We start from the raw sequence: 114,711 nt of genomic DNA on the forward strand, positions 1-114,711 counted from the left end.
TGGTGTAGGTGCCGTCGATCGGCACCATCACGATGTCGAGCCGCCCGATCTGGGCGAAATGGGTTTCGTCGAGCTTGTGGTGGAGATGGCCGAGATGGCCGATGCAGAGGCCGGCGACCTCGAAGATGAAGATCGAGTTGCCGTCGCGGATCATGTCGGTGCCGGAATCGTCACCGAAATAGCGGCGGATATCGGTCGTGACGTTGCGGATGAAGGTGTCGCCGATGCGCTCCGACACGACGGCCGGCTTGCCGTCCTCGCCCCAGCCATGCAGCACATGGGGAATGCGCTTGTCGGGAAATAAAGAGTAGTGGGTGCTGTGCGCCCGGTTCATGGTGACGACATCGGGCAGACGTCCGACCTGGTAGGCGCCGCTGTAGTCGGTCGCGATGCGCAGGCCGCCGGGCGTGTCGATGAAATAGGTGGAATGGCCGGCATAGGTGATCTGGACTTCAGCCGAGCCTGCGGCCTGCCGGAAGGCGGCCGGCATTGCGCGGGGCGCGCCGTTTGCCATCGCCAGGCATTCGCTCCGCTGAGGTTGCTGCTGGGCGAGAGCAGGAGAGAGGAATGCGCCGAACAGCGCCAGAGCCGCTGAGACCAGTCGCCGCATGAATCCGTCCCCGATGACTTCGGAAGAATTGTAGCGTGCAATGCAGCGCGTGGCCAATAGGCCGCGATCAACAGCGCGTCAGTGTCGCAGCCTTACTCCCGGCTTTCTAGTTGCGCCTTGGGCTGAACTTCCAGGTGATGGCGATGAGGCTGGCGGTGATCAGGCCGCTGATGAGGCCGGCGATGGGGAGGGCGAGCAGCAGCGCTGCGCTGGCGGCCCAGCCGATCGAGGAGAAGGCTTCAGCGAAGGTCGCGAGCCGCGACGAAGTCTGGCGGCGGCGGAATTGGCTGCGCCGGGCCTGCACCCGGAACCAGAGCTGGATCGCAGTCGCGGACGCCGCGCTGATGATGACAGCGCCGGCACTGACCGCGGCCTGGAACGGCGAGGCGAAAGCGAGTGCTGCGACCAGCGGGCAGAAGATGGCGGCGATGGCGATCAGCACCACCTCGATCTTGGCGCGGATGACGCTGGACGGCGTCAGCGGCGCGGTCGCGACCAGGTCGGGGGCGTCCTCGCCCGAGATCGTCAGCCAGGCGAGTCCGCCCGCGAGCTGTCCCGCCGCCATCACGATGACGGGTGTGATCAGCGTCAGCGCCGCGGAGCTGTCGGCAAAGTTGCGCCAGAGCAGCAGCGCCGGCGGCACCAGATAGAGCAGCTGCATCAGCGTCTGCGAGATCAGCCAGGGATCGCGCCAGAGCAGCGAAAATTCCTTGCGCCGCAGCGCCTGTTGCCGCGATCCGCCGCGGAACGGGCGCTGCTTCGCGGCCTTGCTGCCGGAGGCGCCGTAAGCGGCGGCATCGATTGCGGTATCGGCAAAGCGGTGCGAGAAGACCGCCATCACGCTGCCGAGCAGCACGAGCCCGAGCGCGAGGAGCAGCAGCAGCGCCTCGCTGTCGCCCATGGCCGCCCGCGCCGGCCACCACCAGATGCTGTCGACGTCGGGCGCGTAGGCGGCGAAGCTCCCCGAGGTCAGGATGGTGAAGCGCGACAGCGTGCCATAGGACATGATCGCGGCGACCTGGAGCGCGATCACGAAGCCGGCGCCGATCATCGCGGCGAGGACCTGGGCGACGAAGCGCGTGCGCGCCGGGCCGATCAGGCGGAACAGCAGGATGGTGATGGCGATCGCGATCGCCGCGGCCGAGAGGCCCATGGCGACGACGACGCCGAACGCCGCGAGCCAGCGCGCGCCGCCGCCGATCACCAGCACGTCGATGAACGGCGTCGAGAACAGCAGCGCCATCACGGTGACGGCCAGTGCGATCGCGGCGATGCGCACCGAGAACAGATTGGCCAGCATCGCGGGCGAGGACATGATCAGGTCGAGATCGGCGCGGGCGTAAAACACCCGCGTCACCGATTCGATCGCCTGCGACAGCATCAGCGTCCAGGCGAGAAAGATCGTCGCCGAGATCACGATCAGCGAGGATTTGTCGAGCGGCAGCTGCAGGTCGGCGAAGCGGCCGATCACAGCCCAGGCCGGTACGTGTAGGAGGGCCGCGAAGAACAGCAGGCCGATCATTGCGGCGCGCGCCCGCTTGCGCCGCCCGCCGGTCATCATGGCGAACCATTCGCGCCAGGCGAGCCGGAGCTCGTGGCGGGCAAACCAGGACAGCGCGGTTGCCGAGCTCATGCGGCTTCCGGAAGCGTCACCAGCGCGATGAAGAGATCTTCCAGGCTGGTGTCGGCATGGCCGTTCTGCTGGCGCAACTCGGTCAGCGTACCCTCGGCGACCAGACGGCCCGAGGCGATCACGCCGATGCGATCGGCCATGCGTTCGGCAACCTCGAGAATATGCGTGGTCATGATGACAGTGCAGCCGGCGCGGACGCGCTCGCTCAGCAGTCCCTTCACGTGGCGGGCGGAAACGGCATCGAGGCCGGTCAGCGGTTCGTCGAGGATGATGAGGCGGGGATCGTGCACCAGCGCGCCGGCGAGAGCGACCTTCTGGCGCATACCCTTGGAAAAGCCTTCGCAGCGTTCGTGCCGGTGCGGCTCGAGCCCGAGCGAGGTCAGGAGGTCCTGCGCGACCGGTTCCGAGACCGACGGCGCGATGCCCCAGAGCCCGGCGACGAATTCGAGGTACTCAAGCGGCGTCAGCTTGTCGTAGATCATGGGCTCGTCGGAGACCCACGCCATCACCTGCTTGGCGGCGACGGGATTTGCGAGCGCATCGATGCCGAAGATCGAGACCGCGCCGGCGTCGGGCCGCAACAGGCCCGCGACCATGCGCAAAGTGGTGGTCTTGCCGGCGCCGTTGGGGCCGACCAGCGCATAGAATTCGCCGGCGTGAATGGTGAGATCGAGGCTATCGACCGCCAGACGGTCAAAACGCTTCGTTAACCCCAGGACTTCCAGCGCCGATCTGTCCGGCTTCATGACGGCCACACCATCCGGTTTTGCATCGCTCGCGACCATGATCCCAAGATGTTTCGGCACCGTGAATCTACGGCCCACAAATTCCGCCATCCGGTTGCTACTAATGGCAAGTCACCGTTTGTTGACAGCGCTGGACGGTTCAGGCTGAATTGCCGCCGGGACAAATGGCGCTAACGCGGCGAAACGACCGCGTAGCGACTGGACACAAGATGCAGCAAGGCGGTCGCGAAGAGCCGCCGGTTGTATCGGGAGGAAGCGCGGCGATGCTGGATTTCGTTCAGCAGCTGGTCAGCGGTGTTGCGCTCGGCTGCGTCTACGGCCTGATCGCGCTCGGCTTCGTGCTCGTCTACAAGGCCACCGAGGTCGTCAATTTCGCCCAGGGCGATTTGATGATGCTGGGCGGCTTCTTCGCCTTCACCTTCATCGGCATGATGGGACTGAACTACTGGATCGGCTTTGCCGGTGCGGTGGCTGCCATGGCGTTGTTCGGCATGCTGGCAGAGCGCGTGGTGGTGCGGCCGATCCTCGGCTATCCGCAATTCTCCATCATCATGGCCACCATCGGCCTCGGCTATTTCCTGCGCTCGGTCGCCGGGATGATCTGGGGCACCGACGATCTGAAGATCGAGACGCCGTTCAGCCACGGCGTGCTACGCGTCGGCTCGCTGGTGTTGGCCTATGACAAGCTCTCGGTGATCGCCGCGACGATGATCCTCTGCGCGCTGCTCTGGCTGTTCTTCAACAAGACCACGCTCGGCACCGCGATGCGCGCCAGTTCCGAGAACATGCTGGCGGCCTATTACATGGGCATCCCGGTCAAGCGGGTGGTGTCGGTCGTCTGGGCGATCAGCGCGGCGGTCGCGACCTGCGCCGGCGTGCTGCTCGCGCCGATCACGTTCATCCACTCCAATGTCGGCCTCGTGCTCGGCCTCAAGGCGTTTCCCGCCGCAGTCCTCGGCGGCTTCGGCTCGATCCCGGGCGCAGTCGTCGGCGGCGTGCTGATCGGCGTGATCGAAAGCATGGCCGGCTTCTATCTGGCGGAGGGCTGGAAGGACGTCGCGCCCTATCTCGTGCTGCTTGCCGTACTACTCTTGAAGCCTGAAGGCCTGTTCGGCCTTCACGTCCGCAAGAAGGTCTGAACGCCATGCGCTTCCTGTTCAAGACCGACTATGAGGACGACATCAAGCTGTTCCCGCATTCGGGCTACGTCGTCTCCTACGGCATCCTGCTCGCGCTGCTGCTGATCGCGCCCTATGTGCTCTCCAGCTATTTGATGAGCCAGCTCGTCTTCGTCTGCATCTACGCGACGGTTGGCGTCGGCCTTCTGATCCTGACCGGTTTTACCGGGCAAGCCTCGCTCGGTCACGCCGCGTTCCTCGCGATCGGCGCTTACACGGCGGCATACTTGCAGAAATACAACGTGCCGTTCCCGGTCTATTTCCTCGCTGCCGGTGCCCTGACCGGGTTGATCGGCGCGATGGTCGGCTTTCCCGCCCTGCGCCTGACCGGCATCTACCTCGTCATCGCCACCATCTCCTTTGCCCTGATCGTCGAGGAGATCCTGGCGCGCTGGGAGAGCGTCACCAACGGCAACGAGGGCATGCGGGTCAAGACCCTGTCACTGCTCGGCGTCACGGTCCCGCGCGACAGCCCGACTTTCTATTTCCTCTGCCTCGCCGTGCTGGTCTTGACCATCGTCGGCACGCTCAATCTCTTGCGCTCGCCGACGGGGCGCGCCTTCGTCGCGATCCGCGACAGCGAGACCGCGGCGCGCAGCATGGGCGTCAATGTCGCGCTGTATAAGGTGAAGTCCTTTGCGATCTCGGCGGCGATCACCGGCTTTGCCGGCGTGCTGTTCGCGCACAAGCTCTCCTTCATCTCGCCGGAGATGTTCACGCTCCAGCTCTCGATCGAGTTCATCATCGTGATCCTGATCGGCGGCACCTTCAGCCTGCACGGCGCGGTGCTGGGCGCGATCTTCATCGTGATGATCGACCCGTTCCTGACCTATCTGAAGGACGACTTGCCCGGCATCATCGCCGGCATCGCCGCAACGTTCGGGGCGGGCTCGGCGACTGCGGGCAATATCCAGTCCAAGGTCGCGGCCTTCGCCTCGCTCAACGGATTGAAGGGTGCGATCTACGGCATCATCATCGTGCTGTTTGTGCTGTTCGAGCCGCTCGGGCTCTACGGCCGCTGGCTCAAGATCAAGCTCTTCTTCCAGCTGTTTCCGCTCTACAAGCGCGCCACCTTCAAGCGTCAGAAGATCTACGTGAAGTCGGAGCGCAACCGATGAGCTATTTTCGCGCGGAGAACCTGTCGCTGCATTTCGGAGGGCTGAAGGCGGTCGATGCGGTATCCTTCGCGGTCGAGAAGGGCGAGATCCTCTCGATCATCGGACCGAACGGTGCCGGCAAGAGCTCGATCTTCAACCTGATCTCGCGGATCTACCGGCCGACCACGGGCCGCATCTTCTTCGAAGACCATGACATCACGGAGCAGCCGCCCTACGACATCGCAAGGCTCGGCATCGCGCGAACCTTCCAGAACATCGAGCTGTTCGAGAACGCGACCGTGCTCTCCAACCTTCTGGTCGGCCGCCACCGGCACTCGACCACCCGGCTCTGGCAGGAACTGCTGTTCCTGCCGAGCGTGCGGGCGAACGAGAAGGTGCATCGCCGCAGGGTCGAGCAGGTGATCGAGTTCCTCGATCTCGAACCCTATCGCGACAAGCTGATCTCCGGCCTGCCCTACGGCGTGCGCAAGGTGATCGAGCTGGCGCGCGCACTGTGCTCGGAGCCGAAACTGATCCTGCTCGACGAGCCGTCCTCCGGCCTCAACGTCGAGGAGACCGGCGACATGTCTTTCTGGATCCGCGACATGAAGAACGAGCTCGGCGTCACCGTGCTGATGGTCGAACACGACATGTCGCTGGTCAACCGCGTCTCCGATCGCGTCATCGCGCTGAACTATGGCCGGGTGCTGGCGATGGGCTCGCCCGCCGAGGTGCAGCAGCATCCCGATGTCGTCGCCGCGTATCTGGGAGCCTGACGCATGGATGCCGCCGTCACGCCCGACATCATCTTAAAACTCTCCAACATCGAAAGCTATTACGGGCCGATCATGGCGATCCGCGGCATCTCGCTGGAGGTGCCGCGCGGCCGCATCGTCACCCTGCTTGGCGCCAACGGCGCCGGCAAGACCACGGTGCTGAAGACGATCTCGGGCATTCTGGATCCGCAGAAGGGCACGATCGAATTCATGGGCAAGTCGATCCAGCGCATGGAGGCGGACCGGATCGTGCGGCTCGGCCTCAGCCATGTGCCGGAGGGGCGCGAGGTGTTCCCGTTCCTCTCGGTGCGCGAGAACCTGATGATGGGGGCGTATCCGCGCCGGGATCGTGATGGCGTCGCGGAGGATCTGGAGCGCGTCTACGGCTATTTCCCGCGTCTGAAGGAGCGCATCAACCAGCCGGCCGGCCAGCTTTCCGGCGGCGAGCAGCAGATGCTCGCGATCGGGCGTGCGCTGATGAATCGGCCGACCTTGCTGCTGCTCGACGAGCCCTCGCTCGGCCTGTCGCCGCTGCTGGTGAAGGAGATTTTCACCATCATCCGCCGCGTCAACGAGGAGCAGGGCATGTCGATCCTGCTGGTCGAGCAGAATGCCAAGGTGGCGCTGGAGACGGCGCATTACGGCTACGTGCTGGAGATCGGCCGCGTCGTGATGAACGACACCTGCGACCGCTTGATGCATTCCCAGGACATCCAGGAATTCTACCTCGGCGCCAAGGAAGCGGGCGCGCGAGGCGAGCGGCGCTGGAAAAAGAAGAAGACTTGGCGCTAGGGGAAGGCGTTAAATGGATTGGCCCATCCGCAACGACAGACCGCCGGCAAGGCAGGCAGCGGAGGGGAGAGCGACAAGGAGGAGACGCGCATGGCCCGACCGGCGGTGCTGACGGTCGCTGATACGATCGCGAAGAGCTTCTTGCGCGCCGCCGAGACGCGGGGCGACAGGCCGGCTATCCGCGAGAAGAAATTCGGCATCTGGCAGCCGACCAGCTGGCGCGAGTGGCTTGAGATCTCGAAGGAGATCGCCTACGCGCTTCGCGCCTCCGGCTTTCTGCCCGGCGACGTCGCCTCCGTCATCGCCAATGCCGTGCCGGAATGGGTTCATGCCGACATGGGGATTTTGTGCGCCGGCGGTGTTTCCTCTGGAATCTATCCGACCGATGCATCGTCCCAGGTCGAATATCTGGTCAACGATTCCGGGACCAGGGTGATCTTTGCAGAGGACGAGGAGCAGCTCGACAAGGTGCTCGCCTGCCGCGCGCGCTGTCCGTCCCTGCAAAAGATCATCGTGTTCGACATGGAGGGCCTCAGCTGCTTCTCCGACGACATGGTGATGTCGCTCGACGAGTTCCGTGCGCTCGGCCGCAACCACATGGTCGGCCGTGAGGCGCTGTGGCAGGAGATGATCGACAGCCGCAGCGCGGACGACCTTGTCATCCTCGTCTACACCTCGGGCACCACCGGTCCGCCCAAGGGCGCGATGCACGCCAACCGCAGCGTCACGCACCAGATGCGGCATGCCAACGATTTCATCTCGGCGCGGGAGGACGAAGACCGGCTGATCTTCCTTCCGCTCTGCCACGTCGCCGAGCGGGTCGCCGGCTACTACATCTCGGTTGCACTCGGCTCGGTGATGAATTTCGCCGAGAGCCCGGAGACGGTGCCGGACAATCTGCGCGAGGTGCAGCCGACCGTCTTCTTTGCGGTGCCTCGCATCTGGGAGAAGTTCTATTCCGCGATCACCATCGCGCTGAAGGACGCGACGCCGCTGCAGCAATGGGTCTATCGCCGCGCCATCAAGGTCGGCTATCGCATGGTCGATTGCCGGATCGAGGACAGGGCGCCGCCGCTCTCGCTGCGCATCGCCAACGGCATCGCCTACCGGCTCGCGTTCCGCAACATCCGCCGCATGATGGGGCTCGACCGCTGCCGCATCGCGTTCACCGGCGCTGCGCCGATCGCGCCGGAGCTGATCCGCTGGTATCTCGCGCTCGGCATCGACATGCACGAGGTCTATGGCCAGACCGAGAATTGCGGCGTCGCGACCATGATGCCGGCGGTTCGCATCAAGCTCGGCTCGGTCGGCACCGCCGTGTCCTGGGGAGAGGTCGCGCTGTCGCCCGATGGCGAGATCCTGATCAAGGGCGACTTCCTGTTCATGGGCTATCTGAATCAGCCCGAGAAGACCGCCGAGACCATCGACCATCGCGGCTGGCTGCACACCGGCGACGTCGGCACCATCGACAACGAAGGTTTTGTCCGCATCACCGACCGGATGAAGGACCTCATCATCACCTCCGGCGGAAAGAACGTCACGCCGTCCGAGATCGAGAACCAGCTCAAATTCTCGCCCTACATCTCGGATGCCGTGGTGATCGGCGACAAGCGGCCTTATCTCACCTGCCTCGTGATGATCGACCAGGAGAATGTCGAGAAGTTCGCCCAGGACCACGACATCCCCTTTACCAATTATGCGAGCCTGTGCCGCGCGGCGGAGATCCAGGACCTGATCTGGCGCGAGATCGAAGGCGTCAACGGAAATTTCGCCCGCGTCGAGACCATCAAGAGATTTTACCTGATCGAGCGCCAGTTGACCCCGGAGGACGAGGAGCTGACGCCGACCATGAAGCTGAAGCGCGGCTTCGTGAACAAGCGCTACGCTGCCGAGATCGAGGCGATGTATCGCCAGCGCGCGGTGGCGTGACGAGCCTGCCAGTTCGAGAAAGCGAAGGAGCTGTGGCCCCCGCCCTTCGCACCATACGGGCCCAAAGGAGAGGAGACGTCAATGTCGAAATCGTTCAGCACGTTCGGCCTTGCTGTGAGTGCCGTGGTGCTCACCTGTCTGCCGGCCGCGGCACAAACCAAGGTCACCAACGAAGGCATCTCGGCATCCGAGATCGTCATCGGCACCCATCAGGACCTGTCGGGGCCGATCAAGGGCTGGGGCGTGCCGGTCTCGAACGGCATGAAGATGGCGGTCGAGGAGATCAACGCGGCGGGCGGTGTCCAGGGCCGCAAGATCAAGCTGGTCGTCGAGGACTCGGGCTACGATCCGAAGAAAGCGGTGCTGGCTTCGCAAAAGCTGATCGAGCGCGACAAGATTTTCGCGATGGTGGGACCAATGGGATCGCCGACCGTGCTCGCTGCGCAGGATATCTTGCTCGACGCCGGCGTGCTTCAGCTCTTCCCGCTGACGGCGGCCGAGTTCACCTTCAAGTTCGATCCGGCCAAGCCGCAGGAGCGGCTGAAGTTCAACAACCTCCTGCCCTATGTCGAGAGCACGCGCGCAGCGCTCAAATACATGATAGAGGCAAAGAATTTCAAGAAGCCGTGCATCCTGCATCAGGACGACGAGTACGGCAAAAACGTGCTCGACGGCTTCAACCAGCAGCTCACCGCCATGAAGCTGCAGCCGGCCTCGATCACGAGCTACAAGCGCGGCGCCTCCGATTTCAGCGCGCAGGTCGCCAAGATGAAGTCCGACGGTTGCGACCTCGTCGTGCTCGGCGCGGTCCTCCGTGAGCCGATCGGCACGATGGGTGAAGCGAAGAAGCTCGGATGGGACGTCACCTTCCTCGGCGCCACGCCCGTTAACGTGCTCGAAGTGCCGGCGCTCGGCAAGGAAGTGGTGGAAGGCTTGTATTCCGCCTCGAACTTCGAAATTCCCTACGAAGACACTGCGAAGGGAAAGGTGAAGGACTGGCTCGTCAATTACAAGAAGATGTTCAACGCCGACGCCAACACCCAGGCGATCATCGGCTACAATGCGGTGATGACGTTCGCGCATTATGCCAACAAGGCTGGCAAGGATCTCACTGGCCAGAAGATGCTCGACGCGCTGGAGTCCGGCGACAAGTTCCAGGATATCTTTAGTTCTCCGCCGACGGTGTTCTCGAAGACCAACCATCTCGCCACCACCGTCACCCAGGTGCAGCAGGTGAAGAACGGCCGCTGGGTGCTGGTGAAGGACAATCTGATGTTTTGATGGCTTCGCTCTTGCGGCGCTGACGGTGCACCCTCTCCCCTTGTGGGAGAGGGTGGCTTCGCGTGAGCGAAGCCGGGTGAGGGGTCTCTATCCTCATGAATGGTCGTGCGAGCGGAGAGAACCCCTCATCCGGCGCGCACGATGTGCGCGCCACCTTCTCCCACAAGGGGAGAAGGAAGAAAGCACGCCACGGGGAGAACCTACGATCCCCCGCCCGCAGTGCCCGAATTCACCGGCGCCAGCTCGTCTTCCCGGCAGCGCCAGCCGTCGGCGGCTTTCACGAAGGCGAAGGTCCGCTGGATTCTCAGGCGGCGCGTGACGTTGAAGGCCTCGCCGGATCGCTCCTTGCTGCCGACGCCGGGCTGTGGGCGGCCCGCCCTGGGGTCCCAGCAGGTGCCGGTGCAGGTGGAAGCGACCTTGCTGCACATGGTGAAGGGCGCCAGCACGACCATCTCGATCTCGCCCGTGACCTGCGCCTCCTGGTCGGTCACCTGGCTGTCGAGCGCGTAGACGCGGTTGATGCGGAGGAAATTGCCGCACGAATTGGCGGCGTGAATCCGCGCGGCGCAGAAATCGACGGCATCGGTGTCGGGCGAGCGGGCCGCGACCTGCCGGCCGAAGACTTTCTTCGGATCGCCCTTGGCGGCGGCGATCTCCTCGGTCTTGCGCTTCAGATGCTCGGCGAGACAATCTTCCGCGGACGAAAGCTCGGCAAGCGGCACGTTCTCCTTGCCGACGAGATTGCACTTGCGATCGCGCTCCCTCGTCCATCGGCCGTATTCGGCGAAGGCAAAGCGGGCCGCGGTCGGGTCCAGCCTGCCGATCAGGCCCAGCACCTGGCTGTTGAGCTCGGTTTCGGTGAGCGCCAGCGACGGGTCCGCGCAGATCAGTGCGCCCGCGGCCGTGTTGGCCGCGAGACAGTCGAAATCGGGATCACGCACGATTGCGGCGCGCTCTTCGGTGACCTTGAGAAGGCACGCCTTCACGCGGTCGAAATCGTCGGCGCGGATCGCGGTCTGGCCGACGATGCCGCAGCCGAGGTTGCGCTGTCGGATCCAGATCGCATTCTCCTCGATCGCGGGCAGGCGATCGGGCAGGCGGGCGAGCCGCGCCTCGATCGCCGTGCCGAGCTTCTCGGCGGCGGCGGCCAGCTCGGCGTCACCGCAGATCAATTGATTGCCGGGATCGCGGATCTGCTGGCAGTTGTTTCGGGCAAACAGCGGCAGCCTGTCGGCGATGGAGCGGTCGGACGGGCCCGATTGCGCGGAGCCTGGTGCCGCCGGCAATACCAGCAGCGCAAGCACAGACAGCACGATGAACCGCATTCCAGTCGCCCCCGCAAAGGCGCCATGCTAGCGCCCCGGATCGCGCGGCGAAACGGCTTTGTGGCGTGACGGTTTACGCGAGATCCGTAGCCCGGATGGAGCCAACGGGTCGGCGCAAAGCGCCGCCCGATGACAGGCTCCGCGTAATCCGGGGCCGGTGCTAGTGGTTAGGGTGCGTACTCATGAAGTCGGTTGCTGCGAGTCGGCCACCTGATGTCTGCTTCTCTCCCAACGGCGGCGCGGGAGCGGACATCGCGGCACTTCGCCTTCGGGCCAAAAGCGGAAGAACATAAACCAGCTGGTCATTGGCCGAGCTGCCGCGGAACCTGCGAAACCTTGCCCTGCGGCACCATGGTCCCGCACTATCCGAGAATGCAGGTCGATCTGAACGCGCGTTTCGTCTAAACTTGCAGCAGGGTCACTTTGGGAAGAGACCCCAGATCCGTATTCCTGAGAACGCCTCGAACGCTCAAACCAGACCCTCTCAACGGCGAGAACAGGTCCATGAGCAAACCTCGCTTGCGAGATATTTCGCAGAATCCAGACACTTCCCAGTTGCCGATCGGCGAGTGTCCCGATGCGGAAATGACGCGCGTACTCAAGACGAAGCCCGTTCAAATGGCATCATCGTCCTGCGGCGCGATCACATTTTGGAAGCATGATCCGCTGCACGACGTCGTCAAGCCCATGGACGATCACGTCATCATGACGTTCCCCGCCGGGTCGGTGCGGTTCGAGCGCCGTAACGGGAAAGCATTTGTGAATGGAATGACGCGTCCCGGGACCGTGACAGTCATTCCGGCCGGTTCGAGCTCACGATGGGACATTTACCAACCTCTGAATGTCGTTCAGCTCTACCTGCCGCACGCAACGCTCCAGCGCGTTGCCCACGAAGCCGACGTGGCCGCTCCTGGTGATCTCGTGGAGCGAACGGTCCATCCCGACCCCGTTACATCCCGATTGCTCCTGAGTGCTGCGGATGTGCTGGAAGGCAGCGCGGCCTTGGATGCCCTGTTCAGGCATCAGATGACTGATCTTCTGGCGACGCGCCTGCTGGTTGCCCACGCAGGTTCGCCTGTAACGGTCCAACCGGTCACCGGCGGGTTGTCGCCCAAGGTGCTGTGTCGCGCCATCGAACGCTTGCGTTCGGACAGCAATGCGGACGTCTCGCTCGCGGCGCTGGCATCCGATGCCGGCCTTTCGCGCTTCCATTTCTGCCGCGCCTTCAAGGGAAGCACCGGGCTGTCGCCGTATGCCTGGCTACGCCAGCACCAGCTCGAGCAGGCCATGAACATGCTGCGCGACACCGACGACTCGATCGTGTCGATCGCAGCCGCGCTTGGTTATTCCTCGCAGACCGCCTTCGCTGCGGCATTCAGGAAGCTGACCGGCGAGACCCCGAGCGGTTGGCGGCGACGCACGCGGTGAACATCTTCTTCGTCAGTGCGCCTCGGGTGCGGCCATCGACAACCGCACGGGTTCGTCGACATATTTCATCACGGCGGACTGGTAGAGCACGAACAGCGGCTGGTAGGTCTGCGCAGCGTCGTCCTCGACCATCGCCATGCGGCGGTTGTCGAGCATCAGCCAGTGGCCGTCGAGCCTTGCTGCGGCGACCGCATGCTCTTCGCCGGCCCTGACATCACGCACCACGACGATGCGGAGGTCCTCATTGGCAACGCCGGCGAGCCGCAGCGCGGCCAGCTTGGCGATGGCATAGTCTTCACAATCGCCAGCGCCCCGCGCGAAGGTCGCGAGCGGCGAGCTCCAGACGTCGTCGGCGCCGTCATTGGCGGCCCGGATGGCAAGATTGATGGCGCGATTGGTCTCGCCCAGCTTCGCGCGGCCGTCACGGCTGCGGGCCTGGTCGACGATGGTGATCAGTTTGAGCGCCGCCGGCGACGCGCAATTGTCCCGGTCGCCGTCGCACAGCGCGAGCTGCACCATGTCGTCGTCGAGCTTCTGCTTCAGCGCGAACCATTTCTGCTGGAGGCTGCCGGACGAGATGGCGAAGGCGAACACGCCGAACGGCTCGGCGGATTTGCGCACGAGGACGCCGGCTCCAGGCGACAGCAGCGTGCCGGCGCGGAGCTCGGCGGCCGATCCGAGCAGGATCAATCCGCACAGCACAAGGACAGCGCGCCAGGCGCGCGAGCGAGCAGCGGTCTCCATCTGACATCCCCTTCCGGCTTCGCCAGGTCCCCCTCGACCTGTACGTGCCGGGCTTTGTTGCTTTCGCGGAGATAGTGCGAGACGGGCCGTTCTGTTCTGCTTAACGCGCCCGGCAGGGGTCCCAAAACCGTGGGACAGGCTGAAACGGGCCTGTGCAAATTGCGTAAAATTTTACGATTCGCCGGCTAGGAGGGCTCCGTCGCCGCGAAATGGAACCAATTGCAGGGAGAAGTTGCGGGAGGGCTGATTCTACCGCTTATGGCTAACAGCCCGCTATTTCACGGGTTCTGTTAGTTGGGTCACAGATTCTGCCCCGTATTTGCCGCAGGATGCTGCGGGGAACTACGAACAAAAGATGACACAAGTATCCGTCGTTCGATATGGGTGGCTGATTACTTTGGATGACTGGGAATGCGTGAAAATAAGCCGAAAACCGACCTCGGAATATTTAAAGAATTACTTCGGCTTCTCTGTGAAGGCGCCGCTATTGGAGACTCCTCCAGCCAAGTGATGGGAATCACACAAGCAATAGATGGTTTCGCTAAGGACTTGGTAATGCTATTCAAGCTTAGGCGGTCGTTACTTACTTAGATTTTAACTCTTTTTGCGGTGCCCCCCGGTTGAATTACGCTGGCAAATTTGACGCCACGATTCCCCTTGATGGCGAGGGTTCCCGCTCGGCCGCGGACGTTCATGTCGATTCCTTTACGGCCAAGACTTTTATCGCCAAGCCTTTTGTCGCGACGGCGCACGGTCACGTGCCCGACGGCACGTTCGTTGTTCCCGATGCTAACCTGATCTTCAATGGCGAGTTCAAGCGCGCAGGTTTCGACCTCGTGCTGTCCCACGAGGGGCACGAGTTCGTCGTTCACGATTATTTCAAGGGCGACAAGCGCGCAGCGATCGCCTCGCCCGATGGCGCCCATCTCACCGGCGACGTCGTCAACGCGCTCACGGGCCATGTGCAATATGCGCAGGCCGCGCCCGGCATCGCCGCCGCGCAGGTCATCGGCCACGTCACAAAACTCTCCGGCAGCGCGACCGCGGTCCGCAACGGCGTCTCGGTCACGCTGAACAACGGCGACAACGTCGAGAAGGGCGATGTGGTCTCGACCGGCGCGGATTCGACGCTCGGCATCACCTTCATCGACGGCACCGTGTTCGGCCTGTCCTCCAATGCGCGGATGGTGCTGAACGAGATGGTCTACGACCCCAACGGATCGAGCAATTCCTCGCTGCTGAGCCTGGTTGCGGGCACCATCACCTTCGTCGCCGGCGAGACCGCCAAGCACGGCGACATGAAGATCGACACGCCGGTTGCCACCATGGGCATCCGCGGCACGGCGGTGCTGACCCAGATCAACTTCGTCGTTCCCGCCGGCGGCGGCGATCCGCAGCCGCAGGCGAGCTTCCAGGTGCTGGTCGAGCCTAACGGCACGACCGGCTCCTACATCCTGTTCGACAAGGTCACGCTGCTGCCGATCGCGACGGTCAACCAGGCCGGCCAGATGATCCAGATCAGCGGCGGCAACGTCTCGATCACCAACGGGCTGCTGTCGCCGGACGTCCAGAAGCTGATCACGGACGTGTTCACGCTGAAGTTCACCGACAACAACACCAACACCAAGCTGACCACGAACTTCACCGACACGATCACGCAGACCAGCGACGGCCTGGTGATCAAGACGCCGGCCGGCTACATCGCGACCGCGCTCTTCACCAACCTCGGTCAGCAGGGACCGCAGGGGCCCAGCGATCACACGACGCCTTTCAACCGTTACCCCGGCAAGCCTCTGTCTCAAAGCCTTGATCTCAACGGCAATGTGAAGACGGCGTTCGCGCTGACCGAGCGCGCGGACACGACCGGCGACACGATGCATTCCGACACGATCTCCGGCCGGATCACCTTCGTCGACCAGAACCTGGGCGATCGGCCGACGGTGAGCGTGAGTCTCGCCGATGCGCCGAACTACGTCTACAAGAGTGCCGGCCAGGACGTCACCGGCTCGCTCACCGCGCTCCAGAAGCAGGACATCGCGGCGACGCAGATCCAGATCAACGTCGTCGCCGACGGCGGCAACAACAACAACGGCTCGGCGGTCTGGACCTACACGATCCCCGACCACGTCTTCGACTTCCTCGCGGCCGGCGAAACGTTGACGCTGACCTACATGGTCCGCGTCGACAACAATTTCTCGGTCAGCCCCGAGACCGCTTTCATCCCCATCACGATCACGATCACCGGCACCAACGACAAGCCGGTGATCACCACCAGCGTTCCGGTCATCATCTTTGAAGGCGGCACCAGCGTGCCGGGTGGCCCGCTCACCAGCGATGTGCCGACGACGGGCACGCTGAACTTCGGCGACGTCGATCTCACCGACAAGCATACGGTGTCGGTGGCGCTGACCAGCGCGACCCTGCCTGATGGCACCGTTCCGCCGGGCCCGCTCGCGGCGTTCCAGAGCGCGATGTCGGTCGCGATCGCGGCGGGCGCCGACAGCACCGGAGACGGCACCGGCACCATCAACTGGTCGCTGGCCGATCTGCCGGTCTATCTCGCCGACTTCATCCCGAAAGGTGAGGTCCTGACGCTGGTCTACACCGTGACGCTGACGGATTCGCAAGGCGCGACCTCGAAGCAGACCATCACCGTCACGATCACCGGCACCGATGCGCCCGCGGTGGTGTGGATCGCGACCGACAAGGCCGGCGCTCCCTCCGGCGGCTTCTGGAAGGACGCGGCGAACTGGGCAACCGGCACGGTCCCGACCATCAATGACGATGTCATCGTCATCACCGATCAGCTGCACGGCCTGACGCCGTCCTATCCGGTGACGATCGACACTGCGGCCTACGCCAAGTCACTGACGATGAACGATTTCGGTGGCCCGCCGCCGAAGGTGATCGTCCAGAGCTCGCTGACGATATCAGGCGCGCTCAACATGGGCGCTGATTCGATCCTCACGACCGCCGCGACCGGAACGATGTCGGTCGGCGGCAAGGCCGAGATTCTGGGCACGAGCGTGCTCACCAACGCCGGCTATCTGACGCTCGCGGGCGGCGGCGATTTCGCCAGCGGCACGAAGATCACCAATTCCGGGACGATCGAGCTGTCCGGCGGCACGCTGAAGACGCTCGCCACGATCCACAATGCCGGCGGCTTGCTGAGGGCCGATGCCGGCTCGACGCTGATCGTCGACACCGCGACGGTCGATGGCGGCACCGTCAGCATTTTGGGCACGCTGGAGCTCGACGGCACCAGCCTGATCGAGAGCGGCACGCTGAACAATTCCGGCACAGTCAACGTCAAGGGCACGGTCGAGTTCGCCCACGAGACCGTGTCCAACACCGCGACCGGTGTGATCGAGGTGCTGGCCAACGGCTGGCTGACGATCCATCAGGGCTCCAGGGTTACCAATGCCGGCCAGATCACGGTCGACGCCAGCGGCAAGCTGATCGTCAGCAATGCGACCATCGGCGGAGCTGGTGCGGTGATCGACACTGGTGGCGGTGATGACGAGGGGGGCCCCGTCCTCAACGCCGGCATTCGCGGCGCCGGCACGATTACCAACAACGGTGAGATTGATCTGACCGGCGATGCCGTCCTGAGCAGCGGCATTCTGAAAAACAATACCGTCTTCAAGGTGAGCGGTGCGCGCAATGCGCTCAGCGATGAGACCGTCACCAATGCCGGCATCATCGAAGTGCTCGCCAACGGCGCGCTCGCGATCGATCAGGGCTCGACCGTCGACAATTCGAGCGGCAATGTCATCGTCGACGGCAATGCGGTGCTGACGCTGGACGACGCCACGATCAGCGGCGGCGCCATCAAGGGCGCCGGCACGATCGACGTCACCGGCGCCAGCAAGGTCGACAGCGCCGCCACGCTCAGCATCAGCGCGGTGACGGTCGAGAGCGGCGTCACGCTGACGCTGGACGACGCGACCGTTTCGGGCACCGCGATCGTCAATCACGGCACCGTTAATGTCGATGCGAGCAAGACGCTGACGTTGAACGGTGCGAGCCTGGCCGGGGGCACGCTCACCATCGCCGGCACGCTGGAATCGACCGGCGCGAGCGCCGTCGACAACGCCGACGTCGGCAACACCGGCACGATCTCGGTCACCAGCGGCACGCTGACGATCGATCCCGGCATCCTTCACGCCATCATCAATCACGGTCTGATCGAGGCAGTGATTGGCGGCACGCTGAAGCTCACGACCGCCACCATCGCCAACGCCGGCGGCATGATCTCGGTCGACGGCACCTCGAAGCTCTATCTGACCGACGTCTCGATCAACGGCGGCAGCGTGACCAATGCCGGCAATCTCTACGGCGTCGCCGGCACCAACACGATCACGGGCGGCGTCACCAACACCGGCACCATCGAGATCCAGAGCGGCACGCTCAACCTGTCCGGCGGCATCACCGGCGCGGGCACGCTGATCATCGACGATAACACGACGCTGGAGCTCGGTGGTGCGGACGCGCAGACCGTCACCTTCGCCGGCGGCACCAATACGCTCGAGATCGACAAGACGAGCCATGCCTTTACCGGCACCATCACCGGTCAGGCGACGACCGGCGGTACTTTCACGGTCACCGGCGGTGCCGACATCAATTCGGGCAAGGGCGACGCGCTCGACTTCACCGCTTCGGGGGGGACGATCGGCCATCGTGGCAACATCGTACTGACCCCGAGCGGTACGCTGACCGGCGCGACCAACGGCATCGTCGTCACTCAGAACGGCATCGGCGACATCTCGCTGACGACGGCCGGTGATGTCACGGGCCAGACCGGCAACGGCATCGTGCTGCATGACGGTGCGAACGGCGCGGGCGATATCACGGCGACGATCGGCGGCGGCGTTTCCGGCGCGGTCGGTCTCGACATCGTCTCCCATGGCAACGGCGCAGTCACCGTCACCAACAACGGGCACATCACCGGCACGACCTCGTTCGGCATCAATGTCGACCAGGACGATGCGGGCGCGACCGGCTCGACGCACATCACCAACACCGGCTCCGTGGTCGGCGCCGATGGCGTCGCTGCGATCTCCATCCAGGAGAACGGCACCGGCACTGCGACGATCATCAACTCCGGCACCATCGGGCCAGCCGATGCCGGCAGTGTGACCTCATCGACCTATGCGATCGTCGAGACTGGCGGCGAGATCACGATCAACAACGCCGGCCACATCAACGGCAACATCTCGGTCGCCACCGCCACGTTCAATAACAACGCAGGCGGCACCTGGACGGTCGCCGGCAGCGGCGTGTTCGGCGACGCGTCGTCGATCGTCAACCACGGCGACATCGATCTGCACGGGGCCTCGATTTCCGGGGCCGGGCTGACCATCGAAAATTATGGCGACATCGACAGCTGGGGCACTGCGTCGATCACGGGCGACATCACCAACACCGGCACCGGCTCGATCGAGGTTCACACCGGGACGCTGACACTGTTTGGCTCGCTGTCGGGCTCGGCCACGGGCGCGGTCGTCGTCGATGCCGGCGCGACGCTCGAGGTCAAGGGTGCGGTATCGCAAACGATCACGCTTGCCGGTGACGGCGCCGAGCTGGAGATTGATACGAAGGATTTCGGCGGCTCGATCGCGGAGCTGTCCGCGAACGACAAGATCGACCTGACGATGATCAAGTGGGGCCTCGGCACCAGCGCGGTCTATGTCCCCGATGCCGACCACCCCGCGAGCGGCGGCGTGCTGACGGTCACCGGCGACGATGGCAAGAGCATCAGCCTGACCCTGGTCGGAGACTATCGCGACGCGCACTTCGCGGGCAGTGATGAGGGTGGCCACACGCTGATCACGATCCATGCGGACGACGATGCGCCGACATTCACCACCACGGATGTGGCGCAGCTGACCGCAAGCTTCTCCGAGCAGCCTGATACCACCGGTTCGTCCTCGACGATCGACCCGTCGCCGGCCGCGACCGGCTCGATCGACTTCAAGGACATCGACCTGACCGACCGGCCGACGGTGACGAAGGTCGACCAGGACGTGACCTGGCTCGACGGCGCCACCGACCTCACCGCGTCGCTCACGCCCGACGAGACCGCCGCGTTGAAGAACGCGCTGACGTATCAGCTGACCGGCAAGAACAACGGTACCGTCACCTGGCACTATTCGATCGCCGACAACGCGCTCGATTTCCTCGGCCAGGACCAGACGGCGAAGGTCGTGTCCACCATCACGCTCGATGATGGCCGGGGCGAGACCACCACGACCGACGTCACCATCACGATCACCGGCAAGAACGACGCGCCGACGCTCGACAGCGCGACGCTGGCCGCCGTCGCCGGCAACGACAGCGATCCGGCTGGCAGCAAGATCCGCGATCTCTTCACGAACAAGTTCCATGACGCCGACGCTGGCGCGACCTTCAAGGCCATCGCGGTGACGTCGGACGCCGCGACCGCCGACCAGGGCGTCTGGCAGTACAAGGTTGGCGGCTGCTGGGTCGATGTCGACTCGGTCGGTGATGCGAATGCGCTCGTGCTGAGCTCCGCTACGTTGATCCGGTTTGTGCCTGCCGACGGATTCAGCGGCGAGCCTGGCGCGCTGGGCGTCCACGCTCTCGACGACACCTATACAGGCGCCATCACCACCGCTGGTTCGACGGCGACGATCGATCTCACGGCGACGGGCACCGGCGGCACTACGCCGATCTCGCACGACATCACCACCATCGGCACGAGCGTGACGCCTGCTATCGGCCCAGTCATCAATACCGAGAGCTTCCACGTCGAGCACATCCGCGAGAACAGCAACGATATCATCACCGATCTGGTGGTCACCGATACCGATTCTGGCGCGGCGACGGACATTTTCACCGTCACGGTGTCGACCTCGCATCCGGATACCAGCAGCGTCAGTGTTTATCCGACGACGGGCTCGCTCGAGCAGATCAACACCGGCCTCGCAGAAGGTGCCGGCATCACCTACGACCCGACAGGCGCCAGCACCGAGCAGTATCCGCAGCCGCCCGCAACGGACAAGATCACGGTGACCGTTGCCGACTCGACCGGCCATTCCGACACCGTGAACTTCATCTTCGTCGAGGGCGCCAACAGCCAGGGCGTCCGCCTGGAGGGCACCGACGGCAAGGACGTGATCTTCGCCACCGAGTCGAGCGACACGCTCATCGGCGGCGGCGCCAAGGACCAGTTCGTGTTCGCGCCGACGTCGTCGCAGTCCACGGTCCAGCACAGCGTCGACGATTTCGAGATTGGCCTCGACAAGATCGACCTGCGGCAGTTCGGCAGCATCAGCTCGCTGGACGACGTCAATATCGCTCCGCAATCGGGCGGCGCCCAGATCACGCTGGACAACCACGAGACGATCCTGCTGAAGAACGTGATCGCGGCAAATCTGAAGGCCAGCGATTTCATCTTCCACATCACCTGATCGCCGCCCGGGCCTCCTGGCGGCCGGCTCGCAGCTTGACCGCGGCAAAAAATCCATAATCCTCAACCGCCGGGGAATAGCCAATCGCTCGCGGACGCTCCATGATCGGTGCGCCGAGCGCGATACAGGTCAGGAAGTCCGACTGAAATGAAGCGTCTCAAGATCCTGCGGCGGTGGTTTGCGCGGAAGCTCGGCTTCGCGCGGCTGATGTGCCTTGCGCTGCTGGTCGTCTTTGCCGGCGCTCGTGTCTGGGATCCGCCGCCGATCCAGGAATTGCGGCTGCGTACCTTCGACATGTTTCAGTTGATCGATCCGCGCCACAAGGCGGCGCGGCCGGTCACCATCGTCGACATCGACGACAAGAGCCTCGCCAAGCTCGGCCAGTGGCCATGGCCGCGCACGCGGATCGCGGACCTGATCCAGAACCTCACCAGTAACGGCGCGGTGACGATCGGCTTCGACATGGTGTTCTCCGAAGCCGACCGGCTCAACCCGGATCTGGTCGCGAGCCAGATGCGCGATCTCGACGACGCCACCCGCGCCAGGCTGCGCGAGCTCCCGACCAACGACCAGATCCTCGCCGACGCGATCAAGCGCTCGCACGTGGTGCTGGGCGAAACCGGGCAGCCGGCGATCTCGTCCGAGATCGACAAGTCGTTGCCCTTCACCGGCGTCGCGACGGTCGGCGAAGCGGATGCCGAACGTTTCCTGTTCGAATTCCCCGGCCTGTTGCGTAACGTGTCCGTCATCGAGAAGGTCGCGGCCGGCCGCGGCCTGTTCTCGATCAAGACCGAGCGCGACGGCCTGATCCGCCGCGTGCCGTTGATCATGCGCGCCCAGGGCAACATCATGCCCTCACTCAGCCTCGAGATTTTGCGCGTCGTCACGGCAACGCCGACGCTGTTGGTCCGGACCGACAAGACCGGTGTGCGGGCCGTGCGCCTCAAGGGCGTGGAGATTCCGACCGACAAGAACGGCCAGCTCTGGGTGCATTATGCCCGCCAGGATCCCTCGATCTACGTCTCCGCCGCTGATGTGCTCGACAACACCGTGCCGCCGAACAAGATCGCCGGCAAGCTGGTGCTGGTCGGCACCTCGGCGGTCGGGCTGAACGACATCAAGACCACGCCGGTGTCATCGACCATGCCGGGTGTCGAGATCCATGCCCAGGTGCTGGAGAGTGTGCTCAGCGGCGCGGTGATCTCCCAGCCGAACTATGCGCTCGGCGTCGAGCTGATCGCCGCGCTCGTGATCGGCTTGCTCGTCATCATCTTCACGCCGAATCTCGGCCCGGTGCGCCTCGGGCTCGCGGGTGCCATGTTCGCCGCCATCCTGGTCGGCGTATCCTGGTTCTTCTACGCGCAGTACCGCTACCTCATCGACTTCACCTATCCGCTGCTCTCGACCACCGCGATCTATCTGACACTGATCTTCGCCAGCTTCGTGCGCGAGCAGCGTCAGCGCGTGCAGATTCGCGGCATGTTCGCGCAATACATGTCGCCCGTCCTGGTCGAGCAGCTCGCGCAGTCGCCCGAAAAGCTGGTGCTCGGCGGCGAGGAGCGCGAGATGACGATCATGTTCTCCGACGTGCGCGGCTTCACCACGATCTCGGAGAGCTACAAGCAGGATCCGCAAGGCCTGATCGCGCTGATGAACCGCTTCCTGACGCCGCTGACGGACGTCATCATCGATCAGAAGGGCTACATCGACAAGTACATGGGCGACGCCATCATGGCGTTCTGGAACGCGCCGCTCGACGATGCCGAGCACGAGGTCAACGCCTGCGAGGCCGCGATCCAGATGCTGGAGCAGATCGACGCGGTCAACAAGGAGCGCGAGCAGGAGGCCGCCGATGGCGGTCATGTCTACATCCCGCTCAATGTCGGCATCGGCCTCAACACCGGCATCGGCGTCGTCGGCAACATGGGCTCCGACCTGAAGAAGAACTATTCGGTGCTCGGCGACAGCGTGAACCTCGCCTCGCGCCTGGAAGGCCAGTCGAAGGAATACGGCTTTCCCATCATCGTCGGCTCCAGGACCGCGCTCGCCGCCAAGGACAAGTTCGCGATCCTCGAGCTCGACTTCATCATGGTCAAGGGCAAGACCGAGCCCGAGGTGATCTACGCCATCGCCGGCCGCGAGGACGTGATGCATTCGGGCGCCTTCCAGCGCCTGCGCAACGTCACCATAGAGATGCTCGGCTGCTACCGCGGCCGCGACTGGCAGGGCGCGCTGGATGCGATCGAGCGCGGCCGCCGCAGTGAGGACGCCGACACGCTGGATAAGCTGTTCAAGCTGTACGAGGCGCGGATCAAGGAATTCCAGATCAATCCGCCGGCGGAGGGATGGACCGGGGCGTATGCGCTGCTGACGAAGTAGCGGTGTGAGTGTGAGAGCATCGCTGGTGCTGCACGCGCGCAAGCCGGCAACTCCGAGTCTTCGCCAAACCACTCCCTGTGGTTATGGGTCCCGGGCTCGCGACTACGTCGCGCCCCGGGACGACAGCAGTGTTTGGCGCGCGAGCGTCCGTCTCCTCTTCGCCACCAGCATCAACTCCCGTAGGGTGGGCAAAGGCGCGCAAGCGCGGTGCCCACCATCTTACTCCGCGTGTAGAAGTGGTGGGCACGCTTCCGCTTTGCCCACCCTACGGCATCTGCGTTTGCCGCCTTCACTCCGTCCCGATCGTCGTCAGATCCTGGAACCAGTGCTGCGCCTGCACGAACTGCTTGATCTTCGGCGACAGCGCGTGCGGGTTGGTGTCGTGGACGACCCAGACCAGCACGGCATCGTCGACGATCAGCGCGTGCGCCTGCGCGATCAGATCGTCCTGCTTGGCGGTGTCGAACGTCTGCTTGGCCTTGTTGATCAGAGCATCGACCTCAGGGTTCTTGTAGCCGCCCCAGTTCACGCCGACCGGCGCGATCTGGTCGGAGGCAAAGAAGCGGACTATGGCGTAGAGCGGGTCCGAGGTGACATAGGCGATATTGTTGGCGGTGATGCCGGCGTTCATCTCGTCGGCCGCGCCCTTGCGCCAATGCGTATATAATGTCTCGAGCTCGACCACTTTGAAGTCGATGTCGATGCCGATCTCCTTGAAACTCTGCTGCAGGAATTCGTTCATCGGCAGCGACAGCATCTGGCCGGTGCCGCCCTGCGCGATGATGAAGGTGGCCTTCAGCGGCTTCGCCTTGGAGTAGCCGGCCTCTTCGACCAGCTTCTTGGCCGCGGCCAGATCATATTTCAGCTCGAAGGTCGGTTTGCCGAACCACGGGCTCGACGGGTCGACCTGGCCCTTGGCGGGTTTTGCAAGCCCATTCATCAGGCCGACGACTTCGTCACGATTGATCGCGAGGTTCAGCGCCTTGCGCAGGCGGATGTCGGTCCAGGGCGAGCCCGGCAGCACGCTGAGGTGATAGTTCCAGACATGCGGCGTGACATTGTCGACGATCTTCATGCCGGCGGCTTTCAGCTGCGGCACGGCGTCCGGCGCCGGCGTCTCGATCAGGTCCACTTGCCCTGCGAGCAGCGCATTGGTGCGCGTCAGCGCTTCCGGCATCGGCACCAGCACGATCTTGTCGGCCTTTGGAATGCGCTTCTTGTTCCAGTAGTCCGGATTCTTCGTGAGCTCCGCAAGCTCGCGCGGCACGAGCTTGGTCAATTTGAACGGACCGGTGCCGGAGGGCTGGCTCGCGAACTTGTCCCAATCCTTGCCGAGCTTCTCGTACTGCGCCGGGCTCGAGACCAGGAACCACAGCATCTGATAGGGAAAGAAGGAATCGACCGTCTTGGTCGTGATCTCCACCGTGAAATCGTCGATCTTGGCGTAGCTCGCGACCGAAGGCAGGCGCGTCTTCACCTGCGCGCTCTGCCGCTTGTCGAATTGCGGCGCCTTGTCGTTGAGCACCTTGTCCAGATTCCAGATCACCGCATCGGCGTTGAACTCGCTGCCGTCGTGAAACTTCACGCCCTTGCGCAAAGCAAACCGCCATTTGGTCTTGTCGGCATCATCCACCTTCCATTCGGTGGCGAGCCCGGGCACCAGCTTGCCGGGGCGGTCGGCGACGTCCATCTCCCAGGCGACCAGCGGATCGTAGATGGTGTACGCCGTGAACTGATAGGCGCCGGCGCCCCGATCGGGCTGGCCCGTCGTCAGCGGGATGTCCGCCATCGAGATGCCGTAGCGCACCACCGTTTCGGCGCGCGCCGTGATCGCGGATAACGCCAGCGCAAGCACGGCGAGGCAGGTCGATAGTCGGATACGCATGGCCCAAGGCTCCCAGGAGATTTCAGGGCCAAACGTGCAATCTTGATGCCAGAATAGGCAGGACGGTGCCTTTGCCGACACGTGATCACACAGACTTGTCGTCGCAGGGGCAATTTGCAGAAAAAGTTTCCCCATTGGCATAGCCATTGCATACGTTTGCATCAAAATTAGTCATTGAAAGCCGGAAGAGGACTGAGACGATGCTTATGAAGACAACCACCCGCGCGGCGCTGATTGCTGCGCTGGCTCTGACGACTGCGGCCGCGTGGCCGAGCGTGGCAAGCGCCGAAACCGTGCTGCGCATCGGCATGACCGCTGCCGATATTCCGCGCACATTGGGCCAGCCCGATCAGGGTTTTGAAGGCAACCGCTTCACCGGCCTCACCATGTACGACGCGCTCACCGGCTGGGACCTGTCCTCGGCCGACAAGGCGAGCGTGGTAATCCCGGGCCTTGCGACCGAGTGGAAGGTCGACGATGCCGACAAGACCAAGTGGATCTTCAAGCTCCGCCCCGGCGTCACCTTCCATGACGGCTCGCCGTTCAATGCCGATGCCGTGGTCTGGAACGTCGAGAAGGTACTGAAGCAGGATGCGCCGCAGTTCGACGCCAGCCAGGTCGGCGTCACCGCGTCGCGCATGCCGACGCTGGCCTCCGCGAAGAAGATCGACGACATGACGGTCGAGCTCACCACCAAGGAGCCCGACAGCTTCCTGCCGATCAACCTCACCAACCTGTTCATGGCGAGCCCGGCGAAATGGCAGCATTTCTACGACAAGGCGGAAGGCGCCGACGCCAAGGCGAAGTCGCAGGCTGCGTGGACTGCGTTCGCCAAGGACGCCGCGGGCACCGGCCCGTGGAAGATGGCGAGCTTCACGCCGCGCGAGCGGCTCGAGCTGGTGAAGAATGCGGCTTATTGGGACAAGGCGCGCGTGCCCAAGGTCGACAAGATGGTGCTCCTGCCGATGCCGGAAGCAAACGCGCGCACCGCGGCGCTGCTCTCGGGGCAGGTCGATTGGGTCGAGGCGCCGGCGCCCGACGCGTTGCCCGAGCTCAAGCAGCGCGGTTTCAAGCTCTACGCCAACGAGCAGCCGCATGTCTGGCCGTGGCAGTTCTCGCGCGTCGAGGGCTCGCCCTGGAACGACATCCGCGTCCGCAAGGCCGCCAATCTCTGCGTCGATCGCGAGGGTCTCAAGGACGGCCTGCTCGCGGGCCTGATGGTGCCGGCGACCGGCACCTTCGAGCCCGGCCATCCCTGGCGCGGCAAGCCGAGCTTCGAGATCAAGTATGACAAGGCCGCTGCGCAAAAGCTGATGCAGGAGGCCGGCTTCGGTCCGTCAAAGAAGCTGACGGTGAAGATCCAGACCTCGGCGTCGGGCTCCGGCCAGATGCAGCCGCTGCCGATGAACGAATATCTCCAGCAGGCGCTCGCCGAATGCTATTTCGACGTGAAGCTCGACGTCATCGAGTGGAACACGCTGTTCACCAACTGGCGCCGCGGCGCCAAGGATCCCAGCGCCAACGGCTCGAACGCGACCAACGTCACCTATGCGGCGATGGACCCGTTCTTCGCGCTGGTGCGCTTCCTCCAGTCGGGTATGGCGCCGCCGGTCTCGAACAATTGGGGCTTCATCCACGAGCCCAAGTTCGACGAGCTGGTGAAGAAGGCACGGCAGACGTTTGATCCAGCCGCGCGCGACGCTGCGCTCGCCGAGCTGCACGCGGCCTCCGTCGACGATGCAGCCTTCCTCTACGTCGCCCACGACGTTGGCCCCCGCGCCATCAGCCCGAAGGTGACGGGCGTCGTGCAGCCGAAGAGCTGGTTCATCGACTTCTCACTGGTGTCGATGCAGTAGTTCGCGCCGCACGCTCGGTGCACCCTCTCCCCTTGTGGGAGAGGGTGGCTTCGCGGCAGCGAAGCCGGGTGAGGGGTCTCTCTCCGCGAGCGACCCTCTCTCTCATTCGATAACGCTGTATCTGCGGATAGATACCCCTCATCCGGCGCGCTGATCGCGCGCCACCTTCTCCCGCAAAGGGGAGAAGGAAGAAAGAAGACCAGTGCTCGCCTATATCGCTCGCCGCATCGTCTATGTCATTCCGATCGTCATCAGCGTGGCGCTGGTGTGCTTTCTGCTCGTGCACATCACGCCGGGCGATCCGCTGGTTGCCGTGCTGCCGGCCGACGCCTCGCAGGAGCTCGCGGCGCAGCTCCGCGCCGCCTACGGCTTCGACCGCCCGCTGCCGGTGCAGTTCGGGCTGTGGCTGCTGCGTGCCCTTCACGGCGATCTCGGCAATTCCATCGCGACGGGGCGTCCGGTGCTCGCCGAGGTCATGCGCGCGGTCAGCAACACCGTCACGCTCGCGATCGCGGCCGCCATCATCGGCTTTACGATGGGCATCCTGCTCGGCCTGATCGCCGGCTATTTCCGCGAGACCTGGATCGACAAGGTCGCGACCTCCTTCGCTATCGCCGGCGTCTCCGTGCCGCATTACTGGCTCGGCATGGTGCTCGTCATCATCTTCTCGGTGCAGCTGAACTGGCTGCCCGCGGTCGGCGCCGGACCGAACGGCTCCAACTCCTGGGCCTGGGACTGGGCGCATCTGAAATATCTCGTGCTGCCGGCGATCACGACCTCGGTGATCCCGATGGGCATCGTCACCCGCACCGTGCGCGCACTGACCGGTGACATCCTCAGTCAGGACTTCGTCGAGGCGCTGCGTGCAAAAGGCCTGCACGAAACCGGCGTGTTTCGCCACGTCATCAAGAATGCCGCGCCCACCGCGCTCGCGGTGATGGGGCTTCAACTGGGATACATGCTCGGCGGCTCGATCCTGATCGAGACCGTGTTCTCCTGGCCGGGCTCGGGCTTCCTGCTCAACTCCGCGATCTTCCAGCGTGACCTGCCGCTGCTGCAGGGCACGATCCTGATCCTCGCGCTGTTCTTCGTCTTCCTCAATCTGCTGGTCGATATCGCGCAAGCCGCGATCGACCCGCGCATCAAGCGGGGCTAGCCGATGAGCGAGCTTCCGTTGTCCGCCACCGTCGACGCCGCGCTCCAGGCCGCGCCCGCGACCAAGGCGCGCGGCTATTGGGCGACCGTCGGCCGCCGCATCGCCCGCGACAAGGTCAGCATGGCCTGCGCGCTGGTGCTGTTGCTGATCTTCCTGTCCGCGGTGCTCGCGCCGTGGCTCGGGCTTGAAGATCCCTACAAGGGTTCGATGATCCGCCGCCTCCGCCACATCGGCACGGCAGGCTACCCGCTCGGAACCGACGAGCTCGGCCGCGACATGCTGGCGCGGCTGATCTATGGCGGGCGGCTGTCGCTGGTCATCGGCATTTTGCCTGTCATCCTTGCGTTCTGCATCGGCACGTCGCTCGGTCTCGTCGCCGGCTATGTCGGCGGCAAGCTCAACACCGCGATCATGCGCACGATCGACGTGTTCTACGCCTTCCCCTCCGTGTTGCTGGCGATTGCGATCTCCGGCGCGCTCGGGGCCGGCATCCTCAATTCCATCGTGTCCCTGACCGTTGTGTTCGTGCCGCAGATCACACGTGTTGCCGAAAGCGTGACCACCGGCGTGCGCAACATGGATTTCGTCGAAGCGGCGCGCGCCTCCGGCGCGGGGCCCTTCACCATCATGCGCGTGCACATCCTCGGCAACGTCTTGGGCGCGATCTTCGTCTATGCGACCAGTCTCATTTCGGTTTCGATGATTTTGGCCGCCGGTCTTTCCTTCCTCGGCCTCGGTACAAAACCGCCGGAGCCGGAATGGGGACTGATGCTGAACACCTTGCGCACCGCGATCTACGTCAATCCCTGGGTCGCGGCATTGCCGGGCGCGATGATCTTCGCGGTCTCGATCTGCTTCAACCTGCTCTCGGACGGCCTGCGCAGCGCCATGGACATCAGGAACTAGGCCATGAGCGAGAGCAACACATCCGTCGAAATGCTGGAGCCGGTCGAGGACGTTGGCGGCGTCGCGCAGCCGCTGCTCCAGGTCAACGGCCTGACCAAGCATTTCCCGGTTCGTGGCGGATTGTTCGCCGCGAAACGCACCGTGCGCGCGGTCGACAACGTCTCCTTCTCGGTCGCGAAGGGTGAGACTGTTGGCATCGTCGGCGAATCCGGCTGCGGCAAGTCGACCACTGCGCGGCTGCTGATGCATCTGATGCCGCGCGATACCGGGGACATCATCTATGACGGCATGACCGTCGGCCAGGCGCTGTCGTTACGCGAGCTGCGCCGCGGCATGCAGATGGTGTTCCAGGATTCCTATGCCTCGCTCAATCCGCGCCTGACGATCGAGGAATCGATCGCGTTCGGCCCGAAAGTGCACGGCATGGCCGATGGAACGGCCCGTGCGCTCGCGCGCGAGCTGCTCGGCAAGGTCGGCTTGCGGCCGGAAAACTTCGCCAACCGCTATCCGCACGAGATCTCCGGCGGCCAGCGCCAGCGCGTCAACATCGCGCGTGCGCTGGCGCTGTCGCCGCGACTGGTGATTTTGGACGAAGCCGTTTCGGCGCTCGACAAGTCCGTCGAGGCGCAGGTGCTCAATTTGCTCGCCGATCTCAAGCGCGAGTTCGGCCTGACCTATCTCTTCATCAGCCACGACCTCAACGTGGTCCGCTACATCAGCGATCGCGTGCTGGTGATGTATCTCGGCGAGGTCGTCGAACTCGGCCCGGTCGACCAGGTCTGGGATAACCCTGCGCATCCCTATACGCGCGCACTGCTTGCCGCGATGCCGTCCTCGGACCCGGATCGTCGCACCGAAAAACCGCCGATCACCGGCGATCCGCCCAATCCGATCGACCCGCCGCCGGGTTGCCGCTTCCACACCCGCTGCGCGTTTGCGGAGCCGCTCTGCGCAAATGCAGCACCAAAGCTCACCGCGCTCGATAGAATGGGCCACGAGGCCGCGTGCTACATGGCGATTCCGGGTTCAGGCCATAGCCGCGCGCCCGCAGAGGAAACAGCATGACAAGACCGACACCCAAAGAGATCAAGCCGATCGCGCAAGTCGCGGGCGTTCCTGTCGATGACGAGATCGCGACGCGTATCTCCAATTCCATCGGACCGGCCTTCGAAGGCTTTGCGGTCATCGCCGGCACGCTGCCGTTCGATCTCGAGCCCGCGCTCTATCCGATCGCGCAGACGCAGAAGGTGTCGAAATGAGCCGTGAGCCTGCATTGATGACGCTCACCGAGGTCGCGCGCGCGATCGCGATGAAGCAGGTGTCCTCGCATGAGGTGACGCGCGCGCTGCTGCACCGCATCGCACAGTGGCAGCCGCATCTCAACGCCTTCATGTCGGTTGAAGCCGAGTCCGCGTTGAAGGCTGCCGATGCCGCCGATGCCGCGCTCGCCAAGGGCAGTGTCCGCGGTCCGCTGCACGGCGTGCCGCTCGCGCACAAGGACATGTATTACGACGCAGGCCACGTCTCGACCTGCGGCTCGCTGATCCGCCGTGATTTCGTACCGACCGTCACGTCGACTGCCTTGCAGCGGTTGAAGGATGCCGGCCAGGTCCGCCTCGGCACACTGCATCTGGCCGAATTCGCCTATGGACCGACCGGCCACAACGCCCATTATGGCCCGGTCCGCAATCCCTGGAACGTCGCGCACATCACCGGTGGCTCGTCCTCCGGCTCCGGCTCGTCGGTCGCGGCGCGCCTGACTTTTGCGGCGCTCGGCTCGGACACCGGCGGTTCGATCCGCATGCCCGCGCATTTCTGCGGCGTCACCGGTCTGAAGACCACCGTCGGCCGCGTCAGCCGGGCCGGTGCGATGCCGCTGTCGCAATCGCTCGATACCGTCGGACCGCTCGCCCGCACCGCGGAAGATTGCGCGCTGCTGCTGGCGCTGATGGCCGGTCCCGATCCAGCGGATTCGACCTGTAGCCACGAGCCGCTGTCCGACTATGTCGGCGCCACCAAGGGTTCGCTCAAGGGCCTGAAAATCGGCGTGCCCGCGTCCTTCTATGTCGACGATCTCGACGGCGAGGTCGCGCGCGTGCTGGACGAGACCATCGCGGTGCTCAAGCGGGAGGGCGCCGACGTCGTCACGGTCGAGCTGCCGGACCAGCGGCAATTGTCTGCGGCAAGCCAGCTCGTGCTCGCGGCCGAAGCGGCCGCCTTCCACAAGCGCTGGATGATCGAGCGTCCGCAGGACTATGGCCCGCAGGTCCTGATGCGGCTTCAGAACGGTCTCGCCGTTCCCGCCATCACTTATCTCGAAGCCATGCGCTGGCGTGGTCCGGCGCTCGCTGCGCACAATGCGGCCACCGCTGGCGTGGATGCGATCATCGCGCCGGCATCGCCCGTGCCCGCGCCGACGATCGAGGAGAGCGATGTCGGCGGGGGCCCGAACGCGCCGGCCATGGTGCAGCGGCTGACGCTGTTCACCCGCCCGGTGAATTTTCTCGGCCTGCCGTCGCTCACCGTTCCCTCCGGCTTCACCAAAAGCGGCCTGCCGGTCGGCATGCAGCTGATCGGCCGCTCCTTCGATGAAGCGACCCTGCTCACCATCGGCGCCGCCTTCCAGCGCGTCACCGACTATCACGATGGGTTGCCGAAACTGCCGTCATGACAAAGCTCGTCGAGATCTCAGGCCTCAACATCCGCTTCACCGGGGAGCGCACGGTCTATGCCGTGAACGATCTCAGTCTCTCGCTCGGTGACGGCGAGGTGCTGGGCCTGCTCGGCGAGTCCGGTTCCGGCAAGAGCGTGACCCTGCGTGCGCTGATGCGGCTGCTGCCGAAGAAGCGCACGCAGATCACGGGCAAGGTCAACGTCATGGGCCGCGACGTGCTCGCCATGAACGACGAGGAGCTGTCGTCGTTCCGCGGCCAGACCGTGTCGATGATCTTTCAGGAGCCCGCGCTCGCGCTCGATCCGGTCTACACCATCGGCGCGCAGATCGCCGAAAGCGTCGTGCGTCACGAAGGCAAGAGTTTTGCGGAAGGGCGGGCGAGGGCGCTCGAAATGCTCGAGGTCGTGCGCATTCCCTCCGCAAAGCGCAGGCTCGATGCCTATCCGCACGAGATGTCCGGCGGCATGCGCCAGCGCGCGATGATTGCCCTTGCGCTCGCCTGCCGTCCCAAGATTTTGCTGGCGGACGAGCCGACCACCGCGCTCGATGCCACCGTGCAGATCCAGATCCTGCTGTTGCTGCGCGAGCTTCAGCGCGAGTTCGGCATGTCCGTCATCTTCGTCACCCACGACATTGGTGTTGCGATCGAGATCTGCGACCGGGTCGCGGTGATGTATGCCGGCCAGATCGTGGAGCAGGGGACGCTCCGCGACATCGTCCGCACGCCGGTGCACCCCTACGCCAAGGGCCTGCTCGCCTCCACCATCCACGGCGCCAAGCGCGGCGCCCGGCTGGAGACGATCCCCGGCACCCCGCCCTCGCTGGCCGAAAAGCCGAACAACTGCTCCTTTGCCTCCCGTTGTGCGGTCGCTCAGCCGCGGTGTCTGGAGCAATTGCCTGCGAATGTGGATGTGGGGCCGAGCCGGGCGGCGAGATGCGTGCTGGCGGAGCCGGTGGGAGCGACGTAGCACCAACGGTTCTCTTCGAAGCGAGCGTGGTGTCGATTTAACCCTGCCGATGCGAGCTGAGGTGTGGCCCCGCGCGCAACTTCGCTCCCTCCCCCCTTGCGGGGGAGGGCGGGCGAGAGGGGTAGCCACAAACTCAGACCTCGCCCGTGGCTACCCCTCTCCCTGCCCCTCCCCCGCAAGGGGGGAGGGAATGAGAGAGCGGCGCCTCCCTCACTTCGCTGGGTGGAAAGTGAGTGCCGCGCGCCCCCACCTCCAATCGCGCACTTCTTCAGAATCCCTCTACGACAACACCGACTTGTCACAGTTCACCTCGCACCACCGGCCAACTGCACTCCTACTGTGCATGGGGTTGTTTTCGACATTTTTATCCGAACCGACCATTCAGACCCCATTCATCCCGGTTCCGGTTCCATGCCCCCGTTCATGGAGAGGGACTTCAACTTATGTACATTTCTGGCCAAGGCCTCATCGTCATCCTGTTCGTCGGCCTCGTCGCCGGCTGGCTCGCCGGCAAGGTGGTGCGCGGCAGCGGGTTTGGCATCATTGGCGACATCGTGATCGGCATCGCCGGCGCGTTTGTCGCAAGCTTCCTGTTCCCGAAGCTCGGCATCCATCTCGGCACCGGCCTCGTGTCCGAGATCATCTATTCCGCCATCGGCGCCATCATCCTGCTCCTGGTGGTGCGGCTGGTGCGCGGCGGCGGCCGGCTCTAGCGTCACATTGGCTCGGTGAGCCAGAACTTTCGCCTCTCCCCCGCTGGGGAGAGGCCGCGATGTCTGCTATAAAAAGCCGCAAAGACTGTGAAATACCGGACTTGCGTGCGAGGCCGTCAGGGGTAGAGGTGGCCTATCAGGGACCTGGATTAATTCGACCGCGTTCGTCGCGGGGGAATACGATGTTAATCCGGGTCGCGTACCCCTGAACGACCTAGGAAATCAGGGGCGTTGCCCCTTACCCGAAAGAGATCAGACTGATGGCAGCCGTACCCGGCGTCCGCCGTTCAGAGCTCGGTGACGCCTTGCGTGCTTGTCGCACGGCGTTCGTCGGCGTCGGCTTGATGAGCTGCATGATCAACCTGCTCTATCTGACTGGGTCGATCTTCATGCTGGAGGTCTACGACCGGGTTCTGCCGAGCCGCAGCGTTCCGACTCTCGTCGGCCTGATCATCATCGCCAGCTTCCTCTATATGGCGCAGGGCATGCTCGACATGATCCGAAACCGGATCCTGGGGCGGGTCGGCACGGCGCTCGATGAAGCCCTCAACAAGCGCGTGTTCGACACCGTCGTGCGCCTGCCGCTCCTGGTCGGCAGCCGCAACGAGGGCCTGCAGCCGCTGCGCGACCTCGACAATGTCCGCTCCTTCCTCGGCGGCATGGGCCCGAGCGCGTTCTTCGACCTGCCCTGGCTGCCGCTCTATCTCGCCATCTGCTTCGCCTTCCACGTCATGATCGGCCTCACCGCTCTGGTCGGCGCCATCATCCTGGTCGGGCTGACGCTGGTCACCGAATTCATGTCCCGCCAGCCGGCGAAGGACGCGATGGGCCTCGCCGCCCAGCGCAACGATCTCGCCGCCTCCAGCCGGCGCAACGCCGAAGTCATGGTCTCGATGGGCATGACCGGCCGGATGAACCAGCGCTGGGGCGAGGCCAACGAAAAATACCTCGACGGCAATCAGCGTGCGAGCGACGTCGCCGGCGGTCTCGGCGCGGTCGCAAAGGTGCTGCGCATGATGCTGCAATCGGCCGTGCTCGCGGTCGGCGCCTATCTCGTCATCCACCAGGAAGCGACCGCCGGCATCATCATCGCCGGCTCGATCCTCTCCGCCCGCGCGCTCGCGCCGGTCGATCTCGCCATCGCGCACTGGAAATCCTTTGTCGCGGCACGTCAGAGCTGGCAGCGCCTCACGCGCCTGCTGGAGCAGATGCCGCCGCAGACGATGCCGACCCAGTTGCAGGCGCCCACCAGTCGTCTGTCGGTCGAGGGCATCGCCATGGTGCCGCCGGGCGATCAGCGCCTCATCGTGCAGGACGTCAGCTTCGCGCTCACCGCCGGCAATGGCCTCGGCGTGATCGGGCCGAGCGGCTCCGGCAAATCGTCGCTGATCCGCGCGCTGGTCGGCGTCTGGCATCCGGTCCGTGGCAAGGTGCGGCTCGACGGCGCGGCGCTCGACCAGTGGGCCTCCGACATGCTCGGCCGCCACATCGGCTATCTGCCGCAGGACGTCGAATTGTTCGGCGGCACCATCGCGCAGAACATCAGCCGTTTCGATCCCGAGGCCACCTCTGACGGCATCATTTCCGCGGCGAAGGAAGCCGGCGTGCACGAGATGATCATCAAGATGCGCGAGGGCTACAACACGCAGGTCGGCGAGCAGGGCACCGCGCTCTCCGCGGGCCAGGCGCAGCGCGTGGCGCTGGCGCGTGCGCTCTACGGCAGCCCGTTCCTGATCGTGCTCGACGAGCCCAATTCCAATCTCGACACCGAAGGCGACGAGGCGCTGACCCGCGCGATCCGCAGCGCGCGCGAGCGCGGCGCCATCGTCATCGTGGTGGCGCATCGCCCGATCGGCGTCGAGGCGGTCGACCAGATCCTGGTGCTGCGCGACGGCCGTATGCAGGCGTTCGGGCCGAAGGAGCAGGTGCTTGCCCAGGTGCTTCAGCCGCGCGTGACGCCGCCGGCACCGATCAAGATCGTCAGCGAAGGCGGAGTGCCCAAGTCATGAGCACGATGGCTATCGGCGGCGGAAAGCCCGCCGCGAAGAGGACCGTGCGGGATTCCATCAGGTTTCACCTGATGCTCGGGCTCGCCATCGTGGTGGCCCTCGTCGTCGGCCTCGGCGGCTGGGCCTCGACGGTGCAGATCTCGGGGGCCCTTATCGCGCCGGGCCAGGTCGTGGTCGAATCCAACGTCAAGAAGGTGCAGCATCCGACCGGCGGCGTGGTCGGCGAGCTGCGCGCCCGCGACGGCGACGTGGTCAAGGCCGGCGATATCGTGGTGCGGCTCGACGACACCGTCACCAAGGCGAACCTCGCCATCGTCACCAAGAATCTCGACGCCGCGCTGGCGCGCGCGTCGCGGCTCCAGGCCGAGCAGCGCGCGCTCGACAAGATCGAGTTTCCGCAACCGCTGCTCGATCGCACCAACGAGTCCGACGTCAAGACGCTGCTCTCCGCCGAAACCAAGCTGTTCGACGTCCGCGTCAATGGCCGCGCCGGCCAGAAGGCGCAGCTCCGCGAGCGTGTCCAGCAGCTCAATGAGGAGATCGAAGGACTGTCCGCCCAGGAAAAGGCCAAGGACAGGGAGATCGTCCTGGTGCAGCAGGAGCTGGTCGGTGTCCGCGATCTCTATGAGAAGCACCTGGTGCAGATCTCTCGCCTGACCACGCTGGAACGCGACAGCGCCCGCCTCAACGGCGAGCGCGCGCAATACATCGCCTCGCGCGCGCAGGCCAAGGGCAAGATCACCGAGACCGAGCTCCAGATCATCCAGGTCGACAAGGACATGGTGAGCGAGGTCTCCAAGGATCTGCGCGAGACCAACGACAAGATCGGTGAAATGATCGAGCGCAAGGTCGCCGCCGAAGACCAGCTTCGCCGTGTCGACATCCGCGCGCCGCAGGACGGCATGGTGCTGCAATCGACCGTGCATACCGTCGGCGGCGTCGTCACCGCCGGCGATGCCCTCATGCTGATCGTGCCGCAGGCGGACGATCTCCAGGTCGAGGCCAAGGTCAACCCTGTCGATATCGACAAGCTCCAGATCGGCCAGAAGACGCTGCTGCGCCTGTCCGCGTTCAACCAGCGCACCACGCCCGAGCTCAACGGCGTCGTCAGCCGCGTATCGCCCGACGTCACCACCGACCAGCGCACCGGCCAGAGCTACTACACCATCCGCGTGTCGATGTCCCCGGAAGAGGTCGCCAAGCTCGGCGACTCCAAGCTGATCCCCGGCATGCCGGCGGAAGCCTTCGTCCAGACCGGCGACCGCACCATGCTGTCCTATCTGATGAAGCCGCTGCACGACCAGCTGATGCGGGCCTTCCGCGAGAAGTGACGCACGAAAGCGCGTCATCCCGGAGCGCGCCGCACACTCGCTGTCATCGCCCGGCTTGACCGGGCGATCCAGTATTCCAGAGGCGGCTGTGATCGAACCGGGACGCCGCGGCGTACTGGATGCCCCGGTCAAGCCGGGGCATGACAGTGGAGCGTGTGGTCCGCAAACCGCCCTTCGCTGACGATTGCCATCGTTCTTTGCTATAGTTCGACTCAAGCCCAGCAACCCGGCGGTCGAACAATGCAGTCCCCACCCTCCATCGCCACCAAATCCTTCACCGACGCCGTCCTCGCCGTCGCCCGCCTCGAGGAAATCTACGAGCGCAACACGAAATTCCTGCGCGACCGGTTCGAGGCCTATGTCAACGGCGAGGCGATCACGACGCGGGTGCGGGCCTATTATCCCTTCGTCCGCGTCACCACCGCGACGTATGCGCGGCTGGACTCGCGTCTTGCCTACGGCTTCGTCGCCGGGCCCGGCGTGCACGAGACCAGCGTCACGCGGCCGGATCTGTTCCGCGCCTATCTCACCGAGCAGATCGGATTGTTGATCCAGAACCACGGCGTTCCCGTCGAGATCGGCGAATCCGCCGAGTCGATCCCGATCCACTTCGCCTATCGCCGCGACATCAATATCGAAGCCGCAATCACCACCAGCGAGAATTCCCTTGTGACGCGATCGCTGCGCGACGCGTTCGACGTGCCTGATCTCGCCACCATGGACGATTCGATCGCCGACGGCACCTTCGAGCTTCAGCCGGGCGCGCCCGAGCCGCTGTCCCTGTTCCGGGCTGCCCGTGTCGATTATTCGCTGCGGCGGCTCTATCACTACACCGGCACTGATCCGGAGCATTTCCAGAATTTCGTGATCTTCACCAACTACCAGTTCTATGTGGATGCCTTCGCGCAGCTATGCCAGCAGCGGCTGCAGTCCGGCGAAGCTGGCCTCGAAGCCTTCGTCGCGCCCGGCAATGTGATCACGGGCAGCGGCGGCGCAACGAGCGGGGTGGCGCCTGCCCGCGCGCCGCAGATGCCGGCTTTCCATCTGGTTGCGCCTGGCTATCGCGGCATCACCCTGATCAACATCGGCACCGGCCCGTCGAACGCGCGCAACGTCACCGACCACGTTGCAGTGCTGCGCCCGCATGCCTGGCTGATGCTCGGCCATTGCGCAGGCCTGCGCAACACGCAGCGGCTCGGCGACTACGTGCTCGCCCACGGCTATGTGCGCGAGGACCATGTGCTCGACCGCGAGCTGCCGCTCTGGGTGCCGATCCCGGCACTGGCCGAGATGCAGGTCGCGCTCGAACAAGCGGTCGAGGACGTCACCGGGCTCGAGGGTTTCGAGCTGAAGCGCCTGATGCGCACGGGCACCGTCGCGAGCGTCGACAACCGCAACTGGGAGATCTCGGGGCCCGAGGTGATCCGCCGCATGTCGCAGTCGCGCGCGGTCGCGCTCGACATGGAATCGGCCGCGATCGCCGCCAACGGCTACCGCTTCCGCGTTCCCTACGGCACGCTGCTGTGCGTCTCCGACAAGCCGCTGCATGGCGAGATCAAGCTCGCGGGCATGGCCAGCGAATTCTACCGCCGCCGCGTCGGCCAGCATCTCGAGATCGGCCTGAAGGCGCTGGAGCGGCTCAAGCAGCAGGAATCGGAACGGCTGCATTCGCGAAAGCTGCGAAGCTTCGCCGAGGTCGCGTTCCAGTAAAGGACAACGTGACTGTCGTACGAACGCTGACGTCTCTGTGAGCACAGTGTCCCGGAATATCGCGGCCGACGCAGGGTTATCACGTCGTCCGGGGCCGCTTGAACAGGACAGGAGGCAGACATGATCACAGCGATGATCAGGCTCGTCACGCTCGGTACATTTGCGGCGATACTGTTGAGCTCGCCGGCCTTTGCCGCCGGCGGCGGCGGTGGTGGTGGCGGGGGCGGCATCAGCTCCACTGATCCCTATGCAGGAGCCTACGCGGATCAGAGGCTGCAGCCGCAGCCCGTCTACCCGAAGCGCTGGGGCACCAAGGCAACACACAAAGGCCGGAAGCCGAACAACCAGTCCAGTATCGGCGATCCCGCCTTCGCGGCCGGCTACCGCGTGGCTTATGACACCATCTACGAGCGAAACGACTATGCGACCGCGATCGAGCAACTAAAATCGCTCGGCCATGACGACCATCCGAACGTCGCCAACCTCATCGGCTATTCCTACCGCAAGCTCGGCGACTACGAGCAGTCGCAGGTCTGGTACGAGCGCGCGTTGAAGGCAGATCCGAACCACGTATTGACGTGGCAGTATTACGGATTGTGGCAGCTCGAGCGGGGTAACCGCGAGCAGGCGCTCTATCATCTCAGCCGGATCGCTGCCATCTGCGGGACGGATTGTGAGGAGTATCGATCGCTGGCCGCGGCACTCGACAAGCCGACCGGCACGGCGCTCGCCTACTGACGTTGGAGCCGGGCCGACCGACGGAAGCTCGCTGTTGATGAACATCGCATGACAGCGATGCCTCCTGGCGCGGATGGTGACAAAGCGCCAGATTTTCAGCATTGTCCCGTTCGGGGGCGCGAACGGGACAATTGGATGCCGCTGTCGCGCGACAGGATCATCGGCCACGACCTCGAACGGTTGGCCTTTCGCTTCACGATGATGCGTGAGGATGAGGTCGTGCATTGCCAGATCAGCGATGCCGCGATGGACGAGCTCGCGGGCATGCAGGGCACCGAGAGCAGCGCGCGCCAGGCGCAGTTCCTATCCCTGCGTGAGACCATCGAGCGGCTCGCGTCGGATATCTATGACGAGGCGCCGCGGGTCCAGGGATATGTGGTGCGGATCTTCATGCGGCATCTGGCAAGATAGCAGGGCATGCCTGCAACTCGCCACGGCTGCGAAAGGATTCATTAAGGGCAGCCTGTAGTTGCAATGGATGGCGGTGACCCGGCGTGAGATGATCTCTCGCGGTAACCCACACCAAAACTCTCACATGACCAGAAGATCAATCCTGCTGCTCGTCGTCGTCGCCCTGCTGGCCGGAAACCTGGCATATGCGAGCCTCTCCGGGCCGAGCGCGTTTGCGCGCGATTTCGATCAGAACATCGCGCGCTTCCCTTTGGCCGCGTCGATTGCCCGCAGCGATCCCGCGCTCAGGGCGGTCTTCCTTCGGGAGACCGAAGAGGCCTTCAACGAGGGCGGATGGCCCGCCGCCAATGGTGCACTCAACATGATCCTGGCGAGCGAGATGGAAGTCTATGCCGACGACGAGCACATCAATGCCCTGGACCGGGCGGAGCTGGCGACCCTCCTGAAGCTCGCGAGCAACCCGTTGGCTTGCAAGTCCTATCTGTTGGCCGGTTCCCAGCGCGGTGAGTTTACGGACGCAGCGCAAGAGGTTGCGGATCTTGGTGCGGCACATGGGGCGGCGATCGCAAACGGCTTCGAGCGCAGGATGAAGGGTGTTGCCCGGACGCAGGCGAGCGACGCTGAAATCGCAACGGTCGAAACGCAATTGCGTCTGGGGCCATTCGCGGAGCTCACCCGGCAGGAGCTTGGCGCCCAGTCGAGATACCTCGGCGGCAACGCTGCTCTGATGTGCAGCGGGGCGACCAAGAAGCAGCTCAATCTGCTTTCAATGGACAGTGCCGACTCGGCCTCCGCCTCGCGCAAGCGGAGAGCCGGGAAGTACGATATCGATATCGTAGAGGTTCGCGCGAAGCTCTGCCGCGAGCCCGGCAACGGCTTGTCCTGCTCTTAGGCCGGCGCGGCGCCGGGCCGAGGGCCGCGTCACGGCTTGGCGCTTTCGGCGAAATGCTTGCGAAAGAACGCAACGACATCTGCGTGAAGCCGTCGGTGGAAATCGACGCGATCGAAATCCGGCGCATCGGTGCAGACGGCGGGGGCCTCCCGGGCGTCCTTTGGGGTGCAGGTCGCGAGGAAGGAAAAATGCCGGGCATTGTCCACGAAATGGTAGTCCGGCTTGATCGGAAGCCTTTGATTGATGGCTGCCGCACAGCATCCGGATAGACCATCGGCATTCTGTGCGGGGTCAGAACTCCACAATTGAACCGGCACTGTTATTGCTTTCAGATTCTCCTCCGGGAAGACGAACACCGGATAAGGATCGATGATGACCGCGGCCTTGACGCGCTTATCATGGGTCGTCGGCTGATCAGGAAGCTCGCCGCTTTCGAGTTGTTTGCACGCCTTCAGGCTGGACGTCTCGCAATTCGGCAATCCCTTGCGCAGATCGGGATCGCCGCCGATGACGACAAGGCCGGTGTAGCCGCCAAACGAAAACCCGTAGAGCCCGATGCGCTGAGGATCGATGCGGGATGTGTCCGGCCACCCGTCGAGCATATAGTCGATCAGCCGGCTCATGTCCGTGGGGCGCTCGACGAGAACCGAAAGACTGTCGGTGCGGCTGGTGTCACGCATGGTGTCGCCGGGATGATTGAGCGCCGCCACGACGAACCCGGCATCGGCCAAAGCCGCGGCCGTGTCATGGTGACCGCCGAACCATCCTCGGCGGCCGTGCGACATCACGATGAGTGGAAGCTTTTCTCCGGTGACCGGACATGCGGGCACGGCGAAGAAGGTGGCGCCACGCGCATCCATCTCGCGAGGTGGCTCTGCACACGGAGTCCAGACCAGCAATCGGATTGCCGGTCCGGCCGGACCGGCAGGAATGTCGAAGTTTCTGACCCCGGCGGCTTGCGCCGGCGTTATCCCAAGGACGAGCAGGGTAGCGAAGACGAACGCAGGCAATTGCATCATTGCTCCTATCGCGCCTGGGCGGTGACGCGCTCGTTCATGCGCCTGCACGACGGTCAGTCCGGCTGGAGATCGGGAACGCGTGCGGTTCCCATGTGAGGGCGTTCACCCCTCCAGCTTCCTCAGCAACAGCTTCAGCGCCGTCGTAGCAAACACCTGCATGTTCGCAAACCGGTCGTTGTTGCCCGTCTCCAGCGTGATCACCTCTGCCGCGGGGCCGGCGACGGCCATGCAACTGTGCCCGGCGGCGTCGCCGTAGCGGTTGCCGGTGGGGCCAGCGGCGCCGGTCTCGGACAGGCCCCAGTCGCAGCCGAAGCGGCTGCGCATCTGTTCGGCCAGCAGCTTTGCATAAGGCTCCGACGAGGAGCGAAAGCCCTTCATTCCTTCGTCCGAAATATCCATCAGCACACGCCTGGCATCGCGGGTGTAGACCACGGCGCCGCCGAGGAAATAGGCGGAGGCGCCGGGCACCGCGAGCAGGCTGGCCGAGATCAGGCCGCCGGTCGAGGATTCAGCCACTGCAATGGTCTGTTTGCGCGCGATTAGTCGGGCCGCAACCTGTTCCGCAATGCCGACGAGCTCTTTCATCCCTTTAACCTCTCAGTCCTCGCAACGGAGCTGTGCCTTCCTAGCATATGACAGCGGCCTTGGCCGAGTTGCGGGCGACGGGCAGGCCTGCTTGAATGGTGGACAAGACAAAACGTGACGAGGAAACGTGAAGGAGACGTGATGGCGTCCCTGATCGCCGGCGGGGTGGATTGCGACGTGCATCCGGCCGTGCCGCATCTGACCAGCCTGCTGCCGTACCTGAATGACTATTGGCGCGATCAGGTGACGACGCGCGGCATGGTCGACCTTGTCTCGCAATCCTATCCGCAGAACTCGCCGATCGTTGCGCGTCCCGATTGGCGGCCGGAAACCGGCAAGCCCGGCGCAAGCCTGGAGGACATGCAGCGCCATCTGCTCGACCCCTTCCAGCTTAAGCACGCCATCTGCAATCCACTCTACGGTGTGCAGATGGTGTTTTCGGAAGATTTGCAGGCCGCCTTCTGCCGCGCGTTGAACGAGTGGCTGGTGAAGGAATGGCTCGATCGCGATTCACGGCTGCGTGGTTCGATCGTGATCCCCACGCAAAGTGTCGAGAAAGCCGTCGCCGAGATCGAGCGCTGCGCACAGGACCGCCGCTTCGTGCAGGTGCTGATGCTGGTCATGGGCGACACGCCGCTCGGCAAGCGCGCGCTGTGGCCGATCTACGAGGTGGCGGAACGGCTCCAGCTGCCCGTCGGGATTCACGCCGGTTCCGCCTATCACAATCCGCCGACTGCCGTGGGCTGGGGTTCCTATCACATCGAGGATTATGTCGGTCAGGCCCAGGCGTTCCAGACCCAGCTCACCAGTCTGATCGTCGAGGGCGTGTTCGCCAAATATCCGCGGCTGAAAATGGTCATGCTCGAATCCGGCGTCTCCTGGATCTCCCCTTTTCTCTGGCGCCTGCACAAGTTCTGGCGCGGGGTGCGAATGGAGACGCCATGGGTCGATCGCGCGCCGCTCGACATTGTGCGCAGCAACATCCGGTTCTCTTTACAGCCATTTGATGCGCCGCCGGAACCTGAGACATTAATTCGCCTGTTTGATCATATGCAGTCCGACGAATTGGTTCTATTCTCCACGGACTATCCGCACTGGCAATTCGACGGCCAGGACGCGCTGCCCGAGGGCCTCACCCCCGATCTCGTGCGCAAAATCATGATCGAAAATCCGCATGCGACCTATCCCCGCCTGACTTAGCCCGCTGCCAAAGGAGGCAAGGCGATGAACGTCCAATTCCGCGAGAGCACCGAAGCCGCTTCCCCACTGACCGTCAAAACCGCAATCGCGGACTGCGACATCCATCCGGCACGCGCCACCCGCACCGAGTTCTATCCTTATCTGGCGAAACGCTGGCAGCATCATCTCGAAGTCTACGGCGTCCATGCCTATCAGGGCATGATGGAAGGCCCGCCCTATCCGAAGGCCCAGCCCAACGCATCGCGCCGCGATGCCTATCCGCCGGAAGGCGGACCGCAGGGCTCTTCGTTGCCCTTCATGCAGAAGCAGCTGCTCGATCCCAACAACGTGGAACTCGGCGTGCTCAATCCGCTCAACACCGGGCAGGGCATCCGCAATCACGAGCTCTCGGCGGCGCTGTGCTCGGCGATCAACGACTGGCAGATCGACAAATGGACCAGCAAGGACAAGCGTCTGAAGGCGTCCATTGTCGTCGGCAATGAGGACGGCCTGTCGGCCGCCGCCGAAATCCGCGAGCGCGCCGGCGACAAGAATTTCGTGCAGGTGCTGCTGCTCAGCCGCAATGTCGAGCCGCTCGGTCAACGCCGTTACTGGCCGATCTATCAGGCCGCGGAAGAGGCGGGGCTTCCCGTCGGCGTGCACGCTTTCGGCTTCGGCGGCAATCCGATCACGCCGTCCGGCTGGCCTTCCTACTACATCGAGGAGATGGTGGGCCACTCGCAGTGCCAGCAATCGGCGCTGGCGAGCCTTGTCTTGGAAGGTGTGTTCGAGCGCTTTCCGAAGCTGAAGATGGTGATGATCGAGGCCGGCTTCGGCTGGGCCCCGTCGCTCGCCTGGCGGCTCGACAAGGTCTGGCACCGGCTGCGCAGCGAAGTGCCGCATGTGAAGCGGCCGCCGTCGGAATATATCCGCGAGCAGGTGTGGTGGACCACGCAGCCGATGGAGGACCCGGAGCGGCGCGAGGATCTGTTCGACGTCATCAAATGGATCGGCTGGGACCGACTGCTGTTCGCGACCGACTATCCGCATTGGGACTATGACGAGCCGTCGCGCGTGCTGCCGGCGGGCGTCAGCGACGCCAACCGCGAAGCGTTCTATCTCGGCAATGCGCGCAAGCTCTATGGGATTGCTTGATGGCGCGGCACGTGATTGCGGCGGTGGATGAGCTTCCGCCGGGCACGCGAAAATTTCTGGAGATCGACGGACGGCCGATCGCGGTCTTCAACATCAAGGGCGAGTATTTCGGCCTGATGAACCGCTGCCCGCATCAGGGCGCGGCGCTGTGCGAGGGCCCGCTGATCGGGCTCGCGCAATCAAAGGATCCCGGCGAGATCGAATACACCAAGCTCGGCGAGATCATCCGCTGCCCCTGGCACGGTTGGGAGTTCGACATCCGCACCGGCCAGTCCTATTGCGACCCCCGTCGCTTCCGCGTGAAGGCCTATCCGGCGCATGTCGAGCCGGGTGCGAGCGTGGTGAAGGGCCCGTATGTCGCCGAGACCATCCCGGTGAAGGTCGAGAGCGATTACGTGGTGGTGGAGCTTTAGGTTACTGTCATTCCGGGGCGATGCGAAGCATCGAGCCCGGAATCCATCGTGCCGCAAGAATGTTGGGAGAAATGGATTCCGGGTTCGCCTCTTCGAGGCGCCCCGGAATGACCATCAGTGGCTCACCGCCGGCGCCGCTTCATCGGTCGCATCGTACGTCGTCACCGCTTGGCGGCCACCGCGATAGACGATCGATGCGGCAATGATGCCAAGCGCAGCGGCGAACATCAGCCAGAAGCCGGGTGAGGCTTTGTTGCCGGTGTAGTCGATCAGCAAGGTCGAGGCGAATGGCGTGAACGTGCCGAACAGCGCAGCGGCGAGCGCGAAGGCCAGCGAGAAGCAGGTGGTGCGGACATGCGCCGGCACGATCTCGACGAGAGCACCGAGCATGGTGCCGCTGTACATGCCGAAATAGAACGAGAACAACATCTCGACCGCGAGCAGTTTGCCGAAAGTCGGCGCGGCGACCAGCCAGGACAGTGCCGGGTAGGCGGTGACGAGCGCCAGGCCGGCGATGGCGAGCAGTACCGGCTTGCGGCCGATGCGATCGGACAGCGCGCCGCCGACGGGATTCCAGAAGAAGTTGGTCACGGCGACGAGCAGCGTCACGAGCAGTGCGTCCTGCGTCGAGAGCTTCAGCACCGTCTTGCCGAAGGTCGGCGTATACACGGTGACGAAGTAGAATGTCGTCGTGGTCAGGACCGCGATCATCATGCCGAGGATGACGATGCGCCAGTTGGCGAGCGCGGAGGCGAACACCTCGTTTGCCGTCGGGTGCTTCTTCATGGCGAGGAAGGCCGGCGTTTCCTCGAGCGTCCGCCGCAGCATGAAGATCAGGGGAATGATGAGGCAACCGACGAAGAAGGGAATGCGCCAGCCCCAGGCGGTCACGACGTCCGCCGGCATCACCTCGGACAGGATGAAGCCGAGGATCGAGGCCACGAAGATCGCGACCTGCTGGCTCGACGACTGGAACGAGGTGTAGAAGCCGCGATTGCCGGGCGTGGAGATTTCCGCGAGATAGACCGAGACGCCGCCGAGCTCGACGCCGGCGGAGAAGCCCTGCAGCAAACGGCCGATCAGCACGACGACGGGCGCCGCGATGCCGATGGTCGCATAGCTCGGGCAGAACGCGATCACGACGGTGCCGATGGCCATGATGCCGAGCGTGACGATCAGGCCCTGGCGGCGGCCGATGCGGTCGATGTAGGCGCCGAGCACGATCGCGCCGACTGGGCGCATCAGCGCGCCGAGCCAGAACACGCCAAAAGTGTTGAGCAGCGACGCCGTCTCGTTGGTGGAGGGGAAGAACGCCTTGCCGATCGCGGTGGCATAGAAGCCGAACAGGAAGAAATCGAACTGCTCGAGAAAATTGCCGGAGGTGGCGCGCAGGATTGCGCCGATGCGCGACTTGATCTCGGGCGGATTGGTTGCTGGTCCAGCCATGACGTTACTCCCCTGGAAGGCGCGGCCGGACCGGAACTCATTCCACGGCAAGGCAGCAGATTGTCCGCTGCGACAATCTGTCCTACCCCTCTCGCGCGGGGCGCGGCGAGTCAATCGATTTCACCGGGGAAGCTGATGATTTGTCACGCTTTATTCTGCGTTGCAGCGATCATCCACTCGCGGAACGCGGCCAGCTTCGGCGCCTCGCGCCGGCCCTCCGGCGCGACCAGGTAGAAGCCGGCATCGGCCGGCAGCGCGATCTTGAAGGGCACCACGAGCCGGCCCTTGGCGATGTCGTCCTGGACGTAGGAGGTCCGGCCCATTGCCACGCCGATGCCGTCGATTGCGGCCTGGATGGTCATGAAGATCATGTCGAAGGTGATGCCGGGCTGCCTGGCGATGTCGCCCGGAAGGCCGGCCGCCGTCAGCCATAGCCGCCAGTCATCGCTGTTGGCATTGGAGGTGTGCAGCAGCGGATAGCCCTTGAGATCCTCAGGCTGGCGCAGCGGCTTGTCGCCGCGCAGCAGCGACGGACTGCACACCGGAAACAGCTCGTCCGCCATCAGCCAGTCGGCGCGCAGGCCCGGCCATTGACCGCGGCCATAGCGAATCGCGGCATCGACATTGTCGCGCTGGAAATCGACGAGGCTGGTCGAGGTGGTGATGCGGACGTCGATGCCGGGGTGCTGCTCCTGGAAATCGGTCAGCCGCGGCAGCAGCCATTTCGCGGCGAGCGATGCCAGCGTCGAGACGGTCAGCACCTTGTCGTCGTCCTTGCGCAGCAGCCGGTCGGTCGCAAGGCGGAGGTCGTTGAAGGCGGCGCGGACGCCCGGCAAATAGTCGCGCGCTTCCGGCGTCAGCGCCAGCGCGCGGTTCTGCCGGACGAACAGGCGGATGCCGAGCTCCTCCTCGAGCCGCCGGATCTGATGGCTGATCGCGGTCTGGGTCACGTTCAGCTCGGACGCGGCCAGCGTGAAGCTGAGATGGCGCGCGGCGGCCTCAAAGGCCCGCAATCCGTTCAGGGAGGGCAATCTGGCAGTCATCTGGCAGCAGGATGCATGACGTTATTTCATGCGAAGGGGTACAAATTGTCGTTTGTCGCAGCGCGGTAGCAAGCAGATATTAGCGTTCAAGTTAGCTCAAGGAGCTGAAAATGTCTACTTTGACCCACAATTCGATGACAAATCATCATGCACCCGGCCTGATCCAGCAGATCGGCGAGACGCTTCACGTCTGGCACGAGCGCTACCGGACCCGCCGCGAACTGACCCACTGGACGGCCCGCGATCTCCACGACGTCGGCCTGTCCTGGACCGACATCGCCTACGAGGCTGACAAACCCTTCTGGCGGGCCTGATTGGCCGCCAGGCCGGCGCCGCCTGATCACAGGGGCGCCGGCGGTCCCTCTTTCCGCAGGGCTCGTGTCATGAGCACTCTTCGCCTGGAAGATCTGAAGCAATATTCGGACGTGCTGCGCACCCGGCAGGGTGAGGCGATCAACGTTCGCTTCGTCGAGCCGCGCGACACCGAGGAGCTTCAGCACTATTTCCGCTCGCTCTCGACCCGCTCCCGCTACAACCGCTTCTTCGGAGCGATCAGCGAATTGCCGAAGGGCCTGCTGAGCGAATTCCTCGATGTCGGAGCGCGCGAGCGCTTTACCGTTGTGGCGACCAAGATGGTCGACGGCTTCGAGACCATCGTCGCCGAGGCGCGCTACGCCTTCCATGCCGAAACCTCGACACTCGAGTTCGGCCTGTCGGTCGACGACCGCTGGCAGGGCCACGGCATCGCCACCGCGCTGATGAAGAATCTCGAATGCCGCGCGGCAGCCCTTGGTGCCGAGCACATGTTCGGCGACACGCTGCGCTCCAACGAGACCATGATCTCGCTCGCCCGCAAATCCGGCTTCGCTTTCGTCAATCATCCCGACGACTGGAAGCTGGTGCGCTTCGACAAGGAGATCGCCGTCGCACCGAAAGACATTCCTTGCGCGAGCTGGCGGCTCGCCGCTCTTTCCCGTCAGGCCGACAGCCCCTCAGCCTCGGCCTGACACCACTCCGAGCCCGGCCTGGTCATCCAGAGCCGGGCCTTTTTTTGCCTTCGCTCAAGCGCCGTGATTGGTGAAGTCGGTCGAGGTCGCGACTGATCGCCATCCCGCCAGCTCCCGCGCAACGAATGCGTTCTTCGCCTCGATCCGCTCGACCGTGTCGCTGCCGAGCGGCAGGCGCAGCGGCGGGTTCTTGGCATCGACCAGCGTCAGGAAGGCCTGCGCCAGCTTGTGCGGATCGCCGCGCTGGCCGTGGTTGAATTCGGCGGCGTGAGCGCGGGTCTTGCCGACACTCTCGTGATAGTCGTCGATCACCTGCGCGGTGCGCGACAGCGAGGTGTCGTCGAGGAAATCGGTGCGGAAGAAGCCCGGCTCGACCACGGTGACCTTAATGCCGAGCGGCGCCACTTCGCCGGCCAGCGCTTCGCTGATTCCCTCGACCGCGAACTTGGTCGCGCCATAGACGCCCCAGCCGGGATAACCGGTGTAACCGCCGACCGACGAGATGTTGATGACGTGGCCGGAACGCTGGCGACGCATATGCGGCAGCACCGCGCGGGTGACACCGAGCAGGCCGAACACATTCGTGCCGAACAGCTTTTGCGTCTCCGCGTCGCTGGCCTCCTCGATCGCGCCGAGCAGGCCGTAGCCGGCATTGTTGACCAGGATGTCGATGCGGCCGAACTTTTTAACGGCCTGACCTGCGGCCTCATGCGCCTCGGCCTCGCTGGTGACGTCGAGCCGGGTGGCCAGCAGGCGCTCGTGCGTGCCGAGGCGCGTGGTGACCGTGGACGGATCGCGCGCGGTCGCGACCACGGCATCGCCCGACTTCAAGGCGGCCTCGGCGATCAACGCGCCAAATCCGCGGGATGCTCCTGTGATGAACCAGACACGCATGATGTTGCCCTTTCCATTTTGGCCCGGCGGTGTGCGGAGCCGATGGGCAAGGTGTAGCGGCTCGCCATAGCTGAGATAATCCGCTATATGCTTTGCAAGCTGCTGAGAATAATTCATCAATGCGGATCGACCCGTCCGACCTCGCGACCTTCCTGGCCATTGCCCGCCACCGCAGTTTCGCGCGGCGGCGACCGAGCTTGGCGTCACGCCATCGGCGCTGTCCCACGCTTTGCGCAATGTCGAAGAGCGGCTCGGCCTGCGCCTCGTCAACCGCACCACCCGCAGCGTCGCGCTCACCGAGGCTGGCGAGCGGCTGTTTGCCCGCATCACGCCGGCCTTTCGCGACATCGACGACGCGCTCGAGGACCTCAACAATTTCCGCGGCAAGCCCGCCGGGACGCTGCGCCTCACCGCCGCGCGCCAGTCCGCGCAGCTGGTGCTGCTTCCGATCGTGACGCGCTTTCTGAAAGCGTTCCCCGACGTCAGCGTCGAGATCGTCATCAACGACGCCCTGATCGACATGGTTGCGGCCGGCTTCGATGCCGGCGTCCGCTTCGGCGAAACCATCGCCGCTGACATGATCGCGGTGCCGATCGGCCCGCGGCACCGCTTTGCCGTGGTCGGCACGCCCGCGTTCTTCAAATCGCACAAGCCGCCCACCACGCCGCGCGACCTGAAAGGCCTGCCCTGCATCCGCTATCGCTTCACCTCAGGCGCGCTCTATCATTGGGAATTCGAGCGCGGCGGCATCGAGCTCGCGATCGACGTCACCGGACCGCTGACGATGAACGACCAGGACCTGATGGTCGATGCAGCACTCGACGGCATCGGGCTCGCCTACGTGTTTGAGGCGCAGGTCGAAGCGCTGCTGGCCAAGCGCAAGCTGGTGCGCGTGCTCGCCGACTGGTGCCCGGCCTATCCCGGCTTCTTCCTGTACTACCCAAGCCGCCGCCAATTGCCGGCAGCGCTGCGCGCGTTCGTGGATTTTGCGAGGGCGCCCGCCAAGTAGTGAGCTGCGTAGCCCGGATGGAGCGGAGCGCAATCCGGGATTCGTGCCACGTGCGCCAGCGGCCCCGGATTACGCTCCGCTCCATCCGGGCTACGGACCTACTACGGGGACGGAGGAGCGAACCTTACTCCTCGGCAATCCAGATACCCCGCTCGCTCAAAGCAGCCAGTATGGCCTCGATGTCTTCCGGTTCCGCCTCGGTGGACGGTATCAACTCGTTCAGTTGTTCGAATGTGACATCGCCCGTCTTCTCCGCAAGGAGCACGGCTTTCCGCACCACTTCAGACCAATCCATTCAGCCCCCCTGAAAATGGGGTACCTACTCTATGGAATGATCTGATGGTCTTGGCTGCGTAGCCCTACTTCCCCGTGAACACCGCTTTCCGCTTCTCGATGAAGGCCTGCACGGCTTCCTTGTGATCAGCGGTCGTGGTCAGGCGGATCAGCCGTCCAGCTTCGTGGTCGCGGGCGGTCTCGAAATCGAACAGCAGGGCCTCGTCGAGATTGTCCTTCATGTAGCGCAGCGCGAGGCGCGGGCCTTCGGCGAGCGACTTGGCCAGCGCAAAGGCCTCGTCTTGCAGCCTGTCGTCGGGCACGACGCGGTTGACGAGGCCGATTGTCTCGGCGCGCGCGGCGTCGACGCGATCGCCGGTGAACAGCAGCTCGCGGGCCCGCGCGGTGCCGACCAGCCGGGTGAGCAGCCAGGCGATGCCGTAGTCGCCGGAGAGCGCGATGCGGGCGTAGCCGGTGGCGACGAAGGCCGATTGCGCGGCGATGCGGATGTCGCAGGCCATGGCGATGGCGAGTCCGGCGCCGACCGCGGGGCCGGGCAGGGCGGCGATGGTTGGCTTGCGTACCGACACCAGCGCGCCGGTGAGCAGCCGCTGCCGCTCCTGGAGGTCGGCGACCTTGTCGTCAAACGACATCTCGAGCTTCTTGGGATCGCGATGCGCGCCCATGCCCTTGACGTTGCCGCCGGCACAGAAGGCCGCGCCCGCGCCGGTGATCAGAAGCGCGCCGACTTCGGGGCTCTCGCCGCAGGTGCGGATCATCGTCCGCAGCGCCGGCGTCAAGGTGTCCGACAGCGCGTTGCGCGCCTCCGGCCGGTTCAGCGTGATCACCGCGACGCGGTCGCGGATGACGCAGAGGAGTTCATTGGTGCCGGTATCGATGGTAGTTTCCGTGGTCATGTCGCTCCCTACCCTTGTAGGGTGGGCAAAGCGCAGCGTGCCCACCATTTGTTGTTTCGTCGTGATGGTGGGCACGGCGCTGCGCGCCTTTGCCCACCCTACGGCAGCGCGTCTAAAACTTCTCCACCCACGGCCGCAGCTCCAGCTCCCAGCTCCAGGCGCTGCGCGGCTGTTGCAACACGTTCCAATAGCTCTGCGCGATCGCGTCGGGATCGAGCATCGAATCCGGCTTGTCGGCCGGCTCCGCGCGCGCCGCGCTGCGGATGCCGCCGTCGATGACGAAATGCGCGATGTGGATGCCCTGCGGCGAGAGCTCGCGCGCCAGGCTCTGCGCCAGCCCGCGCAGCGCGAACTTGCCCATCGCGAACGAGGCCGACTGCGCATAGCCCTTGACGCTGGCGGACGCGCCGGTGAATAGGATCGCGCCGTGCTTGTTCGGCAGCATGCGCTTGGCCGCCTGCTGCGCCACCAGGAAGCCGCCATAGGCGCTGATCGCGATCGCCTGCGCGACATCGGCCGGAACGAGATCGACGAACGGCCCGCGCGTGCGGCCGCTGGCGTTGTAGACGACGAGGTCGGGCGTGCCGAGCTCGCGTTCGACCAGGCCGAACAGCCGCTCGACCTCCTCAGGTTCGGTGGCGTTGCAGGCATAGGCCTTGGCGCCGGTCTCGCTACAGAGCGCGCCTAATTTCTCGATCTTGCGCGCGGCCAGCGCGACGCGGATGCCTTGCGCAGACAGCAGCCGAGCAAGCGAGGCGCTCAGGCCTTCGCCCGCGCCAACGATGAGGGCGATCTTGTATTTCGGATGTTCCATGGCGTGATCTCTCGGAGACGGGAAGCCGCTGATCTATGCATCCGCCGCGCGGACAACCAGCCGGGTCGATCATAATTCCGCAGAGCGAATTGCTCCTTCACGGCGATCATGCCTCCCTGACAATTTGCGGCTTTATCCGCCTTTGCGACTGGAGCATGATCGACATCATCCCAAGCGGCAAGCGATAAGAATTGCCGTCGGGCGGGAACGAAGAGGACGATCATGCACAAGCCGGTCACAGGTGAGCCAAAAAGTGTCGCGGCCGCACCATCCGGTCTGCTGGCGCCCGATACGTCAGGCATGAATTTCTATCGCGCCGATCCGGCGCTGACTGATCTGTTGCGTATCCATCTGCCGGACCCGCTGTTCCGCCACATCGAGCCGCATCTCGATCGCCTCGGCGAACTCGCCGGTGGCCATCTCGACGATTGCGCGCGGCTCGCCGACCGGCACACGCCGGTGCTGCACCAGCGCGACAAGTTCGGCCGCGACGTGCAGTGGATCGAATATCACCCGGCCTATCGCGAATTGGAGAACGCCGCGTTCGGCGAGTTCGGCATCCACGCGCTTTCGATCCGCAAGGGCATCATGGGATGGCCGGACAAATATCCCGTCGTGGCCAAGCACGCCTTCACCTTCCTGTTCAACCAGACCGAATTCGGCATGGGCTGCCCGATCAACGTCACCGACGGCTGCGCAAAGCTCCTGGCGAATTTCGGCAGCGAGGCGCTGAAGGCGAAATATCTGGACGGCCTGACCCAGACCGACATGAGCAAGCTGACCCAGGGCGGCCAGTTCATGACCGAGAAGGAGGGCGGCTCCGATGTCGGTACGCTGACCACGTGCGCCGTGCGGGAGGGCGACCATTGGCGCCTCCATGGCGAAAAATGGTTCTGCTCGAACGCCGATGCCAAGGTCGTGATGCTGCTGGCGCGCCCCGAAGGCGCCGGCCCCGGCACGCGCGGCGTCGGCCTGTTCCTGATGCCGCGCTTCCTCGACGACGGTTCGCAGAACCACTACCGGATCGTGCGCCTGAAGGACAAGCTCGGCACGCGCTCGATGGCCTCGGGCGAGATCAAGCTTGAAGGCGCGATCGCCTATGCGGTCGGCAAGCTCGACCGCGGCTTCGTGCAGATGGCCGAGATGGTCAATTCGTCGCGGCTCTCCAACGGCGTCAAATCCACCGCGCTGATGCGCCGCGCCTATCATGATGCGATGATGGTCGCCAGGAACCGCGTGGTGTTCGGCAAGCGCATCATCGACCTGCCGCTGGGACGGCGGCAGATGTTGAAGATCATGCTGCCGGTCGAGCAGGCGCTGTCGATGAGTTTTCTGACCGCCGACGCGCTCGACCGCGCCGAGGCCGGAAGCCAGGATGCAGCCGCGCTCCTGCGCATCCTGACGCCGACGCTGAAATTCCGTGCGACGCGCGATGCGCGAAAGGTCTGCGGCGATGCGCTCGAGATGCGCGGCGGCATCGGCTATATCGAGGAATTTGCCACGCCCCGCCTGCTGCGTGACGCGCATCTCGGCTCGGTCTGGGAGGGCACCGGCAACATCGTCGCGATCGATGCGCTCCGGCGCGCGGTCGGCCGCCACGGCGCCGAATCCGCGCTATCAGCCGATCTGCATGCGCGGCTCGATGATAGCGTGTCGGTCCCGCAGGCCTGGCGCGACAATTTGCGCGGTCTCGTCGATCGCGCCGTCGGCTTCGCGCGCGAGGTCGCGGGCAATTCCGAGAACGAGGCCGATGCGCGCCGCGCGACCAGCCTGCTCTATCACGTCGCAAGCGCGGTCGCGCTCGCCTGGGAAGCGCATCGCATCAACGAGATGCGCGGCGATGCGCGCCGGCTGCTGCTGTCGCGGCTGGTGATCGACCATCGCGTGGCGCCGAGCGATCCGTTCCGGCTGACGGAAAATGCCGCGCAAGCGAAGATCGCGGAGCTACTGCTCGGCGATCGCGACGCCGGCATGAGCGAGGTTGGCGAACTGGTTCTGGCAGCGTAGGCTGCACTCCACGCTCAAACCAAAAGAAGCGATAGGGAGTGCTCGATGAAGGCCGCCGTCCTCTATGAAGTCAATCAGCCGCTGGTCATCGAGGATGTCAGCCTGCCGAAGCCGGGCCCGCGCGAGGTTTTGATCCGCACGGCGGTTGCGGGCCTCTGCCACTCCGACCTGCACTTCATGGAAGGCCTGTATCCACATCCGTTGCCCGCGGTGCTCGGGCACGAGTCCGCCGGCATCGTCGAGCAGGTCGGCTCCGATGTCACCTATGTGAAGCCGGGCGATCACGTCGTCACCTGCCTGTCGGTGTTTTGCGGCACCTGCGACAATTGCACCACCGGCCGCACCGTGCTTTGCACCGACACCACAGTGAAGCTGCTGCCGGGCGCCTCGAACCGGATGCAATGGTCGAAGCCTGAAAAACTGCACCAGTTCCTCAACCTCTCGTCCTTTGCCGAGCAGATGCTGGTGCACGAGAATGCGATCGTCAAAATCCGCAAGGAGATGCCGCTCGATCTCGCCGCGCTGATCGGCTGCGGCGTCATCACCGGCTACGGCGCGGTCGTGAACACGGCGAAGGTGACGGCGGGCGAGACCGTGGCCGTGATCGGCTGTGGCGGTGTCGGCATGGCCGCGATCAACGGCGCGCAGATCGCAGGCGCCGGACGCATCATCGCCATCGACACCAATCCGGCAAAGCTCCAGCTCGCGACCAAGCTGGGCGCGACCGACATCATCAATCCCGCCGACGGCGACGTCGTGAAGCAGGTGCGCGACCTCACCAATGGCGGCGTGCATCATTCCTTCGAGGTGCTCGGCCGCAAGGAAACCGCCGAACAGGCCTTCGGCATGCTCGCGTCCGGCGGCACGGCCACCATCGTCGGCATGATCCCGTTCGGCCAGAAGATCGAGCTGCACGGCTTCGACTTCCTGCGCGAGCGCAGGATCCAGGGCTCATCGATGGGCTCGAACCATTTTCGCGTGGACATGCCGAGGCTGGTCGATTTCTACCTGCGCGGCCGGCTGCACCTCGAGGACTGGATCTCGGCCAAGCTGAAACTGTCGGAGATCAACGAGGGTTTTGCCAACATGAAGGCCGGCAAGACGCTGCGTAGCGTGATTGTGTTTGACAGCTAGCAACCGCAATGACGGTGTCATCGCCCGCGAAAGCGGGCGATCCAGTACTCCGCGGCGGAAGCTGTGTGAACCGACTATTGCCGCGGCGTACTGGATGCCCCGGTCAGGCCGGGGCATGACAGCGGAGTGTGAGGATGGCTGACCTCAACTCACCGCGACACGTGGGCTGATACCGCGAGCCACTTCCCGTTCTTCTTCGTCCAGCAATCGGTGTACCGCCCCGTCGCCTGCTGGCCATCGGCGGTGGTGTAGCTGGTTGCGGCGTGGATGATGGCAAAATCGCCCATGATGCGGATGATCACATCATGCGCATGCAGATTGCGGATCGCGATCGGCCGTGCCGTCTGCTCCAGGAAGGCGGTGCGGTCGACCAATGTCTTGTCGGGATTGGAGCAATAGAACTCCGGCGCCAGGATTTCGTCGAAGCGTTTGACGTCGCAGTTTTGCACGGAGGCGACATAGTCGTGGTTGAGCGCGGTGAGCTGGTCGAGGTCTTGGCTCATGACGTTTCTCTCCCTCTATGTTATTTTACTCCGTCATTGCGAGCGTAGCGAAGCAATCCAGAAATGTCTCCGCGGATGCAGTCTGGATTGCTTCGTCGCAAGGGCTCCTCGCAATGACGGGAGGCACTAGTCATTGAACAAAGGGGGCGGCACGAACCCGCCGAATTCGCGCTCGATCAGCTCGGCGAGCTTGAGCGGCGTGCGGTCTTCCAGCCACGGGCCGACGATCTGCACGCCGATGGGCAGTCCGTCAGGCGCAAAGCCCGTCGGGATCGCGGTCGAGGGCAGACCAGGGAGCGTTGCGATGCCGGGCCAGGCGAGCTGGTCAGGATAGACGTGCTCCTTGCCGTCGATCTTGATGCGGCGGGTTTCCTGGTCCGGCGAATGGTCGTGCGGATAGGCTGCTGTGGGCATGACGGGGCAGATCACCGCGTCGTACGTTTTGAACAGCTCCCGCCATTGCGCCCTTAGCCGCGTGCGTCCGGCATTTGCCGCCACCCAGTCGCGGTGGCTCAGCGCGATGCCGCGTAGCCGCTCGGCAGCGAGGCTGTTGTCGCCTTCGGGCAACGACGCTGCGGCCGCTTTCGCGCCGGCATAGACATCCAGCGCGAAGGTCGAGCCGAGGAACGACATCAGCATGCGCATATAGAGCCGCGAGGAGGCCGCGAAATCCGGCAGCAGCGGGCTGCTGCGCTCGATCTTGACGCCAGCCTTGGCGAGATTGTCGGCCAGCCGGTTGATGGTGCCGCGCACCGCCGTGTCGGTCGGCATCACCGGATCGGTGTCGATCACCAGCACGCGGAAATCCCTGAATGCCGTGTGCCGCGCCGCCGGCAGCTCGAGCCGGTAGGCCAGGCCAGCGTCGATCGGATCGGGCCCGGCCATCACGTCGAGCACCAGCGAAAGGTCGGCGGCGCTGCGCGCCATCGGGCCGATCACCGAGAGATCGCGCTCGAACGGCAAAGGCTGCAACGGCGGCGGCGTATGGCCGCGCATCGCGACGAGGTTAAAGGTCGGCTTGTGCGCATAGATGCCGCAATGGAACGCCGGCACGCGCAGCGAGCCGCCGATGTCGGAGCCGATCGACAGCGGGCCATAACCCGCGGCGAGCGCGGCCGAGGAGCCGCCGGACGAGCCGCCCGGCGTGCGGCCGACATCGTAGGGATTGTTGGTAGCGCCGTAGATGTCGTTGTAGCTCTGCCAGTCGCCGAGCCCGAGCGGCACGTTGGTCTTGCCGACGATGACGGTGCCGGCGTCCTTCACCCGCGTGACTGGCAGTGCGTCTTCCTTTGCGACAAAATCCTTCTGCGCGGGAATGCCCCAGGTCGTGGGCAGGCCGGCGACGTTGTAGGATTCCTTCACGGTGATTGGGAGGCCGAGCAGCGGCTTCCGCTCGCCGCGCGCCCGCGCCGCGTCCGCGTCCCGCGCGGCGCTAAGCGCGCGGTCGAAATCCCGGACGCAGATCGCGTTGACCTTGCCGTCGTGACGTTCGATGCGATCGATCGCATCCTGCGTGAGCTCGACCGCGGAGACCTTCTTTGCGGTCAACGCGGCCGACAGCTCGACCGCGCTCTTGTAACTCCATTCCGATTTCGCCACGACATGCTCCTGCGCTTCCCTGATGGGATGATGCGCAGTTTGACCGAATGCCGCAACCGCCGTTTGATCGCGATTGATATGCGGCTGGCTGTCATCGCCCGGCTTGACCGGGCGATCCAGTATTCCAGAGGCCCGCGTTGGAGAATTTGCTCTCGCCATATCCGCCGCGGCGTACTGGATGCCCCGGTCAAGCCGGGGCATGACAGAGAGTGTGAGGTCGCTACGCCGCCCCGATCAAGATCCCGACCGCCAGCACGATCGCGCCGCCGAGCACGATCTGGAACACGGCCTGGAGGAATGGGGTGTCCATGTAGCGCGCGCGGATGAAGGCGATTGCCCACAATTCGAAGAACACGACGACGCCGGCGATTCCCGTCGCGATCCAGAATGCGTTCGGCCAGCTGTCTGGGACGAGATAAGGCAGGGTGTGGCCGAGCCCGCCGAGCGTCGTCATCGCGCCGCAGGTGATGCCGCGCAGCCAGGGCGAGCCGCGCCCCGTGAGCGATCCGTCGTCGGACAGCGCCTCCGCAAAGCCCATGCTGATGCCGGCGCCGATCGAGGCGGCGAGCCCGACCAGAAAGGTCTGCCAATTTTGGTGCGTGGCGAAAGCTGCCGCGAACAGCGGCGCCAGCGTCGAGACCGATCCGTCCATCAGGCCGGCGAGGCCCGGCTGCACATATTGCAGCACGAACATTCGCCGCCGCGTGCGGTCTTCCTCGGCACGTACGTCCGGCTTCAGGATCTCGTCGGTCAGCGCGACGGCGCGGTTCTCGTGATGCTTTTCCTCCTCGGCGAGATCGCCGAGCAGGCGGCGCACGCCGACATCCTCGGCCTGCTCGGCGGCCCGCGCGTAGAAGCGCTCGGCCTCGAGCTCCATGGTCTCGACCTCTTTCCGGATGGTGTCGAGCGGCAGGTTTTTCGTCAGCCAGATCGGCCGCCGGCGCAGAAAGCCTTTGACGTTCTCGCGGCGGATCGGCGGCAGGTGCTGGCCGAAGCGTTCCTCATAAAGTTTCAGCAGCCGATGCCGGTGGCCGCGTTCCTCCTCGGCCATCTCCTCGAAAATCTTCGACGTGTCCGGGTAACGCTCGCGCAAGTCCTCGGCGAAGGTCATGTAAATGCGGCTATCCTCCTCCTCGGAGGAGATCGCGACCGCAAGCACCTCGCGCTCGGTCAGTTCGGCAAAACTCTTCACGGCGGCCCTGTTTGATAGTTTAGAATTATTCTAAACTATATAAGGCGCCAGGGTTCCCGGGTCAAATCAGGCCGCTTTTGCGAGGAACTCGAGCAGCAGGCGGCTCACCTCGGCCGGCTGCTCCTGCTGCACCCAATGGCCGGCGCCGTCGACGAGGTGACAGCCGAGCATCTTCGTGCATCCGCGCCCCTGCATCGCCTCGAACACGCCGGGGCGCTGATAGGTGCCCCAATCCTGCTTGCCCGAGATGAAGCACGAGGGCACGTCGATGCTGCGGCCCGCAAACAGCTGCATCTCGCTGTTGAGCATGCCCGAGGTGCCGTAGCGGTACCATTGCAAGCCCCCCTGGAATCCAGTGCGGCCGTATTCGGCGCTGTAATAGGCGAGGTCGCTGTCCGGCAGCCATTGGTTGGCGGCGATCGCGGCCGGCGAGGGCATCTCCTTCGCAACCGTCTCCGCCATGGTCTCGCCGGCGTCCATCACGTAGTAGGTCGGCAGTTTTGCGAGTTCGCCCGCGGACCACGACTTCAGCGGATATGGCTTGTTGTCGGTCCAGTCCGCACTCTTCTGGTGATAGTAAGCGCGCAGGAAATCGTGCACGCCCTGCGGCGCGTGCTGCATGTCGGCGTTGGCCGGGCGCGTCGCGTAATACCATTGATAGTGTTTGCGCGGGCGTGGCAGCGCGGCGAGCTCGCGATGCACGGGGTCTTCGACTGCAGGCTTTGCCGGCACATCGACCGTACCAAACGGCATCGGTGGCGCTCCGCCGAAGGGCGCGCTCATCAGCGTCACCGAGCGAAACACGTCGGGCCGGATCATGGCGCACCAGGCCGCGACCGGGCTGCCGAAATCATGCCCGGCGAGATCGACCTGCCGGTAGCCGAACGCCGACACCAGGGCGAGCGCGTCGCGCACGAGGTTGAGCAGCGAGAACGGCGTGAGATCGCCGTCGTAATCCGCGGTCCATCCCGTGGTGCGGCCATAGCCGCGCTGGTCCGGCGCGATCACGTGATAACCGGCCGCGGCCAGCGCCGGCATCACCTTGCGCCAGGAGAAGGCGAGCTCGGGAAAGCCGTGCAGCAAGAGGATGCTGGGCCGCCCCTTGGTCTCGAAGCCGGCTTCGAGCACGTGCATGCGCAAGCCGTTGATGCCGTCGACATAGCGCGAGCGGATGCCGGCGGGGAGAGGGACGTCGGGGAGTGTTGTCATTGCTTTCTCCACACGGGTGGGATCGTAGGGTGGGCAAAGCGGAGCGTGCCCACCATGCCAAACGCGCTAAGAATGGTGGGCACGGCGCGCGAAGCGCGCGCCTTTGCCCACCTTACGGCATCTCGCTCGCTACACCGCCGCACACACGAACGCGCTGCCCTTGCGCCTGATCTTCCCCACCGACGGTGAGGGAAAATGCGCGGTGCAGCACAGCGTGTCGGTGTCGCAATAGCGCTCCAGAAAGCTGCGGCGCGTTTTCGCCGCCGCGGCCGGGTCGACGTCGAACTTGATCGACAGCTCCGGATAAAGCGTCTGCAGCGGCGAATGCATGAGGTCGCCGGAGAACACGGCGTCGTCCTTGCCGCGGCCCATCGTGATGGCGATATGGCCGGGCGTATGTCCCGGCGTCGGCAGGATGCGGACGTGATCGCCGATCTGATGATCGTTGCCGACCAGCTCGTGGCGCCTGGCCTCGACCACCGGCAGCACGCTGTCGGCGAAGGGCGGGATCTCCGCCTTCGCGTTCTGCTCGGACCAGTGATCGAATTCCTGCTTGGCGAAGACGTAGCGCGCCTTGGGGAAGGTCGGCACCCAGCGGCCGTTATCAAGTCGCGTATTCCAGCCGACGTGGTCGACATGCAGATGCGTGCACATCACGAAATCGATGTCGTCGACCGCGAACCCGGCGGCGTTGAGTCCGCGCAAGTACGTATCGTCGGTCTTCATGTTCCATTTCGGCCGCTGCGGGCGCGGCTTGTCGTTGCCGATGCAGCTGTCGATCAAAATGGTGTGGTGCGGTGTCTTCACCACATAGGACTGGAAGCACAGGAGCAGTACGTCCTGCTCGTCCAGCGCCTTGGCCTGCCGCATCCATGCCCGGTTCTCGGCTAGGACCTCAGGCGTCAGTCCCGGCAGCATCTCCAGCGCCGGCACGAACGAGGTTTCCTGCTCGATGACGCGATGGATGGTGAGATCGCCGACGGTGAATTTCAGGCTCATGCTCGCTTCCCTTGCACTCACCGTGCGTCGCGCACGGATGGAATGACGATGTTGGAGAGGATGTCGATCGCGGCCAGCCCTTCCTTCGGCTGGCCGTATTGGGCAGCGGTGGTCATCATGACGAGATCAAGCTCGGGCACGATGAAGATGCGCTGGCCGCCCCAGCCGAAGGCAGCAACCCATTTGATTTCCTTGTCGCCGGCGAGCGAGCGGCCCATCCACCATTGATAGCCGTAGAACATCGTGCTGCCGAAATAGCCGATCGCCTGGAAGCGCGGCGTGATCGATTGTGCGATCCAGTCGGCCGAGACGATCTGCCGGCCGTTCCATTGGCCGCGATTGAGCACGAGCTGGCCGATCTTCGCCGCATCGCGCGGCCGCAAGCGAAGGCCCGCGGCCGCTGCGATCTTGCCGTTCTTATAGGCCTTCCACTCGACATCGTTGATCCCGAGCGGCTGGAACAGCACCTCGCGAGCAAATGCCTCCAGCGGCTTGCCCGAGACGCGTTCGAGGATGCTGCCGAGCAGTTCAGTCCCGCCGCCATTATAGGTCCAGAGCGCATCCGGCGGCGCAGCGACTGGCTTTGAGAGCACATAGCCGATCGGATCGGCTTCGAAGGTGAGATGCGGCTCGTCATTCTTCGGATCGGCCCAGGCCCGCGCCTCGTCCCATTTCATCCCCGAGGACATCGTCAGCAGATGGCGCAGCGTGATGGCCTCCCAGCCCGCCTGCTTCGCCGCCTGATGGTCGGGGAAGAATTTGAGCGCGGGCTCGTCGACGCCTTCGATCAGCTTGCGATCGATCGCGATGCCGACGAGCAGCGAAGCGACGCTCTTCGATGCCGAACGCATGTCATGCTTCGTCGTCGCGGTGAATTCGTGCTGGCCGTCCGGCTGTCCCCAGGGTTGGTCGTAGCCGGGAAAATACTGCTCGAAGACGAGCTTGCCGTGGCGCGCGACGACAACCGAATGGACCGAGGTCCCGCGTTGCTGGAGTCGTGCTGCGATGCCGCAGAGTCGCGCGCCGTCCATGCCGACGCTGTCGGGCGACGCAGTCGTCCAGCCGTCATCGATTGACGATGGCGATTCGCAGGCGAGGTTTTGTTGTCCAGGCGCCATGCCGTCGGCCTGCACAGGAGTGGCTGAGACGGTCAACGCGAGCACGAGGCTCGCGCCGAGAATGCTGAGGCGGGGGAAGCGATCGCGCATCGTCCTTCTCCCCGCAGCCTAGTTTACGCCGCTGGAGGCACCGAGATCTTGACCGAGGGGCGCTCCAGCATCTTCTGGTGGAAGGCGTCGAGCTTCGGATAGGCCTTGCGCCAGCCGCAATCGGCGAAGCGGAAGTCGGCATAGCCGAGCACGCAGACGAGGCCGATCTGCGAGATGTCGAACGGGCCGTTCAAAACTTCGGGCATGTTCTCGAAGCGCGCCATGCCGGTCCAGGCCCGGTTCCAGTGGTCGTCCGACCATGCCTGCCATTGCAGGCCCTGCGGCCGCACCATCTTCTCGTAGCGGCACAGCAGCATGGAATCGAGCATGCCGTTGATCAGGGAGTGATCGGTCTTGGCCTTCCAGCGCCGCGGGCCGTAATCGGGGATCAGGCTGCCGCCGGCCATCTCGTTGAGATATTCGACGATCACATAGGAATCCAGAATGACGTCGCCGTCATTGGTGATCAGCACCGGCAGCTTCTTCAGCGGCGTGATGCGCGAATAATCCTCATTGACCGTGCCCGGCGCGACGGTCGCGGGCGTCAGCTCGATCTTGTCGATCAGCCCGAGCTCGATCGCGGCGATGCGCACCTTGCGGGCGAAGGGCGAGGCGGCAGAGAAGGAGAGTTTCATGGGGAAATAACCTCTATCCAGACAGACGGTCCTCATCCTGAGGAGCGCGCAGCCTGGCGCGCGTCTCGAAGGATGGACAACGGGAGGTGTTCTTGGGTCACCCGGCGCGAACGTCGGGTGACTGTATTCTTGGCGCATCCTTCGAGGCGCGCGCGTTGCGCGCTCCTCAGGATGAGGGCGGAAGCTTACGCCGCCACGATCTCCTGGCGCTGCTCGCCGAGGCCTTCGATGCCGAGCGTGACGACGTCGCCGACATTGAGGAAGGTCGGCGGCTTCATGCCGAGACCGACGCCGGGCGGGGTGCCGGTGGTGATGATGTCGCCCGGCAGCAAGGTCATGAACTGCGAGACGTAGGAGACGCATTTGGCCATGGAGAAGATCATGGTCTGGGTCGAGCCGGTCTGGCGACGCTGGCCGTTGACGTCGAGCCACATCGACAGGTTCTGCACGTCCTTGATCTCGTCCTTGGTGGCGAGCCACGGGCCGACCGGGCCGAAGGTGTCGTGTGACTTGCCCTTGGTCCACTGACCCAGGCGCTCGGTCTGGAAGGCGCGCTCGGAGACGTCGTTGCAGACGCAATAGCCGGCGACGTAGTTCAGCGCATCGGCTTCAGAGACATACTTTGCGCGGGTGCCGATGATGGCGGCGATCTCGACTTCCCAGTCGAGCTTGGTCGAGCCGCGCGGCTTTTCGACCGCGTCGTTCGGGCCGGACAGCGAGGTGTTGGCCTTCATGAAGATGATCGGCTCGGTCGGGATCGCGGCGCCGGTTTCCTTGGCGTGGTCGCTGTAGTTGAGGCCGATGGCGACGAATTTCGAGATGCCGGTGACAGGCGCGCCGAAGCGCGGCTTGCCGGAGACGGCGGGCAGGGAGGCCGGGTCAAGGCCCGCCAGCTTCTTCAGGGATTCCGGCGAATAGGCCTCCCCGGTCAGGTCCTTCATATGCGCCGACAGGTCGCGCAATTGGCCGGATTTGTCGATCAGGCCGGGCTTTTCCGCACCCTTTTCGCCATAACGAACAAGCTTCATTCTCGTTTCTCCCTGGAGATGGACCGATCGGTTAAATAGCTTCATGGAACAGGGCGGCGGGAAATTCAACCGCTCAAAGTGGGGCGCATTGCAGCCCTTCCTTTGTAGGGTGGGCAAAGGCGCGGAGCGCCGTGCCCACCAATTCTTTTTGATGGCCCGGTATGGTGGGCACGCGGAGCCTGTCATCGGGCGCGCATTCGCGCGACCCGGTGGCTTTGCCCACCCTACGATTGCAGCGCCACAAATTTAAACGCATCCCCGTCCCGCTTGATGTGGCCGGCCGAGAAATGGCCGCCGATCACCAGCGTCGGGGTATCGGCAAAGCGCGAGAACACCTTGTGCCGCGACGCGGCCGATTGGGCGGTATCGGTGTCGACGACCGAGCACCAGTCGAGATGCGCCATCTGGCAGGGGTGATGGGCGACGTCGCCGCTGAGCAACCCTTGTTCGCCGCCGGACTCGATCAGGACGCTCATGTGCCCGGGGCTGTGGCCGGGGGTCGGGATCACGCTGATCTCCTCGCAGAGCCGGTGATCGCTCGGGATCAACTCGGCCAGGCCCGCATCGACGACCGGCTTCACGGAATCGTTGAACACCGCGACCTTGTCCGGCTCGGCCGTATAGTCGCGCCAATATTCATACTCGGTCTTGCCGAACAGGTAGCGCGCCCTGGGGAAAGTCGGCACCCATTTGCCATCGACGAGCTTTGTATTCCAGCCGACATGGTCGACATGAAGATGCGTGCACAGCACGGTGTCGATGCTGTCAGGGGGAAAGCCCGCCGCCGTCATGGTCTCCAGAAACGGCGTGCTGCGGTTATTCCAGACCGGGACACCGCGGCCCTGCTTGTCGTTGCCAAGGCCAGTGTCGACCACGATGCGGCGCGTCGGCGTCTCCACCACCAGCGAGTGGATCGACATTTTCAGCCGGCCCTCCTCGGTGGCGAAATGCGGGATCAGCCAGGGCAGCTTCTGGATCTCGTCATTGGTCGCGGCCGGCAGGATGAAGCGGGTCGAGCCGACCGTCTCCATTTCCACGATCTTGGTGATTTTGACCTTGCCCACGGTCCACGGCATGCGGCGATCCCAATTTTCTTGCTTTCGCGAAAGATGCGGCCTTCCGCCGTCGAACGCAATGGATCATCTGTCGCGATGTTGCGTAATCGGGGGAACCCAGAAACAGCCAGAGAGAGCGACGATGCCAGAGCTTGCCATTTCCGCCGAGAAGGTCGCCTTCATCATCGAGAAGGCCCGCGAATTCGACGTCAAGGAGGCGGCGTCCGACCCTGACTCGGGCTCCAATCCCTCTGATGATGACGAGATCGACGTGCTCGAGGACACCAATTCCGACCCGGTCGCAGCCGAGCTCTCCGGTTTCATCCGCGCGCTGAACGAGGACGAGCAGCTCGATCTCGTCACGATGATGTGGCTCGGCCGCGGCGATGGCGAAGTGGAGGAATGGGACGATCTGCGTGCCCGCGCCGCCGAGGCGCGCGCTGAATACAAGAACCCGCGTCGCGAAACGGTGCAATATCTGCTGGGCGAGCCGATGCTGGGCGATCTGCTTGCCGACGGCATGGATGAGCTCGGCATCGACTGGACCGACGAGCGGACCACGCCGGTATCCTAAGTCGTCATCGCGCGCAATCCACGATCACGGTGCCGAGCTTGTCACCCTTCTCGACCGCGAGATGCGCCTGCGCAGTATCCGATAGCGCGAACTGCGCCGCGACGTTGTGAATGCGCGGCCCTGCCGCCAGCCATTTCGTGATATCGGCCTGGGCCTCCGCAAGCAGCGCGGGCGGTAGCGCGAACAAGACGAGCGAGCGGAGCGTAATGCACTTCTCCATGAGTTCGCGCATCGGCACCGTGGGTGTGCGGTTGCCGTTGGTGGCGTAGACGGCGATCGTCGAATTGAGCGCCATCAGCTTCAACGTCGTCGCGATGTTGCCGCCGAAATCGACATCGACCACGCGATCGACACCACGTCCGCCGGTGAACGCCATCGCCTTGGCAACGACGTCCTCGTCCCTGTAGTTGACCACGAGATCGGCGCCCGCGCGCCGGGCCTGCTCGCCCTTCATCGCCGAGCTGACGGTCGCGATCACCTGCGCGCCGCCCCATTTGGCGAGCTGCACGGCATAATGGCCAACCGCGCCGGCGCCGCCGGTGACAAGTACGGTCTTGCCGACGATCGGCCCATCCGCAAACAGGCTGCACCATGCGGTCATCGCGGGGATGCCGAGCGTTGCGCCTTCCGCAAAGGAAAGATGATCCGGCAGCGGCGTCACCAGCTGCTCGGCGAGCGCGATATATTCGGCCGCCGTGCCGAAGGCGCGGCCGTTGCGCTGGCCGTTGAACAGCCAGACCCGGTCGCCGACCCTGAAGCGCGTTACGCCGTCGCCGATCTGGTCGACGAAACCCGCGCCGTCGCTGTTCGGAATGACGCGCGAAAATTCCATCGCGCGATAGCTGCCGCCGCGCCGGCCGACATCGGCCGGATTGACGCCGGAGGCCTCCAGGCGAATGCGAACCTCGCCTGGACCCGCGACCGGCGTCGCCATCTCACCATAGGTGAGGACGTCGACGGCCGGTCCTGTTTGCTCGTACCAGACCGCTCTCACAGCGTTCCGGGGAAGGCGCCGCCGTCGAGCAAGATGTTCTGGCCCGTGATGAAGCCGGCCTTGGCGCCGCAGAGGAAGGCGCAGGCATAGCCGAACTCGTCGGGCTGGCCGAAGCGGCCGGCCGGGTTGAGTTTTGCTCGCTCGGCCAGGATCTGCTCTGGCGTCGTGCCGCGCTTGTCGGCCTCGGCCTTCGCGGTGCCGGTCAGGCGGTCGGTCTCGAACGGACCCGGCAACAGGCCGTTGATGGTGACGTTGTTGATCACGGTCTTGCGCGACAGGCCGGCGATGAAGCCGGTGAGGCCGGCGCGCGCGCCGTTGGAGAGTCCGAGGATGTCGATCGGCGCCTTCACCGCCGCCGAGGTGATGTTGACGATGCGGCCGAACTTGCGCGCCATCATGCCGTCGACGGTCGACTTGATCAGCTCGATGGGCGTGAGCATGTTGGCGTCGATCGCCTTGATCCAGTCGTCGCGGGTCCAGTTGCGGAAATCGCCGGGCGGCGGGCCGCCGGCATTGTTGATGAGGATATCCGGCTCGGGGCAGGCCTTCAGCACGGCCTCGCGGCCCGCAGGCGTCGTGATGTCACCGACGATCTCGGTGACCTTCACGCTCGGATAGGCCTTGCGGATGTCGTCGGCCGTCTTCTTCAGGGCTTCGGCGCCACGCGCGGTCAGCGTGACGTCAACGCCGGCTTCCGCCAGCGAGATGGCGCAGGCGCGGCCGAGGCCCTTGCTGGATGCGCAGACGATGGCGCGGCGACCTTTGATCCCAAGATCCACTGTTTCACTCCCGTAATGTCAGGCAGGTTTTAGACGGGCCGCACTCTAGCCAATCGTGGCGCCGCTGATAAGGGAGGGGGCCACGTCAAAATGCATGGCGCGGTCGCGCGGCGATGCAAATGTGCGGGCATGATCCGGAAAAGTGTGCAGCGGTTTTCCGAAAAGATCATGCCCAGACAATAAGCTAGATGCGCCGTTCCTGCTTGAGGCGGTCGATCGCGGCGGCGGCCTCCGGCGGCAATGTCTTGAAGCCCATCTTGCCGGCCGCCGAGAACAGCGGCCGCAGATGCGAACCGGCGAGGAACGGCGGCTGGCGGTTGGCCGGCACGATCTGGTCGAACACCAGCACCAGGGTGGTGGCGACGAGGCCGACCCTGACGGCGCCGAGTGCGGCGCCGGCGAGCCGGTCGCCGATCCCGGCTTCGCGTATCGTGTCGTTCAGCGCGAGGCGGCCGATATAACCAAGGAGCATGCCGACGACCACGAAGATGCCGAAGAACCAGATCCAGTTTTGCAGCAGCGGCGCGTTCGGATTGCTCGCGACCTGCGGCACGATCAGCGGCATCAGTCCGACGGCGATGGGAGCGGCCAGGAGATAGGCGAGGATGGTCATGGCGCTGCCGAGCAGGCCAGTCCTGAAACCGAAGCCGATCGCGACGACGAGTGCCGCATAGACCGCGAGATCGAAACTGTTCATGAGCGTCAGGCCTGCCTCGATGGAACGCTTGCGTCGATGGAACGAATGAACGCCGGACCGATCATTCCGGTTTCAGATCGTTAAAATCGTCTGTATTGGTGGCTCCAAAGCTCAGGGAAAACACTCAAGGCAAGCGTCATGTCAGACTTATTCGACGTCAGTCAAGAAACCATCCTAGTGACGGGCGCGAGCCAGGGGCTGGGGCGGCAATTTGCCCGGGTTCTGGCGGACCATGGCGCGGCCGTCGCGCTCGCCGCGCGGCAGACCGACAAGCTGAAGAGCCTGGAGGAGGAGATCCGCGGCAAGGGCGGCCGCGCTGCCGCGGTCGCGCTCGACGTCACTGACATGTCATCGATCGCCAAGGCCGTGGATGCCACGGAAGCCGCGCTCGGTCCGATCACGGTGCTGATCAACAATGCCGGCATCGCCATCGAGAAGCTCGCGACCGAGCAGACCGAGTCCGATTGGGACGCCGTGATCGGCGCCAATTTGAAAGGCGCTTATTTCCTCGCGACCGAAGTCGCGCGCCGTATGATCGCGCGCAAGCAGGAAGGCAACATCGTCAACATCGCTTCCGTGCTCGGCACCGGCGTGCTGAAGGCGGTGTCGCCCTATGCGATCTCCAAGGCCGGCATCCTCCAGGCGACCAGGGCGATGGCGCTGGAGCTCGCGGGCCAGAACATCCGCATCAACGCGCTGGCGCCCGGCTATATCGACACGGAAATGAATCACGCCTTCTGGTCCACCCCGCCGGGCGAACGCCTGACCAAGCGCATCCCGCAGCGCCGCGTCGGCGCCGAGTCCGATCTCGATGGCGCGATCCTGCTGCTGGCCTCGAAGGCGTCGCGGTACATGACGGGGAGTGTCATCACCGTCGATGGTGGTTTCCTGCTGAATTGAGCCCGACTTCGCCTCTCCCCGCAAGCGGGGAGAGGCCGGAGTTTGCGAGAGCAAATTCCGGGTGAGAGGGAGTCTCCGCGAGTCCAGCTATCACCGTTTTTGCCGAGATAGCCCTTCACCCCAACCCTCTCCCCGTAAGAACGGGGAGAGGGAGAAGAGCTACCGCATTATCTTGTTTCAGCGTTCCTAGCCGAGGGCGTCAGCAGGATAGCCACGATCTCGACGATCAGCAGCCCGCCGGTGATACCGGCAAGGCGCTCGATGCCGGGAATGATGCTGGACGGCGGCCCTGATCCCTGCACCATCGTCATGATGAAGACGACCGCGCCTTGTGTGCCGACATAGCCGATATCGCGCGCGCTCGCCTGGACATGCGCACCGACCCAGACCCCGATGGCAAGCGCGGCAAGCCAGGGCAGGAAGTTTTCGAACGAGGCGATCAGCACCGCGAGGCCGGCGAGGCCGCCGATCAGGCAGCCGAGGATGCGATGCGTGCCACGGGCCGCGATCTTCTCGCGATTCGCAGCATCGTCGTCGGATATTGCCGGCACGGCCATCACGGCCGCGACCGTGATTGCGGCCTGCGAGAAGCTCGGCAATTGCAGCCAGCTCCATGCCAGCGGCACCAGCATCACACCAAGGCCCGCGCGCATTGCGTGCTGGGTCGAGGCCCATTGCGCGCCGAGAAGGTCGGACCAGCCCGGCGCCCGCGGACGTGGCGGCGCATGATCCTCGCGCGGCGACAGCAGGTGCGAGACCAGAATGGCGGCGAGAGTGCCGATCGTCACCTCGGCAGTACGGTTGCAGGCGACTGACAGCGCCGAGGTCGGATCGTCGAGCGTTGCGAGCAGCACCATGTCGGCCGTGACGGCGCCGAGCAGCCAGGCATAGCCGTGGCGACTGACTTGCAGGCCGAGCACGCCGATGCTGCTTGCGATGAACAGTGCGAGGCTCAGTGCAACCTGGTCCTCGATCAGCCACGGGCTCAAGAGCAGGCCGGCAGCGGCACCGATCGCGGTGCCGACGATGCGCAGGGCGCCGCGACGCAAGGAAGAGGGCGCCGTCACCTGCGTCGAGACGAAGGCACTGATCGCCGCCCACCATGGTGCGTCCACCCGCAGCACAAGCGCCACGATCACGGCCAGCGTGACGGCCAGTGCAACGCGGCTGCAATGATGGCCGCGTGGACCGGCCAGATCGATCTCCAGCAACTCCCGCCGCAATGCAGAGATCGCTCTCGTCGCGGCCCCGCTCATGGCAGCACGACCACCCTAGCGTCGGCACCCATATAGAGTCTCAGGTCGGGTGGTGGATCGACCAGCGTCAGCGTCACCGGAAAGCGGCGCTTGAGGCGGATCCAGTCAGTGGTCGGCGCCACGTAGTTGAGGAGGCGATTGGGCACGGGTTCGCGGCTGATGCCACGAGCAACGCCGGTCACCTTGGCACGGCGTAGATGCCAGGGATTTGAGTCCAGCGACACCCAGGCCGTGCTGCCGACGGCAAAGCCGCGGATGTAGCTTTCCTTGAAGTTGGCGACGATGCGCCAGGCGCGGGCATCGACGATGCCGATCAGCGGCACATCGGCCTGTGCAGTGTCGCCCACGCGCAGGCTGAGCGACGTGACCGTGCCGCTGGTTGGTGCGACCAGCTTGGTGCGGGCGAGCTGCCATTCTGCGAGCGCCAGCGCCGAATTGGCGCGGGCGTGGCTCGCTTGATGCATGGATAGCGTGGCCTCCGTCGCCGCGACCGACTCCTTTGCGGCGTCGCGTGCCGCATTCGCGCGTCGCAGCGTATCGCTCGCCTGGTCGAGCGCGACGCGGGAGACATCCTGGGCCGAGGCGAGCGTCGTCAGGCGCTTTTCGTTTTCGCTCGCAAAATCCGCGGCCGAGCTCGCCGCCGCCAACGCGTCCCGTGCCGATGCGATCCGGTGCTGGTCGGAGGCGATCTGCGCGCGGGCCTCGGCAAGATCGGCACGCCGCTGATCCAGGGCCAACTGGAAAGGTACGGGATCGATGCTGGCAAGCAGGTCGCCCTCGGCCACATCCTGATTGTCGGCGACATGTACGGCAATGATGCGCCCAGTCACCTGAGGCGCGAGCGCGACCAGATCGGACTGAACATAGGCGTCGTCGGTGAAGGCGACGAACGACGATATCACCTCATAGGCAACGAAAAGCGCCAGCGCGATCGCTGCCGCAAGTCCGACCCGTCGTCCACGCGTCATGTCAGGCAAAACTCCGAGGCAGCGGCGGGCATCAACTTCTCCGGGCTAGATGAGCACTCTATCCTGGCCGGTTGCAGCTCGAAAAGTCCCGTTCGTGCCGCACCGCTAGTTTGTCCGCAGCTCCCCCCTGATCATATCCGCCGCCTTCTCCCCGATCATGATGGTCGGCGCGTTGGTGTTGCCACCGATCAGCGTCGGCATGATCGAGGCGTCGACGATGCGCAAGCCCTCGATGCCGTGCACCTTCAGCTTCGGATCGACCACCGACATCGCATCGGTGCCCATCTTGCAGGTGCCGACGGGGTGATAGACGGTGTCGACGCGATTGCGCAGGATGGCGCGGATGTCGTCGTCCGTTCTCACATCCGACGTGAACATGTCCTTCTTCTGCAACGCGCGCAGCGCGGGCGTCTCCATCAGCCGCCGCGTGGTCTTGAAGCCCGCGACCATCGACTCGAGATCTTCCGCCTCGCCTAGAAAGTTCGGATCGATCATGGGTGCAGCGAGCGGATCGGCGCTCTTCAGCCAGACGCTGCCGCGGCTCTTCGGTCTGAGCAGGCAGACATGGCACGAGAAGCCCGCCTCTTTGTGCTTCTTGCGGCCGTGGTCGTCGAGCATCGCGATGACGAAGTGCAGCTGGATGTCTGGCACCGCGAGGTCGGGCCTGGTCTTCAGGAAGCCGCCACACTCGGCGAAATTGGTGGTCATCAGGCCGCGTCGCTCCCGGCGATACCGCTGGATGGCGCGGAGCAGGGATGGCAACCGGCCGAGCGACGAATGAACGAAGTACGGATAGTCGGAGGCGTAGACGAACACGAAATCCGGATGGTCCTGCAGATTGCGCCCGACGCCCGGCAAGTGATGCATGACGCCAATGCCGTGTGCGCGAAGCGCATCGCCATCGCCGATGCCCGACAGCATCAATAGCTGCGGCGACTGGAAGGCGCCGCCGGCGAGGATCACCTCGCGGCGGGCGCGCAGCTGCTTGGTCTGCTTGCCCTGCATATATTCGATGCCGACCGCCCGCCCGCTATCGAACAGGATTTTCGTGGCCTGCGCCTGGGTCTCGACGTGCAGATTCGCGCGCTTGTCCATGTGGGGATGCAGATAGGCGCGTGCCGCGCTCCAGCGCTCGCCATGGTGCTGCGTCACCTGGTAGCTGCCGAGCCCTTCATGGTCCTCGGCGTTGAAGTCCTCGCGGATGCGGAACTGCGCTTCGCGCGCCGCCTGGTGGAAGACGTCATGGATCGGATTGTCCGAGCGCAGTCTGTTGACATGCAGCGGGCCGCCCTTGCCGTGATACTCGCCGTCGAAATCGGAATTGTTCTCCGAGCGCTTGAAATAGGGCAGCACGTCGGCGTACGACCAGCCGGCATTGCCGAGCGAGGCCCAGTGGTCGTAGTCCGATTTGTGGCCGCGGATGTAGACCATGGCGTTGATCGCCGAGGAGCCGCCGAGGCCTTTGCCGCGCGGTTGATAGCCGATGCGGCCGTTCAATCCCTTCTGCGGCACGGTATCGAAGGCCCAGTTGGCCGCGCTGTATGGCAAAGCGAGCCCGAATGGCGTGGTGATCCGCCAATTGTCGTTCCGTCCGCCGGCATCGAGCAGCGCCACGGATGTCGCCGCATCCTCCGACAGCCGCCCCGCCACCGCGCAGCCGCCGGAGCCTGCGCCCACGACGACGAAGTCGAATGTGTCAGTCACTGATATTTCCCCCCTCTGCATTTTCTTCTCGTCATTGCGAGCGAAGCGAAGCAATCCAGAATCCCGCCGCGGAGACAGTCTGGATTGCTTCGCTTCGCTCGCAATAACTGAAAGCTACGACATGAACCGCATCAACTTCTCCAGCCGCGCGATCTTGCCGCCATAGGGCGGGTAGAGGTCGGCGAGGCGGTTGAACTTGGAGCGATAAAACACCGGCTTCAGTTTGCTGAACGTGCGAAAGCCCCATTCGCCGTGATAGGCGCCGGTGCCGGATGCGCCGACGCCGCCCATCGGCTGGTTGGCTTGCGCGAAGTGGAACAGGCAGTCGTTGATGGTGACGCCGCCGGAGATCGTGCGCGACAGCACCTCGTCGCGGGCGGCGCGATCCTTGCCGAACCAGTAGAGCGCCAGCGGCCGGTCGCGGGCGTTGACGAAGGCGATCGCCTCCGCCGGATCGCGATAGCCCAGCACCGGCAGAACGGGGCCGAAAATCTCCTCCTGCATCACCGCCATCGCCTCGGTCGCGCCGACGATCAGTGTCGGCGGGAATTTGCGGTGTGCTTTCCAGTTCGGATCGTCCGCTTTCGCCGGTTGCAGGATTTTTGCGCCGCGCTGGGCGGCATCCGCGACGAGATTTTCCAGCCGCGCATAGTGCCGGTCGGAGATGACGGAGGTGTAGTCCTTGTTGGCGGGATCGGTGCCGAACATGCGCCGCATCTGCGCGCGTACTTTTTCGGCGAAGGCCTGCAACGAGCGCTCGGGCACCAGCACATAGTCCGGCGCGATGCAGGTCTGCCCGGCATTGAGCAGCTTTCCGTAGGCGATGCGCTCGGCCGCCTCCTCGAGATCGGCGGAGGCGTCGAGGATCGCCGGCGACTTGCCGCCAAGCTCGAGCGTCACGGGCGTGAGATTGCGCCCGGCGGCCTCCGCGACCAGCCGGCCGACCCGGGTCGAGCCGGTGAAGACGAGATGGTCGAAGGGGAGGTGTGCGAAGGCTTTTGCGATTTCGTCCTCGACGCCTGTCACCAATAGCTCGGTGGCATCGAATTTCGCGGCCACCGTCTCCTTCAGCAGCACTGAGAAGTGCGGCGAGAGTTCGCTCGGCTTGATCATGACACGGTTGCCGGCGGCGATGGCGCCGATCGCGGGCGCAAGCGTGAGCTGGAGCGGATAATTCCAGGGCGCGATGATGCCGACGACGCCGAGCGGCTGCGGGATCAGCCGGTTGCGCGCGGGCAGGAATTGCAGCGCGGTGGCCACGCGCTGCGGCGCCATCCAGCTCTTCAAATGCTTGGTCGCATGCCGGATCTCGGAGAACACCAGCATCGTCTCGGCGATGGTGGTCTCGACGGCCGAGCGGTGGCCGAAATCGGCCGAGATCGCCTGCCGGAAACGCTCCTCGTTGTCGGCGACAACAGTGCGCAGCCGCGCCAGCCGGTCGAGCCGCTCGGCCAGGTCGGGCGCCGGCTCGGCCCGCGCCCGCGCAACCATGGCGTGGAAGGCCTCGTTGAGGGCCCGAAGCGGGGCGCCCGCCGGGGACTTATCCAGAGGCTGGTCCATGGCGTTCCTCCCGAAAATGGCGTTTGCCCCCGGTTTTATTGCCCGCAAGCTGGGCCTTTGTGGAACTTCTGGCAAGAGCGCACCAAACGGGCCGGAAATCGGCCCAACTCACTGTCATAAAGTCGAAAAAAACGTCTCTGCGGCCCTTTCCAAAGGCAGCCCGGGTTGGTACATACGCCTCGCACCCGAGGGGCTTTGCCCCGGGGTTGCCTTCCAAGGAAGCCTTTGGGACGGACGAAGCAAGCCACGCGAACAGCGCCGGCCACTTCATCCACCGTCCCCGGCATCTTGGCCAAGGCAAAGCGACGGTTTAACGCGGGGTGGAGCAGCCCGGTAGCTCGTCAGGCTCATAACCTGAAGGTCATAGGTTCAAATCCTATCCCCGCAACCAAGTTCGGACTTTTACCGGTTCCGATACGAAAATGGCCCGCATCACGCGGGCCATTTTTGTTTTGGCGGGTCGGGCACCTACCGTCTCAGGTCACGACGAGTCCCTCGGTCAGTGCGGCCTTCCTCAGATAGGTAAGCGAACCACGCCGAACTTCGCTGGTTGGGCCGGGCGCCGCGGCAATTGCGATCTCTATTCACCACTCAATTGAGTGCGCCATCACCAGAATTCTCATCAGTGCCTTCCAGGGGACCGGCCGCGAACGGAATGAGCAACAGTCCGAGCAGCGCCACGCAAGCGAGGAGGGCCCAGGCTTCGTTGGCGCTGAGCGCGAACGCGGCCTTTTCGACCATGGGACGCAGATAGGCTTCAACCGTGGCATCGGAGACCTGCGGAGGGCGGTGGGTAAACAGCGTCAGGTCAAGCCCGATCGCCTGAGCCGCAGTCACATCGCCCGCAATCAGGCGCTCGCGCAAAGCGTCGGCATGCCCGCCGGTGCGTCCGTAAAGGATCGTATCGATCAGCGCGATGCCGATTGCGCCCCCGAGGTTTCGCATCAGGTTGAACAGGCCGCTTGCGTCGGGTACCCGTGATGCGGTCAGCGAACCCAACGCCAGCCGGGTCGGAGGCAGCAGGCAAAACATGATCGCAACGCCGCGCAAGACTTGCGGCCAGAACATTTCCTGGAAGTCGGCGACACGGCTCTCGAATGCACTGCAACCCAGCCCGATCGCGAACAGACCAAACCCCGCCGCCGACAACCAGCGGGGATCAAACCTGCTTTCCAGCAGGCCCGCAATCGGCGCGGTGGCAAGCTGCGCAACGCCGGTGACGAGCATGATCGTGCCGATTTCAAATGCGTCATGATGTCGAACATAGGCGAGGAAGACCGGCATGAGATAGACCGAGCCGAACAATCCAACTCCGAGGAAGAAGCTCAATGCGCAACCGATTGCAAACGAGCGCGATCTAAAGGTCGACAGTTCGACCACCGGATGCGCGGCCCTGAGTGTTCGGATGGCGAAGACGGTTGCCGCGGCAGCACTCAAGACGATCAGGATGGAGCAGAATGGAGAAAGCCACCCGCGTTGCGGGCCTTCCTTCAGACCGATCTCCAGGCATGCAAGCGAAACCGCAAGAAGTCCGAGAGACGGCACGTCGAGTGTAGCCAGATCAGAAAGCCGGGGTCGTTCGCGCGGCAGCAGCATTGGCGTGGCGAGTGCGGCGACCACCCCAGGAGCGACATTGATCAGAAACAGCCAATGCCAGGACCAGGTGTCGGTGATCCAGCCACCGACCACCGGCCCGACCGTGGGCGCCAGCACGGCCATAATGCCGGCCATGGTGGTGGCAACGGGATGCAAACGGATCGGAAACAGCAGAAAGACAGCGGAAAAAACCGCCGGAATCAGCACGCCGCCAGCGAACCCCTGAAGCACGCGGAAGCTGACAAGCATCGTAAAACTGCTGCTGAACGCGCAGCCGATGGAGGCAAGGGTAAAGAGGCTGATCGCAATAACGAACAGCCATCGCAGCGTCAGAACGCGCGTAAGCCACCCGGTCAGTGGAATGGCGATGATCTCGGCGATCAGATACGCGGTTTGAATCCAGCTCATCGCCTCTCGCGATATGGCGAGTGTACTCTGGATCGTGGGTAGCGAAGTGGCGACGACCTGAATGTCGAGGATCGCCATGAACATGCCGAGGCACATCAGGACGAAGCCAAGCCACGTAGCTGCACTCGGCTCGGTAACCCGTTCAGTCATTATGCGCCACGCACAATGTCTCACGGGATGCGGCGAGGGCGAGGTTTTCGGCCCGTATGCGGATCGCGAGAACCGCGGCGTTGAGGATGGTGAAGACGATGGCCAGCAGCGGCAGACCCAGAACCAAAGGGAGCACGGCGATCTCGCCCGCAACCACGGCATAGTTGGGATGCGACAGAAATCGATAGGGTCCCGCTGACACGAGCGGCTGTTCGGGCAGAACAATAATCCGCGTCGTCCATCGTGAGCCGAGCGTCCAGATGACCCAGAAGCGAAGGCACTGAAGGATAAGATAGCTGGCCAGGGCAACGACATTCACCGGTTGGTCGCGGCCGAACACCCACAGCGACAACAGCCAGGTGGCATGAACCGTGATGATCAACGGATAATGCCGGGGTGCCACCTCGACGGCGCCGCGGGCCAGGAGCTTTCGAGTGTTAGCGCGCGAAATGACGAGCTCGCCGACGCGCTGCAGCGTGATGGCGCCGAGAATGAGTTCAGCAAACGTCACGCAGTGTGCCGTAGCGAGACACAGCTCGCGGTGAAGCCGGGTCCGAGCGCCGTCAACAGTGAGCGCGCCGGCAGCCCCTTCGCGCGAGCCTGCTCAAGCACGAACAATACAGTGGGTGACGACATGTTACCAAAGTCGGCGATAATCTGTCGTTCATGGGAAAGCGTTCCTTGGTCGAGCGCGAGCGCGCCTTCCAATGCACAGATAACCTTCGCGCCGCCGGGATGGCAGATGAACCGGTCAATGTCTTCCACCGAAAGACGCATTCTGGAGAGAATTTCGGCCACGGCGGAGTTGAAATGCCTCGTGACGAAGTCAGGTATGGTGCGGCGAAAGATGACGCCGAATCCTTCCGGATCGACACTCCATCCCATGATGCCAAGCGTATCCGGCCAAAGGTGTTCGCCGGCAGCCTCGATCTGCGTCGCACCGCCATCGCCCGCGCGCAACACGATTGCAGCAGCACCGTCGCCAAACAGGCTGACGGCGACGATGTTGGCTTTGGTAAGTTCGTCCAGGCGAAGTGCGAGTGAGCAGAGCTCGATCGTGACCAGCAGCACGTTGGTGCCAGGGCGCGCTTGGGCGAGGCGCGACGCAATCGATAGACCAGAAACCCCGCCCGCACAGCCAAGACCAAACACCGGTACACGCATCGTATCGGACCGGAAGCCCATCCGGCGAGCAACGCGCGCCTCGAGACTTGGTGTCGCGATTCCCGTGGAAGAGACGGTCACGACAGTGTCGACATCGCCGCCAGCAAGTTGTGCGCTCGCCAGCGCCTTCTCGGCGACATCGACAAATAGCGCTTCAGCTCCCTCGAGAAAGGCCTCGGTGCGTTCGGGCCAGCCTCGTCGTTCGAGATACCAGTCGAACGGCTTGACGCCGTGACGCTTGACTATGCCGGTATTCGAGAAAATGCTTGAGAACCGTTCGAATTCGGGAAAGCGGGCGCCGAAGACATCCCATGCCGCCGTTAGCACGTCCTCTTGCAAAAACACGTGGGGAGGCACCGACGTCGCCAGGGAGACCAGCGCAGCCGGGGGCATCGGGGATCCTGGTGTTGCTGTCATCAGCATAAGAAACATCGGCGCGGTGCAAATATTTCGACGCTTGTAAGAAATGATCTAGCCGGACATGTCACTAAAACTTGAATAGCGTTACGACTTCCCGGGTTTGGATTCGACATGCAGAGGTTGTCACTTCCGCCCAGCGAGGCATTCGAGCGCCATCCGAATCTGACCATGGTCCATCAAACTGTTGCCAACGCGATCGTTGACACCGTCGCGCACTCCATGAAGTGAGCTGTCCAATGACCGAGATCGACCTTGTCAACGTGTTCACCCACATGGGGCGCGGTGGCAACCCTTGTCCAATCGTCGTCGACGCGTCGAACCTTCCTGCTGCGGGGATGCAGTCGGTGGCCCGGCGCTTCGGGCATGAGTCGGGCTTCGTCCTGCCGGCTCCCAGCGGCGACGCCGACTATGCCTTCCGGTTCTGGGTTCCGCGACACGAGATGGAGATGTGCGGTCACGCGACCATCGGCGCGCTCTGGGTCCTCGCGACCAAGGGGCGCTTGCCGGGCGAACAGGTCCGCATCGAGACACGCAGCGGATCGGTGACGGGCTATGTCGATCGTATGGACTCGGGCGAACCGTCCGTCGAGATCAGCCAGCCTGTCGGCAAGGTCGTCGATCTCTCGCGTGCCGAAGAGGAGGACGTTCTGTCGACGCTCAAGCTGTCGCGCCGCGATCTGCTTGATATGCCGGTGCAGAACGCCGTCACGTCGCGCGTGAAGACGCTCATCCCGATCAAGGGCGTCCGCGAGCTCAATGAGCTGGTGCCGGACCCGGCGCAGATCGAGGCGTGCTGCGGGCGGATCGGGTCCACCGGACTTTACCCCTACGCCATCGAACATCAGGGCGAACGGCGCTTCGAGGCGCGACAGTTTCCGAAGTCATCAGGCTACCCGGAAGATGCTGCCACCGGCATTGCCGCCGCGGCGCTCGCGTTCGGACTGCTCAAGAACGGCCTGGTCGAGCGCAACAGCGCGCGGATCACCATCATGCAGGGCCGGGCGATGGGGTCGTTGTCCGAGATTCGGGTGCGGCTCGGCTTCGCTGACAGCCGGCCCGTAGGTTGCCTGCTTGGAGGCTCCGTCACGCGCGCGGAGCAACATGTCTCGCAGCCCTAGCAGGTCGGCGCAGAGACGGCGCGCTAGACCTGGGCCTTTAGCGCTGTAGCCAGAAGATCGATCATGGCGCGAACGCCGGGCAACACGCCGCGCCGGGACGGAAGCTCGGGCCATTTTTGTTTTGGGATACGCCCGGTGGCAACATCAGCCGATCCCTTGCGCGCTCCACAAATCTGTCGTGCGCGAATGCCCTCAGTCCGGAAAGCTCAGGATCATTTTCAGCAGCTTTGGAAACCGCGCGTTGATGTCCTCTTCGCGCAAAACGTTGCGGTGCTGGACGCCTTGCTTTGACGTCCGGATCAGGCCGGCCTCCCGCAGGATCCGAAAATGGTTCGAGAGGGTCGACTTCGCCATGTCAGGGCAAGGCGCCGCCTCGGTGCACGACATGCAATCGTTTTGCGCGGCCAGGCTTTTGACGATGCGCAGCCGCATTGGATCCGCGAGAGCTCCAAGCACCCCGGCGAGTGTAATCTCGTCCCGCGATGGGTGAACGAACTGCACCATGCTCAAAATATAGCACGTCCCTTGAACTCATTCAATAGTTCACTAGTATTGAACTATTGAATATCGGCATCCCGCCGAACAACGGAAGACATGCGATGACCAAGAGACTCGAAGGCAAAGTTGCGCTCGTGACCGGCGCATCCAAAGGCATTGGTGCCGAAATCTCCGCCCGGCTTGCGGCCGAGGGTGCGGCGGTTGCCGTCAACTACAGCGCCAGCAAAGAGGCCGCCGACCGCGTGGTCGCCGCCATCATCGCCAAGGGTGGCAAAGCCGTCGCCGTGCACGGCAACCTGGCCGATGCCAAAAACGTGAAAAGCGTCGTCGCGGAGACCGTGAAGGCGTTCGGTGCGATCGATATCCTCGTCAACAACGCGGGCATTTACGAGTTCGCGGCGCTCGAGGCCATCACGCCTGAGCATTTCCACAAGCATTTCGACCTCAATGTGCTCGGGCTTCTCTTGATCTCGGGGGAAGCGGTGCAGCACTTCAATCCCAATGGGGGCAGCATCATCAACATCAGCTCCGGCGTATCGACCATCGCGCCGGCGAACACCGCCGTCTACACCGCGACGAAGGCATCGGTGGATGCGATCTCCTCCGTGCTGTCGAAGGAGCTCGCGCCGCGCAAGATCCGCGTCAACGCCGTCAATCCGGGCATGATCGCCACCGAAGGCGTCGTGTCCGCCGGCCTGCACGAGGGCGATATGCGCAACTGGATCGAATCCACCACCCCGCTTGGCCGCATCGGCAAGGTTGAGGAGATCGCTGCCGCGGTGGCCTTCTTCGCTTCGGACGAAGCGTCCTACGTCACGGGCGAGACACTTCACGTTACCGGCGGCCTTCGCTGACGCGCGACGTGCCCTGGCGGCCCGAAATCGCTGAACGGCGTCGTCCCGGCATGGTCGCGGTAGTGTATCCCGCAGCCACGTTCGGACTTCGCCGGTCCCGATGAGAAAATGGCTCGCATCAAGCGAGCCATTTTTATTCTGCGGGTGAGAGTCCTGATGTCACCGCGAGCCTCGCAGTGAGGCAGCGGCACCGTCGGATCCGAGCTTTACGGTTTGTCGTCGGCCTCTTCGCTTTCCGAAAGCGCGCGATAGCGCACGAGATCGGGATCACCATCCATGTAGAGCCCAATGAAGCCCCGATAGCCGAAGTCGTCGCGGAGAAGCACGAGCAGCCGGTCCAGATCCTTGTAGGTACGATCTTCCTTGTCGCCCCAGGTTCGCAGCGGCAGGAATTCGCGTCGCCAGCTCGGCCGAACATAGGCCAGGTGTTCGGCCATACCCTCAATCGTCTTGGTGATGATGAGGACATTGCGCAGGTGCCCGCCATTTTGCAGCTCCTGCTTGATTTCCCCTTCCTGTAACCCTTTCGCCAAGGGTTGCTCCCGCAAATTGATCGCCCAAGGGGCGAAGACCACAACGGGGGCAGACTTCCTTGCACCGACCAATCCGCAGTCGCTTTCCGACGTGCGGTCCGGAAGATTCGGAGCGAGTCGAACCGCTCCATGGCGAAAGCTGCCTCCGACCCTGTGTCTATCAGCGAAAGCGGTTGCCTTGCGAGCCGACAATGAGGTGACTTGCACAGCAAGCGCTTCGATCGCTGCTGCGTTCACACTTCGGCGGGACCGACGTTCTCCCGGCGATGCAAGGGAGAAATCGACGTAATATCAGCTACATCGATAGGGTTGCGAACGCGACCAGATGCTTCAGGCTCGCGGTCGACTCCGATGCGTGTTCCCCTAGGCCAATCCGCCGTCCGGCTCTTGCAGGTGGCGGAAGGCGGCGGGCACGTTGACGGAGTTGTGCGCCCAATCGAACAGGCTGTACTCGCCGTAATGCGCCATGGCGACCGCCTCGAGCGTGGCCTCGATCGATCGACCTTCTGCGATCGCCGTGCGCACGGCGCTGTCGAGCTCGCGAAGATAGCGAAGCGGGAATTCAATGTCCGCGGGACGCATCGGCCGGCCGTGGCCTGGAATGATGGTCGCGTCTTCCGGCAGGAAGTCGCGCACGCGGGCAAGGGTCGTAATCGTCTCCTTGTGCCGCCCTTCGAGGAGCCATGGAAGCGCCGGAGACGGTGCTTGGATCATGTTACCGACCCAAAGCACCTTCGCGTCTGGCGCCCATATGACCAAATCGCCTGGCGTCTGCGCGAACCCAAAGTGACGGACCTCGACGATGCGACTGCCAAGATCGACGCTGATCATGTCGGGGACAGTGATGTCAGCGGCGCGTGCCTGCACGCGTTCAATGCCCTTCCCCTTACCCATGAGGCTGATCATGAAACGGCGATCGTCCTCGAAGCTTTCTTCCATGTAACGCTTGGTCGCCGGATGCTGAATCACGACAGTACTGTCGGGGAACAGGTAATTCCCGTAGGCATGGTCACCGTGATAGCTGGTGTTGACGAGGAAGCGGATCGGCTTCGACGTCACTTGACGTACGAGCCCGATAAGCTGCGAGGCGAGCTCGCCATTCAGCATTGACTCGACGACGAGTACGCTGCGTTCGCCGATCACGAAACCGGCCGTGGTGGCGACGTGGTCTTTCTCGAACACGTCGTCAGGCATGACCGCGAAAACGCCGGGAGCCAGTTCGTTCGATGTGAGGTTGACCCGAGCCGCATCCCAGGGCGGCGTTGCTTCTTGTTCACCGTCCTGCGTCATCGGATGGGTCCTCCCTGTTTGAATGATGCCAAGCGACCGCGCTTTGCGGACGCCGTTACTTCGCTGCTGCGCGGGCGGCCTGTTCGATCACGTCGGCCACGACTTCAGGGTTGGAGACGGGGACGGCGTGCGAAGCGTTCACCTCGATGACGGTGGCGTGGGCGCGATCGGCTTCGAACTTGTATTCGTCGACCGGAATGGCGCGATCCTGCAGGGGCCTGACTTGCCAGCTCGGCTTGCTCGTCCAAGCCGCGGATGTCAGCGGTTCGGTCAGGGCCGCCAGGTTCATGGGGCGTTGGCCGGCGAGCATCAGGGCGGCCACGCTCGCGGGCACGTCGGCGGCAACGTTGCTGTGGAACTTGTCGGGCTGGTAGAGGAGATACGTGCCTTTGGTACCGTCGGGCAGGGTGTACGTGGTCGGCTCGACGGACGTGGGAAATGTGCTGCCGGGGTACCGTTCGAGCAAATGGGTTGCGGCCTCTCCGACCGCGGGCATGATGGAGGCCGCGTAGACAAGGCCCTTGACCTTGGGGTCGTCCCCGGCCTGCGTGATGACGGCCCCGCCGTAGGAGTGGGCCGCCAGGATCACGGGCCCCTGGATCTTGTCCAACAGGCTGCGCAGGTACGCGGTGTCGATTGCCGGGCCCAGCAGCGGATTGCCGAAGGCGACGACCGGGTAGCCGTCGCGCTGGAGCCTCTCAATCACTCCATTCCAGATCGACGCGTCTTCGAAGGCCCCGTGCACGAGGACGACAGTGGGCTTGGGCGATTCCTGGTTCATCGTGAATCCTTTTCGGAAAAATTAGGGAGGAGGTCGCTTCGCTGAAGTGTTCGTTAAGTCGCGCCGCCCAAGCTCATCATCTGCCTTGCAACGAAGAGCCTCGGTAAGACGCTCTATTTCTGGGCGATGACGTGAAGCCGGTGCACCTTGGGAGCTTCGGAAAACAGCTCGCCTGCCCTCGCGAACAGCGCCTTCGCAAGTTCGCCGTTCAAATGCGCGTCTCGTCCGACTTCGTCATTGAACGTGTCGATGATTCCGTAACGTCCCGGCTCCTCTTCCTTGAGCCCGTACCACGCCGCTATTCCGGCCTCTGCCTTCGCCATCGCGGCGCCCTGCTTCAGGAAGGCTTCGACTTCCGCTTCCTTGCCCCGATTGGCTTTCAACTCGACGAAGAAGGCGAACTTGGCCATGCCATTGATCCTTTCGATTACATCCGACTGTTAGACATCTCTATATAAAATGCGTTTTTATAAAAACACATCAGATAACCAGTGGAGCTGGTTCGCTTTGTCGTGATCGAAGAAAATAATATGACTCTGTATTTTCAGATACTTAGTGCAAGTCGTATCTTCGATAGCGAGTCGTCATCCAGAATGAATTTGAAAATTCATGAGCGTCATATCAGAGGTCTTTTTATAAAATCACGGGTGGCCTCGACCATCATGGCCTTGCCGTCTTCACGGGTCGTGCGGCGAGATGAGCGGTGCCGAAACGATGAATGAGGTCGTCGCGGTTACACGCCCGATGACGACTTAGGACCTGCTCGGAGCCTCACCGAAAGGTGGAAGCAACTGTTGCGCGGTGTGAGGCGATAGCTGCTTGATGGCCGCTCGAAGGTGGGCCGCAGCCTTCGAATGCTCGGGCCCATCGAGCATGCGCAATGCTTCCAGCATGAGCGACAACGCCACCGAGGCATCGGAGATCGCGCCCGTCATGATCGTTCCTTTCGATGCGTGCACGATCTTCAGAGCGTCGGCCTTCGGCGTCGACGTCGCGGGACGCGCTCACATCATCAGTTCGGTGTCCTTGATGTCGGCGATGGGCCCGAGGATCGCAGGGTCAAATTCATCCAGAGAGCTGCGGTCCAACAGACGCTTGGGCAGGTCGGGGTTCGCCAAGGCCCCGCGGCCTATCGTGACGACATCGGCGCCATCGTCGAGCGCAGCCACCGCCTGCTCGATGTTGTGCAGGCTGCCATTGGCGAAAATCGTCGCTTTGGGGGCGTAGCGCTTGGCGAGGCGCATCAATGACGGGCCGTCCTTGGCGAAAGCGGGCTTCCACGCCTCAAACTCGGTCACATGGACGAAGTCGGCGCCGGCATCGCCGAGGCTGCCGAAGATGATTTCGGCGTCACGCTCCGCACCCGCCCATTTGTGATGATAGTCGTTCACCTTGCCTTGCGAGATGCGGACGCCGACCGGCACCGCGCTCCCGACCTTCGCGCGCACCGCCTTGAAGGTTTCCACGATTAGCCGCACGCGGTTCTCCGTGGCGCCGCCCCAGCGATCGGTTCTGCGGTTGGCGTAGTCGGTCAGGAACTGGTCGAGCAAGTAGCCGTTGGCGCCGTGAATCTCGATGGCGTCGAATCCGGCGACGTGGATCGCACGCACAGCCGAGCCCGCGAAGCCGGCAATGGCGTCGGCGATCTGCTCCTCCGTGATGGCTGCCGGCAGTAGGTAGCGGTCCTTTCCGTGATAGAATGTCATCTGCTCGCCCTTGGGCTGAATGGCAGACGGCCCCACGGTGCTGTCGCGAAAGCGATTGCCTTGGCTGATCGCTCCGGCATGCATCATCTGGGCGATGGCTACCGCTCCGTGCGCCTTGATGCCGTTGACGACCGGCTTCCAGGCCTTGGCCTGCACGTCGTCGGTCATGCCGGGCTGATGGACGTAGCCCTGCGAGAACGCTTGGTCTGTATAGATGCCTTCGGTGATGACCGTTCCAAACCCGCCTCGCGCGAACCGCTCGTAGTATCGCGTCATGGTTTCGGTAGCCCGGCCGTCCTTGGTCGCCGTGATGCGCGTCATTGGCGCAACAGCAAGACGGTTCTTCGCGGTACGGCCGTTTATATCGATCGGCGTGAAAAGCGCCTTCGCTTCGTTGTCCATAATCTGAATCTCCAGGGCCTTTACCTTCGGGAGTAGCCTCCCTTGCCGGAAGTCGATTTAAAGCTTGCCGTGAGCCGACAGAAGTCCGGCTGGAAGCTAAGCACTTTATCGATTATCGTTATAAAATGGATTTCGCGGATGTAGCCCTGTTTCGCAGCATCGTGACCGCCGGCAGCCTGTCCGCTGCGGCGCGAGAGATGGGCACAACGCCAATGTTGGTCAGTCGAAGGCTCGCAGCGCTTGAAGCTGAGCTCGGCGCGCGCCTGTTTCATCGGACCACGCGCTCACTGTCGCTCACCCCTGAGGGCGAGGCCTTCTTGCCTCACGCCGCCGCCCTGATAGCCGCCCGCGATTCAGCATTCGAGTCCGTGTCGTCCGCCGGCTCGGGGCTCTCAGGTGTGCTCAAGGTCACCGCGCCGAACGTCATCGGCCATGCGGTCATCGTACCCGTCGTGGCCAAGCTGATCGCGGACAACCCGGCGCTTCGGGTCAATCTTGTCCTGAGCGACGATCGCGTCGACATCGCATCGGTGGGTCTCGACGTTGCGATCCGCGTGGCGCCGATGAAGCCTTCCGACATGATCGCGACAAGGCTCGCCGACAATCCCTACATCCTCTGCGCATCGCCAGCCTATATCGCTCGCTTCGGAGAACCGGCAACGCTGGGCGATCTGGTGAGCCACCCCTGCATCAAGCTTCATGCGATGGAGACCTGGCCGTTCGTACGTGGAGGTGAATTGGAGCAGATCCGGATCGCCGGCCCGCTGTCGGCCAGCACGGTCGACGCTATTCGAGCGGCTTGTCTTGCGGGCGTGGGGGTCGCCATGATGACCTATTGGGATGTGTACGAGCAGATTGAACGCGGAGAGTTGAAGCGGATCGTTCTGGCGGATGCCGCGCCGGTTGAGCTTGGGATATGGGCGGTTTTCCTGACTCGCGCGCAAATGCCCGTCCGGGTAAGAGCGTTCATTGATGCTCTGCGAAAACGGCTGCTTGCGGGCACACTGCCGTGATCGTCGCGACGTGCCATCGCCGGCGAGCGGGAAAGCTCGCCGGCGACACGTCGCTGGGCAGAGTGCCACCCGTCACCGCGTCAGGCGAACCAGATCCTGCCTTAGCAGATAGAAGGAGACTGCGAGCAGCACGACGTCCTTCATCAGGAAGGGCACGTTGCCCGTCATCGCGGGGAAGCCTCCAGCGGCGAGGTCCCAGCCTTCCGGCATGAAGGGAATGATCGTGACGGTCGCGATGAAGGTGCCGGTCGAGCCGAGGGCGCCGAGCACGCCAAGCCGGTGGCTCCAGAAGCCCGCGAGCAGCAGCGTGCCGAAGGTCCATTCGGAAACGCCGAGGAAATAGCTGGCGCCGGCATGGCCGAACACGGGATAGAGCCACCAGATCAATGGGCCGTTGCTGATGAACGGGACCAGCCGTTCGAACTCGTACGGAAACCACTTCTGGTAACCGAAGAAGAAGAACATGATCACCATCGAGGCGCGGACGACATGGTAGTCGAGATCTTCCGCGAGCAGGCCGGATCCCTGCAGGGCGCGGACGAGAGGATTTTGGGCGGTGTGGGTGTTGGCAAGCATGGTCATGGTCGTGATCCCTGATGTGAGATGAGCGACGTGGCGGCCGTCGCGTTAGGCGACCGCCGGGAAGTCGATCTCGGTATCGTTGATGCGGTTGAAGACGTTGGTGAACACGGTGGTGGCAAAGGCGAGGCTGATGTCGACGAGCTGCGCGTCGCTGTAGCCGGCGGCCTTGATCGCGACGAAATCCTTGTGGCTGACGGTGCCGCTGGTGCGCGCAAGCTTGTCGACGAAAGCGACCAGCGCATCGCGTTGGGCATCACCGGTGGGCCGGCCATCGCGGATCTGCTTCACAATCTCCGGCGCCAGGCCGACGAGCTTTGCGAGATGGCTGTGGGCGGCGACACAATAGTCACAGCCGGCGGCTTCGCTGATGACGAGCTTGATGATCTCCTTGTCGGACTTGGTCAGTCCGCCGGAGGCGAGCACGTTGTCGGCAGCGAGCACGGCCTTGAGCGCAGCGGGGCCATGGGCGGCGATGGCCGCAAAGGTGTTCGGCACGCTGCCGATGGCCTTCTTGATCTGGGCATAGACCTGGCCGGAGGGGCCGGCGTCAGTTTCGAGGTTCGGGACGGAAAGGCGGGACATGATGGCACTCCGTGTTGGGGTGGTGAACGATTGCGGAGTGACAGTATGGTCGCGACATGAGATGTTGAATGCTTGATCGGCTTGTATATATGCTCAATCGTCTCAGGCGACGTGCCGAGAGAGGAATACGATGGATTGGCTGAGCCGGCTGTTCGAGATGATGCCGGTGCGCGGCCGTCTGGACCTGCGCTGCTCCTACGGCGCGCCCTGGCGGATCGAGCAGGGGCCGGGCGAGGCCAACGAAATCCCGTACCACGCGGTGCTCGCCGGCTCGGCGGTGCTGGACGATCCGGCGGGAGGCCGGCCGTTGCTACTGGAGGCCGGCGACATTCTGCTGCTGCCGCGCAACCCCCGGCACGTCATGCACGACGGCAGCGGAGCCGCGCCGCTGAAGGCCCGCAACCGCGCGTCACTCAACTTCACGATCAGCGAGAATCCCGGCTCGGACGCCCGGCTCGATCTGCTGTGCGGGCATTTTTCGATCGCCCCGCCGCACGACCGGCTGCTGCGCAACTATCTGCCGCCGGTGCTGATCGTGAGGGCGGGCGCGCAGGCCGGAGAGCGGGACACGGCGGGGCAGCTCGCAGGTCTCGTTGCCTTGATGCGCGGCGAGACCGCAGACGATCAGCTGGGCGGCCGCGCGATGCTGAACGCGTTGTCGACGGCGATGTTCGCGCTCGTGCTGCGCCTCGCCAGCGAGACCGGGGACGCGCCACGCGGGCTGCTTGCGCTCGCAGGTCACCCACGCCTCGCGCCGGTCGTCGCGGCCATGTTCAATGCGCCCGCGCGCGCATGGACGCTGCCCGAGCTCGCGCAGCTCGCCAACATGTCGCGTGCGACACTCGCCCGTCAATTCCAGGAGAAGGTCGGACGTTCGCCCAGCGAACTGCTGACCGACATCCGAATGACGCTGGCAACGAACGAACTGAGGAAATCCTCGCTCTCGACCGGAGCGGTGGCCGAAGCGGTCGGATATCTGTCCGAGGCGGCGTTCCAGCGGGCGTTCAAGAGCCACATGGGCATCACCCCCGCGCAATGGCGAAAGTCTACGCAGACGCCTGCGATGATTGACGATCTGGAGCTGGCGAAGAGTGCAGAGGCGGCATCGGCTGGCGAGAATGCCTAGGCAGGCGAGCGTGAGGTGGCCGGGCTAGCTCAGCATCCGCGGCAGATGATGAGCTTGCGATCCAGCATCTGATCGCGCTGCTGCTGCTCACGCTCCCAGGCCGACAGAGCATCCGATTGAGGCGCATCGGCCCGGCTCGGCTGACGGTGGCCGACCGGAGCGAGCCAGGGCAGGCGCGACGTCGGCTCGGCCGAGGCGAAACGCGCGGCGGCCCGCGACGGCAGATCGGGGAGGGCGTCGAGAGAGCTGTTCCGGTCGGAGGCATGTGCGGGCGACAGCAAGCCGATCAGGAGAAGGCCCGCAAAAGCGGAGCGGATCGAGCGTGTCTGGTTCGAACGATGGGACATTGTGGCGCTCCCGTAGTGGAGGCTCGGGATGAGCGGCTCCGTTGAGGGCCACAATAGTCGTGGACGCGAAAGGCTGAATGCTGCGCGATCTCGAAGATATGCTCGTTCGTCTCACGAGCGCCGATGGAGGGGACTGGTTGCAGCTTCAGCGGGCCGGCCACCAGGCGTTGGCTCCGCGACCACCTCGGCGATGTCAAGATTACGATCGGGGCCGTGTGGAACCACCAATTGGCCGGGTTCGAGACGTATCTGCGTGCCATCGAGACGGACGGTCACGATGTCCGGCTCGAACGATACAAAATTGGAGATGCGGCGGACTTCGGGATAGGCGTCGGGATACGACCATGCCGCCTGGCGCGCGTCTCCGATGGAGTAATAGCTGCAGAGGCCCTTGTACGGGCAGAAGGTCTGGAGCTTGACCGGAGTGAGGGCAGCCTCATCGATGTCGGCACGTGGAACATACCAACGCGGTGCAAAGCCGGACTCGTAAAGGACCAGCGGCCGCTTTGTATCGGCGATGACCCGGCCCTGGTGGTTGACCACGAGGTTACGAGAGGTCTGGCGGATGTCGATGCGGTGATAGGGATCGGCGGCGTGGCCTACGATGCGTTCGTCTTCCTCGTAGAAGGCATCCATAGCCCGCCAGGCAAAAGCGATCAGACCCTGCAAATCGCCTACATGGGCGGGCAGGTTGGTGTGCCGCCACGCTCCTCGCGCCGCGATGTGTTGCTCGTCGACCCGAACGCTGTACCAGGACGTCGGCCCAAGATCGGCGTGTTGCGTGATGTGCTCGGTAGGTTCCAGCACATGTGGGGAAACATCGGCCTCCGGGAAATAGGCGACAGGATAACGGCCCGGTTCGAAAAGCAGGAGCACCCGCTCGCTATCGGCGATCCAGCTTCCCCCAAAGCGCACGCGGATGCGGCGGCGTAACGGTTCGACGTACAGGAGTCGCTTGGGCAGCGGCTCGGGGACGAGAAAGCGGCCGATTGCTCCCGTTGAAAGCGGGCCTTGTTGCCAGGACAGTGCCAATTGATCTCTCCCTGCAGCACGCCGTCGATGGCGGATCTGTTCCGGCCCGTGCTTGGCTTCGCCGGCGCGATCCGATGGCTATATTTCGTCCGCGGCCCGGCCTTGGTTACAGGTCATCCCACCAATTTTGCGGCGTGATGACGCCAGCCGAGATGATTCAACCAACCGTAAAGCCGTCATCGACCGGTACGGTGAACTGGAAGACGGCTCCGCGCGGTTCGTTTGCGGTCGCCCAGAGCCTGCCGCCATGCGCAACGATGATCGAGCGGCATATCGACAGTCCGACACCGAGGCCGCCCGACTTGGTCGTGTAGAAGGGTTCGAACAGCCGCGCGAGGCCCTCTGCCGACAAGCCCGGTCCCGAATCCGTGATCGATACGCGTATGCTCTCGGCATCTGCTCTTGCGGTCTGGATCAACAGCTCACGCTTGCCCTCCGTTGTCTCGCTCATCGCCTCGATGGCGTTCAGGATCAGGTTGAGCGTGACCTGCTGCAGCTCGACGCGATCGCCGATGACCTTGGGCAGACGATCGGCGAACACCGTCTGGATCGCGACATCGTTCCGTGCCGCCTCAGCCTGCGTGAGTTCGATGACTTGGCCGATGACGTTGTTGATCGCCAGGGAATCCCGTTTGGGCGGTGATTTTTTGACGAGATCCCGGATTCGCTCAATGACCTCGCTGGAGCGAATGCCGTTCTCGATGGCGCGTGTCAGCGCCCTGCGCGTCTGCTCCAGTGCCGGTGGTTGGTGATCGAGCCAGCTCAAGGCCGCTTGTGCGCTGGCGATGACGGCGGTGTTCGGCTGATTGACCTCGTGGGCGATCGACGCCGTCAGCTGTCCCATCACCGCCACGCGGTTGGCGTGGGCCAGCTCCATCTGAGCCTCGCGGTAACGCTGCTCGTTCTCGCGTGCCTCGGTTTCGGCGCGCTTGCGCTCGCTGAGATCCAGCACGAAGGCAACGCCTTGCTCCTGCTCGTCGTCGAACAAGGCTCCGCCGGTCAGCACCGGCACCCGGCTGCCGTCCTTGCGGAAGAACGCCTTTTCGAACGGGTGGACAACCCGCGTCGCCTTCAATTCGGCCCGGGCGCGGTCGGTGCGCTCCTGCCATTCGGGCGGCGTCAGATCTGCCCAGCGCAACCGGCCTGCGGCAAGATCCTCGCGATCATATCCCATGGTCTTCAGGAACGCGTCGTTGGCATCGAGGATGTCGGGGGTGTGATCGAAGATGAAGATCCCGATGATGTTGGCATCGACCAGCCGGCGGATCCTCGACTCCCGCTCCTGAAGCTCCCGGTACAGACGGGCATTGTCGAGCGAGGTCGCGGCCTCGGATGCGAGAAATTTGAGAATCGCGATCCGGGCGGGTGTGAAGACGCGCGAGGCGAGATTGTTCTCGAGATACAGAAATGCCACCGCCCTGCCTTGCTTGACGAGCGGCACGCACAAGGCCGATCGGACGTGCTTCTTCTGGATGTATTCGTCGCCGCCGAACGCGCTGCTCGTCGAGGCATCGTCGAGCACGACGCTTTCCTGGGCGCGAGCCGTGTAAAGCACGATCGACATCGGGACCTCAGCGGCGGAGATCGGTGAATCGGCGAGATCGAGAGCGATCGAACCGCCGCCTGTCACCGCGTCCGCCCGAATTCTCAGCTCGGAACCCCTCGGTAGAATCAGCACGCCGCGTTCCGCACCCGCATGCTCGATGGCCGAACGAAGCAGGGTCTCCGTGAGCTTCTCCAGCAGGATCTCGCCTGAAACAGCCTCGGACACCTTGAGAACCGTCGCAAGGTCCAGCTGTTCGACAGGTGCACCGATCGTCCCTGCGGCGCTGAGCGCGGCTCCTCGCTCCCGCAGGCCCGGATGGAGTTTCTCGAGCTGGCTCACCTTCGCCTCGGCGCCCCAGCGCGCGTAGCAATCGCGCGCTTTTGTCAGGTAGGACAGAACGACCGTTCGAATGCCGCGCGCCTCGTAGAACCCTGCCGCGCGTTCCGCAGCGATCGCTTCGATCTGCGCGAAGCCGGATTCTTGCGCCAATCGGATCGATTCCTCGTACAGCTGTTCCGCCTCGAGTTCGCGGCCTTCGATGCGCGCGAGTTCCGCCGCGACGAGCTTCTGCCGGGCAGCGTAATTCGCGGGGCAACGGTTGGACCAGACTGTCAGCTTGCGGTGGTGTTCGCGGAGGTCGTTGAGGCGTCGCTCGCGATCCTCGGGGCGTGATGCGTGATAAGCCCCGGCATGAGCGAGCGCCGTGTAGAACCGGTATTCGGTGAAATCCGAATAAGAGCGGGCGCACCATGAGAGCGCTTCTGCGCGTGCGGCGAGGGCAATCGCGACATCGTCACGTCCGGCAATGACTTCGATCTGAATTTGCGTCGCGTAGTAGAAGAAGGCGCTTATCGGTTCGCTCGCATCCGAGGGCTGAAGCGCCGCGGGGCTCTCGAAGTCATTCCGGCCATTGCGCCCCATAAGGCTCTGCGCCAGATCTCGTTGCCTGATGAGGCCCTCCGCAGCCAATCGGACGCCCAGACCCTCGGCGAATGCCAGAGACCGCTCGGCGCGCGAGCAGACGTCCATGAGCGGATCGCCGCAGAAGAGATCCACCGATATCAGTCCGCGATGCGAATACGCCGCGAATGCCAGATCTCCAGTCGTCAAGCAGATTGCGAGTGCGCGCCGAATGAACGGCCGTCCCGATCGGATCGGGAGAATCCATGGGGTCACGTGAAGGCCGAATACCAAAAGCGCCCGACCGCTCAGCCCTGTCTGCGGCTGCCTGTCAGCAAGGGCTGCGCCAAATTGCGATAGCCGGAATCCAAGTTCGGCATCGGCTGAATTGCTCGCGAGCACGCCGAATATGGCGGTCAGCGGGTAGCACGCTTCAGGGCTGGTCCCGTGCTCGAGCGTCAGTCGAGTGGCCGCCATGAGCATGGTGTCGGAGAGGTTGCGATCGGTGAGAAACGCAGGCGTGAGGAGGTCGGCCAGGACGCCCATGGTCGCACGATGATCCGGATCGGTCATCGGCGGTAGCGCATGAAGCTGCTCGTCGGACAGCTTTTCGGTCAAGCTCCGCAGGCGTCGCCGATCCTCGTCCACCTCGCTGCGGCTGGGATGAGGAGACCAGTCAATCCCGGTTCTGCGCAAAAATGCGAGGCAAACGTCGACCGCGCGCTCGAGCTGTCCCGCGGTGGTGTATAGCTGCGCCTGGAGTCTGGCGACCTCGGCGCTCGCCTGAATGTCCGAACAGCTCTGCGACAGGACCGTCAGTTCCGCTTCTGCCGTGTTCAGCTCGCCGAGTAGGAATTTGCATTCGGCGTGGAGCAGGCCGATCGCGAAGGCGTCCCGGCTGCACCGCGGATGCCCTTCCTCCCCGAGCAGTTCGCGGGCGATTTCAAGGTAGGTTGCTGCCGCGTGGTAGGCCGTTGCATTTCGCGCGCGCCGGCCCGCGGCGAGATTGACGGCAATGACCTGTTCGCGTTCAGCGCCGTTCGTCAGAGCGGCGATGCCGCGGTTCAGCTGGTTGGCAACGATATAGACGCGCTCGTTGGTTTCGTCGGGCGTCAGCTGCGCTGCCAGGACCAGACCCATCCGAAGGTGCAGGGCCGTTCGCCTGTCCTGGTCCGGTTGAAGCGCATAAGCGGCCTCTTGCACACGATCGTGGACGAACGCGTAAGAGCTCTTGAGGCGTCGGACCAGTTCGAGACGCGTCGCGTCTCGCAGATCCGCGTGCAGCGTCTGCTCCGATGCTCCGTGCACGAGGCAGAGCGTTGCGATCTCGGCGCTGTTGCCCAGGCAGGCCAGCTCCAGCAGGGCCCGACGTGTCTCGTCGCGCAAACCGCTCAGCTTGCCGACCATGAGACGCGCGACGTTTTCGGCGTAGCTTTTTTCCTTGATGCGTTCGAGATCCCAGCGCCACTGTCGCTTGTCATGATCGAAGGCCAGTAGTTCTTCTTCGGCCAGTGCCCGCAGAAACTGCGTGAGAAAGAACGGATTCCCGTTCGTCTTCTCGTATATCAGCTGCGCCAGGGGCATGGCGTATGCCGGCTCGCAGTGAAGTGCATCCGCGGTGAATTCCTCGATGGCAGCGCGGGTGAGGGGTGCCAGGTCGATTTCCCGCACCCGTTTACGGGAGGCGCGAATTTCGACGAGCCGTTGTGCCAGCGGATGTTTGACGTCGACATCCTTGCGTCGATAGGCGGCGATGAGAAGCAGATTTTGCAGGTCGGATCTGTTCAGAAGAAACGCGATCAGATCCAGTGTGGCCAGGTCGAGCCACTGCAGGTCGTCGAAGAAAAGCACGAGCGGATGGTGAGGCTTGGCGAAGATGCCAATGAAGCGTCGAACGACGAGTTGGAAGCGTCGCTGTGTGTCTTGCGGGGGAGCGTCCGGGACAGGCGGTTGATCCCCGATCACCAGCCGCAGTTCCGGTACGAGATCCACCATCAGTTGACCGAGCTGGCCCAGCGCGTCGTGCAGTGCGCTACGCCAGGGTGCCAGATCGGCATCGCTCTTGGCGAGGAGGCCTCGGATAAGGCCTTGAAGCGCATGCGCGAGCGTCGCGTAAGGCATATCGCGCTTGTGCTGATCGAACTTGCCGGAGGCGAAGAACCCTCCCAACGGGACCAAGGCCTTGTGCATTTCGTCGACGAAAGCGGACTTGCCGATACCGGAGGGGCCGGACACCAGGATCAACTCGGGCGTGCCGCTCCGGGTGACGCGATCGAACGAGGTGAGCAACGCCTCGATCTCGTGCTCCCTGCCGTAGAGCCGTTCGGGAATCAGCAGGCGGTCCGGTGTATCGGCTTGGGCCAGGACGAAATCATCGATTCGTCCCTGCGCTTCCCATTCGGCGAGTGACCGTTCGAGGTCGCTCTTGAGGCCGGCGGCGGTCTGGTAGCGGTCCTCGGCCGTCTTGGCGAGGAGCTTCATGATGATCGCCGACACGGCGCAAGGCACGTCATTGACTCGTTCGGCGGGCGGAACGGCACGTCTCGCGATGTGGCTGTGCACCCATTCCATCGGATTGGCCGCGGTAAACGGCAGTACGCCCGTCAGCATCCGGTAGAACGTCACGCCAAGTGCGTACAGATCGCTGCGGGAATCCACGGACCGGTTCATGCGGCCGGTCTGCTCGGGCGCCATGTAGGCCAGCGTGCCCGCCATGGTCTCCGGTGGTTCGAGCTGCTGTCGTTCGCGCGGCAGGCGAGATGCAAGGCCAAATCCGGTGATCCTGACCTCGTCTGCTCCGCTCACCAGAAGATTGGCCGGCTTCAAATCCTTGTGGACCAGGCCCTGCCGATGCAGCTGGTCGACGGCGGTGGTGATGCCGAGAGCCAATCGCAAGAAATGGTCCAGCTTCATCGGCGCGCCGAGCAACTGCTCGAGCGGCTCGCTGCCGGGATCTTCCAATATCAGCAAGGTTCGACCACCGTCGCGGATCAGCTCCAGCGGCCGTACGGCCCAGGTCCCATCGAGCTCGTCGCGCAAGGCGTATTCATGGGCGAGCCGGTCGAGGACCGCGGCCGGCGGATGTTCCGTAGCCGCCCTTACGGTCAGGACACTGTTGACGTCGCCATCGGCGTCCCGGCGCCATTCACGGCAAAAGACGCGCTCGCCGTCGTCCCATGACGCCTTGAGACCGGCATTGCCATTCGTGGATACCCGTGAGGATACGTGCATCTGCCGGACTCCGGAACTAGCCGGCCAGTCGATTGAAAAGGAGGGAAAGGTGTTCACCTGTCCCGTTCGGGAACGTACTCCCAACGCCAATCCCCAACAATAGCCGGGATCGGAGCCATGGCATGAGCCACATTCCGTTCGGACCCAGCGTCACCGACAAGAGTTGTTCCGATGCGCTCAGATCGGCAATTCCGCTCAACCGTGGATGAAGCATCGAGCTTGAGCGCGGGAGAAAAGCGGGAGTCTTCGAAAGGTCGCTCAGCGTGGACAGCGTCAAGGTCGATAAGCCGTCGTCGCAAACCTACGCTCACGCAGATCATCGGCAACGACCTCGCCGATGTAGCCGAGCAGTTCATCGCCCGTCACGGGGGACGACCCTGATCCCGCTCTTCCAGTGCCAACCGGCGCTATTGCATCGCTTCCTGTCGAACAATCCCGTTCTCAGCCGGCGACACGTCGGCTGCTGCCCGGAGGAGGTCCCGCTTGAGCAGATAGACGGAGGCCGCAAGCAGTACGACATCCTTCATGAGGAAGAGGAACGGCAACGTGGCCGCAGGAAATCCGCCGGCCGGCGCGGCCCAGGCATCGGGGAAAAACGGAATGATCGTCACGGTGGCGACATAGGTCGCGCATGAACCCAGCGATCCCAGGACTGCCAGTCTTCTGCTCCAGAAGCCGAGCAGAAGAAGAAATCCAAACAACAATTCCGCTGAACCCAGGAAGTAGGCCGCGCCGCGCACGCCAAACACCGGATACAGCCAGAAGATCAGCGGACCATTGCTGATGAACGGGATCAACGCGTGCGCTTCGTAGTCGAACCATTTCTGGCAGCTGAAGACGAAGAAGACGATGATCATCGCCACACGCGTGGCATGGTAGTCAAAATCGCCTCTGACCAGATCGAGCTCGGACAGTTTCTTTATGAGATGGTCCATCGGATGTCGTCTCATCCTCGAGGTCGCAGATTGGCGCCAAGGGCGGCGTCGACGTCTGTCGTGATCTGAACGGTAGCCAAGCTTCGAAGGACGCGCTGTGCGCGGATTATCGTGCATTTTTCAAACTTGCGCTGTTCGGCCGCAGGCGGCCGGGATCGGCGTGACCTGACCTCGCCCGCGTTCTGGCATCTGCGAATGACGTCATGAGACGACGACACGGTCGTTCTGCTACGCGTCCGCGTCGCCCTCGGTGGCTCGCCCTTGGCGCCGCAAACCCATACCAAAGTATGGGTCTGTGCATCACAATCGCGAGATTGTCGGAGGCACCCACCGAACGCATGCTCGAGACCGACATGCGCAACCGATCCTGGCGCAGCTACTGGATTTTCCTCAGTTGGGGAGACCGAACATGTGCCTCTCGCGAACAAGCATCGAACGTCACGACAGCAGCCGCCTGGTCAACTGGAGAGCGGCTTGCGCTTCAATCGCCCGTGTTGCGATCGCGTTTCGATGATGATCGCGTCTTGCGAGGGTAAGTCAGGTGAAGGTCCCTTACGTAGGTGTCGTCGATGACGACGAGGCCCTGTGCCTGTCTTTGGTGGATCTGATGCGATCGATCGGCTACCGCTCCGAGCCGTTTGACAGGGCCGAAGCGCTGCTGAGCTACGCCGGCCGGTTCAGCTTCGACTGCATCATTGCCGACGTTCACATGCCTGGAATGGGTGGGCTCAACCTCGTTCGCGAGCTCCAGCAGCAGAAGGTCGGAGCGCCGGTGATTCTCATTACCGCGCTTCCTCACAAGCAGCTGGACGCCGAAGCGGCCTCGATCGGCGCATTCTGCCTTCTCAGAAAGCCGTTCGAAACGAGCGCGCTGCTTGAGTGTCTCGACAGGAGCCTTCGAAGATGAAAGCGCTCTCGGGTGACGACATCACGTCCTCTATGGCGACGCCATCGTCCTGCGGCGACGAGCCCGCGCGTGCACGACCCCGAGGGGATACGGATTCGCCGCGACATGATCGCCGGAAGGCGGCCCGTTGGGAGAGATGGAACGATTGTTCGGAGCGATGGGGCCGGCTTCTGCTTGCGGCGCGAGCAGGGGATGGAGACGCATATGAGCGCTTGCTGCGGGAGCTGGATCTGTGGCTTCGGGCCTACTACGCGCGCCGGCTTCCCTATCCCGCCGCCGACGATGCGAGGCAGGAGGTGCTCCTGGCCATTCACGCGAAACGCCACACGTTTGCGGCCTCGAAGCCCTTCGGCGCCTGGGTCACGGCGATTGCCCGCTATAAATGGGTCGATCGTGTGCGCGATGCGTCTCGCTACAGCGCGCTCGCGCTCGACGAAGACATCGCAATCGAGGATCACGAAGGTGCCGCGATCAGCGCTGCTGCGCTGGACCAGCTGCTCGGCCGGTTGAAGCCTGCGCAAGAGAGCGTGATCCGCCTCGTGAAGCTCAATGGTCTGAGCATCGCGCGAGCGGCCGGTGCGACCGGACAGTCGGCGGCCTTGGTCAAGATCAATATCCATCGTGGCCTGAAGAAATTGTCGACATTGGTCTCCTGACGTCATTGCGGCCGCGGGCCGGGCCGACCGAGACTTCGTGCGAAGGAAAGCCGAAATTGCTTCAACTCCAGAACGAAATGCGATCTACGGTGGCCGAGCTGACGGCGGCGTTCCGCTATGACATCATGGAAGGGCTGAGCCTCGCGCCAAAGGCAATTCCGGCGAGATGGCTTTATGACCGCCGCGGATCGGCTCTGTTTGAAGCCATCACGCTGCTGCCCGAATACTACCCGACACGAACCGAGCGATCGATCCTTGCGTCCGCAGCATCGGAAATCGCCGCGCTCGCGGGGCCGGGCCGCGCAGTCATAGAATTCGGCTCAGGCTCGTCGGCAAAGACGCGACTGTTGCTGGCAGAGGCGGAGCCTTCTGCCTATGTGCCGATCGACATCTCGGGCGAATTCCTCCGGGAGGTTGCGGTAGGCTTGTCGCATGCATTCCCGGGACTGCCGATCTATCCAACCGAGGCCGATTTCACCTATCCCTTTGCGCTGCCGGACGAGATTGCCTCGACTGCGCGCCTTGGCTTCTTTCCGGGGTCGACGATCGGAAACCTCACTGTGCCTGCGGCGGTCGACCTGTTGCGGGCCATGGCGGTGACCCTGGGTGCCGGATCGATGCTGCTGATCGGCATCGATCGTATCAAGGGTCAGGATATTCTGCTGCCGGCATATGACGACACGCAAGGGTTGACTGCAGCATTCAATCTCAACCTCTTGCATCGGATCAACCGCGAGCTGGGCGGCTCGATTCCCCTGGGCGCCTTTCGCCATTTGGCGCGCTGGAATGATGCGGAGGCGCGTATCGAGATGCATCTGGAAGCCACGCGCGACGTCCGCTTCGAGGTCGACGGTCGCGTCTTCTCGTTGTCGAAGGGCGAGACCATCCACACGGAGAACAGCCTCAAATACGGGCGGCGGGATGCCTTCGTCCTGCTGCAGGCCGGCGGATGGCATCCCGTCGCCGATTGGACTGACGACAGCGGGCTCTTCTCGGTCATTCTCGCGGAGCAAAGGCCCGCGCCGGCGGCACCTTAGGATGAATCGGGGGGCGCAGAAGGAATCATTCCAACAATATCGCCTCAATCGGCGCAATCCACGAACAGCGAGGCTCGTACACATGCTGCATAATGTGCGCGTCATCATGGCAATCAACTGCGTTGAGGCGCGACCATGCAACTCCGTTCATCCCTCATCCTGAGCTTCGCCGCCATTCCTCTAACCGCCCTGGCAGATCCGCTCCCGGCGCCGTCGCCGAAAGCGCCGAGCCCGGCTGAGACCGTCCAGGTGCAGCCGCGCGGCAATGAATTCATGCCGAATTCAGTCGCCGAGGATGCGTTGCAGAAGCGCATTACCGACTTCAACCGGAAACTGGAAGGTCTGGACGCAGATCTCGACAAGAAGCTGAAAATCTGCCGCGGGTGTTGATCGAAATCCGGTTCAGCAAACAGCGATAGGTCTGCACATGAGGCACACTGTCACCGGTTCGTTCCACGACGACGGAAGCGGGTGCGCGCACTTTGACCGGATCGCCCCGATCCGGGACGACGAGCTCGAGCTTGTCGTCAGGGAATTGCAGCATCGCATGCGCAATATTCTCAGCATCGTTCTGTGCTTCGTGAACAACACCGATGCGAATACGACCGCCGATTTTCGCGAGGCGCTCTCGGCACGGATCGCGACCCTGTCCGATGCCTACAGGATGATCGAATCCGCGGGAGAGCAGCGCGTGTCTCTCGCGGCGATGCTGGAACGAACGCTCAAGCCGCACGCGATGTTTCACAGGGGCCGCATTCTGCTCGCGGGGCCGGACCTCACGCTGGAGCCGCACATCGCCTTGGCGCTGCACGTCATCATTCACGAGCTGGCTACCAACGCGAGCAAGTACGGCGCGCTGACATCGACGGCAGGAGCCGTCGAGGTGATCTGGGAGAGTCCGCCCTATCTCGGCGGACAAGGTCTTGCGATCCAGTGGCGCGAGCGCGGCGGACCGATTGTGACCAAGCCCGAACGCAGAGGCTTTGGCACGCAACTGATCGCAAGGGCCCTGCCGGGCGCGCAGGTCGATCTCGACTTCGCACCCGACGGTCTTGTCTGCCGGCTTCTGATCGATCTCGGTCAGACGCTGACCACGCAAGGGCCTGTCAGTTAGGATCAGGAGGATCGACACCATGAGTACATTGGCGAGTGCCCCGCGCAAATCATTCGCAAGCAGGCTGCCGATATCGGGGCTGCTTGCGGGAGACATGGATTACCACATCGTCCGGGCGTCGATGGTGATCCTATTCTTCTTCTTCGGCTACCAGAAATGGTGGGCGTACGAGGCGGATCGCCTGGACCCCTTCATCAGCAACGGTCCGCTGATCTGGTGGCTCTATCCCGCTTTCGGCCATCAAGGTGCCAGCTGGTTACTCGGCGTCGCCGAATGGACCTTTGGTGCCTTGATATTCGCGGGCTTCTGGAGCAAGCGGCTCGGCATTCTGGGCGCCCTTGGATCGACCGGTACCTTCATCGCAACAGTCACGATCATTCCGTTTATGCCGGACGGTTGGGACGCTGCTGCGGGCGGCTTTCCGGCGATGACGGGCAACGTTCCGTTCCTGATGAAGGATGTCGTGCTGCTTGCAGTATCGTTGTATCTTCTGAAGCAGGACGTGGCACGTGTCGTGCGACCTGAGGCTTGAGATACACTGCAAGGCAGATGCAGATCATGACCAGCGCGAGCATGGGATAGTGCAACGAGACGGCCGCCGCGGCGAGGAAGCCGAGCAGGGTGGTCAAGGATCGCATGCGCATCATCATGCGCGCCTGGCCCGGGATCGCCTCGATCGCCGGCCGGTCGACGGCTTCCCAGCGCAGCAGCAGATAGGTCGCGTTCACCAGGGCGAATACGCCGGCGTAGACGGTGACGGGCAGCGGCGCCAGCCTTGAGCTCGCGATCCAGGCTGTCGAGAACGGCAGCAGCGATACGGAAAACAGATGAGCGAAGTTTCCCCAGATCAATCGGGGCGTCGCCGCGCTGGCATAGTGCAGAAGATGGTGATGGTTCACCCAGACGATGGCGATGAAGAGATAGCTGACTGCGTAGCCGATGACGGTCGGCCAGAGTTCGAACAGAGCATCGAGGCTCGGAGCGTGTGGCGGGCGCAGGTCCAGGGCGAGAATTGTAATAACGACTGCAAAAACCGCGTCCGAGAGGGCATTCAGGCGTTCTGTCTTCGGAGAGTCCGCGGTCATCATTCCCGTCCTTTGCCGATGCAGGCCTGCGCGGCAGTGTCTCGACCCCCCGATCGGGCCTGAACAGCAGGCGGGTCATGCCGACGGCCAGCGGGGCGCACTCCCGCTGCTTCGCACTTTCGTAGACATTCGGAGCAGCCGTCGCATCGGTTACACCTGCTTCAAAAAAACCGGGGCAATGCGCAACGACGTGCATGGCGCGGGCTCGCGAACCGCGGCTCTCGCGACCAAACTTGGCAACGTTCGCAAGTCCCGTTACATGTTGCGGCGTACTGACGCGCTCTCGTCCCACCCCTCGATACGCAAGCGGCGGGGTGATGCGTCGAGACGTCTGGAAATGATTTTCACGACGAGACATCTCGGTATGAGGCTTGATAACGAGACGCACGAACTCGATCTGGTCGCAAAGGCGTTTCAGATTATCTCGAGAGAAATCAGCTATCAGGGATTGGCCAAGGCTCTCCTCATGGAGGCGCTGAGCTACTCCGGGGCCAGTCGGGGGGCGATCCTGCTCAGCGGACAAAGAGAGTTGCTTGCCAAGGCCGATGCGAGCTTCCCGCGCGAGAGGGCGAACTTCCTTGCCTCCTTCCCGCCGCACGCCGAATTCCGCCTGCCGAGCGACCTCGCCGAACAGGTGCTCGATCGCAAGCAAACGGTCGTGAGGCAGGCCGGCGCGGAGAGCTCGGCACTGATCGATCCCGCAAACCCGCCGTCTGGAAAGATAGCGCAGCTGTGCCTGCCGTTGATTCACCAGCACTGGGCGATCGGCGTCCTCTATCTCGAAGCGGATGGAGATGAGGAGATATTCACGCCGCGATGCGTCTGGGTGACATCCATGCTGGCCAATCAGGCCGCCGTCTCATTCGAATCCGTCCGCCTGTTCGAGGCGCTGCGCGAGACCAACATGTGGATGGTCAGAGGTCAGCAGATCGGCGGGATGGGCAGCTATCGCTGGAACACGCGGACCCTGCTCTCGCGCGGATCGCGCGAATGTTACCGCATCCTGGATATCGACCTGGACGTAAACCCCGTCCCATTCGAGGTGTTCAGGAGCCGGGTCCATCCCGAGGATTATCCCGCGCTGGAGCAGGACCTCACCGAGGCGATCAGCACGAAGTCGCCATTCACCCACGAGTACCGCGTGGTCCACCGGGACGGCAAGACGTTGCATGTCGTGGCCGTCGGGCAATTCGATGAGGGGCCCACGGGAGACCTCGAGCTGGAAGGCATCATCACGGACGTCTCGCAACGGAAGGCGGCGGAGCAGGCTCTCGCCGACGCGCGAAACGAGCTTGCGCGGGCGACGGGTCTGACGTCCCTTGGCGAGCTCGCGGGCTCGATCATTCACGAGATCGATCAGCCGCTGACGGGCATGATCATGAGCGCGGAAGCTTGCCTCCGGTGGCTCGCCCGGGATCCCGTTCAAGCCGGGGAGGCCCGGAAATCGGTCGCGCGCATCATCAGGCAGGCACGTCGAGCTGCGGAGGTTGTGACCGGGGTCCGCTCCCTCGTGCGGGGCACGCAGGTCCATTTTGCCGAGTTCGATATCAACGATGCGGTTGCGGAGGTTCTGCTTCTGTCGAACAGGGAAATCGAGCGTGCCGGGGTCATCGTCCGTACCGACTTCGATCGATCATCGCCTCGTGTCGAAGCAGACCGTGTTCAGGTCCAGCAGGTCGCCCTCAACCTCGTGCGCAACGCGATCGAGGCCATGGCCGCGGTCGAGGACGGGAACCGCATTTTGGCCCTCTCTTCGGGGGTCGCCGATGGTATGATTTCCGTGGCAATCGCGGATACGGGGAGCGGCATCAGCCCGGCTGATAGAGAGCGGGTCTTCGAGACACTCTATACGACGAAGGGAGCGGGACTCGGTCTGGGACTGTCGATCTGCCGCAAGATAGTGAAACTCCACGGAGGACAGCTATGGGTGGAAGAAAACGGGAGGTGCGGAGCGAAGTTCACCTTCGCTCTCCCGCTTCGCCAGGCGGTTCAGACGTCGGAAAGCCGGTAGACATGCCTCCCTCCGGCGTTGTTCATATTGTCGACGATGACCGCGCGGTTCGCGAGTCCCTTGGCGACCTGCTCGAGTCCCTGCACTACAAAGTGGCCTTGTACGGATCTGCTTCGGATTTCCTCAAGGTCGAACTGTCGGATGCCCCTGCGTGTCTGGTGCTCGATGTCAGATTGCCCGGCACGAGTGGCTTGGAGCTGCAGGAGTACCTGACGAAAATCAATGTCGGAATCCCGGTGATTCTGATGACCGCCTTTGGCGACATTCCCATGTCGGTCAGAGGCATGAAGCTGGGGGCGGTCGATTTTCTCACCAAGCCGATACGGGATCAGGATCTTCTCGATGCGATCACGGCCGCGATCCGGAAGGACATCGATCGGCGCGACGACAGCGCGCACCTGGCGCAGTTGCAGGAGAAGTTTGCACTCCTGACCACGCGCGAGCGGCAAGTGATGACGCTGGTGGCATCCGGTCTGATGAACAAGCAGGTCGCCAGCGAGCTCTCGATCAGCGAAGCGACGGTCAAGATGCATCGTGGCAGCGTGATGCGGAAGCTCGGGGCAAAGACCGCGGCAATGCTCGTTCGAATGGCCGAAGCGCTCCAACTCCAGGGCTGAAGCTTCGCGACCGGCATCCCGTGCTGATCATCGCAGCGCCGTCCCTGTACGCGACCCATACCTAAGTATGGGCCGGAACAGCACAAGCGTGAGATTGCCCGCCAGTGCGATGAAAAGCATGTTGCCCCTGTGCGGTGCTGTCAGCCGGCGTTGGCAGCGCGCCTTGACCGGAGAGGTAACGCCACGTGCAGCTTGCGGCTTCAACGCCCGTATCCAGGCGATCAGGGCATCTCCTCCGTGCAGAAATTCGTTGACGATTGGACGCGGCCATCCGGAGCACAGAACAGGGCGACGACGATGGGGATGTACGTATCAAATTCGAGTGAGAGCACGCCAAGGACGGCGGTCTCCGCTTCGCCAATCCGGCCGGTGGATGAGACGCTGTCGTCCAGGCCGTCCGACGCGGCGCTTCATCCGACGGTCAGCATAACGCCCTCCGAGCCGGTGAAGCGCCTTGGGATCGGCTGGCGTTGGTGGTTTTCGGAGAGCGTTCACCTGCCGGTCGGCAACAGGATCGAATTTCGCTTTCAGGGATCGAGACATCTCCTGGCGTTGTACAACGAGGGAGCGCGGAAAAGCGGTGAGACCTCCATCGATGGCCTCTGCTCGTCGAAGCTGCGAGGCTCCGAGCACAGGCTGACCTTTGTCCCGGCGGGACGCGCTTATCGGGAATGGCATGAGACTGCCTCGTCGGCGCAGGTGACCTTCCTCTATTTCGATCCCGCCGCGCTTCACAAGTCCGACGGCGGCGCGGCCGGGCTCGCGCCGAGAATATACTTCGAGGATCCGCTGGTCTGGGAGACCGCCTCAAAATTGAAGAAGGCGATCGAGAGCGCCGAGACGAATTGCGCGCCCTATCTCGAGGCGCTCTGCGGCGTGCTCGCCCACGAGCTGTCCAGGTCCGATCACGATCTTGTTCGCGAGCCGGCAGCGGTCAGTCGTGGAGGTCTCGCAGGCTGGCAGAAGCGTGTCGTGGTCGAGTACGTCGAGGGGCATCTGGGAGAACAGGTCTGCCTCCTGAAGCTCGCCGAACTCGCCAGGCTCAGCGTTCACCACTTCTGCCGTGCATTCAAGAGGTCGTTCGGAATCCCGGCCTACCAGTATCAGGTGCAGCGACGCATGGAGTTCGCCAAGCTGCGGCTGGCGGATCGCGCGGTATCGATTACGGACATCGCACTCAGCCTGGGCTATGCGCAAACGAGCTCCTTCAGCTCCGCCTTTCGCAAAGCGACGGGTTGGACTCCTACGGACTATCGCAGGGAGTTCGAATGAGTAGATCCGAGGGGCGATAGATCGGGCAGAGCAGGCGACAGGCCGTCTCGTACGGGCAGAAATCCCCGGGGAGTCTGTAACCGGATCGTCCCGAGTCACGAATGTCCAGGTGAGACCGCCTCGGATCGGCTGCCATCGGAACATCGATTTCACCGGGCGCAACAGGTGTCGAGGGAGGGACTGCAGATGACGAGCATTCGATACCGCAAGGCGGACGTGGACGGACTGAACGTATTTTACCGGGAGGCTGGACGGGCTGACGCGCCCGCCTTGCTGCTGCTGCACGGATTTCCGACCGCTGGCCACATGTTCCGCGAGTTGATCCCGGCGCTCTCGGATCGCTTCCGACTGGTGGCGCCGGATTTGCCCGGGTTCGGCCAGTCCGACATGCCGGCGCGGGAGAGCTTTGCCTATACGTTCGCTGCGTTGGCGCAGGTGATCGAACGGTTCACGGAAGTCATCGGACTTCCTCGCTTCTCGCTCTACGTCTTCGACTATGGCGCGCCGACGGGCTTTCGGGTGGCCCTTCGACATCCCGAACGCATCGTTTCCATCATCTCGCAGAATGGCAATGCCTATGAGGAGGGATTGAGCGAAGGCTGGAGCCCGATCCGGGCTTACTGGCAAGATGCATCGCAAGCGAATCGGGCGGTGCTACGATCGTTCCTTTCGCCGGAGACGACGGTCTGGCAATACACCCACGGGGTGCCTGACGCCTCCCTGATCTCCCCCGACGGATACACGCTCGACAACCATTATCTCGAGCGCCCTGGCGCGGACGAGGTCCAGCTCGATCTTTTCGGCGACTACAGGACCAACGTCGCCATGTATCCGGAATTCCAGGCCTACTTCCGCAAGCACAAGCCGCCCTTCCTTGCGGTCTGGGGCAAGAACGATCCCTTTTTCCTGCCGGCGGGCGCGAAGGCGTTTCAGCGCGACATGCCGGGTGCGGACGTGCGCTTCTTCGACACGGGGCACTTTGCGCTCGAGACTCATGCGCAGGAGATCGCCGCGGCGATCGGCGATTTTCTTGCCCGGCCGAATTCGAATGGGTAACCGCCGCTTCCCTCGCCGCGAAAAACGTCAGGAGAGCCATCATGCGCGCCATCGTTCTTGAAAAATTCGGTGGTTTGGACAGCCTCGTCTATCGGGATGTTCCGGAGCCGGAGCCGCAGCCTGGTCATGCCGTCATCGAGGTCAAGGGATTCGGCATCAATCATGCGGAAATGCACATGCGCCGGGGCGAATGGGCCGAAGCGGCGCCGATCAGCGGTATCGAATGCGTCGGTCTCGTGAAGTCGTGCCCGGGCGGCGAATTTCCGGTAGGCGCCAAGGTGGCCGCATTGATGGGCGGTCTCGGCCGGACCATCAACGGCAGCTACGCCGAATACACGCGTGCGCCGGTGTCGAATGTCGCATCGATCGATGCGGATTTGCCCTGGGCCGAGCTTGCAGCGATACCCGAAACCTTCGCGACGGCATGGACCTGTCTCTTCCGAAATCTCGATCTCGAGGAAGGTCAGCTTCTCGTCATTCGCGGAGCGACGTCCTCGTTCGGTCAGGCCGCACTCAAGCTTGCGGTCAATGCCGGCGCGCGGGTCATTGCGACGACGCGCAGCCGGGAGCGCTTTGCCATGCTGGAGAAGCTCGGAGCCGCGCGGTGCGAAATTGAACGGCGCGATCTCTCAAGCCATCTGCCCGAGGCGAAGCAGGTCGACGCAGTCCTGGACCTCGTCGGCAACAGCGTCGTGCTCGACTCCCTCGCCATGCTTCGCCGCGGCGGCCGCTCTTGTCTCGCCGGCTGGCTCGGCGGGCTTGATCCGATTCCGGATTTCAACCCGCTGCTGCAGATGCCGAGCGGCGTCTACCTGACCTTCTTCGGCAGCTTCGTGTTCGGCACGCCCGGGTTCCCGCTCGCCGACGTGCCGCTGCGGGAAATCGCCGCCGACGCCGCGGCCGGCCGGCTGGACGTCAAGCCGGCCCGGATCTTTCGCTTCGACGAGATTCGCGAGGCGCATCGCGTCATGGAGGCGAACGAGGCGGTCGGAAAGATGGTCGTCGTTCGCGACTGATATTTACAAGCTTGGTATTGGGGAGGGTTCATATGTCGAAATCAGTCGCCATCGTGACGGGGGCGAGCCAGGGAATCGGCCGGGCGACTGCGGTGCGCCTGGCGCGCGATTTCTCGGCGCTTGCCCTGGTCGCGCGAAACCGCGCCAATCTCGAGGACACCGCAAGGGCGGTCCGGGCCGCCGGCGCCGGGGTGCTGGTGATCGATGCCGATCTGGCCGAACCTCGTGCCGCTCAATCCGTCGTCGACCAGACCTTGGCGGCGTTCGGCCGGATCGATGCCCTGCTCAATATCGCAGGCGCGGTACCTCAGGTCGATCTGTTCGAGACGACGGAGGCACAGTGGGACGCCGGACTGGCGTTGAAGCTGCATGGCGCCAGGCGGCTCACGATCGCCGCCTGGCCGTCGCTCATGGCCGCGAAGGGGGCGGTGGTGTTGATGTCGGGAAACTCGGCCTCCTTCCCCAAGGCGCCCTATGCCGCGGTCGGCACCATCAACGCTGCAATCGTCGCTTTGGCAAAGGCGTTCTCCGACAAGGGAATCAGCGATGGCGTCCAGGTCAACAGCGTCCTGCCGGGGCCGGTGATGACGGGCCGCCGCCGCTCCTACCTCGAGCACTGGGCACCCCTGCACAACATGACCGTCGAGGAAGCTACGGCCAAGTTTCCCAAGGACGCCGGGATCGCGCGTTACGGCGAGCCGGAAGAGATTGCCGAGTTGATGGCGTTCCTCGTATCGCCCGGCGCGCGCTGGATGACCGGCTCGGCATTGCGGATGGACGGCGGCGAGGTGAAGTCGATATAATCGGTTTGCACCCGAAGGGCGTCCGCGTAAGTGGCCCACTTGCAAAAGCGTTCGATGCGCGCAAGCATGGAGTAAGGGCTCTTTCGCTCTTCGCGAGCGCTGAGGAATAGCGACAAAACCGTCATGCAGTTTGACACCAAGATCGCGGTCGTGGTCCGCACCGACCTTGAGCCGTGGCAGAAGCTGAACGTGGCCTCTTTCCTCGCCGGCGGGATCGCGGCGGCTTTCCCGGCCTGCATCGGCGACCCCTACGAAGACGGCTCCGGGACGAAATATCTGCCGTTGATCGGCCAGCCCATCCTGATCTATGGTGCCGACCGCGCGGCGCTATCACGCGCGCTCGATCGCGCACTGACGCGCGGAGTGACGCCGGGGCTCTATACCGAGGACATGTTCAGGACCGCTCACGACGCCGCCAACCGCGAAGTCGTGAAGGCGGTTTCCCGCACAGACCTGAATCTGGTTGGGATTTCCATGCGCGCCGAGCGCAAGGTGATCGACAAGATCGTCGACGGGTTGAAATTTCACGGCTGACGCTTCCCGATATGCTCCGACCGGCCGGCCCTTTCAGTCTTCGCCGGATCTGGCTCTGAGGAGCTCGTCGCGGCGCCTGATCAGAATCTCGAGCCGTGCGGCCTGATCGTCAATTCGCTGGCCGACAAGCTCTTCGCTCATCGCGGCGAGATGTGAGGCGGATTGTTCAATCAGCTCACGAAGCTTCGCCGCCGTGGCGGCAATCTGGCGCTCGATTTCAGCGAGGTGGATGTCTTCACCGTGCATGGCGGGTCTTTGATTTCGGGGCTTGGCGGGCGATCGGGTGCGGCATTCAGAAGTACAGGTGCCGGGCACCGTGCATTTCAAGGACACATCCCCTCTGAGTGCGCGTCGCCTTCATCAGATCGCTTCCGCAATCGGCGCATTTGACGAGCGCCTCCAGCGGCCCGCCGTCGACGGCGAGAGAGCCAAGGCAGGACACGGTGTTGCATGCCGCGCACCGGATCTTCGTCAGGGTGATGTCAAAGGCAAAGGCTTCCTGAAGCAAGTGTGTGCCGGGATCACCGCCAAGAATGAGGTCGGCGATGTTGTCTGCCATGGCGATCATGCTCCTGTTGGCCCGAAACGTTCGGTTCTTATGGCGAGAGGGTCGAAGCCGAGCTTCACGAGCATGCTCGCGATGCCTTCGACAAACCCGGTGGGACCGCAAATGAAGAATGTGGGATTCTCCTCGCGCGTAAAGCTGTTCTCTGCGAGCAGCGCCTCGTTGACCCGTCCCCGATGTCCGTTCCAGTCGCTCGGATGCTCGCGGGTGAGCGCATAGACCAGGCGCAGGTCACGATCGCCGTGAGCCATCATATCGAGTTCATCGCGGTACACGATGTCGGCAAGGCTGCGTGCCGAATAGATCAATGATGCCGGTATGGGTGCGAGCGACGTCCTGCGGTGGCGCAACATGGCCATCAAAGGCGTAATCCCGGTGCCACCCGCGACCAGGCAAATCGGCCCACCGCGCGTTTGGCTCCAGATGAAATGCCGCCCAATGGGTCCACGAAATTCGAGAGCGTCGCCAACCCGCAAATCGTCGAGGAGATAGGAGGACACCTCACCGTCCTCGACCCGTTCCACGGTGAGAGTGAGCAGTTTCTCTTCCGGAGGCGACGCGATCGAGTAGCTTCGTTCGGCCTGATAGCCGTCATCGGCCGTGAGACGGATGTCGACGTGCTGGCCGGGCCAGTGCCCGGACCAGTTGGCCGGCTGCAGGATGATGCTCTTCACCCGGCTTGTTTCAGCCAAGATGGCGTGCACGCGACCGGTCTGCCACGCGATCCTGGGCTGCTGCAGAGGCGCATCAGTCGCCGTCATAACGTTGCTCCCGCCAGGGATCGCCATAGTTGTGATAACCACGCGATTCCCAGAACCCGGGCTCGTCCTTGGGCATGAAGCGGAGCCTTCGCAGCCACTTTGCGCTCTTCCAGAAGTAGAGATGCGGCACCAGAAGTCGCGCGGGGCCGCCGTGCGCCGGGGCGAGCGGCAGACCCTCATAGCGGGTCGCGATCATCGCCTTTCCCGCGACCAGGTCGGCCACCGGAAGGTTCGTGGTGTATCCGCCGTCGCAATGCGCCATGACATAGGCGTCCGGCGGCTCGCTCAGCCCGACCACCTTGAGAAGATCGTCGAAGCTGACGCCCTGCCAGACTGTGCTGAGCTTGGTCCATTTGGTGACGCAGTGAATGTCGACCGTGATCGTGGTCTGGGGCAGTGCCTCGAATTCGTCCCAGGTCCATTTCCCCAGCAACGATCCGCCGAGTTGAAGCGCAATCTTCCAGTCGACGACACGGATCTCCGGCGTGGGTCCGGCGGACAGCACCGGGAAGTCGGTCGTCAGATACTGACCCGGTGGCAGCCGGGCGCCTTCGGGTGTCTGTCGCTTGGATTTGAAGCCGCGAGAAACGGGAGGTCGGTCCATGGAAGCGTGCCCTTGTGCAGTGACGCGCAGGATGTCCCAACGGGCGTCGGCTTAACCTGCAGCCCACGTCAGCGCACATGAACCCTGAGCGATGCCTTGTCGATGGCCGTCGCGGTGAATGCATCAAGATTGCGAAAGACGAAGCAATCACGGCTGCGCAGGCAAGAACTGTTTCAATGTCAAATGCGGCTTCGTCCTGAAGTGGTTCAGAAGGAGGAGACGATGTCGAGCGTGAGCCGGTCCTTGCATTCCGACGAACTCGCTTACCTCACCGCGCACGAACTGGCAGCTCGCATCCGGCGACGTGATCTGTCGCCGGTTGACGTGGTCGATGCGTTCATCCGGCGCATCGAAGCGCGCAACCCGAGCCTGAATGCGCTGGTTTATCTCGATTTCGACGGCGCCCGCACGAGGGCGAAAGAGGCCGAGCGCGCATTGGTCGCAGGCGAGTCGTGGGGCCCACTCCACGGCATTCCGTCGGCGCTCAAGGATCTGTTCGACTTCAAGCCGGGCTGGCCTGCGAGCCTGGGCGGCATCCGCGCGCTCAAGCACCACGTCGTGAACGGTTACTGCGTGTTCTGCGAGCGCATGGAGAAGCGTGGGGGTGCCGTGTTCCTCGGCAAGACCAACAGCCCTCTCATGGGATTCCGGGGCACCTGCGACAACTACCTGTTTGGTCCCACGCGCAACCCGTTCAATCTTGCCAAGAACACGGGCGGCTCATCCGGAGGAAGCGCCGCGGCGGTCGCCGATGGACTGCTACCCATTGCAGAAGGTACGGATGCCGGCGGCTCGATACGAATCCCTTCCGCCTGGTGTGGGGTCTATGGCTACAAGGCGTCGTTCGGACGCGTGCCGTTCCTCGTGCGTCCCAACGCGTTCGGCGTGGCCGACTCTCCGTTCCTGTTCGAAGGGCCGATCACACGGACGGTCGAAGATGCCGCCATTGCGCTGAACGTACTTGCCGGCCCTGATCCGCGAGATCCCTTCAGCCTGATCGAGCCGCCTGTCGACTTCACTGCGGCGACCCGTCGTTCGATCCGGGGCCTCAAGATTGCCTATAGTCCGGATCTGGACGTCTTTCCGGTCGACGGAAAGGTCGCGGCGACGGTCCGCCGTGCGGTACAGGCGTTCGAGGAAGCCGGCGCTCACGTGGAGGAAGTGAAGCTCGGCATCGTCCGCTCGCAACGGGAGCTGAGCGACGTCTGGTCGCGTCTCTACATGCTTCTGAACCTGCAGGCGATCGAGACCATGAAGCGCGACGGCATCGATCTGTTCGGCAAGCATCGCGACGACTTTCCGCCTGAATACATGGATTGGGTCGAGAAGACCAATCGCATGTCGGGGCTCGATTTCTTCCGCGACCAGGCCGTCCGGTCGGAGGTTTACGATGCCTTCCAGAACGTCCTTGAAAGATTCGATCTGTTGGTCACGCCGACCGTCGCGTGCCCGCCGGTCGACAACGCCAGCGACGGCAACACGGTTGGACCGAAGTCGATCAATGGTGTCGAGATAGATCCTCTGATCGGATGGGGCCTGACCTACTTCGTCAACTTTACGGGCCATCCGGCAGCCTCGATTCCGGCGGGTCTGTCCGACGGTCTTCCGGTCGGGATGCAAATCATAGGTCGGCGAAACGCCGACTTCGACGTGCTGGCCGCGAGCGCGGCCTTCGAGCGGCTTCGCCCCTGGCAGGACAATTACCGGATCTGCCGCGAGCGCCCCCTGAGAGCAGCCCCGCTTTCAGACCTCACCCGCTGACCTTGCACCCTCTCGGTCGTTTCCATGGCCGTCCGCGCCGCGATCGCGGCGCCGATTGGGGCCGCGCGTCTTGCGTCCGCAGCGTCAACCTCTTCACCGATCGCAGGTTCGGCACAGAATGCATCAAGATGGCCAAAGCGGAAGCAATCCCCAGCGCGCAGGATCTTCCGCGACTGGCTAAGTCATCTTTCGACAGGTCAATCGTGCCGGCGCCTCGCGCGTTCGGCCGCAGTCGCGGGAGAAGACAATGCGCGTGAGAGTCCAGGCAGCAGCGGCGGTCATCGTAGGCAGTGCGGTCGCAACGATCCTGTTCTTCGGATCGCTCAAGGATAGCAATGCCCAGAGCAATACGCGCTATCTGCCGGAATACACCGCGGACGGGCAGTTGCTCCTGCCGAAGAATTTCCACGAGTGGGTCTATGTCGGATCGCCGCTGACGCCAAATGCCCTCAACGGCGGACAGGCGAACTTCCCGGAATTCCACAACGTCTATATCGAGCCGGGCTCGTACGCGATCTACAAGAAGACCGGCGAATTCCCCGAGGGGACGATCCTGTTCAAGGAGCTGCAGCTGACGTTGCCGCAGGAGAATGCCGACGGCTCGCGAACGGAAGCGTCGGGGCGTGGTTACTTCCCGGGCAAGTGGAACGGCGCCGACGTGACCGTCAAGGACTCGAAGCGCTTCGCCGACACCAACGGGTGGGGCTATTTCAACTTCAATCACCACGAACCGAAGGCGTCGATGGCCAAGGTGAAGTCGAAGGACGAGTGCGCCTACTGCCATATCGCCAACGCCAAGAAGGACGAGGTCTGGACCCAGTTCTATCCGCTGCTGGACAACAAGGACGCGCGGTGACCGCGTGATCGGCGGAAGGTCGGCATGAAAATCCTCAAAGCCGCTTGTGTCGCCGTCGTCGTGATCCTCGGGATCGCGTCCGCGGTCAGGCAGTCACAGTTGCGGGCGAACGCGGCGGATGGCGTTTCGATCGGTGCGAGCGTTGCCGACCGCGACGGGCATCTGCACGTGCCCGATGATTATCGTACGACCTATCAAATCCTCGGAAGCTGGGCGATTGCGGCAGACGACACTCACGGCTCGAAGGAGCTTCACGTCGTGTACGCCTCGCCCGGAGTGATCGACGCCTATCGGAAGGACAAGCGCTTCCCGGACGGAGCGGTGCTGGTCAAGGAGGTGTTCAAGGCGGCGACCTCTGAAATGACGACCGGTACCGTCAGCCGCGCCGATGCTTTGAAGGGGTGGTTCGTCATGGTGAAGGACTCCGCGAACCGTCACCCGGAGAGCGCGTTGTGGGGCGACGGCTGGGGATGGTCCTGGTTCGACGCGGGCGATCGCTCGAAAACGACGACGACGAATTACAGGGCCCAATGCCAGGCGTGCCATGTGCCCGTGCGGACGTCCGACTGGGTTTACGTCGATGGATACCCTCCGCTGAAGCCATAGCGATGGTGCAGGTCACCGAAAGTCATTCGATTTACCAAAGCCAATCATCAAAGGAGCGAGAGATGGCTAAAGAGGCGACGACGAGCGAGATGGGAATGTCGAAGGGGCAGACTGGCCATCTCTATATCCAGACCAATGAGATCGATAACGCCATTATTCACTACACGCGGCAGGCGGACGGCAAGCTGGCCGAGGTCGCGCGTATCAAGACGGGCGGCGCCGGCTCCGGTGAATTCAAGCCGATCAGCGGCCAGGACAGCGCGCCCAACTCTTACGAGGGTGCAGGAAGCGTCATCATTACATCCGATCGGCGCTTTTTGTTTGCGACCAATGGCGGAGACAATTCCGTTTCGAGCTTCCGCCTGGAGAGCGACGGTCGTCTCACGCTGCTCGACGTGAAGTCGACCGGCAACCCGGTCGAGGGCAGGAGCGGCACGGCCAAATCGCTGGCTTTCGCTCCGTCGACGCGCACCCTCTTCGTGCTGCACGCGTTCGGACCGGATCACCTTCGGCTGATGTCGGTCGATGCCGAAGGCATGCTCAAGACGCGGCCCGAGCGATACACGGTGAACACGTACAGCAAGCGGAATCGTGTCTCCACCATGGTCGTGGTCTCGCCCAACGAGGAGCTTGTGCTTGTCGGCACCACTTTCGATGAGCCGATCGCGCTCACCGGCCTGTATCCCGACGGCTCGCCGATTCTCTGGGTCCAGCGCGCCGGCGGCGCGTTGCACTCGATCGCGTCGAATGCACCGGATCCGGACGGCCTTGCCGTGTTCGCCCTGCAAAAGGACGGCTCGCTCGGCACGGCCAGGTTCTACGATGCGAAGGGCGGTTCTCCGTTCTACATCGCGTTCCTGAATCAGCGTCCGAATACGTTC

The 114,711-nt window shown here is 63.8% G+C and carries 103 protein-coding genes, 1 tRNA gene and 2 pseudogenes (2 of these 106 only partly in view); 55 read left to right on the forward strand and 51 right to left on the reverse strand.

Annotated features, from left to right (window positions below):
* The 3 genes from ABIA90_RS10300 to ABIA90_RS10310 form a co-directional block, all read right to left on the reverse strand.
* Nucleotides 1–610, reverse strand: the 5' portion of a protein-coding gene (locus tag ABIA90_RS10300; protein WP_354118735.1) for an MBL fold metallo-hydrolase. Its footprint begins 206 nt before the window's first position; 610 of the gene's 816 nt are visible here — the first part of the coding sequence; the start codon lies at nt 608–610; the stop codon falls past the left edge of the window.
* A 106-nt stretch (nt 611–716) separates the two neighbouring features.
* Nucleotides 717–2,243, reverse strand: coding sequence for a permease (locus tag ABIA90_RS10305; protein WP_354113417.1), 1,527 nt, complete (start codon nt 2,241–2,243; stop codon nt 717–719).
* Nucleotides 2,240–2,989 carry an ABC transporter ATP-binding protein gene (locus tag ABIA90_RS10310; protein ID WP_166353442.1) on the reverse strand — a complete coding sequence of 250 codons (750 nt, stop codon included), beginning with the start codon at nt 2,987–2,989 and terminating at the stop codon, nt 2,240–2,242. Before ABIA90_RS10310 ends, ABIA90_RS10305 begins: the two co-directional genes overlap by 4 nt.
* Before the next feature lie 263 nt (nt 2,990–3,252).
* Between ABIA90_RS10310 and ABIA90_RS10315 the strand changes: the two genes are divergently transcribed.
* The 6 genes from ABIA90_RS10315 (at nt 3,253) to ABIA90_RS10340 (ending at nt 10,042) form a co-directional block, all read left to right on the forward strand.
* Nucleotides 3,253–4,128: a branched-chain amino acid ABC transporter permease gene (locus tag ABIA90_RS10315; RefSeq protein ID WP_014498442.1), complete on the forward strand. Its 876-nt coding sequence runs from the start codon at nt 3,253–3,255 to the stop codon at nt 4,126–4,128.
* A gap of 5 nt (nt 4,129–4,133) precedes the next feature.
* Nucleotides 4,134–5,285: a branched-chain amino acid ABC transporter permease gene (locus ABIA90_RS10320; protein WP_071916858.1), complete on the forward strand. Its 1,152-nt coding sequence runs from the start codon at nt 4,134–4,136 to the stop codon at nt 5,283–5,285.
* Entirely contained in the window at nt 5,282–6,040 is a 759-nt protein-coding gene (locus tag ABIA90_RS10325) for an ABC transporter ATP-binding protein (RefSeq protein WP_354118736.1), read from the forward strand. The genes ABIA90_RS10320 and ABIA90_RS10325 overlap by 4 nt, the downstream gene beginning before the upstream one ends.
* Nucleotides 6,041–6,043: 3 nt before the next feature.
* The gene (locus ABIA90_RS10330; protein ID WP_166077418.1) at nt 6,044–6,832 is read left to right on the forward strand and encodes an ABC transporter ATP-binding protein; all 789 of its coding nucleotides are present in this window, start codon (nt 6,044–6,046) and stop codon (nt 6,830–6,832) included.
* Nucleotides 6,833–6,922: 90 nt separating this feature from the next.
* Entirely contained in the window at nt 6,923–8,761 is a 1,839-nt protein-coding gene (locus ABIA90_RS10335) for an AMP-dependent synthetase/ligase (protein WP_354118737.1), read from the forward strand.
* Between the two features lie 81 nt (nt 8,762–8,842).
* Entirely contained in the window at nt 8,843–10,042 is a 1,200-nt protein-coding gene (locus tag ABIA90_RS10340; RefSeq protein ID WP_354118738.1) for an ABC transporter substrate-binding protein, read from the forward strand.
* A 200-nt stretch (nt 10,043–10,242) separates the two neighbouring features.
* Here ABIA90_RS10340 and ABIA90_RS10345 read toward each other — a convergent pair whose 3' ends face one another.
* Nucleotides 10,243–11,367, reverse strand: coding sequence for a lysozyme inhibitor LprI family protein (locus ABIA90_RS10345; protein WP_354118739.1), 1,125 nt, complete (start codon nt 11,365–11,367; stop codon nt 10,243–10,245).
* A 504-nt stretch (nt 11,368–11,871) separates the two neighbouring features.
* On the opposite strand from ABIA90_RS10345, the gene ABIA90_RS10350 reads away from it, so the two are divergent.
* Nucleotides 11,872–12,795, forward strand: a complete 924-nt coding sequence (locus ABIA90_RS10350) for a helix-turn-helix domain-containing protein (protein ID WP_354118740.1) — start codon at nt 11,872–11,874, stop codon at nt 12,793–12,795.
* A gap of 12 nt (nt 12,796–12,807) precedes the next feature.
* Here ABIA90_RS10350 and ABIA90_RS10355 read toward each other — a convergent pair whose 3' ends face one another.
* Nucleotides 12,808–13,539: a transglutaminase-like cysteine peptidase gene (locus ABIA90_RS10355; protein ID WP_354113424.1), complete on the reverse strand. Its 732-nt coding sequence runs from the start codon at nt 13,537–13,539 to the stop codon at nt 12,808–12,810.
* 620 nt (nt 13,540–14,159) lie between these two features.
* Between ABIA90_RS10355 and ABIA90_RS10360 the strand changes: the two genes are divergently transcribed.
* Complete coding sequence (locus ABIA90_RS10360) at nt 14,160–20,972, forward strand: FecR domain-containing protein (RefSeq protein WP_354118741.1); 6,813 nt, start codon at nt 14,160–14,162, stop codon at nt 20,970–20,972.
* 147 nt (nt 20,973–21,119) lie between these two features.
* Nucleotides 21,120–23,351: a CHASE2 domain-containing protein gene (locus tag ABIA90_RS10365; protein ID WP_354118742.1), complete on the forward strand. Its 2,232-nt coding sequence runs from the start codon at nt 21,120–21,122 to the stop codon at nt 23,349–23,351.
* Nucleotides 23,352–23,640: 289 nt separating this feature from the next.
* Here ABIA90_RS10365 and ABIA90_RS10370 read toward each other — a convergent pair whose 3' ends face one another.
* Nucleotides 23,641–25,236, reverse strand: coding sequence for an ABC transporter substrate-binding protein (locus tag ABIA90_RS10370; RefSeq protein ID WP_354118743.1), 1,596 nt, complete (start codon nt 25,234–25,236; stop codon nt 23,641–23,643).
* 200 nt (nt 25,237–25,436) lie between these two features.
* On the opposite strand from ABIA90_RS10370, the gene ABIA90_RS10375 reads away from it, so the two are divergent.
* The 14 genes from ABIA90_RS10375 to ABIA90_RS10440 all read left to right on the forward strand — a co-directional run bounded on the left by ABIA90_RS10375 (nt 25,437) and on the right by ABIA90_RS10440 (nt 40,600).
* Nucleotides 25,437–27,092: an ABC transporter substrate-binding protein gene (locus ABIA90_RS10375; RefSeq protein ID WP_354118744.1), complete on the forward strand. Its 1,656-nt coding sequence runs from the start codon at nt 25,437–25,439 to the stop codon at nt 27,090–27,092.
* A 202-nt stretch (nt 27,093–27,294) separates the two neighbouring features.
* Nucleotides 27,295–28,248, forward strand: coding sequence for an ABC transporter permease (locus ABIA90_RS10380; protein WP_014498430.1), 954 nt, complete (start codon nt 27,295–27,297; stop codon nt 28,246–28,248).
* Between the two features lie 3 nt (nt 28,249–28,251).
* On the forward strand, nt 28,252–29,154 hold the full coding sequence (locus ABIA90_RS10385; RefSeq protein WP_354118745.1) for an ABC transporter permease: 903 nt from the start codon (nt 28,252–28,254) through the stop codon (nt 29,152–29,154).
* 3 nt (nt 29,155–29,157) lie between these two features.
* Complete coding sequence (locus tag ABIA90_RS10390) at nt 29,158–30,219, forward strand: ABC transporter ATP-binding protein (RefSeq protein ID WP_085403446.1); 1,062 nt, start codon at nt 29,158–29,160, stop codon at nt 30,217–30,219.
* The gene (locus ABIA90_RS10395) at nt 30,216–30,413 is read left to right on the forward strand and encodes a hypothetical protein (protein WP_208089046.1); all 198 of its coding nucleotides are present in this window, start codon (nt 30,216–30,218) and stop codon (nt 30,411–30,413) included. Before ABIA90_RS10390 ends, ABIA90_RS10395 begins: the two co-directional genes overlap by 4 nt.
* Entirely contained in the window at nt 30,410–31,825 is a 1,416-nt protein-coding gene (locus tag ABIA90_RS10400) for an amidase (protein WP_354118746.1), read from the forward strand. The genes ABIA90_RS10395 and ABIA90_RS10400 overlap by 4 nt, the downstream gene beginning before the upstream one ends.
* Nucleotides 31,822–32,796 carry an ABC transporter ATP-binding protein gene (locus ABIA90_RS10405; RefSeq protein WP_354118747.1) on the forward strand — a complete coding sequence of 325 codons (975 nt, stop codon included), beginning with the start codon at nt 31,822–31,824 and terminating at the stop codon, nt 32,794–32,796. The genes ABIA90_RS10400 and ABIA90_RS10405 overlap by 4 nt, the downstream gene beginning before the upstream one ends.
* Before the next feature lie 443 nt (nt 32,797–33,239).
* Nucleotides 33,240–33,509 (forward strand): GlsB/YeaQ/YmgE family stress response membrane protein, encoded by a 270-nt coding sequence (locus ABIA90_RS10410; protein ID WP_063980822.1) that lies wholly within the window; start codon nt 33,240–33,242, stop codon nt 33,507–33,509.
* A gap of 260 nt (nt 33,510–33,769) precedes the next feature.
* On the forward strand, nt 33,770–35,518 hold the full coding sequence (locus ABIA90_RS10415) for a type I secretion system permease/ATPase (protein ID WP_071916843.1): 1,749 nt from the start codon (nt 33,770–33,772) through the stop codon (nt 35,516–35,518).
* Nucleotides 35,515–36,849 carry an HlyD family type I secretion periplasmic adaptor subunit gene (locus ABIA90_RS10420; protein ID WP_354118748.1) on the forward strand — a complete coding sequence of 445 codons (1,335 nt, stop codon included), beginning with the start codon at nt 35,515–35,517 and terminating at the stop codon, nt 36,847–36,849. Before ABIA90_RS10415 ends, ABIA90_RS10420 begins: the two co-directional genes overlap by 4 nt.
* Before the next feature lie 240 nt (nt 36,850–37,089).
* A complete protein-coding gene (locus ABIA90_RS10425; RefSeq protein ID WP_167768239.1) occupies nt 37,090–38,559 on the forward strand; it encodes an AMP nucleosidase in 1,470 nt (489 codons plus the stop codon).
* A gap of 120 nt (nt 38,560–38,679) precedes the next feature.
* Nucleotides 38,680–39,297 carry a tetratricopeptide repeat protein gene (locus ABIA90_RS10430; protein WP_354118749.1) on the forward strand — a complete coding sequence of 206 codons (618 nt, stop codon included), beginning with the start codon at nt 38,680–38,682 and terminating at the stop codon, nt 39,295–39,297.
* Between the two features lie 135 nt (nt 39,298–39,432).
* Nucleotides 39,433–39,708, forward strand: a complete 276-nt coding sequence (locus ABIA90_RS10435; RefSeq protein ID WP_063980827.1) for a DUF1488 family protein — start codon at nt 39,433–39,435, stop codon at nt 39,706–39,708.
* Nucleotides 39,709–39,775: 67 nt separating this feature from the next.
* Complete coding sequence (locus ABIA90_RS10440) at nt 39,776–40,600, forward strand: hypothetical protein (protein ID WP_354118750.1); 825 nt, start codon at nt 39,776–39,778, stop codon at nt 40,598–40,600.
* A 29-nt stretch (nt 40,601–40,629) separates the two neighbouring features.
* On the opposite strand, the gene ABIA90_RS10445 is transcribed toward ABIA90_RS10440, so the two are convergent.
* Together ABIA90_RS10445 and ABIA90_RS10450 are read right to left on the reverse strand one after the other, a co-directional pair.
* Nucleotides 40,630–41,667: an alpha/beta hydrolase family protein gene (locus ABIA90_RS10445; RefSeq protein WP_354118751.1), complete on the reverse strand. Its 1,038-nt coding sequence runs from the start codon at nt 41,665–41,667 to the stop codon at nt 40,630–40,632.
* Nucleotides 41,668–41,721: 54 nt separating this feature from the next.
* Nucleotides 41,722–42,204, reverse strand: coding sequence for a CinA family protein (locus ABIA90_RS10450; protein ID WP_354118752.1), 483 nt, complete (start codon nt 42,202–42,204; stop codon nt 41,722–41,724).
* A 141-nt stretch (nt 42,205–42,345) separates the two neighbouring features.
* Here ABIA90_RS10450 and ABIA90_RS10455 point away from each other — a divergent pair, with 141 nt between their 5' ends.
* The 3 genes from ABIA90_RS10455 to ABIA90_RS10465 are packed head-to-tail and all read left to right on the forward strand — an operon-like array spanning nt 42,346 to nt 44,951.
* The gene (locus tag ABIA90_RS10455) at nt 42,346–43,404 is read left to right on the forward strand and encodes an amidohydrolase family protein (protein ID WP_354118753.1); all 1,059 of its coding nucleotides are present in this window, start codon (nt 42,346–42,348) and stop codon (nt 43,402–43,404) included.
* Between the two features lie 24 nt (nt 43,405–43,428).
* On the forward strand, nt 43,429–44,538 hold the full coding sequence (locus ABIA90_RS10460; protein WP_354118754.1) for an amidohydrolase family protein: 1,110 nt from the start codon (nt 43,429–43,431) through the stop codon (nt 44,536–44,538).
* Nucleotides 44,538–44,951 carry a Rieske (2Fe-2S) protein gene (locus ABIA90_RS10465; RefSeq protein ID WP_028149261.1) on the forward strand — a complete coding sequence of 138 codons (414 nt, stop codon included), beginning with the start codon at nt 44,538–44,540 and terminating at the stop codon, nt 44,949–44,951. Before ABIA90_RS10460 ends, ABIA90_RS10465 begins: the two co-directional genes overlap by 1 nt.
* A 114-nt stretch (nt 44,952–45,065) precedes the next feature.
* Here ABIA90_RS10465 and ABIA90_RS10470 read toward each other — a convergent pair whose 3' ends face one another.
* Together ABIA90_RS10470 and ABIA90_RS10475 are read right to left on the reverse strand one after the other, a co-directional pair.
* Nucleotides 45,066–46,397: an MFS transporter gene (locus tag ABIA90_RS10470; RefSeq protein ID WP_354118755.1), complete on the reverse strand. Its 1,332-nt coding sequence runs from the start codon at nt 46,395–46,397 to the stop codon at nt 45,066–45,068.
* Nucleotides 46,398–46,540: 143 nt separating this feature from the next.
* Nucleotides 46,541–47,440, reverse strand: a complete 900-nt coding sequence (locus ABIA90_RS10475; RefSeq protein WP_063980834.1) for a transcriptional regulator GcvA — start codon at nt 47,438–47,440, stop codon at nt 46,541–46,543.
* Nucleotides 47,441–47,550: 110 nt separating this feature from the next.
* On the opposite strand from ABIA90_RS10475, the gene ABIA90_RS10480 reads away from it, so the two are divergent.
* Both ABIA90_RS10480 and ABIA90_RS10485 read left to right on the forward strand, forming a co-directional pair.
* On the forward strand, nt 47,551–47,754 hold the full coding sequence (locus ABIA90_RS10480) for a DUF1127 domain-containing protein (protein WP_063980835.1): 204 nt from the start codon (nt 47,551–47,553) through the stop codon (nt 47,752–47,754).
* Nucleotides 47,755–47,823: 69 nt separating this feature from the next.
* On the forward strand, nt 47,824–48,447 hold the full coding sequence (locus tag ABIA90_RS10485; RefSeq protein ID WP_354118756.1) for a GNAT family N-acetyltransferase: 624 nt from the start codon (nt 47,824–47,826) through the stop codon (nt 48,445–48,447).
* Between the two features lie 54 nt (nt 48,448–48,501).
* Here ABIA90_RS10485 and ABIA90_RS10490 read toward each other — a convergent pair whose 3' ends face one another.
* Nucleotides 48,502–49,341, reverse strand: coding sequence for an oxidoreductase (locus tag ABIA90_RS10490; protein ID WP_354118757.1), 840 nt, complete (start codon nt 49,339–49,341; stop codon nt 48,502–48,504).
* A 119-nt stretch (nt 49,342–49,460) separates the two neighbouring features.
* Here ABIA90_RS10490 and ABIA90_RS10495 point away from each other — a divergent pair.
* A pseudogene (locus tag ABIA90_RS10495) lies at nt 49,461–50,350 on the forward strand (LysR family transcriptional regulator).
* A gap of 124 nt (nt 50,351–50,474) precedes the next feature.
* Here the strand turns inward: ABIA90_RS10495 and ABIA90_RS10500 are convergent.
* The 3 genes from ABIA90_RS10500 to ABIA90_RS10510 form a co-directional block, all read right to left on the reverse strand.
* Nucleotides 50,475–50,645: an RNA polymerase sigma factor region1.1 domain-containing protein gene (locus tag ABIA90_RS10500; RefSeq protein ID WP_354118758.1), complete on the reverse strand. Its 171-nt coding sequence runs from the start codon at nt 50,643–50,645 to the stop codon at nt 50,475–50,477.
* A 64-nt stretch (nt 50,646–50,709) separates the two neighbouring features.
* The gene (locus tag ABIA90_RS10505) at nt 50,710–51,540 is read right to left on the reverse strand and encodes an enoyl-CoA hydratase (RefSeq protein WP_354118759.1); all 831 of its coding nucleotides are present in this window, start codon (nt 51,538–51,540) and stop codon (nt 50,710–50,712) included.
* A gap of 112 nt (nt 51,541–51,652) precedes the next feature.
* Complete coding sequence (locus ABIA90_RS10510) at nt 51,653–52,354, reverse strand: SDR family NAD(P)-dependent oxidoreductase (protein WP_354118760.1); 702 nt, start codon at nt 52,352–52,354, stop codon at nt 51,653–51,655.
* Between the two features lie 222 nt (nt 52,355–52,576).
* Here ABIA90_RS10510 and ABIA90_RS10515 point away from each other — a divergent pair, with 222 nt between their 5' ends.
* Nucleotides 52,577–54,361 carry an acyl-CoA dehydrogenase family protein gene (locus ABIA90_RS10515; protein WP_354118761.1) on the forward strand — a complete coding sequence of 595 codons (1,785 nt, stop codon included), beginning with the start codon at nt 52,577–52,579 and terminating at the stop codon, nt 54,359–54,361.
* 45 nt (nt 54,362–54,406) lie between these two features.
* Nucleotides 54,407–55,495, forward strand: coding sequence for a Zn-dependent alcohol dehydrogenase (locus ABIA90_RS10520; protein WP_166345537.1), 1,089 nt, complete (start codon nt 54,407–54,409; stop codon nt 55,493–55,495).
* 149 nt (nt 55,496–55,644) lie between these two features.
* On the opposite strand, the gene ABIA90_RS10525 is transcribed toward ABIA90_RS10520, so the two are convergent.
* The 9 genes from ABIA90_RS10525 to ABIA90_RS10565 all read right to left on the reverse strand — a co-directional run bounded on the left by ABIA90_RS10525 (nt 55,645) and on the right by ABIA90_RS10565 (nt 64,944).
* Nucleotides 55,645–55,998 (reverse strand): nuclear transport factor 2 family protein, encoded by a 354-nt coding sequence (locus ABIA90_RS10525; RefSeq protein ID WP_354118762.1) that lies wholly within the window; start codon nt 55,996–55,998, stop codon nt 55,645–55,647.
* A gap of 126 nt (nt 55,999–56,124) precedes the next feature.
* Entirely contained in the window at nt 56,125–57,597 is a 1,473-nt protein-coding gene (locus ABIA90_RS10530) for an amidase (RefSeq protein WP_354118763.1), read from the reverse strand.
* Between the two features lie 220 nt (nt 57,598–57,817).
* Nucleotides 57,818–58,789, reverse strand: a complete 972-nt coding sequence (gene mbfA / locus ABIA90_RS10535) for an iron exporter MbfA (protein WP_259259316.1) — start codon at nt 58,787–58,789, stop codon at nt 57,818–57,820.
* Nucleotides 58,790–58,855: 66 nt separating this feature from the next.
* Nucleotides 58,856–59,998 (reverse strand): alpha/beta hydrolase, encoded by a 1,143-nt coding sequence (locus ABIA90_RS10540; protein WP_354118764.1) that lies wholly within the window; start codon nt 59,996–59,998, stop codon nt 58,856–58,858.
* 129 nt (nt 59,999–60,127) lie between these two features.
* A complete protein-coding gene (locus tag ABIA90_RS10545; protein WP_354118765.1) occupies nt 60,128–60,997 on the reverse strand; it encodes an MBL fold metallo-hydrolase in 870 nt (289 codons plus the stop codon).
* A 17-nt stretch (nt 60,998–61,014) separates the two neighbouring features.
* Complete coding sequence (locus ABIA90_RS10550) at nt 61,015–62,205, reverse strand: serine hydrolase domain-containing protein (RefSeq protein ID WP_354118766.1); 1,191 nt, start codon at nt 62,203–62,205, stop codon at nt 61,015–61,017.
* A gap of 23 nt (nt 62,206–62,228) precedes the next feature.
* Nucleotides 62,229–62,840, reverse strand: coding sequence for a glutathione S-transferase family protein (locus tag ABIA90_RS10555; protein WP_063980851.1), 612 nt, complete (start codon nt 62,838–62,840; stop codon nt 62,229–62,231).
* Nucleotides 62,841–63,025: 185 nt separating this feature from the next.
* Nucleotides 63,026–63,868: a fumarylacetoacetate hydrolase family protein gene (locus tag ABIA90_RS10560; RefSeq protein ID WP_354118767.1), complete on the reverse strand. Its 843-nt coding sequence runs from the start codon at nt 63,866–63,868 to the stop codon at nt 63,026–63,028.
* Nucleotides 63,869–64,092: 224 nt separating this feature from the next.
* The gene (locus tag ABIA90_RS10565) at nt 64,093–64,944 is read right to left on the reverse strand and encodes an MBL fold metallo-hydrolase (RefSeq protein WP_063980853.1); all 852 of its coding nucleotides are present in this window, start codon (nt 64,942–64,944) and stop codon (nt 64,093–64,095) included.
* 121 nt (nt 64,945–65,065) lie between these two features.
* Here ABIA90_RS10565 and ABIA90_RS10570 point away from each other — a divergent pair, with 121 nt between their 5' ends.
* Nucleotides 65,066–65,497, forward strand: coding sequence for a DUF3775 domain-containing protein (locus ABIA90_RS10570; RefSeq protein WP_071916815.1), 432 nt, complete (start codon nt 65,066–65,068; stop codon nt 65,495–65,497).
* 4 nt (nt 65,498–65,501) lie between these two features.
* Here ABIA90_RS10570 and ABIA90_RS10575 read toward each other — a convergent pair whose 3' ends face one another.
* From ABIA90_RS10575 to ABIA90_RS10585, 3 genes are all read right to left on the reverse strand, one after another.
* Nucleotides 65,502–66,491, reverse strand: a complete 990-nt coding sequence (locus ABIA90_RS10575) for an NADPH:quinone reductase (RefSeq protein WP_354118768.1) — start codon at nt 66,489–66,491, stop codon at nt 65,502–65,504.
* A complete protein-coding gene (locus ABIA90_RS10580) occupies nt 66,488–67,270 on the reverse strand; it encodes an SDR family oxidoreductase (protein WP_354118769.1) in 783 nt (260 codons plus the stop codon). Before ABIA90_RS10580 ends, ABIA90_RS10575 begins: the two co-directional genes overlap by 4 nt.
* 184 nt (nt 67,271–67,454) lie before the next feature.
* Nucleotides 67,455–67,967, reverse strand: a complete 513-nt coding sequence (locus ABIA90_RS10585) for a CvpA family protein (protein ID WP_247316222.1) — start codon at nt 67,965–67,967, stop codon at nt 67,455–67,457.
* Between the two features lie 138 nt (nt 67,968–68,105).
* On the opposite strand from ABIA90_RS10585, the gene ABIA90_RS10590 reads away from it, so the two are divergent.
* A complete protein-coding gene (locus ABIA90_RS10590) occupies nt 68,106–68,867 on the forward strand; it encodes an SDR family oxidoreductase (protein ID WP_354118770.1) in 762 nt (253 codons plus the stop codon).
* Between the two features lie 167 nt (nt 68,868–69,034).
* On the opposite strand, the gene ABIA90_RS10595 is transcribed toward ABIA90_RS10590, so the two are convergent.
* From ABIA90_RS10595 to ABIA90_RS10610, 4 genes are all read right to left on the reverse strand, one after another.
* Nucleotides 69,035–70,123, reverse strand: coding sequence for an FUSC family protein (locus ABIA90_RS10595; RefSeq protein ID WP_354118771.1), 1,089 nt, complete (start codon nt 70,121–70,123; stop codon nt 69,035–69,037).
* Entirely contained in the window at nt 70,120–71,091 is a 972-nt protein-coding gene (locus tag ABIA90_RS10600; protein WP_354118772.1) for an HlyD family secretion protein, read from the reverse strand. Before ABIA90_RS10600 ends, ABIA90_RS10595 begins: the two co-directional genes overlap by 4 nt.
* Nucleotides 71,092–71,196: 105 nt before the next feature.
* Nucleotides 71,197–72,795: a GMC family oxidoreductase gene (locus ABIA90_RS10605; protein ID WP_354118773.1), complete on the reverse strand. Its 1,599-nt coding sequence runs from the start codon at nt 72,793–72,795 to the stop codon at nt 71,197–71,199.
* A gap of 114 nt (nt 72,796–72,909) precedes the next feature.
* The gene (locus ABIA90_RS10610) at nt 72,910–74,355 is read right to left on the reverse strand and encodes a coniferyl aldehyde dehydrogenase (protein WP_354118774.1); all 1,446 of its coding nucleotides are present in this window, start codon (nt 74,353–74,355) and stop codon (nt 72,910–72,912) included.
* Between the two features lie 314 nt (nt 74,356–74,669).
* On the opposite strand from ABIA90_RS10610, the gene ABIA90_RS10615 reads away from it, so the two are divergent.
* Nucleotides 74,670–74,746 (forward strand) — tRNA-Met (locus ABIA90_RS10615).
* 200 nt (nt 74,747–74,946) lie between these two features.
* On the opposite strand, the gene ABIA90_RS10620 is transcribed toward ABIA90_RS10615, so the two are convergent.
* From ABIA90_RS10620 to ABIA90_RS10630, 3 genes are read right to left on the reverse strand one after another with little or no spacing between them, the layout of a single operon-like run.
* Entirely contained in the window at nt 74,947–76,509 is a 1,563-nt protein-coding gene (locus ABIA90_RS10620; RefSeq protein WP_354118775.1) for a DHA2 family efflux MFS transporter permease subunit, read from the reverse strand.
* The gene (locus tag ABIA90_RS10625; RefSeq protein WP_354118776.1) at nt 76,502–77,020 is read right to left on the reverse strand and encodes an isoprenylcysteine carboxyl methyltransferase family protein; all 519 of its coding nucleotides are present in this window, start codon (nt 77,018–77,020) and stop codon (nt 76,502–76,504) included. The genes ABIA90_RS10620 and ABIA90_RS10625 overlap by 8 nt, the downstream gene beginning before the upstream one ends.
* Nucleotides 77,017–78,066, reverse strand: a complete 1,050-nt coding sequence (locus tag ABIA90_RS10630) for a type III polyketide synthase (protein WP_354118777.1) — start codon at nt 78,064–78,066, stop codon at nt 77,017–77,019. The genes ABIA90_RS10625 and ABIA90_RS10630 overlap by 4 nt, the downstream gene beginning before the upstream one ends.
* Nucleotides 78,067–78,329: 263 nt before the next feature.
* Here ABIA90_RS10630 and ABIA90_RS10635 point away from each other — a divergent pair, with 263 nt between their 5' ends.
* Nucleotides 78,330–79,211, forward strand: coding sequence for a PhzF family phenazine biosynthesis protein (locus ABIA90_RS10635; protein ID WP_354118778.1), 882 nt, complete (start codon nt 78,330–78,332; stop codon nt 79,209–79,211).
* Nucleotides 79,212–79,403: 192 nt separating this feature from the next.
* Here the strand turns inward: ABIA90_RS10635 and ABIA90_RS10640 are convergent, their stop codons facing one another.
* The gene (locus tag ABIA90_RS10640; protein ID WP_028148917.1) at nt 79,404–79,715 is read right to left on the reverse strand and encodes an ArsR/SmtB family transcription factor; all 312 of its coding nucleotides are present in this window, start codon (nt 79,713–79,715) and stop codon (nt 79,404–79,406) included.
* 95 nt (nt 79,716–79,810) lie between these two features.
* On the opposite strand from ABIA90_RS10640, the gene ABIA90_RS10645 reads away from it, so the two are divergent.
* Nucleotides 79,811–80,563 (forward strand): SDR family NAD(P)-dependent oxidoreductase, encoded by a 753-nt coding sequence (locus tag ABIA90_RS10645; RefSeq protein WP_014498385.1) that lies wholly within the window; start codon nt 79,811–79,813, stop codon nt 80,561–80,563.
* 206 nt (nt 80,564–80,769) lie between these two features.
* Here ABIA90_RS10645 and ABIA90_RS10650 read toward each other — a convergent pair whose 3' ends face one another.
* The 6 genes from ABIA90_RS10650 to ABIA90_RS10675 all read right to left on the reverse strand — a co-directional run bounded on the left by ABIA90_RS10650 (nt 80,770) and on the right by ABIA90_RS10675 (nt 85,275).
* The gene (locus ABIA90_RS10650; protein WP_028157274.1) at nt 80,770–81,096 is read right to left on the reverse strand and encodes a hypothetical protein; all 327 of its coding nucleotides are present in this window, start codon (nt 81,094–81,096) and stop codon (nt 80,770–80,772) included.
* Nucleotides 81,097–81,459: 363 nt separating this feature from the next.
* Nucleotides 81,460–82,386 (reverse strand): MBL fold metallo-hydrolase, encoded by a 927-nt coding sequence (locus tag ABIA90_RS10655; protein WP_354118779.1) that lies wholly within the window; start codon nt 82,384–82,386, stop codon nt 81,460–81,462.
* Nucleotides 82,387–82,441: 55 nt separating this feature from the next.
* Entirely contained in the window at nt 82,442–83,167 is a 726-nt protein-coding gene (locus ABIA90_RS10660) for an alpha/beta fold hydrolase (protein ID WP_354118780.1), read from the reverse strand.
* A gap of 113 nt (nt 83,168–83,280) precedes the next feature.
* Complete coding sequence (locus ABIA90_RS10665) at nt 83,281–83,577, reverse strand: putative quinol monooxygenase (RefSeq protein WP_354118781.1); 297 nt, start codon at nt 83,575–83,577, stop codon at nt 83,281–83,283.
* A gap of 342 nt (nt 83,578–83,919) precedes the next feature.
* Nucleotides 83,920–84,102 carry a hypothetical protein gene (locus ABIA90_RS10670; protein ID WP_354118782.1) on the reverse strand — a complete coding sequence of 61 codons (183 nt, stop codon included), beginning with the start codon at nt 84,100–84,102 and terminating at the stop codon, nt 83,920–83,922.
* 69 nt (nt 84,103–84,171) lie between these two features.
* Nucleotides 84,172–85,275: an NADH:flavin oxidoreductase gene (locus ABIA90_RS10675; protein WP_354118783.1), complete on the reverse strand. Its 1,104-nt coding sequence runs from the start codon at nt 85,273–85,275 to the stop codon at nt 84,172–84,174.
* A 125-nt stretch (nt 85,276–85,400) separates the two neighbouring features.
* Between ABIA90_RS10675 and ABIA90_RS10680 the strand changes: the two genes are divergently transcribed.
* Nucleotides 85,401–86,288: a LysR family transcriptional regulator gene (locus ABIA90_RS10680; RefSeq protein ID WP_354118784.1), complete on the forward strand. Its 888-nt coding sequence runs from the start codon at nt 85,401–85,403 to the stop codon at nt 86,286–86,288.
* Nucleotides 86,289–86,360: 72 nt separating this feature from the next.
* On the opposite strand, the gene ABIA90_RS10685 is transcribed toward ABIA90_RS10680, so the two are convergent.
* On the reverse strand, nt 86,361–86,870 hold the full coding sequence (locus ABIA90_RS10685; RefSeq protein WP_354118785.1) for a YkgB family protein: 510 nt from the start codon (nt 86,868–86,870) through the stop codon (nt 86,361–86,363).
* A 45-nt stretch (nt 86,871–86,915) separates the two neighbouring features.
* Nucleotides 86,916–87,452, reverse strand: a complete 537-nt coding sequence (locus ABIA90_RS10690; RefSeq protein ID WP_354118786.1) for a carboxymuconolactone decarboxylase family protein — start codon at nt 87,450–87,452, stop codon at nt 86,916–86,918.
* 157 nt (nt 87,453–87,609) lie between these two features.
* Between ABIA90_RS10690 and ABIA90_RS10695 the strand changes: the two genes are divergently transcribed.
* Nucleotides 87,610–88,578, forward strand: coding sequence for an AraC family transcriptional regulator (locus ABIA90_RS10695; protein ID WP_354118787.1), 969 nt, complete (start codon nt 87,610–87,612; stop codon nt 88,576–88,578).
* 29 nt (nt 88,579–88,607) lie between these two features.
* Here the strand turns inward: ABIA90_RS10695 and ABIA90_RS10700 are convergent, their stop codons facing one another.
* From ABIA90_RS10700 to ABIA90_RS10715, 4 genes are all read right to left on the reverse strand, one after another.
* On the reverse strand, nt 88,608–88,925 hold the full coding sequence (locus ABIA90_RS10700) for a hypothetical protein (RefSeq protein WP_071916798.1): 318 nt from the start codon (nt 88,923–88,925) through the stop codon (nt 88,608–88,610).
* 111 nt (nt 88,926–89,036) lie between these two features.
* Nucleotides 89,037–89,957 (reverse strand): DUF427 domain-containing protein, encoded by a 921-nt coding sequence (locus tag ABIA90_RS10705; RefSeq protein WP_354118788.1) that lies wholly within the window; start codon nt 89,955–89,957, stop codon nt 89,037–89,039.
* Between the two features lie 157 nt (nt 89,958–90,114).
* Complete coding sequence (locus tag ABIA90_RS10710) at nt 90,115–95,634, reverse strand: trifunctional serine/threonine-protein kinase/ATP-binding protein/sensor histidine kinase (protein WP_354118789.1); 5,520 nt, start codon at nt 95,632–95,634, stop codon at nt 90,115–90,117.
* 407 nt (nt 95,635–96,041) lie between these two features.
* Complete coding sequence (locus ABIA90_RS10715) at nt 96,042–96,569, reverse strand: YkgB family protein (protein ID WP_354118790.1); 528 nt, start codon at nt 96,567–96,569, stop codon at nt 96,042–96,044.
* Nucleotides 96,570–97,110: 541 nt separating this feature from the next.
* Here ABIA90_RS10715 and ABIA90_RS10720 point away from each other — a divergent pair.
* The 6 genes from ABIA90_RS10720 to ABIA90_RS10745 all read left to right on the forward strand — a co-directional run bounded on the left by ABIA90_RS10720 (nt 97,111) and on the right by ABIA90_RS10745 (nt 100,815).
* Nucleotides 97,111–97,476, forward strand: a complete 366-nt coding sequence (locus ABIA90_RS10720) for a response regulator transcription factor (protein WP_063980875.1) — start codon at nt 97,111–97,113, stop codon at nt 97,474–97,476.
* Between the two features lie 212 nt (nt 97,477–97,688).
* Nucleotides 97,689–98,132: a sigma-70 family RNA polymerase sigma factor gene (locus tag ABIA90_RS10725; RefSeq protein WP_223153778.1), complete on the forward strand. Its 444-nt coding sequence runs from the start codon at nt 97,689–97,691 to the stop codon at nt 98,130–98,132.
* Nucleotides 98,133–98,209: 77 nt separating this feature from the next.
* Nucleotides 98,210–99,169, forward strand: a complete 960-nt coding sequence (gene egtD / locus ABIA90_RS10730) for an L-histidine N(alpha)-methyltransferase (protein ID WP_354118791.1) — start codon at nt 98,210–98,212, stop codon at nt 99,167–99,169.
* Between the two features lie 135 nt (nt 99,170–99,304).
* Entirely contained in the window at nt 99,305–99,559 is a 255-nt protein-coding gene (locus ABIA90_RS10735; RefSeq protein WP_063980878.1) for a hypothetical protein, read from the forward strand.
* Nucleotides 99,560–99,596: 37 nt separating this feature from the next.
* Nucleotides 99,597–100,283 carry an HWE histidine kinase domain-containing protein gene (locus ABIA90_RS10740; protein WP_354118792.1) on the forward strand — a complete coding sequence of 229 codons (687 nt, stop codon included), beginning with the start codon at nt 99,597–99,599 and terminating at the stop codon, nt 100,281–100,283.
* A gap of 19 nt (nt 100,284–100,302) precedes the next feature.
* Nucleotides 100,303–100,815, forward strand: a complete 513-nt coding sequence (locus ABIA90_RS10745; RefSeq protein WP_354118793.1) for a YkgB family protein — start codon at nt 100,303–100,305, stop codon at nt 100,813–100,815.
* Nucleotides 100,816–101,098: 283 nt separating this feature from the next.
* Here ABIA90_RS10745 and ABIA90_RS10750 read toward each other — a convergent pair.
* A pseudogene (locus tag ABIA90_RS10750) lies at nt 101,099–101,371 on the reverse strand (TMEM175 family protein); the annotation flags it as partial.
* 175 nt (nt 101,372–101,546) lie between these two features.
* On the opposite strand from ABIA90_RS10750, the gene ABIA90_RS10755 reads away from it, so the two are divergent.
* From ABIA90_RS10755 to ABIA90_RS10785, 7 genes are all read left to right on the forward strand, one after another.
* Nucleotides 101,547–103,379: an ATP-binding protein gene (locus tag ABIA90_RS10755; protein WP_354118794.1), complete on the forward strand. Its 1,833-nt coding sequence runs from the start codon at nt 101,547–101,549 to the stop codon at nt 103,377–103,379.
* Nucleotides 103,380–103,381: 2 nt separating this feature from the next.
* On the forward strand, nt 103,382–103,996 hold the full coding sequence (locus ABIA90_RS10760; RefSeq protein ID WP_166078228.1) for a response regulator transcription factor: 615 nt from the start codon (nt 103,382–103,384) through the stop codon (nt 103,994–103,996).
* A gap of 303 nt (nt 103,997–104,299) precedes the next feature.
* Entirely contained in the window at nt 104,300–105,268 is a 969-nt protein-coding gene (locus tag ABIA90_RS10765) for a helix-turn-helix transcriptional regulator (protein WP_354118795.1), read from the forward strand.
* Between the two features lie 186 nt (nt 105,269–105,454).
* Nucleotides 105,455–106,324, forward strand: coding sequence for an alpha/beta fold hydrolase (locus ABIA90_RS10770; RefSeq protein WP_354118796.1), 870 nt, complete (start codon nt 105,455–105,457; stop codon nt 106,322–106,324).
* 41 nt (nt 106,325–106,365) lie between these two features.
* Nucleotides 106,366–107,340, forward strand: coding sequence for a zinc-binding alcohol dehydrogenase family protein (locus ABIA90_RS10775; protein ID WP_354118797.1), 975 nt, complete (start codon nt 106,366–106,368; stop codon nt 107,338–107,340).
* Nucleotides 107,341–107,372: 32 nt separating this feature from the next.
* Complete coding sequence (locus ABIA90_RS10780; protein ID WP_354118798.1) at nt 107,373–108,143, forward strand: SDR family oxidoreductase; 771 nt, start codon at nt 107,373–107,375, stop codon at nt 108,141–108,143.
* Nucleotides 108,144–108,266: 123 nt separating this feature from the next.
* Nucleotides 108,267–108,677, forward strand: coding sequence for a DUF2000 family protein (locus ABIA90_RS10785; RefSeq protein ID WP_247316165.1), 411 nt, complete (start codon nt 108,267–108,269; stop codon nt 108,675–108,677).
* Nucleotides 108,678–108,710: 33 nt separating this feature from the next.
* Here ABIA90_RS10785 and ABIA90_RS10790 read toward each other — a convergent pair whose 3' ends face one another.
* The 4 genes from ABIA90_RS10790 to ABIA90_RS10805 are packed head-to-tail and all read right to left on the reverse strand — an operon-like array spanning nt 108,711 to nt 110,607.
* A complete protein-coding gene (locus ABIA90_RS10790) occupies nt 108,711–108,923 on the reverse strand; it encodes a hypothetical protein (protein ID WP_085403506.1) in 213 nt (70 codons plus the stop codon).
* 46 nt (nt 108,924–108,969) lie between these two features.
* Complete coding sequence (locus ABIA90_RS10795; RefSeq protein WP_224517587.1) at nt 108,970–109,236, reverse strand: DUF6510 family protein; 267 nt, start codon at nt 109,234–109,236, stop codon at nt 108,970–108,972.
* A 5-nt stretch (nt 109,237–109,241) separates the two neighbouring features.
* Nucleotides 109,242–110,003: a ferredoxin reductase gene (locus tag ABIA90_RS10800; protein WP_354118799.1), complete on the reverse strand. Its 762-nt coding sequence runs from the start codon at nt 110,001–110,003 to the stop codon at nt 109,242–109,244.
* Nucleotides 109,990–110,607 carry a sulfite oxidase-like oxidoreductase gene (locus ABIA90_RS10805; protein WP_354118800.1) on the reverse strand — a complete coding sequence of 206 codons (618 nt, stop codon included), beginning with the start codon at nt 110,605–110,607 and terminating at the stop codon, nt 109,990–109,992. The genes ABIA90_RS10800 and ABIA90_RS10805 overlap by 14 nt, the downstream gene beginning before the upstream one ends.
* 222 nt (nt 110,608–110,829) lie before the next feature.
* Here ABIA90_RS10805 and ABIA90_RS10810 point away from each other — a divergent pair, with 222 nt between their 5' ends.
* The 4 genes from ABIA90_RS10810 to ABIA90_RS10825 all read left to right on the forward strand — a co-directional run.
* A complete protein-coding gene (locus ABIA90_RS10810) occupies nt 110,830–112,368 on the forward strand; it encodes an amidase (RefSeq protein WP_354118801.1) in 1,539 nt (512 codons plus the stop codon).
* A 247-nt stretch (nt 112,369–112,615) separates the two neighbouring features.
* Nucleotides 112,616–113,224 carry a cytochrome P460 family protein gene (locus tag ABIA90_RS10815; RefSeq protein ID WP_166078235.1) on the forward strand — a complete coding sequence of 203 codons (609 nt, stop codon included), beginning with the start codon at nt 112,616–112,618 and terminating at the stop codon, nt 113,222–113,224.
* Between the two features lie 24 nt (nt 113,225–113,248).
* Nucleotides 113,249–113,830, forward strand: a complete 582-nt coding sequence (locus tag ABIA90_RS10820) for a cytochrome P460 family protein (protein ID WP_354118802.1) — start codon at nt 113,249–113,251, stop codon at nt 113,828–113,830.
* 62 nt (nt 113,831–113,892) lie between these two features.
* Nucleotides 113,893–114,711, forward strand: partial view of a beta-propeller fold lactonase family protein gene (locus tag ABIA90_RS10825; RefSeq protein ID WP_354118803.1) — the 5' portion only. The gene runs 456 nt beyond the window's last position; only the first 819 of its 1,275 coding nucleotides appear in the window; the start codon lies at nt 113,893–113,895; its stop codon lies off the right edge, out of view.

The sequence above is a fragment of the Bradyrhizobium sp. LA6.8 genome, assembly GCF_040547935.1.
GTDB classification, from domain to species: Bacteria; Pseudomonadota; Alphaproteobacteria; order Rhizobiales; family Xanthobacteraceae; genus Bradyrhizobium; species Bradyrhizobium barranii.

Coding starts and splice junctions, on each gene's coding strand:
- ABIA90_RS10305 (WP_354113417.1), bottom strand. CDS start 2,243: ATGAGCTCGGCAACCGCGCTGTCCTGGTTTGCCCGCCACGAGCTCCGG.
- ABIA90_RS10310 (WP_166353442.1), bottom strand. CDS start 2,989: ATGAAGCCGGACAGATCGGCGCTGGAAGTCCTGGGGTTAACGAAGCGT.
- ABIA90_RS10315 (WP_014498442.1), top strand. CDS start 3,253: ATGCTGGATTTCGTTCAGCAGCTGGTCAGCGGTGTTGCGCTCGGCTGC.
- ABIA90_RS10320 (WP_071916858.1), top strand. CDS start 4,134: ATGCGCTTCCTGTTCAAGACCGACTATGAGGACGACATCAAGCTGTTC.
- ABIA90_RS10325 (WP_354118736.1), top strand. CDS start 5,282: ATGAGCTATTTTCGCGCGGAGAACCTGTCGCTGCATTTCGGAGGGCTG.
- ABIA90_RS10330 (WP_166077418.1), top strand. CDS start 6,044: ATGGATGCCGCCGTCACGCCCGACATCATCTTAAAACTCTCCAACATC.
- ABIA90_RS10335 (WP_354118737.1), top strand. CDS start 6,923: ATGGCCCGACCGGCGGTGCTGACGGTCGCTGATACGATCGCGAAGAGC.
- ABIA90_RS10340 (WP_354118738.1), top strand. CDS start 8,843: ATGTCGAAATCGTTCAGCACGTTCGGCCTTGCTGTGAGTGCCGTGGTG.
- ABIA90_RS10345 (WP_354118739.1), bottom strand. CDS start 11,367: ATGCGGTTCATCGTGCTGTCTGTGCTTGCGCTGCTGGTATTGCCGGCG.
- ABIA90_RS10350 (WP_354118740.1), top strand. CDS start 11,872: ATGAGCAAACCTCGCTTGCGAGATATTTCGCAGAATCCAGACACTTCC.
- ABIA90_RS10355 (WP_354113424.1), bottom strand. CDS start 13,539: ATGGAGACCGCTGCTCGCTCGCGCGCCTGGCGCGCTGTCCTTGTGCTG.
- ABIA90_RS10365 (WP_354118742.1), top strand. CDS start 21,120: ATGAAGCGTCTCAAGATCCTGCGGCGGTGGTTTGCGCGGAAGCTCGGC.
- ABIA90_RS10370 (WP_354118743.1), bottom strand. CDS start 25,236: ATGCGTATCCGACTATCGACCTGCCTCGCCGTGCTTGCGCTGGCGTTA.
- ABIA90_RS10375 (WP_354118744.1), top strand. CDS start 25,437: ATGCTTATGAAGACAACCACCCGCGCGGCGCTGATTGCTGCGCTGGCT.
- ABIA90_RS10385 (WP_354118745.1), top strand. CDS start 28,252: ATGAGCGAGCTTCCGTTGTCCGCCACCGTCGACGCCGCGCTCCAGGCC.
- ABIA90_RS10390 (WP_085403446.1), top strand. CDS start 29,158: ATGAGCGAGAGCAACACATCCGTCGAAATGCTGGAGCCGGTCGAGGAC.
- ABIA90_RS10395 (WP_208089046.1), top strand. CDS start 30,216: ATGACAAGACCGACACCCAAAGAGATCAAGCCGATCGCGCAAGTCGCG.
- ABIA90_RS10400 (WP_354118746.1), top strand. CDS start 30,410: ATGAGCCGTGAGCCTGCATTGATGACGCTCACCGAGGTCGCGCGCGCG.
- ABIA90_RS10405 (WP_354118747.1), top strand. CDS start 31,822: ATGACAAAGCTCGTCGAGATCTCAGGCCTCAACATCCGCTTCACCGGG.
- ABIA90_RS10410 (WP_063980822.1), top strand. CDS start 33,240: ATGTACATTTCTGGCCAAGGCCTCATCGTCATCCTGTTCGTCGGCCTC.
- ABIA90_RS10415 (WP_071916843.1), top strand. CDS start 33,770: ATGGCAGCCGTACCCGGCGTCCGCCGTTCAGAGCTCGGTGACGCCTTG.
- ABIA90_RS10420 (WP_354118748.1), top strand. CDS start 35,515: ATGAGCACGATGGCTATCGGCGGCGGAAAGCCCGCCGCGAAGAGGACC.
- ABIA90_RS10425 (WP_167768239.1), top strand. CDS start 37,090: ATGCAGTCCCCACCCTCCATCGCCACCAAATCCTTCACCGACGCCGTC.
- ABIA90_RS10430 (WP_354118749.1), top strand. CDS start 38,680: ATGATCACAGCGATGATCAGGCTCGTCACGCTCGGTACATTTGCGGCG.
- ABIA90_RS10435 (WP_063980827.1), top strand. CDS start 39,433: ATGCCGCTGTCGCGCGACAGGATCATCGGCCACGACCTCGAACGGTTG.
- ABIA90_RS10440 (WP_354118750.1), top strand. CDS start 39,776: ATGGCGGTGACCCGGCGTGAGATGATCTCTCGCGGTAACCCACACCAA.
- ABIA90_RS10450 (WP_354118752.1), bottom strand. CDS start 42,204: ATGAAAGAGCTCGTCGGCATTGCGGAACAGGTTGCGGCCCGACTAATC.
- ABIA90_RS10455 (WP_354118753.1), top strand. CDS start 42,346: ATGGCGTCCCTGATCGCCGGCGGGGTGGATTGCGACGTGCATCCGGCC.
- ABIA90_RS10460 (WP_354118754.1), top strand. CDS start 43,429: ATGAACGTCCAATTCCGCGAGAGCACCGAAGCCGCTTCCCCACTGACC.
- ABIA90_RS10465 (WP_028149261.1), top strand. CDS start 44,538: ATGGCGCGGCACGTGATTGCGGCGGTGGATGAGCTTCCGCCGGGCACG.
- ABIA90_RS10470 (WP_354118755.1), bottom strand. CDS start 46,397: ATGGCTGGACCAGCAACCAATCCGCCCGAGATCAAGTCGCGCATCGGC.
- ABIA90_RS10475 (WP_063980834.1), bottom strand. CDS start 47,440: ATGACTGCCAGATTGCCCTCCCTGAACGGATTGCGGGCCTTTGAGGCC.
- ABIA90_RS10480 (WP_063980835.1), top strand. CDS start 47,551: ATGTCTACTTTGACCCACAATTCGATGACAAATCATCATGCACCCGGC.
- ABIA90_RS10485 (WP_354118756.1), top strand. CDS start 47,824: ATGAGCACTCTTCGCCTGGAAGATCTGAAGCAATATTCGGACGTGCTG.
- ABIA90_RS10490 (WP_354118757.1), bottom strand. CDS start 49,341: ATGCGTGTCTGGTTCATCACAGGAGCATCCCGCGGATTTGGCGCGTTG.
- ABIA90_RS10500 (WP_354118758.1), bottom strand. CDS start 50,645: ATGGATTGGTCTGAAGTGGTGCGGAAAGCCGTGCTCCTTGCGGAGAAG.
- ABIA90_RS10505 (WP_354118759.1), bottom strand. CDS start 51,540: ATGACCACGGAAACTACCATCGATACCGGCACCAATGAACTCCTCTGC.
- ABIA90_RS10510 (WP_354118760.1), bottom strand. CDS start 52,354: ATGGAACATCCGAAATACAAGATCGCCCTCATCGTTGGCGCGGGCGAA.
- ABIA90_RS10515 (WP_354118761.1), top strand. CDS start 52,577: ATGCACAAGCCGGTCACAGGTGAGCCAAAAAGTGTCGCGGCCGCACCA.
- ABIA90_RS10520 (WP_166345537.1), top strand. CDS start 54,407: ATGAAGGCCGCCGTCCTCTATGAAGTCAATCAGCCGCTGGTCATCGAG.
- ABIA90_RS10525 (WP_354118762.1), bottom strand. CDS start 55,998: ATGAGCCAAGACCTCGACCAGCTCACCGCGCTCAACCACGACTATGTC.
- ABIA90_RS10540 (WP_354118764.1), bottom strand. CDS start 59,998: ATGACAACACTCCCCGACGTCCCTCTCCCCGCCGGCATCCGCTCGCGC.
- ABIA90_RS10545 (WP_354118765.1), bottom strand. CDS start 60,997: ATGAGCCTGAAATTCACCGTCGGCGATCTCACCATCCATCGCGTCATC.
- ABIA90_RS10550 (WP_354118766.1), bottom strand. CDS start 62,205: ATGCGCGATCGCTTCCCCCGCCTCAGCATTCTCGGCGCGAGCCTCGTG.
- ABIA90_RS10555 (WP_063980851.1), bottom strand. CDS start 62,840: ATGAAACTCTCCTTCTCTGCCGCCTCGCCCTTCGCCCGCAAGGTGCGC.
- ABIA90_RS10560 (WP_354118767.1), bottom strand. CDS start 63,868: ATGAAGCTTGTTCGTTATGGCGAAAAGGGTGCGGAAAAGCCCGGCCTG.
- ABIA90_RS10565 (WP_063980853.1), bottom strand. CDS start 64,944: ATGCCGTGGACCGTGGGCAAGGTCAAAATCACCAAGATCGTGGAAATG.
- ABIA90_RS10570 (WP_071916815.1), top strand. CDS start 65,066: ATGCCAGAGCTTGCCATTTCCGCCGAGAAGGTCGCCTTCATCATCGAG.
- ABIA90_RS10585 (WP_247316222.1), bottom strand. CDS start 67,967: ATGAACAGTTTCGATCTCGCGGTCTATGCGGCACTCGTCGTCGCGATC.
- ABIA90_RS10590 (WP_354118770.1), top strand. CDS start 68,106: ATGTCAGACTTATTCGACGTCAGTCAAGAAACCATCCTAGTGACGGGC.
- ABIA90_RS10595 (WP_354118771.1), bottom strand. CDS start 70,123: ATGAGCGGGGCCGCGACGAGAGCGATCTCTGCATTGCGGCGGGAGTTG.
- ABIA90_RS10600 (WP_354118772.1), bottom strand. CDS start 71,091: ATGACGCGTGGACGACGGGTCGGACTTGCGGCAGCGATCGCGCTGGCG.
- ABIA90_RS10610 (WP_354118774.1), bottom strand. CDS start 74,355: ATGGACCAGCCTCTGGATAAGTCCCCGGCGGGCGCCCCGCTTCGGGCC.
- ABIA90_RS10620 (WP_354118775.1), bottom strand. CDS start 76,509: ATGACTGAACGGGTTACCGAGCCGAGTGCAGCTACGTGGCTTGGCTTC.
- ABIA90_RS10630 (WP_354118777.1), bottom strand. CDS start 78,066: ATGCCCCCGGCTGCGCTGGTCTCCCTGGCGACGTCGGTGCCTCCCCAC.
- ABIA90_RS10635 (WP_354118778.1), top strand. CDS start 78,330: ATGACCGAGATCGACCTTGTCAACGTGTTCACCCACATGGGGCGCGGT.
- ABIA90_RS10640 (WP_028148917.1), bottom strand. CDS start 79,715: ATGGTGCAGTTCGTTCACCCATCGCGGGACGAGATTACACTCGCCGGG.
- ABIA90_RS10645 (WP_014498385.1), top strand. CDS start 79,811: ATGACCAAGAGACTCGAAGGCAAAGTTGCGCTCGTGACCGGCGCATCC.
- ABIA90_RS10655 (WP_354118779.1), bottom strand. CDS start 82,386: ATGACGCAGGACGGTGAACAAGAAGCAACGCCGCCCTGGGATGCGGCT.
- ABIA90_RS10660 (WP_354118780.1), bottom strand. CDS start 83,167: ATGAACCAGGAATCGCCCAAGCCCACTGTCGTCCTCGTGCACGGGGCC.
- ABIA90_RS10665 (WP_354118781.1), bottom strand. CDS start 83,577: ATGGCCAAGTTCGCCTTCTTCGTCGAGTTGAAAGCCAATCGGGGCAAG.
- ABIA90_RS10670 (WP_354118782.1), bottom strand. CDS start 84,102: ATGACGGGCGCGATCTCCGATGCCTCGGTGGCGTTGTCGCTCATGCTG.
- ABIA90_RS10675 (WP_354118783.1), bottom strand. CDS start 85,275: ATGGACAACGAAGCGAAGGCGCTTTTCACGCCGATCGATATAAACGGC.
- ABIA90_RS10680 (WP_354118784.1), top strand. CDS start 85,401: ATGGATTTCGCGGATGTAGCCCTGTTTCGCAGCATCGTGACCGCCGGC.
- ABIA90_RS10685 (WP_354118785.1), bottom strand. CDS start 86,870: ATGACCATGCTTGCCAACACCCACACCGCCCAAAATCCTCTCGTCCGC.
- ABIA90_RS10690 (WP_354118786.1), bottom strand. CDS start 87,452: ATGTCCCGCCTTTCCGTCCCGAACCTCGAAACTGACGCCGGCCCCTCC.
- ABIA90_RS10695 (WP_354118787.1), top strand. CDS start 87,610: ATGATGCCGGTGCGCGGCCGTCTGGACCTGCGCTGCTCCTACGGCGCG.
- ABIA90_RS10700 (WP_071916798.1), bottom strand. CDS start 88,925: ATGTCCCATCGTTCGAACCAGACACGCTCGATCCGCTCCGCTTTTGCG.
- ABIA90_RS10710 (WP_354118789.1), bottom strand. CDS start 95,634: ATGCACGTATCCTCACGGGTATCCACGAATGGCAATGCCGGTCTCAAG.
- ABIA90_RS10715 (WP_354118790.1), bottom strand. CDS start 96,569: ATGGACCATCTCATAAAGAAACTGTCCGAGCTCGATCTGGTCAGAGGC.
- egtD (WP_354118791.1), top strand. CDS start 98,210: ATGCGATCTACGGTGGCCGAGCTGACGGCGGCGTTCCGCTATGACATC.
- ABIA90_RS10735 (WP_063980878.1), top strand. CDS start 99,305: ATGCAACTCCGTTCATCCCTCATCCTGAGCTTCGCCGCCATTCCTCTA.
- ABIA90_RS10740 (WP_354118792.1), top strand. CDS start 99,597: ATGAGGCACACTGTCACCGGTTCGTTCCACGACGACGGAAGCGGGTGC.
- ABIA90_RS10745 (WP_354118793.1), top strand. CDS start 100,303: ATGAGTACATTGGCGAGTGCCCCGCGCAAATCATTCGCAAGCAGGCTG.
- ABIA90_RS10755 (WP_354118794.1), top strand. CDS start 101,547: ATGCGCAACGACGTGCATGGCGCGGGCTCGCGAACCGCGGCTCTCGCG.
- ABIA90_RS10760 (WP_166078228.1), top strand. CDS start 103,382: ATGCCTCCCTCCGGCGTTGTTCATATTGTCGACGATGACCGCGCGGTT.
- ABIA90_RS10765 (WP_354118795.1), top strand. CDS start 104,300: ATGTACGTATCAAATTCGAGTGAGAGCACGCCAAGGACGGCGGTCTCC.
- ABIA90_RS10770 (WP_354118796.1), top strand. CDS start 105,455: ATGACGAGCATTCGATACCGCAAGGCGGACGTGGACGGACTGAACGTA.
- ABIA90_RS10775 (WP_354118797.1), top strand. CDS start 106,366: ATGCGCGCCATCGTTCTTGAAAAATTCGGTGGTTTGGACAGCCTCGTC.
- ABIA90_RS10780 (WP_354118798.1), top strand. CDS start 107,373: ATGTCGAAATCAGTCGCCATCGTGACGGGGGCGAGCCAGGGAATCGGC.
- ABIA90_RS10785 (WP_247316165.1), top strand. CDS start 108,267: ATGCAGTTTGACACCAAGATCGCGGTCGTGGTCCGCACCGACCTTGAG.
- ABIA90_RS10790 (WP_085403506.1), bottom strand. CDS start 108,923: ATGCACGGTGAAGACATCCACCTCGCTGAAATCGAGCGCCAGATTGCC.
- ABIA90_RS10795 (WP_224517587.1), bottom strand. CDS start 109,236: ATGGCAGACAACATCGCCGACCTCATTCTTGGCGGTGATCCCGGCACA.
- ABIA90_RS10800 (WP_354118799.1), bottom strand. CDS start 110,003: ATGACGGCGACTGATGCGCCTCTGCAGCAGCCCAGGATCGCGTGGCAG.
- ABIA90_RS10805 (WP_354118800.1), bottom strand. CDS start 110,607: ATGGACCGACCTCCCGTTTCTCGCGGCTTCAAATCCAAGCGACAGACA.
- ABIA90_RS10810 (WP_354118801.1), top strand. CDS start 110,830: ATGTCGAGCGTGAGCCGGTCCTTGCATTCCGACGAACTCGCTTACCTC.
- ABIA90_RS10815 (WP_166078235.1), top strand. CDS start 112,616: ATGCGCGTGAGAGTCCAGGCAGCAGCGGCGGTCATCGTAGGCAGTGCG.
- ABIA90_RS10820 (WP_354118802.1), top strand. CDS start 113,249: ATGAAAATCCTCAAAGCCGCTTGTGTCGCCGTCGTCGTGATCCTCGGG.